Raw genomic sequence first — 115,343 nt, 5'->3', positions numbered from 1 at the left:
GCACATCGCGCGCAAGTGGGATCGCGGCTACGGCCACTTCAGCACCCGGCAGAACATCCAGTTCAACTGGCCCAAGCTGGAAGACGTGCCGGACATCCTGGCGGAACTCGCCACCGTCCAGATGCACGCCATCCAGACCAGCGGCAACTGCATCCGCAACACCACCACCGACCACTTCGCCGGCGTCGCGCCCGATGAACTCGTCGATCCGCTCGTCTGGTGCGAAATCATTCGCCAGTGGTCCACGCTGCACCCCGAATTCGCTTTCCTGCCGCGCAAATTCAAGATCGCCGTCAGCGGCGCCGTGCAAGACCGCGCGGCCGTGGGCGTGCACGATATCGGCCTGCAAGCCGTTGAACGCGATGGCAAGCTGGGCTTTCGCGTGTGGGTCGGCGGCGGCATGGGCCGCACGCCCATCGTTGGCAAGCTGATCAACCCCTTCGTGGAATGGCAGCACCTGCTGACCTATCTGCAAGCCGCGCTGCGGGTCTACAACCTGCATGGCCGCCGCGACAACAAGTACAAGGCGCGCATCAAGATCCTGGTCAAGGACCTGACGCCCGAAGTCTATGCCCAGCAGGTCGATGAACAGTGGCAGTTGATCAAAGACGGCCCCGACACCATCACTCAGGAATTCGTTGACGGCATCAAGGCCCGCTTCGTGTGGCCGCAATACGATGCCGCCGCCGCGCAAGACACCGACAACACCGACGCCCTGGCCGCCGGCGACAAGCGCTTTGCGCGCTGGCTGCGCACCAACGTGCACGCGCACAAGGTCGCGGGCTACGCCGCCGTTACCGTTTCGCTCAAGCCCACCGGCGTGCCGCCCGGCGACATCACCGCCGACCAGATGGACGCCGTGGCCGACCTGGCCGATGCCTATGGTTATGGCGAACTGCGCGTGTCGCACGAACAGAACCTGATCCTGGCCGACGTGCGCCGCGCGCGGCTGCACGAGCTGTGGCAGAAGCTGGAAGCGCTGAACCTGGCCACGCCCAACGTCGGCCTGTTGACCAACATCATCGCCTGTCCCGGCGGCGACTTCTGCGCGCTGGCCAACGCCGTGTCCATCCCCGTGGCCGAAGCCATCCAACGCCAATTCGACGACCTGGACTACCTGTTCGAAATCGGCGAACTGGACTTGAACATCTCGGGCTGCATCAACTCCTGTGGCCACCACCACGTGGGGCACATCGGCATCCTGGGCGTCGATAAGGCCGGCGAAGAGTGGTATCAGGTGACGCTGGGTGGCCGCCAGAACGGCGCCGCCAAGCCCCTGCCCGACCTGGAATCCACCCGTGGCGGCGGCGCCGCCGTGGGTCGCATCATCGGCCCCTCGTTCGCGCGCGACCAGGTGCCCGGCGTGGTCGACCGCCTGATCCGCACCTACCTGGGCCTGCGCGACAGCGAAACCGAGCGCTTCATCGACGTGGTGGACCGCGTTGGCATCGACCCCTTCAAGCAGGACGTCTACGCCGATCCCGCCTTCGCCAAACCCGCACAAAGCGCCGAGCCCGCCCATGTCTGACCTCTACGCCCACGACGCCCCCGGCCCGCACCTGATTCTTGACGGCCGCCTGCAAGCCGACACGTCGCGCCCTTTCGTGCCCGAACCCGAAGTGGCCGCCGAAGGCCAGGTGCCCACGGACGAACCCGGTTGGGTCGTGCCGCTGTCCATCTGGAAGACGTCGCGCGCCACCTTGCGCCGCCACCAGCATCCCGTGGCCGTGCTGCTGGAACCCGACGCCGACCTGCGTGACCTGCTTGATGCCGACGGCACTCTGAACCCGGCCGGCATCGCCTTCATCGCCGTGGACTTTCCCAACTACACGGATGGCCGTGGCTATTCGCTGGCGCAATTGCTGCGCACGCAATACCAATGGGCCGGCGAACTGCGCGCGGTGGGTGACGTCATGATCGACACCATCCACTATCAGGCGCGCGTCGGCTTCAACAGCTTCCTGGTCAAGCCCGGCCACGACCCGCACAAGGCGCTGGACGCCTTCAAGACGTTCACGGTGCACTACCAGAAGACGTATCGCGCGCCCCCGTCGGCAGCGGCCGCCTGATACCCCCGCGCGCCGCGCTACAGCCGAGCTTCATCCTGCGCCAGGTGCGTGCGGATCAGCTCGGCAATGCTGCGCTGGCGCGTGGCCTGCATGCGGTCGATCACGCTGGACACGCTGACCGCCAGACGCGGATAGCCGCTGGCATCGCACAGCGCCACGCCCACGCCCAGCACACCGGGCACGGCGGCGTTGCCCACCACCGACCATCCCCGGCCCCGCGTGTTTTCCACCAGGCGCCGCATGTGCGCGGCCGTCATGCCGCCATACGCGCTCAAGGCTTGCGCGTTTTGCGTCACCACGTCATCGGCTTCGCCCGGCGGCAAGGCCGCCAATAGGGCCAACCCCGCCGCGCCCACCCCCAAGGGTTGGCGATGGCCCACCGTTACCGCCAGCACCTGCACGGCATAGTTGCCGACCTCGCGGTGCAGGCACAGCGAATCGTTCGCCGCGCGGCAGATCAGAAAGGCGGAATCACCCGTTACATCGCTGATCTGGCGCAGTATCGGCCGCAGCCGCCGCACCGCCTGCGCGTGGGGGTCGTCCGCCATCATCACGCCCAGTTCCGCCATCCGCCAGCGCGGTGCATTCGGCTCGCGCAGCGCGTAGCCCTCTTCCATCAGCACATCCAGGTACCGGTAGACGGTAGACCGCTGCATTCCCGCCGCACGCGCGATATCGGCCACATGCATGCCCCCCGCACCCGCCTGCCGCAACACCCCCAACACCCGCAAGCCACGGCGCAGGATGCGCGGGCCAGACCCTTCCAATTCCGGTTTGTTCATATTTTGGACACGCTGCGTTGATGACGCCCTTGACTAAGCCCAATATGAAAGCGGGCAGACAAAGATCTGTCCAAATACTAGACAAACAGGACGGAGACAACAATGAAGACAATCACCAGGAGGCTGGCCGCCATCGCGGCCGCCCTGAGCGGCACGCTTGCCCTTAATGGCGCTGCGCTGGCAGCCGCGCCGTATCCCGATCGACCCGTGACCATCGTGGTCGGCTACGCCGCCGGCGGCGCCACCGACATCGTCGCGCGCTTGATGGCCAAGTCGCTGACCGAAGAGCTCGGGCAAAGCTTCGTCGTCGAGAACAAGACGGGCGCCAACAGCAACATCGGCGCGGAAATCGTGTCACGCGCCACGGCCGACGGCTACACGCTGTACATGGGCTCCATCGCCAACACCATCAATCGCTCGCTGTACAGCAAGCTCAACTACGACTTCGTCAAAGACTTCAAGCCGGTCGGGCTGGTCGCCACCATTCCCAACATTCTTGTCGTCAACCCCAAGGTGCCGATCAAGACGGTGCAGGAATACATCGCCTACGCCAAGGCCAATCCGGGCAAGCTGACCTGCGCGTCGTCCGGCAGCGGCTCGTCCATTCACCTGTCGTGCGAGCTCTTCAAGATGGAAACCGGCACCGACATCCTGCACGTGCCGTATCGCGGCAGCGGTCCGGCCGTGGCCGATCTGCTGGGCGGACAAGTGGATTCCATGTTCGACAACCTGCCGTCGTCGCTGCCCCACGTGCAGGCCGGCAAGCTGCGCGCGCTGGGCGTCACCTCGCCCAAGCGGCTGGATGCCACGCCGGACGTACCCACGCTGGCCGAATCCGGTTTGGCGGGCTTTGACGTTGAATCGTGGTTTGGCCTGATGGCGCCCGCCGGCACGCCCGACGCCGTCGTCAAGCGGCTGAACGAGGCCTTGAACAAGGCGCTGGCCAGCCCGGCGGTGCAGGCGTCATACAAGCAGGCGGGCTTTTACGCACCACAGCCGCCGAATTCGCCCGAGACCTTTGGCAAGAAGATCACCAGCGAAATCGACAAATGGGCCGCCGTGGTCAAGCGCGCCAACATCAAGGCCAACTAGGTTTCAAGGAGCACCAGGTGACCCCGATCGATTTTTTCTTCCGCGCCGCCGAGCAGTATCCGCAGCGCGTGGCGCTGGACGGCCCCGATGGCGTCGTGACCTACGCCGAACTCGCGGCCGACACGCGGGCGCTGGCGGCGGCCTTGCAAGACCTGGACCCCGAGCCGCAAACCCGCGTGGCCATCTGCGCGGGCAATTCCGCGCGGCACATCCTGGCCTTGCTGGCGGTGATGGCCAGCGGCAAGGTCTGGGTGCCGCTTAATTACCGCAGCACCGAGCGCGAGATCGGGCGCATCCTGGACGCCACGGCGCCGTCGATCGTGATCGTCGACGGCGTCGGGGCGCCGCTGGCGCGCGCGTCGGATGGCGCGCGCATCCATCTGGACGACAGCGCGGAAGCACTGGCGGCGGGCGCGCTGCTCAAGCGTTACGCCGGGCGCGAGCCTGTGCGCCACGACTTGTCCCGCGATGCCACGCAGGCCATCAAGTTCACGGGCGGCACGACCGGGCTGCCCAAGGGCGTGATGCAACCGTACCGCGCGTGGAACGCGGGCATCATCAACCAGATCGCCAGCTGGGAACTGACCCGCGAAGACCGCTACGTGGTGTCCGCCCCCATCACGCACGGCACGGGCACCTATCTGCTGCCCATCCTGGCGTGTGGCGGCGCGCACCTGCTGCTGGACAGCGTGACGCCGGCCAGCATCACGGCGGCGTTTCGCGAACGGGGCGGCACGCTGAGCTTCATGCCGCCCACGCTGATCTACATGATCATGGCGCAGCCGGGCGTGTCGCGCGCCGACTTCCCCAGGCTGCGCAACCTGATCTACGGCGGCGCCCCGATGCCGCCGGAAAAAGTCGACCGCGCGCGCGAGTTCTTCGGCCCCGTGCTGGGCACCACTTACGGCCAGACGGAAGCGCCGCAGATCGTCACGGTGCTGCGCCCCGCCGACCTGGAAACGCCCGAGAACCGCGCCTCGGTCGGCCGGGTGACCTGGCTGTCGGACGTGGCCATCATGGGCGCCGATGGCGCGCTGCTGCCCCGGGGTGAAATCGGAGAGGTGGTGGTGCAGGGCGACCTGACCATGACCGGCTACTGGCGCCTGCCCGAGAAAACGGCCGAAACGCTGGTGGACGGCTGGCTGCACACGGGCGACACCGGCCTGATCGATGCGCGCGGATTCCTGTACCTGAAAGACCGCCTGCGCGACGTCATCATCACGGGCGGCTTCAACGTGTATCCCGTGGATGTCGAGAACGCCTTGTCGGCGCACCCCTCGGTGTACGAATGCTCGGTGTTCGGCCTGCCCGACGACAAATGGGGCGAGGCCGTGCACGCCGCCGTCCAGCTACACCCTGGCGCGCAAGCCGACGCCGAAGCCCTCAAAGCGCATGTGCGCGCGCTGCTGGGCCCGGTCGCCACGCCCAAACAATTCCATTTTCACGACAGCCTGCCGCGCTCCAGCGTGGGCAAGGTGTTGAAGAACGCCGTGCGCGACGCCGCGCAAAAGGAAACCGCATGAGCACTACCCCCGAGACCCGTCTTTGCGCCCATCACCTGACCGGCATGTCTTACCGGGATGTGGATCTGGTTGAAGACCTGATCGGCAAGAAGACGTTTACCGAAGTCATGATCATGCAGATCCTGGGGCGTGACGCGCGCCCCGTGGACATGCGCATCGTTGACGCCGTGCTGGTGACGCTGATGGAACACGGCATGACGCCCAGCGCCATCGCCACGCGCCTGATCTACATGAGCGCGCCCGAGAACCTGCAAGGCGCGGTCGCCTCCGGCCTGATGGCCGTGGGCAGTCAGTTCGTGGGCACCATGGAAAACTGCTCGCGCCTGCTGGACCGCATCAAGCAAGCGGCGGATGGCCGGGCCGAAGCGCTGGCCATTGCACGCGAGTTCCGTGAACAGCGCCGCGCCCTGCCCGGCTTTGGGCACCATCTGCACAAGCCCGACGACCCGCGTTCGATCAAGCTGCTGGCGCTGGCCGAAGCCGAGCCGGACCTGGACGGCGCATCGCTGCGGGCGCTGCGCCTGCTGGCGACAGCGGTAGACGAAACCTATGGCAAGCACATCACCATCAACGCCACGGGCGCGGTGGCGGCGCTGCTGAGCGAGATCGGCGTGCCCACCGACCTGATGCGCGGCTTTGCCGTCATCTCGCGCGCGGCCGGGCTGGTGTCGCATGTGGCCGAAGAGCAGCAGAGCCCGTCGGGCCGCTACATCTGGGAAACCATCGACCACGCCATTCCCTATGTGGGCAAGGGCAAGACGCATCAGCATGACGGCGAGGGCTCGGCATGACGGACACGGCCAATGCGGCCACAACGGCTACCGCCCCCGCCCCTGGCAGCGGGCGCCTGGCAGGCAAGATCGCCTTGGTGGCCGGCGCCGGCGCGTCGGCCGCCGGCTGGAGCATCGGCCGCGCTAGCTGTGTAACGCTGGCGCGCGAAGGCGCGGCGGTGGTGGCGCTGGACGTGGATCTTGCTGCCGCCGAAGACGCCGCGCATCAGGTCGAGCTGGCGGGCGGCTGCGCCTTACCCGTGCAGGCGGACGTGGCCGACCCGGACGCCATGCAGGCCGCGGTGGACGCCGCGCTGCGCCGCTACGGGCGTATCGACATCCTGCAAGCCAATGCGGGCATCGGCAAGGTGGGCGGGCCGGAAGACATTTCGCTGGATGACTGGAACCGTATCCAGCAAGTGAACGTGACCAGCCTGCTGATCGCCACGCGCCTCCTGGCGCCGCTGATGCGCCAGCAAGGCGGCGGGGCCATCGTCACGGTGTCGTCCATTGCGGGCATCCGCTATACCGGCTATCCGCACCTGGCGTACAGCGTCAGCAAGGCCGCGGTGATTCATTTTGCGCGCATGGCGGCGCAGCAATACGCGGCCGACGGCATTCGCGTGAATACCGTCATTCCCGGCCTGATCGACACGCCGCGCGTGGCGCAGAACGTGGCGCGCATGTTCGACCCCAACGACCTGCAGGCGGCGCTGGCCGCGCGCGACAAGCAGGTGCCGATGGGCCGGATGGGCACGCCCTGGGAAGTGGCCAAGGCCGTGGCCTTCCTGGCGTCGGACGATGCGTCCTACATCACCGGCACGGAACTGGTGGTGGACGGTGGGTTGACGGGCAAGTACGCCTGACGCGCAGTGCGTCAGACGCGGCGCCCGTTGCAGGCGCCGCGTTTCGAAGGCGGGCAGGCGGCGCGGGTATGGCGGGTATGGCGGCTTACCAGGACGTGGAATACGCACCCGGGAACTGCTTGGCCACAAACGCCTTTACCTCGTCCGACTGGTACGCCTTGATGAAGCGCGCGATGCGCGGGTCATTCTTGTTGTCTTCGCGCGCGGCAATCACCACGGCGGCGAACGGCGCGTCCTTGCTTTCCAGCGCCAGCGCGTCCTTGGCGGGCGACAGGCCGGCCGGGATGGCATAGGCGGAATTCACCGCCGCGGCGTCCACGTCCGCCAGCGAATGCGGCAACTGTGCCGCTTCGATCTCGATGAACTTCAGCTTCTTGGGGTTCTCGACCACATCGAACAGCGACGCCGTCACCGTGACGCCGTCCTTGAGCGTGATCAGCTTGGCCGCCTGCAACACCAGCAGCGCGCGGGCGCCGTTGGTCGGGTCGTTGGGAATGGCCACCTTGCCGCCTTGCGGCAGATCATCAAGCGACTTCAGGCGCTTGGAATAGATGCCCATCTGCTGCACCACGGCGGTCGCCACCGGCACCAGCTTGTAGCCGCGCGCCTTGTTCTGCGAATCCAGGAAGGGCTTGTGCTGGTAGATGTTCAGGTCCAGCTCCTTGGCGTCCAGCGCCGCGTTGGGCTGGATGAAGTCGCTGAATTCAATCAGCTTCACTTTCAGGCCCTGCTTGGCCGCCACCTGCTGCGCCACTTCACCGATTTGCGCGTGCGGGCCGACGGTGACGCCCACCTTCAGTTCGGCGTCCTGCGCCATGGCTTGGGTGCCGGCGAATCCGAGCACGGCGGCAAAAATGGCGAGGGTATGGCGAAGGCGCATGAGAATCTCTGGAAGTAAAAAGAATGACCCGCGATTCTATGCAGCGTGCTACCAAACCGGAAGCGATGAATATTCATATTGATATGCGCCAAATCGTATAAAGCGCCGCCCCATGACAAGCCCGCCTCATGCGGACACAATAGCGGCTGCTTTCAATTACACGCCTTGCGCCATGTCCACCACCCACGAACTCCACCCGCACGCGCGCGCGCTGCTTGCCGACCACTACGCCGCCATCGATGCCGACCTGCCCGCGTTGCTGGACTTGCTGTTCGCCCGCAGCGCCGGCGAAGACTGGCACAAGGCCGGCACCTTCAAGCATCATCTGCTGGGCGTGTACCGCACGCTGGCGCTGTGGAACCAGCCGCGCGAAGTGCGGATGCTGGGTCTGTTCCACAGCGTCTACGGCAACGAATACGTGGACTTGACGCTGTTTGACCGCGAGCGCGAACGCTCGACCCTGCGCGAGGTACTGGGCGAAGAGGCCGAAGCGTGGGTCAGCCTGTTCTGCGAGATGCCGCGCACGAAGTTCGTGCAGGTGGTGCTGGCGGGCCAAGGCACGGGCCACGACGGCATGACGCTTGAAGGCGCCAACGGGCAGGTCTTTACGTTGACGCCACGCCAGGTTGCCGCGTTCATCGTCGTGTCCGCCGCCGACATCGGCGAACAATGGCATAGCTGGCAAGACGAGATCTTCGCGGGCTATCCGCAGCAGCAGCGGCGCGATTTGAAAACGAACTGGGCGTCGTCGCTGTGGCCCGGTCCGCTGAAGCCGCCGTCGAACATTTTGTCGATGTTGTCGCACCTGCTGGCGCCCTTGTCGCGCATGCCCGCCGATACGGGCATCCCCATTCCCCCGGCGTTCGACGCCTGCCGCGCCACGCTCAGCGCGCGCGACGAGGCGGCCGCCAGCGCGCTGTACTGGCAAGTCATCACGCGCATGCATCCACTGACGGAAATGGACAGCGCGCGCCATCTGCTGGAAGCCGCCGTTGAACACAACCCCTGGGTGGGTGAACCCCGCCTGCTGCTGGCGCAATTGGCGCTGACCGCGGGCGATTTCGATGCAGCCCAAGCGCATGCGGCAGCGGGCCTGGCGGCCTTGCAAGCCTGGGGCACGGCGTGGGACAAGCGGATTGAGTGGGCGGGCTGGATGGCCTGGGCGCGCATCGAACTGCAAAACGCGCGCGCGCGCCAATGGCCGGAAAACCTGGCCGCGTTGAATGGCTTGGGGTTGGTGGAGTAAGCCCGCGCGACCACCATGCAAACAGCCCCGCATGCGGGGCTGCTTCATCTTCACGCTAGATGTTCACGCTACATGTGCACGCTACCGAAGCAAGTCGGCTACTTCATGCCTTCCCAGTGCGGGCCGGGCACGACGATGTCGAACATTTCCAGCACGCGCGCCACGGTGTGGTCCACCATTTCTTCAATGCTTGCCGGGCGGTGATAAAACGCCGGCAGCGGCGGAAACACGATGCCGCCCATTTCGGTCACGGCGGTCATGTTGCGCAGGTGCGCCAGATTGAAGGGCGTTTCGCGCACCATCAGCACCAGTCGCCGGCGTTCCTTCAAGGTAACGTCGGCGGCGCGGGTGATGAGGTTATCGGACAGGCCATGCGCCACGGCCGCCAGGGTGCGCATCGAACATGGCACGATCACCATGCCCGCCGTCTGGAACGCGCCGCTGGCCAGCGTGGCGCCCACGTCGCGCACTGAATGCACGTGGTCGGCCAACGCATAGATGTCGTGGCGGCTGACGTCCATTTCGTGCTTGATGTTCAGCACGCCGGACGCCGACACCACCAGGTGCGTCTCAACATCGTCCACGCCACGCAAGGCTTGCAGCATGCGCACCGCGTAGAGCGCGCCGGTGGCGCCCGTGATGCCGATGACAAGTCGCCGCATGGGCGGCTTAAGCCGTGGCGCCGGATTGCTCCAGCAGCGTCTTCAGTTCGCCGGACTCATTCATTTCGTTCATGATGTCCGAGCCGCCGATGAATTCGCCCGCCACGTAAAGCTGGGGGATGGTGGGCCAGCTGGAGAATTCCTTGATGCCCTGGCGGACTTCGTCGTCTTCCAGCACGTTGACGGTAACCAGCTTCTTCACGCCACAGCCCTTGAGGATCTGGATGGCCTTGCCGGAAAAGCCGCATTGCGGGAATTGGGCAGTGCCCTTCATGAACAGCACGACGGGGTGCTGGGTCACGGTTTCGCGGATGAATTCTTGAACGTCGCTCATGGTGGTCTCTTGGACAGGCATAACGGAATACGCCAATTATAGGTACAGCGGAAAAAACCGCCCTGCAATACCCCGAAGCCTACGCGGGTGCCGAGCAAAGCGGGCGGGTTTCCCACCCTGAAAATCTGTAACAGACGGGCCGTTCACCGCCCTGCCGCCAGCCAGCGCCCGCCGGAAATTCTTTCAATGCCCGCCAGGTCGTGGCGGCTGTGCACCGATTCAAAGCCCGCGTCCTCCAGCAAGCCGCGTACCGCCTGCGCCTGGTCCCAGCCATGCTCCATCCATAGCTGCGCGCCTGGCTTCAGGTGCGCGCCGGCACCGGCCACAATGCGGCCCAGGTCTTCCAGCCCGCCCGCGCCATCGGTCAGCGCGCCACGCGGTTCGAAGCGCAAGTCGCCCTGGTCCAGGTGCGGGTCGTTATTGGCGACATAGGGCGGATTGGACACGATCAGGTCAAAGCCTTCGCCCGCGGGCACGGCGTCAAACCAGCTGCCTTCCACGAAACGCACTGACGCGGTCAAGTCCCAGGCGTTGGCCGCCGCCACCTTCAGCGCGGCGGCACTCAGGTCAGACGCCATCACCCGCGCGTCGCGGCGCGCCAGGGCAATCGAAATGGCGATGGCCCCGCTGCCCGTACCCAGGTCCAGCACGGCCGGCCCCGCGATACCCGCCACGCATTCCAGCGCGGTTTCCACCAGCACTTCGGTGTCGGGGCGCGGTATCAACACGTCGGGCGTGACGCGGAAGCGGTGGCCCATGAATTCACGATGGCCCAGCAGATACGCCATGGGTTCACCGGCCAGGCGGCGCGCCAGCAAGGTCTCGAACGCCGCCGCCACATCGGGCGACAGCGGGTCGGTGTCGTGCGCCAGCAGCCAGGCGCGCGGCTTTTGCAGCACGTGTTCAAGCAGCATGCGAATTTCCAGGCGCGGCAGGCGCGTGTCCAGCAGCAGGCTTTTCAGCTGGGGCGTCGTCATGGCGCCGCCTTAGATGTCGTCGCCCAGCGCCGCCAACTGCTCGGCCTGATGCTCGGCGATCAGCGCGCCGGTCAGCTCTTCCAGGTCGCCTTCCATGATCTGCTGCAACTTGTACAGCGTCAGGTTGATGCGGTGATCCGTCACGCGGCCCTGCGGGAAGTTATAGGTGCGGATGCGCTCGGAGCGGTCGCCCGTGCCGATCAGGCTTTTGCGCTCGGCCGCTTCCTTGCTTTGGCGTTCGCGCGTTTCCTTGTCTTTCAAACGCGCGGCCAGCACCTGCATGGCCTTGTCCTTGTTGCGGTGCTGGGACCGGTCGTCCTGGCATTCCACCACCAGCCCCGTCGGCAAGTGCGTGATCCGCACGGCGGAATCGGTCTTGTTGATGTGCTGGCCGCCCGCGCCGCTGGCACGGAACGTATCGATGCGCAGGTCATTGGCGTTGATGACGATTTCCGACATCTCGTCGGCTTCGGCCATGACGGCCACGGTGCAGGCCGACGTGTGGATGCGACCCTGCGCTTCGGTGGCGGGCACGCGCTGCACGCGGTGCGCGCCGGACTCGAACTTCAAGCGGCCGTAGGCGCCGTCGCCGTCAATGCGCGCGATCACTTCCTTGTAGCCGCCCAGTTCCGAGGCGCTTTCCGACATCAGCTCGACCCGCCAACCACGCGTTTCCGCGTAGCGCGTGTACATGCGCAGCAGGTCGCCCGAGAACAGCGCGCTTTCGTCACCACCCGTGCCCGCGCGGATTTCCAGGAACACGCTGCGCCCGTCATTGGGGTCGCGCGGCAGCAGCAGCAATTGCAGCGCGCTTTCCAGGCTTTCCAACTTGACGCGGCCCGACTTGATCTCGTCTTCGGCCATGGCCTTCATGTCCGGGTCGGACAGCATTTCCTGCGCGGTCGCCAGGTCTTCCTCTGTGCGAGCGAAAGCGGTGAAGGCCTCCACCACGGGTTCCAGCTCGGCGCGTTCGCGCGAGAGCTTGCGGAAACGGTCCATATCGGACGCGGTTTCCGGTTGGGCGAGCAACGCGTCCACCTCGATCAGGCGGTTACACAGATGCTCCAGCCGGCTGCGCATGGAAGATTTCATGGGGAATGACCAAAGAGAAAACAGGAATAGCGGGCGCCCACAAAGACGAACGCCCGCCAGGAGGCGGGACGTGGGGCAGATTCGCTAACGGCGGGAGTCGCGGCCGGGGAACAGGCGCGGCATCCAGGCAAGCAGTTGCTTGCGGTCGTCGCCTTCGCTGCGGTTCAAGGCCGCCAGCGGGCCGTGCAGGTATTTTTGCGTCAGCCCATGCGCCAGTTGTTCCAACACGGCTTCGGGCGATTCGCCGCGCGCCAGCAGGCGGCGCGCGCGCTCAAGTTCAGCGGCGCGGACGTCTTCGGCGGCCTGGTGCAGGTCGCGGATGACGGGCACCACTTCGCGGGACTGCATCCAGTGCATGAAGCCCTGGACGCGGGTTTCGATAATGGCTTCGGCCTGCACCACGGCGGCGCGGCGCGCGTCGGTGCCGGTCTGCACCAGGCGGCCCAGGTCATCCACCGAGTACAGGTAGACGTCGTCCAGGCGGCCGACTTCAGGTTCGATGTCGCGCGGCACGGCCAGGTCGATCATGACCATGGGACGGTGGCGGCGCAGGCGCGTGGCCCGTTCCACCATCCCCAAGCCGAGGATGGGCAGGGAGCTTGCCGTACAGGACACGATGACGTCGAATTCCGACAGGCGCTCGGTCAGGTCGGCCAACTTCATGGTGCTGGCCGAAAAACGGTTGGCCAGGATTTCGGCGCGCTCGGCCGTGCGGTTGGCCACGACCATGCTGCGCGGGCGTTGCGCGGCAAAGTGGGTGGCGCACAGTTCAATCATTTCGCCCGCGCCGATGAACAGCGTGCGGGCCTGGTCCAGGTTGCCGAACACGCGCTCGGCCAGGCGGACGGCGGCGGCGGCCATGGACACCGACTGCGCGCCGATGGCGGTTTGCGACCGCACTTCCTTGGCCACCGAGAACGTGCGCTGGAACATCTGGTGCAGCAAGGTGCCTAGCGACCCGGCTTCACCGGCGGCGCGCACGGCGTCTTTCATCTGGCCGACGATCTGGGTTTCACCCAGCACCATGGAATCCAGCCCGCTGGCCACGCGGAAAGCGTGACGCACGGCGTCGTCTTGGTGATGGCGGTACAGGTGCGGGCGCAGCGTGCCGGCGTCCAGGCGGTTGTGTTCAGCCAGCCAGGCGGGCAATTGATCGGCAACGTGGCCGTCAGCGGCGCAATAGATCTCGGTGCGGTTACAGGTGGACAGGATGGCGGCTTCGCGGACGGAACCGCCGAATGCCGAACGCAGGCCTTCCAGCGCGGGCTTGACCAGATCGACGGGCATGGACACGCGCTCGCGAACCGAAACCGGCGCGGACGTGTGGTTCAGACCGAAGGCAAGGACAGCTACCGACATGGAGGATGCGTAAAAGACTGCCACGAAATAACTGGAAGATTATACCCCTGCGGGTTATCCCCAGCGCAGTTCCGCCCCCAGCCGCGACGCTGCGTCGCACCTTTCCGTGCCATTCACCCAACAGTCGGGGCGGGAACCGGGGAGGAAAAATAGTTGGCGATCTGACCCCGCGTTGCTGGCGTGGCCCAAAAAAATTGTGTATAGTTGCGGACTTCGTTGGCCTGGTAGCTCAGTCGGTAGAGCAGAGGATTGAAAATCCTTGTGTCGGTGGTTCGATTCCGCCCCAGGCCACCAAAAGAATTATTGGGGTTGCGGTAGCAATATCAAGATCCCAAAAAAGCCCAGCCGCCGCGCTGGGCTTTTTGCACCGTGTACGTGTTGGCCTGGTAGCTCAGTCGGTAGAGCAGAGGATTGAAAATCCTTGTGTCGGTGGTTCGATTCCGCCCCAGGCCACCAAAAATTCAAGCATTGAGCCCCGCCTTGGCGGGGCTTTTTGCGTTTGGCTGTCAATTTTCTAACAGCTCGTGCTTACTGCGGCCGGCCGTCGTCAATCCAGGCTTGCGTCGCGCTCAGCGTGAGCCGGTAGCGCGCGTAGTTGAATACCTCCAACTTCTTCAGGTCATCCAGCAGCATTGCCTGGAAGCCAGGTGCCGCGCTCTCAGTGAGGCCGAGCGCTTCAACGGCGGCATGCACGGGCCTTCTGTCCCGGACCACTAGGCCGATGGCGTCATTCAGGCTCTCGCGGTAACGCAGTCGCAGTGGGTCCGGTTTGCCCCGCGATTCCATCACCACGGCATACTTCTTCTGCGAGCGACGGTACGTCCAGGCGAACAGTTCCACCGCGAGCGCGACATCCAGAAACTCATACACACCCAGCATCGCACGCGCGTAATCGTGCGGATCGACGTCCAGAAACGAGAGTGGCGAGCAGTTGTAAAGCATCAGCGGAATGTTCGCTGCCAGCCGGCCGGTGCGCTTGTTGCCATCCTCAAACGGCTGCAGGTATGCCAGGTTGACCCAGAGGAAGAAGGCTGCCTCGACCGGATTCTTGATGTGCCTGGCCTTGTGCAGGATAGCCTCCAACATTTCTTCGAGAATTGCCGGCACCTGGGTTGGCACATAGACGGTGTCGCTGATGTTGACCACTTTCTGTCGGATAGCCCCGAGCCCGTTGCTGTCAGCAAGCAGGTCCTGCATGAGCACTGCGTGCAGATTTCTGACGACCGCGGTCGAAAGGCCCTGAAGCGGAACCGCTTCCACGAGGAACTCGATAGCTGCCTTGTGATTGAGCAGCATCACCGCGTTCGCATCATCGCCGGCGGTCCCTTTCTTGAACAGTTCCTCGGTAGCCAGCATGGTATAGGGGTTGCCTTCCAGTCGAGAGGACGACCAGGACAAGTCAATAAGCAGTTGCTCCAGTACCTCGCGAGCGTAGGTTCCAGCCGGCAGTTGCTCTTTCATGCTCCCTGAGCGATACAACTCTTCAGCTAGGGATTTCGGCACCAACCAGCTCTCGTTGGGCACGTAGCTATCGACAAACTCGCGCCGGTACGTCACCGGGTCGCGCGCGGCGAGGGGCACGTCGAGTTTCTTGTTCAGCTCAACCGCGGCAGCCGACCAAGTCGGATGCAGGCGAGCCTGAAGCTCGGGCAGCGCCTCGGTGATGGTAGGTTTTTCGGCAGATGCTGCGTCCGTTAGCCGATAGCGCGTTGCCCGCGCTTGGCCGCTGCGTGTGAGTTGTCCACCAGCGCACAGCGCATCGAGATGTCGCCGCACGGTGGCCGAGCTGCCTTGCGTCGCAAAGATGATGTCGGTGGAGGAAACCTCCTGCTGCCCGGCCGCAGCCAAGTGCCGGATAGCATCCAGGACTGATTTCGGGGTCACTTTGCTCATGGTATCTGCTCAGTATCTGCTCAGGAAGGTAGTATCTGCCCAGTATCTGCTCATTAATGAGCAAATACTACCCTCTGGGCAGATAGTTAACGATTTTGAGCGGCTGACGGTATTGACGGCGGCGCTTGCCTGTCCATGTGCCGCTCACGACCTTTGGCAAGTCGCTCATCGTAGCCGCCACTCAACAACTGCTCGCGCAAGAGTGCGAAAACCGTCCCTATCGTCCGGATTCGACCAAAGCGACGAACCCTAGAGCGGGTTAACATTGCCTTTGCTCCGGGGTGCACGCCAGTGCTGAGAATCAAACCCGCGAACTTGACCCGGTTCATGCCGGCGTAAGAAGAGCATTCGCCCTGCCGCGCCTTTGCGCCGCTTGTGCGGGCGGGCTTCGGAGCTTCCCTGTATTGGAATCAACGAACGCCCATGAACAACGCCGCCCCGCCCGTCGCGGAACTCCTTGAATTCATTGCCCAGGACGGCTGCACCGACGCGCAGTTTGATCAGCTTGCGCTGCGGCTGTTTGCGTATCAGTACGGCGCCAACGCCCCCTACCGCGCGTTCTGCCAGCGTCGGGGCGCGACGGTGCGCAATGTGAAGACCTGGAGCGACATTCCCGCCGTGCCCATCGACGCCTTCAAGGCGATGGAACTGCGCTGTGAACCCGCCCGCCCCGACGAGCGCGTCTTCATGACCAGCGGCACCACGCGCGCCGACATGCGCGGGCGTCACTTTCATCCGCACCTGGACGTCTACGACCTGTCCATGACGCGCAACTTCGCCGCCCGCGTCATGCGGGGCACACCGCGCTTGCCGATGGGCATTCTGTTCCCGGATGAAGTGGCCATGCCCAATTCGTCGCTGGCGCATTACCTGGCGCTGGCCAAGACCGCGTTTGGCACCGACGACAGCCGCTATTTCATGTCGCCCCAGGGCATCGATCTTGATGGCTTGTGGCGCCGCCTGGAAGCCGCCGAGCGCGATGGCGAGCCCTACGCCCTGCTGGGCGCCAGCTTCAGCTTCGTGCATGTGATCGACGCGCTGCGCAAGGAAGGCCGAACGTTCCGTCTGCCGCCGGGCAGCCGCATCCTGGACACCGGCGGCTACAAGGGCCAATCGCGCGAATTGCCGCTGGACACTTTCTATGCCGAACTATCGGACCTGCTGGGCGTGCCGCGCGCGCTGTGCATCAACATGTACGGCATGACCGAGCTCAGCACGCAGTTCTATGACGACGGCAACGCCACGGTCCCTTCCGTGAAATCGGGGCCGCACTGGATCCGTTCGCGCCTGGTGGACCCTGTCACGGGGCGCACGGTGCCGGCCGGCGAACGCGGCATCCTGGCGCACTGCGACCTGGGCAACTTCAATTCGGTCAGCACCATCCTTACCGAAGACGTGGGCGAACCCGCCGACGGCGGCTTCCTGCTGCTGGGCCGCGCCGAGGGCGCGCAGGCCAAGGGTTGCTCGCTGGCGGTCGAAGAGTTCATTCAGTCCACGCGGCCATGAACGCGCAACGGATCGAAGCGGGCTATCTGCCGGGGCTGGCTTCGGCCGATGTCCAATGGCAGACGCTGCCCTTCGAGCAGGATGGCCAGCGCGTCGACGTGGCCGTGCCGGTGCTGACCGCCCCGCAGATGCGGGCGCTGGCGCAGCGCGTCAAAGAAGCCAGCGCCCGGCATCTGAAGACGATGACGGTGTCGGAAATCATCGACGTCATCGACCGCGCCATCGCTCGCCTGCTTGACCCCAGCGACCCGTACCGCCGGCAAGCCGACGCGCTGCTGCCGATCGTCAGCGGCTACGACGCGCAGATGGTGCGGCTGGGCCTCACCGGCTTTTTCAAGACGTTTCGCGCGCCGCAACTGCACCGCTTTGTGGCCGAGGACTTCGCCAACCCCAAGGTGCTGGACGGCTTTCAGCCTGCGCCGAAAGGCGGCGCGGTGCGCGCCCATGGCCCGCAGTTGCTGGTGCATAGCTGGGCGGGCAACGTGCCCGCGCTGGCGTTGTGGAGCCTGATCTGCGGGCTGCTGGTGAAGGCGGGCAATATCGGCAAGCTGCCCAGCGCCGAGCCTCTGTTTGCCGGCTGGTTCGCGCGCCTGCTGGCGGAAGAGCATCCGCCGCTTGCCGATTGCCTGGCCGTGGTGTGGTGGCGCGGCGCGGGGGACGACGATGCCGCTGCGCTCTACGCGCAGGCGGATACGGTGGTGGCTTACGGCGGCAACGACGCGCTGCACGCCATTCAGCAACGCCTGCCCGTCACTACGCGCTTTCTGGCGCATGGCCACAAGCTGGGCTTTGGCGTGGTCAGCGCGGCGGCGCTGGACGCTCAGAAGGGCCCCGCCCTGGCTCGTCGCGCGGCCTGGGATGTGATGCGCTACGACCAGCAGGGCTGTTACTCGCCCCAGGTTTTCTACGTGCAGCGCGGCGGCCCGGTATCGCCGCGCGACTTTGCCGGCTATCTGGCGGGCGAACTGGCCAATCTGCAACGCCGCTTTCCGCGCCGCGCGCTGGACCTGGCGGAATCCGCCGCCGTGGCGAAGTGGCGGCAGACCATCGAATGGCAGTTGCCGGATGGTGGGGCCGACGCGCTGATCGGCGAGCCCGACGCGGCATGGAGCGTCTCGTACACCGATGCCGCCGCGCCGCTTGCGCCCACGGCTCTGCAACGCAGCATCGTGGTGGCCGGCGTCGACACGCTGGATGACGTGGCGCCGTTGGTGGCCGCGCATAGCCGCTATCTGCAAACGGCGGGCGTGGCAGCCACGCCCGAAGAGCTCTACCGGCTGGCCGATCAACTGGGCGCGGCGGGCGTCACCCGCATCAGCGCCATCGGCGCGATGAGCGTGCCCGAAGCCGGCTGGCATCACGACGGCCGCTTCAACCTGCTGGATCTGGTTCGCATGACCGAAATCGAGCAATCCGCCGAAACCGCCGCCGACCCTTACGCGTCGTACGAACCATGATGGCGGACCCGGCCCGGCCCTTTCTTCATATCGAAGGGGCCGTCTACACCTACCCCGGCCGCGCGCCGATCGTGAACGGCATCGACTGGCGCCTGCAAGCCGGCGGCTTTCATTGCCTGGTTGGCCGCAGCGGCTGCGGCAAGACGACGCTGCTGAAACTTGCCGCCGGCCTGATCACGCCGCAGTCCGGCCGCGTCGTGCTGCAAGACGGCACGCCCGCCGCGCCCGGCCCGCAACTGGGTTATGTGTTTCAAGCACCCACGCTGCTGGAATGGCAACGCGTGATCGACAACGTGCTGCTGCCCGTGTCGCTGCAACGCCGACCGCTGCCGGAAGACCTGGAACGCGCGCACGGCTTGCTGGCCATGCTGGGGCTGTCCGACCATGCACAACACTATCCCCGCCAGCTATCCGGTGGCCAACAAAGCCGCGTGGCACTGGCGCGGGCCTTGATTCTTGAACCGGCCTTGCTGCTGCTGGATGAACCGTTCGCGGCGCTGGACGCCATCACACGCGGCGAGCTGCAAGACGACCTGCTGCGCATGTGCCGCCTGCGCAATACCACCGTGCTGTTCGTCACCCATGACATCAGCGAAGCGGTGTACCTGGGCGACCGTGTCGCCGTGATGCACCAGGGCCGCATGCTTGCCGACCTGCCGGTGAACCTGCCCGCGCCGCGCACGCAAGCCATGCGCCATGGCGCGGCATTCAATGCGGCCTGCGCGCAGGTATTTGAATTCATGAACGGGGCGCGCCCATGAAGCCGAGCGTCACCAAAGCGGCGACCCAAGCCACGATCAAGCCCCGCCTGCTTGCCCTTGCGCTGCTGGTGCTGCTGCTGGCCGCGTGGGAAATCACCGTGCGGCAGGTGGGTATATCAGCACTGGTGCTTCCCGCCCCCACGGCCGTGGCGAAGACGCTATGGACCAGTCTTGCCACCGGCTACCTCTGGCCCCACATCGGCGCGACGCTTGCCGAGATGCTGCTGGGCTTGGTGATCGGCGGCGCGGCGGGGCTGGGCATCGGCGTGGCGCTGGCGGAATCCGCCTTGCTGGACCGCGTGCTCAAGCCCTATGTCATCGTCAGCCAGGTGGTCCCCAAGCTGGCGCTCGCGCCGCTGTTCGTGCTGTGGTTCGGCTTCGGCATGGCGCCCACCGTGGTCATGACCGCGCTGATCTGCTTTTTTCCCTTGATGGAAAACACCCTGACCGCCCTGCGGCAGGTCGACCCGAACCGGCTGCAACTGTTCCGCATGCTGGGCGCCTCGCGCACGCAGACCTTGTTGCGCCTGAAACTGCCCGCCGGGCTACCCGGCATTCTGGCCGGCCTGCGCGTGGCGCTGGTGCTGGCGCTGGTGGGCGCCGTGGTGGGCGAGTTCATTGGCGCCAGCCGGGGGCTGGGCGCCGTCATCATCGCCGCGCAAGGCATGATGGACACGCCCCTGATGTTCGCCGCGCTGACCGCCATCGCCATCATCGGATTGCTGGGCTATCAGGCCACGCTGCTGCTGGAACGGCGCCTGCTGCGCCCCTATGCCGATCAATCATGACTCTCTTCCGGACCCCTTCCATGCCTCCGCACCCCACCCGCCGCGCCCTGCTGACCGCCGCCGCAAGCCTTGCCGCCGTGTCGCTGACGCCCCTGGCCACCCTGGCGCCGCGAACCGCGCGCGCCCAAAACGCCCAGGCCGCCGCGTCCGGCAGGGTCACGGTGGCCGGCTGGAGCAAGCCCATCAGCGAAATCACCAATCTGCTGGCCGAACCCGATAAAGGTTTCTTCAAGGCCCAGGGCGTGGAACTGGTCTACCTGCCCGGCGCGGGCGGCGGCGACGCCATCCGCAACATCCTCAGCGGTCAGGCCGACGTGGCCTTCACCGACCCCGGTTCGTTCTTCATGGCCTTGGACAAGGGCGAGAAGCTGCGCGCCATCTACGACATCTATCCGCAGAACGTGTTCAACGTGGTGTCGCTGAAGTCGGCCAACATCACACGGCCCGCCGACTTGAAGGGCAAGCGCATCGGCGTCTACAGCCTGGCCAGCGGCACCCGCCAGAACCTGCTGGTGATGCTGCATCAGGCGGGCCTGACCGAAGCCGATGTGGAAATCGTGGTGACCGGCGTGCTGAACTTCGCGCCGCTGCTGCAAGGCCAGGTGAACGCCACCGCCGCCACCGACACCGGCTTGCTCGTGGGGCGGCGGCGCGGCCTGGGCGAGGTCAACGTCATGGAAGTGCGCGACACCCTAAACGTGTCCAGCGACCTGTTCGTGGTGCGCGAAGCGGTCTATCAACAAAAGCAGCCGCTGCTGCGGGCATTTTTAAAGGCGTATCGCGACAGCGCGGCGTGGATGATCGCCCAGCCGGAAGAAGCCGCCACCCTGGCCGGCAAACGCGCCATCGACGGCACCGACCGCGCCATCAGCCTGGAAGTGATCCGGCTGCGCAATGCGGCCGCGACCGCCGCCGGTCGGCCGCTGGGCGCGTTCGACCTGGGCTCGCTGCAACAGGCCGCCGACGCCTACCGCGCGTTGGGCCTGATCGAAAAGCCCATCGACATCGCAGCCGTGGTCGACACCGGCCTGCTCCCGGGAGACTGACATGGACGCCACGCAGAAATTCGCCGGCAAGGTCGTGTTGGTGACAGGCGCCAGCCGAGGCATCGGCGCCGAGATCGCACGCGGTTTCGCGCGCGAAGGCGCGACGGTGGTCGTCAATTATTTAAGCAATGCCGCCGCCGCGGACGCCGTGGTGGCGCAGTGCCAGGCCGCGGGCGGCGACGCCTGGGCCGTGCAGGCCGACGTGGGTGTGGCGGACGCGGTACGCGCCATGGTGGACGGCATCGTGCAAGACGCCGGCCGGCTGGATATCGTGGTCAACAATGCTCTGCGGCACTACACGTTCGACCCCCGCCAGCGCACGGCCTTCGACGCCTTGTCGTGGCAGCACTACCAGTCGCAGTTCGATGGCTCGGTGGGCGCCGCGTTCAACGTCTGCCACGCCGCGCTGCCGCATTTCAAGCTGCGCGCCCGAGGCTGCATCGTCAACATCGCCAGCAACCTGATCGAGCACCCCGTCGTGCCGTATCACGACTACACCACCGCCCGTGCGGCGCTGGTGGCGTTCAGCCGCAACCTGGCGGCCGAACTGGGCCCCTACGGTATCCGGGTCAATTGCGTGGCGCCCGGCCTGGTCTACCCCACCGAGACCAGCGGCAGCACCCAGGAGTCGTTCCGCGACGCCTTGATTGCCGCCACACCACTACGCCGCATCGCCCGGCCCGAGGATGTAGCCGGCCCGGTGCTGTTCCTGGCGTCCGACTGGAGCGGCTTCATGACCGGGCAGGTGCTGTTCGTGGACGGCGGACTGGTGATGCGCTAGAGTGGATAGCCCCCCGTTCGCAGCCCCCCACGGAGCCGCCCATGCGCGTCCGAGCACGCACCCTGTATGTCCTGTTCGGATTGATTCTTGGCCTGTTGGGGCTGACCCAGGCGCGGCTTGCCTGGGCCGACCCGCCGGCCGCAACACCCCCCACCGCCCCTGCCGCGCCCGCCGTCATTCAGATGGGCGACATTCCGCTGCGCGCCGACAGCGACACGCGCTACGCCGAAGGCGTGATGCAGCGCGTGGCCACCACCGACCCCGAAGCCAAGCTCGGGCCGGCGCTGGAAGCGATCGCCAAATCGGCTGACGAAAAGCTCTACGAATTCCAACCGGCCCAACTGCGCACCCTGCCCATCATGCGCGTCGAGAGTCTGGAACGGCATTGGGTCTTTGACGCCCATCGGCTGGCGCGCTGGCAGGCAGACCTGCGCCAGGCCACCGCCTGGTACGCCAGCGACGCCGCCGAACTGCTGCGCCGCCGCGACGCCTGGCACGCCATCAAGAATTCCACCGCCGCCGCCAGCCTGCCGCCCGCGCTGGCCGACCGCGTGGATGCCGTGGTGGCGCAACTGACCGCCGCCGCGCTGGCGCTATCCGGTCCGCTGTCCAACCAAGCCCAGCTTGAACTACGCGCCAACGCCGTCGAAGAGCGCATCAAGGCGGGCCAGCGCGCCGTGGCCGAAGCCATCAACGACATCGACGCGCGCCTGATGCGCGTGGATTCGCCACCGCTTTGGGACCTGGGCAAGACACAAGACACCAGCGAAGACACCATGGCCTTGCTGAGCACCGGCATCGACATCGAAGCCCGCTTCGCGCGCGACTACAGCGGCACCGGCAGCGGCAACCAGCGCGCCCTGCATGTGATTCAGATCGTGCTGCTGGTGTTTCTGCTGTGGCTGGCCAGGAAGAGCCGCGATGCCATCCGCGCGGGCGTCATGAGCGAAACCGCCGCGGGCGTGCTGGGCCGCCCCTTGTCCGCCTGGCTGCTGCTTTCCATGGTGGCAGTGCTGGCGCTGGAACCCGACGCGCCGCTGATGGTGCAGCAGATAGCGCTGGTGCTGGCGGCCGTGCCGGTACTGCGCCTGCTGCCGCCGTCCGCGCGTCGGCAACTGGATCTTTGGCCCTATGCCATCACCGCCTTGTTCCTGGCGGAGCGGCTGGGCTTCCTGTTCCTGGCCAACACCTTGTTCTACCGCCTGTCCACCGTGGCTTTGACCGCGGTGTCGCTGGCCGCCATCGTGTGGCTGTTGCGCCGGCGTCGGCGCGACACGCCGCCCCCCGCTTCCGCCCGCCTGGCAGGCATGCTGCGCGCCATCGCTTGGGGCGCGGTCGCGTTGCTGTGCGTGTCGCTGGCGGCCAATCTGTTCGGCAATGTCTCGCTGGCGGAAATGCTGACCAGCGCCGTCATCGGTTGCGGCTACTTCGGGCTGGTGCTCTACGCGGGCGTCACCGTCATCATCACCCTGATGCAAGTGCTGTTGGCGCGCCAGGGCATTGCGCGCTTCCGGCTGGCGCGCGAACATGCGCCGCCGCTGGTGCAACTGTTGATCCGTCTGCTGACCGTCGCCGCCTTCCTGGGCTGGGCGGTCTACGCCATGGACCGCTTCCGCATCCTGCGCGCCACCTATGCGTTCACCACGCAGGTGCTGTCCTACACCCTGACCGTGGGCGAAGTGTCCATCAGCCTGGGCAACGTGTTGCTCTTCCTGGTTTCCGTGGTGATTGCGTTCTGGGCCGCGCGCACCATCCGCCTGATCCTGCGCGACGAGGTGCTGACCCGCATGGCGTTGCCGCGCGGCGTGGGCAACAGCATCGCGTCGCTGTCGTACTACCTGGTGCTGCTGCTGGGCCTGGGCATCGCGCTGTCGGCGGCGGGCTTTCAGACCAGCCAGTTGACCATCGTGTTCGGCGCGCTGGGCGTGGGCATCGGCTTCGGCCTGCAAGGGGTGGTGAATAACTTCGTGTCGGGCCTGATCCTGATGTTCGAACGGCCGATACAGCCGGGCGACGTGGTAGAAATCAGCGGCACATCAGGCCAGGTGCGCGACATCGGCATGCGCGCCACCCGCATCAAGACCTTCGACGGCGCCGATGTGATCGTGCCCAACGGCACGCTGCTATCCGACAAGCTCACCAACTGGACCCTGCTGGACCGCAGCCGCCGCATCGAGGTCAGTATCGGCCTGGCCTACGGCACCGAGCCCAAGCGCGCGATCGAGGTGCTGGACGCCGTGGCCCGCGACACACCCGGCGTCGTCGTCGAACCGGCGCCCACCGTCTTGTTCATGGGCTTTGGCGCCAGCACGCTGGATTTCAGCGTCCGCGCCTGGACCTACGACTTCGACCGCTGGATCAACATCCGCAGCGACATGATGGCGCGCATGGTTGACGCGCTGCGGCAGGCAGACATCGAGATTGCGTTTCCACAACGCGACCTGCATTTACGCAGCGTGTCGGAAGAAGCGGGCGCGGCGTTGGACGCCGTACTGAGCGGCGCGCGCAGATCGCAGCCCCATCCGGGACCTGGCGGAATTTCTTGAAACCAATGGCCGGCATCATTTCATGCTGACCGCCCCACGGTTGCGCCTGCCGCACGCGATCGGTCATCGGTGACGCCGATCGCGACGATGTAGGATGGGTGCAGCGCGCCCAATTGAAGGCAAGAACCCCCGCTGCCCATCGCGCGAAACCCATCACGCGGCGGTTGCGTTGTGGCTGGATTGGCAGACTATCCACCGCTGCTTGATGGGTTCCGCGCGATAGGCGTTGCGGTATTTGCGGGCGACGGCGCGCGCTGCACCCATCCTACGTGCCGATGAACGAGGGTGCGCGATGATGATGGGCGGTGATTCGCGGCGCGCCTTGCGGCTGGGCCCCTGAATGTGTTGGCGCACGCCAAACGGGTCTCAAGCCGATGTAGTCACCGGCACCGTCAGCGTATTCTTCACCGCGTTCATCACCACCAAGGTGGAGAAACGCTTGACGTTGGGATTGCCCCAGAAGTGACGCTGGGCAAAGGTGTCGTAGTCAGCCATGTCGACCATGGTCAGCGTCAGAACGAAGTCAACCTCCCCCGTGACCGACAGGCATTGCATGACCTCGGGCGCACCCAGCATGGCGCGCTTGAACAGGTCAAGCTTGTCGACGCGTTCGCTCTCCAGCGACACCAGCACCACCATCATGATGCCGCGCCCCACCGCGGCCGGGTCCACCACGGACACGTCTGCCGTCACCACGCCCGCTTCGCGCAGGCGCTTCATGCGGCGCAGACAGGACACAGGCGACAGGTTTACCCGCTGGGCAACGTCCTGGCTGGTGCGCTGGTTGTCTTCCTGCAGGCTTTGCAGAATTTGAAGGTCGAAATCGTCTAGTTCCATGGAGGCTTGGAAACGCAGGGGAATCGGGCCGAGGCGAATAAGAAGCAGAAGAAAATCGGCCCTCGGCAGATTCTAATCCTGGCCGCAACAGACTCCGGCCCCAATTCGACGGGAAACTTCATTTTGCCCCTGCCGGACGCAGGAAATAATCAGACGGCTTGCTTACACTGGGAACCCTTCACCCGCCCCTTCGGTTTTTTTTGCATTCCGCTGCATTGCGCCTTACCCAGTCCCCATGACCGCCGCCACCCTGAACGCCGGGCACAACGCCCCCGCCTCCACCCTGCTGCCCACGCTGTCGCTGATCGGCGCGATGGCGTCGCTATGCATCGGCACCTCGTTTGCCAAATCGCTGTTTCCGGAAGTGGGCGCGCAGGGCACGACCGCTTATCGCATCGTTATCGGCGCCATCATCCTGATGGCGTTCTGGCGTCCGTGGCGCTTTCCGCTGACCCGGCAGAACGCCGCCAAGATCGCGCTGTACGGCGTAACGCTGGCGTGCATGAACCTGCTGTTCTACATGGCGCTGCGCACGCTGCCGCTGGGCGTGGCGATTGCCATTGAATTCACCGGCCCGCTGACGCTGGCGGTGGTGCTGTCGCGGCGCGCCATCGATTTTGTGTGGATCGCCTGCGCGCTGGGCGGCCTGGTGCTGCTGATTCCCACCGGCCAATCCCTGCACGATCTGGACCCGACCGGCATTGCCTACGCGCTGGCCGCCGCCGTGTGCTGGGCGCTTTACATCATCTTCGGCAAATTGGCGGGCAATGTGCATGGCGGCCAGGCGACGTCCTTGGGCCTGCTGGCGGCCACGATGGTGGCGCTGCCCGTGGGCGCGGCGCACGCCGGCATGGCCTTGCTGGACCCCTCGCTGATTCTGGCCGGGATCGGCGTGGGCATTCTGTCCAGCGCCTTGCCTTATTCGCTGGAAATGGTGGCGCTGCGGCGCTTGCCGCAGAAAACGTTCGGCGTGCTGCTCAGCATGGAACCCGCCATGGGCGCGCTGGCCGGCGTCATCGTGCTGAACGAACACCTGACCCAGACGCAATGGCTGGCCATCGGCGGCATCATCATTGCGTCGGCGGGTTGCGCGGCCACCGCGCAGCGCGGCAAGAAGCGTCAGGCGCCGGTGCACGACTAGCGGCACGCCAGTGCGCGGCTAAGCGCGCGCGCCGGGCGCTTATTCCACCGAAATACCCTTGTGACGAATCACCGCGCCCCAGCGCTCGCGCTCGTCTCGAGCATAGTCGGCGAACTGCCCCGGCGTGCTGCCCGTGGGTTCCATGCCCTGCAACCTTAGTTGCTTGACCACGTCGGGCGATCGCAATGCCGCCACGATGGCGCCGCTGAGCTTCTCGACGATGAGCGCGGGCGTGCCGGCCGGCGCCACCACCCCTTGCCAGGCCGCGGCCTCGAATGGATCCGCGCCCGCTTCGGCAAACGTCGGCACGTCCGGCAACTGGGCCGAACGCTGCGCGGCCGGCACGGCAATGGCGCGCAGCTTGCCCGCCTGAATCAGCGGCCGGGCGGCGGCCAGATCCGCCATCATCATGGGCACCACGCCGGACGCCACGTCTTGCAAGGCGGGCGGCGTGCCCTTGTACGGAATGGCGGTGGCGCGGCCGCCGATGGATTCCAGGAAGAGTTCCATCGCCAGATGGTGCGGGCTGCCGACGCCCAAGGACGCATAGCTGCCCGGCTGCTCGTTGCGCAAGTAACGCAGGACGGCGGGCATGTCGGTCAAGTCGGAACCGGGTGAGGTCACCAGCACGATGGGCAAGGCCACCAACGTGGACACGGGGGTCAGGTTACGGCCCGGATCATAGGGCAGCTTCTTGTACAGCCAGGGGTTCAACGCCAGCGTGCTCATGCCCGCCGTCATCAAGGTGTAGCCGTCGGGCGCGGCGCGGGCGGTTTCTTGCGCGGCCACGATGGTGGCGGCGCCCGGTCGGTTTTCCACCACGACGGTTTGCCCCAGCGCATCGCCCACATGCTTGGCGACGATGCGGGTGGCGATGTCGCTACCGCCGCCAGCGCTGAACGGCACCAGCCATCGGATGGGATGGTCGGGGAATTCCGCTGCCGATGCGGCGGCGGGCAACACGGTGAACGTCACGGCGCAAAGCGCGGCGGTGCCCCTCAATGCCGCCTTGAACAACGCCGCCTTCAGCAACGCGCGCGGCAGGAAGCTGCTAGTCATGTCCCTGGTCTCCTCAAACCACGATCGGATGAATTTTTAATTAACATATTAATGATTTTCGATGCGCACGCAAGCCCGGGAATTTACCGTAAACGGTCGCCGGGATACGGTCGCCGGGATACGGTCATCGGCAGACGCGCAGCGGAAGAAAGGGAGACGAGAACAGCAGAAGCGGAAAGCCGGCAGGGCGCCTAGCAATCACGCGCGCGCGGCATTGAGCCAACGCAGCCCCGCCGACGTCTCGGCCGCGGGGCGGTATTCGCAACCGATCCAGCCGGTGTAGTGCAATTCGCGCAGTACGCTGAACACCCAGCCGTAATCCAGCTCGCCCCGATCGGGTTCCTGGCGCAACGGCACGCCCGCAATCTGCAAATGCCCTACCCTGCCCGTTGGCAGGTATTCACGCAGTTTGGTGGTGACGTCGCCTTCCACGATCTGGCAGTGGTAAAGGTCCATCTGCACTTTCAGGTTCGGCGCATTGACGGCCTGCACGATCGCGTGGGCCTCGTCCTGGCGGTTCAGGATATAGCCCGGAATGTCGCGAGTATTGATGGGCTCGATCAGCAAGGTCACGCCCGCCGACCGCGCCTGGCGCGCGGCCCAGTCCAGGTTTTCGCGATAGCAATCCAGCAAGGCCTCGCGCGGCACGCCGTCCGGCGCCAGGCCCGCCATGACGTGCACGTTGGAACAAGACAGCGTGGTTGCGTAGGCCAGCGCCTGGTCGACGCTTGCCTGGAATTCTGCCTGCCGCCCAGGCAGCGCCGCCAGCCCGCGTTCACCATGGCGGGTCACGCCCGGTGGCGCATTGAAGAGCACTTGCGACACGCCCACCGCATCCATGCGTTCGCGCACGAAGGCGGCGGGTTCGGCATAGGGAAACATGCATTCCACCCCCATGAAGCCGTCCGACGCGGCGGCCGCATAGCGGTCCAGGAAGGCGTGTTCCTGATACATCATCGACAGATTGGCGGCGAATTTCAGCATGGCGGGGCTCCGGTCCGGGCGGGATTTCCGGCAACTTAGCACACCGCCACACTGTTTCGCGCACGCAGCCCGCAGCACCGGGATTACGTCAGCCCAAGGGCGTAATCCCCTCGTCGATTGACGCAGCGCATCAATACGTCAAACGCACCCCCAGCAACACGCTGCGGCCCGGCAGCGGGGCCACCGACGAGATGAACGACGCATGGTTGTAGGCCAGCTTGTTCAGCAGGTTGGTGCCGCGCAGATAGACTTCGTAGCCCGTCGCGTTGTAGCGGCCGCGATAGGCGACCACGGCGTTGACCATGTTGTAGCCCGGCGTGCTGTCTTCATAGGCCGCGATGTCTTTTTGCGAGAACACGCGCGCGTATTCCACGCCGCCCGACCACTGTTGCCACTTTACGTTGCCACGCACGCCCGCGCGCGCCGCCGGGATGCGAGGCAGATTGCCATCGCCGCCCGTCAGCTTGCCGCGCACGTAGTCGCCGAACACGGCGGCCGAGAATATCGGCGTGAACTGATGGCGCAGCTCGCCTTCCACGCCCGTGAATTCCGCGTCGCGCTGCGTGTACTCGATCAGGCGGAAGTCTTCGTAGCGGTCCAGCGTGTTGGCGTAGATGTAGTTCTTTACGCGGTTGTGGAACACGCTGGCGGAGAACGTTGTGTCGCCCGCGTGCTTGCGCAAGGTCAGGTCGATGTTGTGCGAGGTTTCGCGGCCCAGGTCTGCGTTGCCCAGTTCGTAGGTATTGGTGGCCAGGTGCACGCCATCCGCGTAGAGCTCCTGCGCGTTCGGCAGGCGTTGCGAACGCGACAGCGACAGCGCCACGGAGTACTGCGGCGCAAAGTCCCAGATGGCCGCGGCCGACAGGGACGTACCCGACAGGCTGCTGCGCGATGCGCCGCCTTCGGGCGAAATGCGTTGCCAGTCTTGGCGCGCGCCCACTTCGAAACGCCAGTCGTTCAACTGGTATTCCTCAAGCACGAACAGGCCGTTCGAGCGCGTGCGGCTACGTGGCAGGAAGGCTTCTTCGCCGTCAGCGCGGAAATCGCTGTAGGCGTTCTGGAAACCCACCACGCCGCGCCAGCCGGCGATGGGCTTGTGCTGCAATTCCACACGCAGGTCGTAGCCCTTGTTCTTGAAGCGCGTGCCGACTTCGCCGCCTTCGATCTCGTCGTGCTGATAATCGGTCAAGCCGCCGCGCACGCGGATCTTTTCAAAGCCGGCGAACGGGTCCTGGTACTCGGCGCGCAGGTCCAGACGATTGCTGCGCAGCTTCACATAGGGCACGCCACCGTGTTCATGATCGTGGTCGTGGCCTTCTTCTTCATGGCCTTCTTCTTCGTGGTCATGATCGTCGTGGCCGCCGCAGTGCAGGTGCGTGCCGTGCGGGTGGCAGCCTTCGTATTCGTGGTTGTGTCCCGGCAAGCCGTACTTGCTTTCCAGGTGCGTGAACGCCAGGCCGACGTAGCCGCGCGGCGTAATCCAGGACATGCCGACGGAGCCCTGGCTGGATTCGCTGTACGAGCCTGCCAGCTTGCCGCCCGGCCAATCGGGCACGTCGTAGTCGCTGGTGCGGCGCTTCATGCCTTCGACGCGCACGGCAAACTGGCCTTCGCCCGCGGTGATGCCCACAACGCCGGCGCGTTCCTTCGTGCCGGTGGCGCCACGCAATTCCATTTCGGCTTCAACACCGTTTTCCGGCACGGCGGTGGGCACCTTCTTGTCCACCACGTTCACCACGCCGCCGATGGCGCCGCCGCCGTACAGCAGCGTCGCCGGGCCGCGTAGCACTTCGATGCGTTCGGCCAGCAGCGGCTCGACGGTCACGGCGTGGTCGGGAGAAATGCTGGAGGCATCCATCACTTCGGAGCCATCGGACAGCACCTTCACGCGCGGGGCGGTCTGGCCGCGTATCACCGGACGGCTGGCGCCGCCGCCAAACGTGTCGCTGTTGACACCGGGCAGGCTCGTCAGGGACTCACCCAGCGTGCCGCTACGCCGTTCTATCAGCTCGTTGCCTTCCAACACAGAGGCCGGCAGCGTGGTGCTGTTGAGGTCCAAGCCCAGCGGGTTGGCGGACACCGTAATCGGCGCCAAGGTCTTGGCGCGCTTGCTGTCCGCCTCGGTATCGGCTTGCGCGACGGGCGCGATCAGCATCAGCGAACACACCAGCGGTTTGAGGCTGCCACGGCGTGCTGGCCGGGCGATGGCGATCTTGCGGCTTCCCTTCTTGAACCCCAGTTTCTTGCCTTTCATCGTATTCTCTCGGATGTTATATCATTACAAAACGCGGATGGATGATATAACATTTCAGATTCAAAGCGATGAAAGTTTGGCGATGAACTGACGCGAACGTGTCACGGTTTAGGGATCAGGCGCTATCGAGCGGCCATTGCTGTGCGGCGTGCAGAACGCGCAAAATTGTCACGGCGCGAGGCGATTCCGCATACACGACCAAGTAGTTCGGCCGAATCACCATTTCCCTGGTGCCCGCTACTCGTCCCGAGCGATACAGCCGTGGGCGCTCACGCAGCTTGGCCACTTTCTTCTGAATTTCATCTACCAAACGCAGCGCCGCGGCCGGGCTATCGTCCGAGATGTAATCGACAATCGCCAGCAAATCCTCGCGAGCCGTTTCGCGCCATTCAAGAACCGGCACGGCGCTTCTTCTTGCTGATCAGGGCACGAGCCTCGTCCATGACCGCTTCATGGGCGACCGGTGGCCGCGTGTCGGCCAAGGCCTCTTGCACCTTCGCGCGAAACCACGAGTCGTAGCTCATGGCGTCGACGGCCAGGCCGGCGGGCAAACCGCCTTCTTTTGCCACTCTCGTTAGCAAAATTCGCACCGCATCCGAGATGGTCAGGCCAACGTTGGCGAGCTTTTCCGCCGCTTCGGCCTTGAGCTTGTCGTCGACACGGACGTGCAACATTGAAGTGGGTGCCATGGAAGTCTCCGGGGATGGATCGGCCATTATGTATCTCAATTGAGATACACACAAACGACGCGCCGTTTGCCACAAAAACCTGACAGTTGAAACGGGATTTGGCGAACGCGAATCGGCTCCACTGACCGAGTATCCTCAACACCACGAACCCCTGCACGTGATGTGCGCCGGTTGTTCGGGCGCCAGGCGTCGACGGGTTTTCAACCGACCAGGAGGCCCCCGATGATTCCCAAGAACACTATTTGTCTTTGGTATGAAAGCGATGCGCTGGAAGCGGCGCGGTTCTATGCCAAGACGTTTCCGGATAGCGCGGTGGGCGCGGTCCACCATGCGCCGTCCGACTACCCTTCCGGCGACGAAGGCGATGTGCTGACCGTGGAATTCACGGTGATGGGCATTCCCTGCCTGGGCCTGAATGGCGGCCCGGCGTTCCAGCACAATGAGTCTTTCTCGTTTCAGGTGGCCACCGACGACCAGGCGGAAACCGACCGCTTGTGGGATGCCATCGTCGGCAACGGCGGCCAGGAAAGCGAGTGCGGCTGGTGCAAGGACAAGTGGGGAATTTCGTGGCAGATCACGCCGCGCGTGTTGACCGAGGCCTACACGGGCGCTGACCGCGCCGCCGCCAAGCGCGTATTTGAAGCCATGATGACGATGGGCAAGATCGACGTTGCCACGATCGAGGCAGCGCGGCGCGGGTGAGGGTTTGCGCCGGGGCCGGCCGCGCCGGCCCCTGCCTTCTCAACCCGCTATCAACCCGCTATCAACCCACTATCAACCCGCCTTGAATTCCTTGTTCCAGAATTCCAGCATGTCGGCCTTGCCTTCGGTCAGGCCCTTCAAGTCATACGCCTTCAAGAGCTTCACTTCAGCCTCGGTGAAGCCCACGCGCTTCAGGTTTTCCGGCAGCGCGGCGTTGGTCACGGTGGGCGCATAGCCCATCTTTTCCGCGAAACCGATCTGGCCGGTCGGGTCCAGCATGGCGTTCAGGTATTCCCATGCGGCGTCCTTGTTGCGGCTGTTCTTGGCCACACCGGCCTCGAACGACACCGGCACCGAGCCTTCCTTCGGGATCACGAAGCCCAGCGGCAGGCCGCTGTCTTTCCATTGCAGCGCGCGCGCCTTCCACATGCATGCAATGGCGATCTCGCCCGACTTGAAGGCGGATGCCACCGCTTCGTTGGACGGGTAGATGCGCGGCTCGTTGCCCTTGAGCTTGGCCAGGAAGCGCTTGCCGCCGTCAAAGCTCTTGGTGTCGCCGCCCGCGCCCAAGCCGACGAAGACCGAGTTGTACAGATAAAGAATGTCCGAGAAGCCGACCTGGCCCTTCAACTTCGGGTCCAGCAGCACTTCCAGCGAGTCCGGCGGCGTGGGGAATTTTTCGGTGTTGTAGACCAGCGTCATGGCGCTGAAGATGTGCGGAATGGAATACGGCGTCTTCAGCGCGGCGATGGCGTGCGCCAGGTTGGGCAGCTTCTTCGCGTCGATGGGTTCCAGCGTGCCCGAGCGTTCGGCGTCGTACATGTCGACTTCGCCCAGCAGCGCCACGTCCATGCTGCCACGGCGCGAGTTCTTTTCGGCGCGCAGCTTGGTCACGCGGCCCACGGCGTTGCCGGTGTCGTACACCACGTTCACGCCCTGCTTGGTGACGATGGGGTTGATGATCTGCTGCAGCAGATTTTGGTAATCGCCGCCCCACGTACCCACGACGATCTGTTTGTCGGCGGCGAGCGCCATGCCAGGCACCCAGCCCAACGCGGGGGCCAGCGCCAGGCCAGAGGCGGATTTGATGAAGCCACGGCGAGTCAGGTTTTTCTCTTGCATAACAACCTCGTATCGAAGGGGGACTAGCAACTTGCTACGGTGCGGCTGCGCGGTGCGGCGGTACCCGGCCGCGCAGCCAGGGTTCTTGCATACGTTCAGGCCAGCATTTCCACCGACGCACCGGGCGCCAGGGCGCGGATGTCATCCGCATCGATGTCGCGCGCGATCACGATGATGGCGGCGCTGGCGTCGGGTTGGCGCGTCAGCCGTTGCGGCGCGCTGAAGGTGGTGCCTACGGACTGGATCAGGATGGGTTCGGCGCAGTCGGCCACGCGCACCACTGCCTTCACGCGCAGCAAACGTTCGCCGCACAAGCCCGCCAGGTTATCCAGCCACTCTGAAAAATCGGTCCAGCTGATGCCCTCGCGCGCCCGCGCCGCCATGACGCGGATGCGCGGGTGCGCCAAGCCAGGCTTGTTAGCCGCCAACATCCGCGCGGCCAGACCCACCAGGTCGGCCACGCCTTGCGACGGCGCGAATGCGGCCTGCACGGCACGGCGGCGGTCGGGTTCGGCGATCACGTCCGCCAGCGGATTCAGCAAGGCGGCGCGCGCGGCGCGGGCATCCAGCGCGGACGCCGGCAGCAGGTCGGTCTTGGTCAACACGATGCGGTGCGCGGCGCCGAACTGCGCCATGGCTTCGTCCATCTCTGCCAATGCATCGGGGTCGCGCGCGCAATCGTCGGTGCAGACCACAGTCAGCCGCAGGCCACGGCTGGCCAGTTCAGGATCGGCCAGCGACGCGATGATGGGGCCGGGCCGCGACAAGCCGCTGCATTCCAGGATCACGCGCTGCAAGGGGCCTTCGCCCTCGGGGCGCGGCGCGTCCAGCAGCGCGCTCAAGGTGTAGACCAGATCGCTGCGCAACGAGCAGCACACGCAGCCATTGGCCATCAGCGTCATCGGCACGTTGTCGCTGTCGTTGGCGACAATGGCGCCGTCCACGCCGATTTCCCCTGCCTCGTTGACGATCACGCCCGTATCGCGGGAGGCCGGATCGCGCAGGTAATCCACCAGCAGCGTGGTCTTGCCGCTGCCCAGAAACCCGCACAACAGGAACAGGTCGACCGCCATGTCAGGACGCCTGATCCGAACTGTCGCAAGGCGAACCCGCGGGCGATCCCCCAAACGGCGGGCGCTCGCCATCGGGGTCTTCCGCCCAACTGTCCTTGACCATCTTGCGCACGTCCGCCAGCAGTTCGGCGGTGTCGTACACCACGCCGGACTTGATGGTGGTTTGCAGGCAGCGCTTCCATTCCACCTTGGCCGTGTCGTCGTTCAAGCGCATGGCGCCGGTGCCGAACAGCAGCTTGAAATCGGTCAGCGGGTTTTGATCGTGGATCAGCAGGTCGGCGCGCTTTTGCACGTCGATGGAGCCGGTGTCGTCATCGATGCCCAGCAGCGCGGCGCTTTGCGAGGTGGCTGCGCGCAGCACTTCAATGGGATGAAAGCCTGCTTCCTGCAGTAGTTCCAGTTCACGCACGAAGCCAAAGCCGTAGATCTGGAAGATAAAACCGGAATCGCTGCCCGCGCACACGCGGCCGCCCAGGTTCTTGTATTCGTTGATGAACTGCATCCACAAACGGTAGTTCTGCTTCCACTCGATCTCGTTGGTGGTGCTCCAGCGATACCAGTAGGCGCCGTGCCCGCCGCGTTGCGGCTGGAAGTATTTCCACACCGCTTTCCAGGTGTAGTCGTCGTGCCAGTCGGCACGGCGCGCGCGCATCAGGTCGCGGTTGGCGTCGTAGATATTGAAGGTGGGCACGAAGGTGTGACCCAGCTCCAGAAACTGGTCCATCACCTGGCGCCACTTGGCCGAACCCGGTTGCGCCGCCTGCATGAAGGTCTGGCCGGCCACGGCGAAGCGGTAGTACTCGTCGCTGTAGTTGTAGTCGGTGGGAAAGGACTGCACGACGCGGTCTTCGAACAGCGCTTCGGGCAGGCCGTAATAGTGTTCGGAACTGGTCAAGCCCCAGCGCGCGGACTTCAGTGCGTTCACGCGCGTCACCGCCATCTGCGCGTGGTGGCAGCCCGAACGCAGACCCAGTTGCGCGGCCTCGTCCAGCGCCGCTTCCATGATGGCGGGCGGTGCGCCAAAGAACTTGATGCCGTCCGCGCCGCGCGCGGCCAGTTTGCGCACCCATTCGCGGCCCTGCTCGGGCGTGTGGATGGTCTTCACGCGGTCGTTCACGGCGGGAAACACCGAATGCACCACCATGCGCGGCGCGGCGATCTTGTTGGCGGCCGAGAGCTCGCGCTGCTCCATCGTCCAGCCCAGGCCGCCCATCGCGCCCATCTCGCGCACGGTCGTCACGCCATGCGCCAGCCACAGCTTGTAGATGTAGTCGGCGGGCGGCACGATGCCGCTCATGGCGTGATACGGCGTGCCGATGTGTGCATGCGCGTCCACGAAACCGGGCGTGACGAACTTGCCGTGGCAATCGATCTCGTGGTCGCCCGGGCCAGGCCGGCGCTTGGGGTCGATGGCCTTGTGCGGCGTACCCACGTTGACCAGGGCGGTGATGCGGTCGTTCTCGATCACGATGTCGACCGGCCCCCAGGGCGGCGCGCCGGTGCCATCGATGATGGTGGCGCCGCGCAGGATCAATCGGGGAAACGGACCCAGCCCGCGATCACGCGATGCCGGCGCGGACGGCGGATGCCAGCCCTTGGCGGCATTGACGTCGCGCGATTCCTCACCAACTTCCGATTGCGAAAACGTGGGATCGCTCATGGTGCTTACCCCCCCAGCCCGTTATGTTCGATGACGCCTTCCTTCATGATGAGGTCGATGTGCTCGCCCTGGCCCAGCAGGCAGGACAGGTCGCGATACGGGTTGCCGTCCACCAACAACACATCCGCCAGCGCGCCCACCTGGATGCGGCCCAACTGGCCGACCTGGTTCAGCACTTCGGCGGCGGTGGTGGTGGCGCACTGGATCACTTCCTGCGCGGACAGCACTTCGTTGCGAATCCGGAATTCATCGCTTTGCAGGCGCTGTGACGGGCCGAGCAGATCCGAGCCATAGCCGATCTTCACGCCCGCCTTCTTGTAGATCTCCAGCGAATGCAGCCCGGCGGTGCGCACCGTGGCAATCTTCGCCACCGAATCGGGCGGCAGGCCGTAGTCCGCGCCTTCATTGGCCAGCGCTTCGTACGTCACCAACGTGGGCACCACGAACGCGCCCTTCTCAGCCATGAAGCGCGCCACGCGCTCGTCAACCAGATTGCCGTGTTCGATGGTGCGAACGCCGTTGCGGATGGCGCGTTCGATGGCGTCGGCCGTGTAGGAATGCGCCATCACATAGGTCTGCCGGCTGGCGGCTTCGTCAACGATGACGCGAATTTCTTCTTCCGAATAGCCGTAAGACGCAATCGGATCAGTCGGCGATGCCACGCCGCCCGAAGCCATCATCTTGATCTGGTCGGCGCCCATCTGGAGTTCCTGGCGCACGGCCTTGCGCACGTCGTCGATGCCGTCGGCCACGCGGCCGATGTCGCCCGCGCGGAAGCAGCAGCCGCAAAAGCTCATTGGGCGCAGGTGATCGGAACGCGGACGCGGGTCCCCGTGGCCGCCCGTCTGGCTGATGGCGCGGCCCGAAATGAACAGGCGCGGCCCCTTCACCGTGCCTTCGTTGACGGCGCACTTCAGGCCCCAGCCCGCGCCGCCCGCATCGCGCACGGTGGTGAAGCCCCGGCGCAGCATGGCCGCCATGATGGGCACGGCGCGCATCATCACCAGCGCATCGGGCAGCACGCCTTGCGTGCTCAGGTTCAGTTGGGTGGCCAGCACATGCACGTGCAGGTCAATCAGGCCCGGCATCAGCGTGCGGCCGGCGGCGTCGATCACCTGCGCCGACGCGCTCGCGATGGGCTTGTCCGACACTTCCTTGATGACGCCATCCTCGACCAGCACGTGGTGGCCTTCCTGCAGGTCAGCCAGCAAGGGGTCGAGCAGGTTCGCGTTCTTGAACAATACGGATGCCATGGAATTTCCTTGTTGTGGCTCGGGCTCAAGACGCCATGGTCTTGATGTAGCGCCGATGGATCAGCCAGTTCGAAAGCAGTGCAATGATCAGCGTGCCGCACACCAGAATGACGGCCAGCGCGGCGCCGAACGGCCAGTTCGATGCGCGGGTGATCTGGTCATACAGCGCGGGCGCCATCATCGTCAGGCCGGAACCGCCCAGCAGCACCGGCGTGGCGTAGGCGTTCATGCACAAGATGAACACCAGCATCGTGCCCGCCGCCACGCCCGGCGCGGCAATGGGCAGCACGATGCGGCGAAACGTGGTGAAGAAGCTGGCGCCGACGTTGCGCGCGGCTTCTTCCACCGACAGGTCCATGCCTTCCAGCACGCTTTGCAGCGTCAGGATCAGGTAGGGCATGACAACGGCCGTGGTGCCGATGACGACCGCCGTGGGCGTGTACATCAGCGAGATGGGCTTGTCGATCAGGCCCAGGCCCTGCAGCGTGGCGTTCAGCACGCCCGCATTGCCCAGCGCCACCATCCAGCCCGCCGCGCGCACCACGTTGCCCACCATCAGCGGAAACACCAGCAGGATCACGAACAGGCTTTTGTATTTGCTCTGCGTGCGCGCCAGAAAGTACGCCACCGGAAAGCCCAGCACCAGCGCAAGCAGCGTGCATAGCCCCGCCACCCACAAGGTGGTGAAGAAGATGTCGCGGTAATACGCATCGCCAAAGAACTTGGCGTAGTTCTCGAAGGTGAAGGCGGTTTGCATCAGATCGACCGGGTCGAACTGGTTGAAGCTGTAGCGCGCCAATTGCAGGATGGGCACCATGATGATCACCAGCACCACCAGCGATGCCGGAAAGGCCAGCCCCGGCCCCAGCCAGCGGCTGGGACGCCCGTCTACGGTTGCAGTTGTCATGGCGGCTCCTATTGGGTGAAGGCCACGCAGTCTTCGGGCTCGAAGCACGCGTACACGCGCGCACCGGGCGCCGGCTGCGCGCGGCCCGCGCCACCATTGGCCACCTGGCTGATCATGCGGTTGCCGCCTTCCAGTTGCACGCGCACTTCCAGCACCGACCCCAGGTACAGCGACGACTCCACCACACCCGGCAAGGCATTGCCGCCGGAAGGCTGCTCGGCCAGGCGCACGCGCTCGGGCCGCACGCCCACATGCGTGGCCCCTGCCCCGCCCGGCGTGGTGATACGCTGGCCCGCGTCGGTATGGAACTGGTTATCGGCCTGGCCGCGGCCGGTGAACACGTTCATCTTGCCCAGGAAGTCGGCCACGAAAAGATTGGCGGGGTGTTCGTACAAGGTGTCGGGCGCGCCCACTTGCTGCACGATGCCGTCATGCATGATGGCCATGCGGTCGGCAATCGCCAGGGCTTCTTCCTGGTCGTGCGTGACGAACACGGTGGTCAGCCCCAGACGCTGCTGCAAGGAACGGATTTCTTCACGCACTTCCAGCCGCAGCTTGGCGTCCAGGTTGGACAGGGGTTCGTCCAGCAAGAACACCTTGGGTTCGATGGCCAGCGCGCGTGCAATGGCCACGCGCTGCTGCTGGCCGCCCGACAACTGGCGCGGATAGCGGTCGCGCAATTCGGTCATGCGCACCATGTCGAGCACGCGGCGGATCTTGGCGTCGCGCTCGGCCTTGGGCACCTTGTGCATCTCCAGCCCGAACGCCACGTTCTCTGCCACCGTCATGTGCGGAAACAGCGCGTAGCGCTGGAACACCATGCCGGTGTCGCGCTTGTGCACCGGCAGCCGGGTCACGTCGGTGTCGCCGATCAGGATGCGGCCGGCGGTGGGTGTGATGAAGCCGGCAATCATGCGCAGCGTGGTTGTCTTGCCGCAGCCGCTGGGGCCCAGGAACGTGACCAGTTCGCCCTCCGCGATTTCCAGTGAAAAATCGGAAACCGCTACCGCCGCACCGAATTGCTTGCGGATATTCTCGATTGAGACCTTCGCCATTTTCTTACACCACCTGACTGAGTTTCACATAGCGGTCGGTCACAAGCATGATGATGCCCAACAGCAAGATTTGCACCGAAGCCACCGAAGCGATGGTCGGGTCCAGATTGAATTCCAGGTACTGCATGATGGCGATCGGCAGCGTGGTGCGGCCCGGCCCCACCAGCGAGAGCGACAGTTCCAGGTTTTCAAAAGACACCACGAAGCTGAACAGCGCGGCCGCCACGATGGACGGGCGCAGCATGGGCAGCGTCACGCGCATGAAGGCCTTGGGTGCGCTGGCGCCCAGATTGCGCGCGGCTTCCTCGATGGAGCCATCCAGCCCGGCCATGCCCGCCGTGACCAAACGCACCGTCCACGGAATCGTCAGGCAGACGTGCGCGATGATCAGGCCGCCGAAGGTGCCGACGATGTCCTGGTCCAGCACTTCTTCAGCGCGCAGATAAAACAGGTAGATGCCCACGCCCGCCACGATGCCGGGTATCAGCAAGGGCGACAGCAGCAAGGTGTTGACGCCCTTGCTGCCCTGGAAGCGGTAACGCGCAATGCCGACGGCGGCCAGCACGCCCATCACCACGCCAATGGCGGCGGCCACCAGCGACACTTGCAGGCTGAACAGGAAGCCGTTGGCGAACGCGGGGTTGTCCCACGCTTTCACGTACCAGGACAGCGTGTAGCCGGATGGGGGAAAGTAAAGAATGGCGTCCTTGAAGAAGCTCAACCAGACCACCAGCACGATGGGGCAGAGCATGAACGCATACATCAATACGACGAAGACCCGGTGCAGCCATGTTGCCCAGGGAATCACGCGTATGGGCGTGGCTTGGGCGGCAGTGGCGGCCGAGTTCAGGGGAGGCGCGCTATGCAAATCCTGTGTTCCTTGTCAGCGAGGTGCCGGCTCGGTTTCAAACTCCTCCGTTTGGAACTCTTTGGTTCCTTCGGTTAACCGAAGCATATCGACGGGTTGCTGCGCGCTTCAACTAGGGATTACCCAACGTGGTGCATGCCACGCGGGTAATTCCGTAGCGCGGTGCAAACGCGCGGGTGCAACCCGCCGCGACGTTTTGACGGCAGCAGGTTGCACCCGGGGTTTACGTTCAGGATGGCGGCGCTAGACGCGCGCCTGGGGGTCAATGCGCGGCTTCAAGCCCGCATAGCGCTTGCAGCACGGCCACGCGGCTTTGGCCCAGCACCATGCCGTGCCAGTCGTAGGCGTGGCAATAGAACGCGTCTTGCGTGGCTTGCAGGATGTCGCGGCGCAGCGCGGCGGGCGCATCGGGGTTGGCCCGCAGCCAGTTGCGGCCGCGCAGCGCCAGCACCACGTCGTCGAACGGCACGGTGCCGTATTCCAGCGCCATCAGCGTGGGGGAAGACTGCGGGCAGGCCTGGTAGATCAGGCTGGCCAGGTGGCCGGTAATGTCCACCGATGCCGACGTGCCCTGAAACGGCACCGCGATGTCCAGGCCCCACCATTGGCGCGCGCGCGCCACTTCGGCGTCATCGCGGCGGCCGGCGTAGATTTTTTCTCCGTGGCCGCGCGGCCCCAGGCCGGTATGCACGTCGATCCAGCCGATATGCGCGTAGGCGCTGGCATGGGTTTCCAGGATGCGACGCAGGTTTTCGCGCGATGCGGCGGGCGCGGCGCCGCCATAGAACAGACCATCGGCATGGGTGTACTGACCCCGCGATACGGCTTGCGCGAACGCCGCCTGCCCATGTTCGGCCACATAGCGGGCGACGTCGCGCTGGTTGTCTTCCGACGGCGGCCATTGCGCCGGCAGCAGCAGCGAATGCAGCGCGCCGTAGCCGGGGTTGGCCGGCAGCGGCGTGCCGTCAAAGGGCTGCACGTTACGGTTCAAATCGACGTTGCCTTCGTCGGTGCGCGCCATCCACGAATAACCGTGGGGGTTCACCGCGTGCACCAGCAGCAGGGCCACGCCCGCCTGACGCGCGCGTTTCAACATCGGCGCGTCGTCCATCAAGGCAAACTGGCAGCCCGCGCCGCAAAAGCCTTCGACGCCATGCGTGGCGGACGTCATGACCAACAGGCGTTGCGCATTGGGCGCGCCGATCAGCGCCACGTCGGTAGCCAAGGCCTCGCCCTCGCTGCCGCGCGCCTCGATCGGGTAGGACGCGACGGCGGCGCCCAGGCGCTCGGCGTCAGCCAGGAATCGTTCGCGCGATTCCGCGTAGCTGCGGGGGAAGTAGCTGGTACTGCTGGGCATCATGCCTCCTGAGTGTCGATTGCATGGCCGGTGCGGTCCTGTATCCAGAACAGCACCACGGTGGAAAGCGTCACGGTCACCATCAAGTACCAGGCGGGCGCCATGGGGTTGCCGGTGACGTGCAGCAGCCAGGTCACGAAGAACTGCGCAAAGCCGCCAAAAACCGAGATGCCCAGACCATACACGACAGACATGCCGGTGGTGCGCACCGCCTTCGGAAACAGTTCGGGCAGCATCGTGATGACCGGCGCCGTCTGCAAGGCCAGCAACACGGCCAGCAGCGCAATCACCGTCATCAGCCGCGCCGTGCTGGGCGCGGACACCAGCCACTGAAAGCAGGGCAGCAAGGCGCACACCGTGGCCGCGCGCGACCAGAAGATGACCTTCTTGCGGCCCACCCGGTCGGCCAGCATGCCGACAAAGGGCGCGATCACAAAGCCGATGGCGCCCAGCACCACGCTGGCGAACAGCGTGGACGTGGCGGGCAGGCCCAATTCCTTGTTGGCGTAGGCCGGCATGTAGAAGCCGATGATCTGCGCGCACACCATGCCACCGATCACCAGCAGGATGCCCTTGACGACCAGCGCCTTGTGTTCGGTGAAGACGCGGCGCAGCGGCTGGTGGGTGCGCGCCTGGGGCGCGGCCTCGGGCGCATGCGTGGATGCCGGCATGGGTTCCCGCGCGGAGGCCGACGCGGGCTCCAAGGTTTCTTCCAGGTTGCGGCGGATGTAGGCCCCCACCGGCACGGTCAGGATGCCGATCACGAACGGCACGCGCCAGCCCCAGGCTTGCATCTGTTCCTGGCTGAGCGTGGCCGTCAGCAGCGCCACCGTCAGCGCGCCCAGCATCACCCCCAACGACTGGCTGCCGAACTGCCAGCTTGAATAAAAGCCGCGCTTGTCGGCGGGCGCGTGTTCCACCAGCAGCGTGGTCGACGCGCCGACCTCGCCACCCGCGGCGAAGCCCTGAATCAAGCGCGCCAACACCATCAGCACCGGGCCGGCCACGCCCATCTGCGCATAGGTCGGCGCGGCGGCGATCAGCGCGCAGCCCAGGCCCATCAGCCACAGCGTCAGCGTCATGGCGGCGCGGCGACCGTGGCGGTCGGCGTAGGAACCGATCAGCATGCCGCCCACCGGCCGCATCAGAAAGCCCACGCCAAAGGTGGCGGTGGTGAGCAGTAACTGGCCATAGCTGGAGGCCGCCGGAAAGAACAGCGGCCCAATGACCAGCATCAGAAACGTGAAGACGGTGAAGTCGAAGAACTCCAGCGCGTTGCCGATGGTGGTGCCGGCGATCACGCGCCGGCGCATCGTCGACGAATGCAAAGGCTGCTGCCGGCCGGATGCGGCGGCGATGGCGATAGACATGTTTTCCCCTTGATGTCCGTTGCGAGGCGGTGCGCGGACCACGCGGCCCCTGGCCCGCCCCATCCGCGTGAATATACGGATGGCGCACGATAAGGAAAAGACAGTATTTTTGTTTCAGTGAAACCTTTTTGTTATAGCCCTGCCCCATGAACCTTCGCCAATTGCGCGCCTTCGTCCTGATTGCCGAACACGGCAGCATCCGCGCGGCCGCGCGCGCCCTGTTCGTGACGCAACCCGCCGCCACGCGCAGCCTGCGCGAGCTTGAGCAAAGCGTGGGCGCCGAACTGGTGCGGCGCAGCGCGCGCGGCGTCGAACTCACGCCTTACGGCGCGGCGCTGTACAAGCGCGCGGTGGTGATCCTGCAAGAGGCACGGCGCGCGCAGGAAGAGATCGGGCAGATGCGCGACGGTGAAGGGGGTTCCTTGAACCTGGCCATCAGTTCGGCCGCCTTGACGGTGCTGCCCGCCGCGCTGGCGGCGTTTAGGGCGCGCATGCCGCGCGTGGCCGTGGCCTTCAATGAAGTGGCGCCGCCCTTCAGCCACGAACAATTGGAATCCGGCCGCTACGACTTTCTGGTGCAAACCGAGTACGACGGCGAGATTGACGACGGCTTTGCCCGCACCACGCTTTTCACGCTGCCGCTGGCGGTGGGCGCGCGCGCGGGCAACCCCTTGCGCCACGCGCGCACGCTGGCTGACCTGCACGACGCGTTGTGGCTGTTGCCCGGCAACATCCAGGCGCCCGCCAACCTGCTGCGGCTGGCCTTCGCGGCGCACAAGCTGCCCGCGCCGAGTGATGTGATTCCGTGCCAGTCGATCGCGGTGGCGCTGGCCATCATTGCCGACAGCGACGCGCTGGGCATCTTCGTGCGTAATCTGTTCGACCACCGGCTGCTGCCGCGCGACCTGCGCATGGTGCCCTTGTCCCACGAGCTGCCGGCCGCGCGCGTGTCCATTCTGACCCGGGCTGATTCCCCGCCTACCCCCGCCGCGCAGTGCTTCATCGACTGCCTGCTCGACGCCCATGCCAGATCCTCGCGCTAGCCCGGGCGGACGACCGGTTATCATGGGCGCCGGGCCTGCCGACGGCCTTGAAAACCGGCCGGCAAACCTCACTGATCGCCCCCACCCCCGCAGTCAACATCCATGGTGTTCCCCCGCCTTCCGTCCCCGCCCACGTTGACCGACACGGTCACCAAGCGCCTGCTCGCCGAAATCGACGACGGCCGCATGCTGCCGGGCGAAAAGCTGCCCACCGAGGCCGCGCTGGCCGAGCAGTTTGGCGTCAGCCGCACCGTGATCCGCGAAGCCGTGTCGCGGCTGCGGCAGGACGGCATCGTGGAAGCGCGGCAAGGCAGCGGCGTGTACGTGACCGGCCTTGGCGGCAACCGGGCCTTGCGCATCGACGCCACCGAACTCAGTTCACTGGACGCGGTGCTGCACATTGTGGATTTGCGCCGCGCGCTGGAAACCGAAATCGCGGCCCAGGCCGCGGCGGTGCGCAAGAAGCGCGACATGACCGAGATTGACCGCGCGCTGGCCGCGATTTCACAGGCGGTGGCGGACGGCGGCGACGGCGTGAAGGAAGACGTGGCGTTTCACCGCAGCATCGCGCGCGCCACGGGCAACCCCTACTTCTTGACCACGCTGGCGTTCGTCAGCCAGTTCCTGGAAGCCGCCACCCGCGTGACGCGCGGCAACGAAGCCCGCCATGCCGATTTGATGCGCGATGTGCTGCACGAACACGTCGCCATCGTCGAAGCCATCCGCCAGCAAGACGTGGAAGGCGCGCGCGAGGCGGCGCGCATCCACATGGTGAACGCGGCCAAGCGGCTTAGCCGGGCGCACCGCTGAGCAGCTCGCGCCGCCGGCGGGTGCCGATGTCCCAGCGCTGCGCGGCCAGGCCCATCAGCACGATACCCCCCGCCAGCAAAGACGTGTAGGCGACTTCGTTGCGGTAAGTGCCTTCCACCACCATCGTGATCAGCGCGGCGATGATGCACACGATGACCGCATAGGTCAGCCACGGAAACAGCCACATCTTGAACCTCAGCTCAACGCCCTGCGCTTGCAGCCGATAGCGCATGCGCAACTGCGACAGCGCAATGGCCAGGTACACGAACAGCGCGATGGTGCCGGTGGCCTGCATCAGCACGTCGTACAGATCCATCTTTGACGTGGCCATCATCCAGACCGCCACGAACGCGAACGCGCTGGAAATCAGCACGCCCACATACGGCGTGCCGGTGCGGCGGCCGGTCACTTGCATGATGCGATGCGCGTCGCCCCGCCGTGACAGCGAATACAGCATGCGCGATGCCGTGTACAAGGCCGAATTGAAGCAACTGCACACGGACGTCAGCACGATGAAGTTGACGATGGCCTGCGCGTACGGCACGCCCAGCCTGCTGAGCGCCACGTTGTAGCTGCCATGCGTGGGCTGCGACAGCAACGGGTCGTTGTAGGGCACCAGGCAGACGATGATGAAGATGGACCCCACGTAGAACAGGCAGATCCGCCACACCACCGAACGCGTGGTCTTGATGATTTCACGCGCGGGGTCGGCCGATTCGGCGGCGGCCACCGTGACGATTTCCGCGCCGATGAAGGCGAACATCACGCCCAGCATGGCCACCACCACCGACTTGATGCCATTGGGCATGAAGCCCTGCGCCGTCAACTGCGACACGCCGCGCGCTTCGCCCCAGGGCCACAGATGCACCACCGCCAGGCTGCCGATGACCAGGAACGCCACGATGGCAATCACCTTGATCAGCGCGAACCAGAATTCGAATTCACCGTAGTTGCGCACGTTCATGAAGTTGACGACGATGAGCGCAACGGTGATGAAGAGCGCATAGCCCCAGTCCGGCACCATCGGAAACCAGCCGTGCAGGATCTGCCCGGCCACGTAGGCTTCCCAGCCCATCAGCAAGGCCCAGAAGTACCAGTACAGCCAGCCGATGGTGAAGCCCGCCCAGCGCCCGATGGCGCGGTCGGCGTAGGTGGAAAACGACCCCGTGTCGGGCTGCGCCACCGCCATTTCGCCCAGCATGCGCATGGCCAGAATGACCAGGATGCCGCCGCCCAGATAGGCCAGGATGACGGCCGGCCCCGCCAGCGCGATCTGCTTGCCGGACCCGACGAACAGCGCCGCCCCGATGACCCCGGCGATAGACATCATCGTCAGATGGCGCGACTTCAAGCCACCCTTGAGCTCGGTGTTTTGTTTGCTGGCCAATGCCCTGCTCCTGTCTGTTGCTGTTTCGATTTGCGGCGTCAGCCGAATGCCTTGGTGAAGAAGTCCCGCGTGCCGAAGTTGCCGGACTTCAGCGCGATGCTGAGCTCGGCGTCGGCCACCGGCGTGTAGCCGGCGCACCACGGCACGCCCGGGTCGATCTGCTCGCCGATGGCCATCTGTTGCAAGCCCAGCGCCTGCACCACCGCGCCCGAGGTTTCGCCGCCCGCAACAATCAATTGGCGCACACCGCGTTCGACCAGCCCGACCGCAATGCGCGCCAAGGCCGCTTCGATCATGGCGCCCGCACGCTCCACGCCCAGCGCGCCCTGCGCCGCCTTGACCGCGTCAGGCTCGGCGGTGGAATAGACCAGCACGGGACCATCCTGCATGCGCGGCTCGGCCCAATCCAACACCTGTGCCACGACGTCTTCTTCAGAAGCCAGCCGCAAAGGGTCCAGCGCCAGCGCTGGCCGGCCTGCGTCAATAAAGGCCGCCACCTGCGCATTGGTGGCGCTGGAGCAGCTACCCGCCACCACGGCCTGCAAACCGGGCGCGCGTGCCTGGCTGGCGGCGCTGGCGGGCGTCAGGCCCCAGTTGCCCGGCAGGCCAATCGCCACACCAGAACCCGCCGTCACCAGCGGCATGCCGCGCAGCGCCGGGCCCAGCCGCAGCAGGTCGTCGTTGGACACCGCGTCCACAATCGCGATCTCCACGCCCTCGTCTTTCAGGGCCTGCATGCGCGCAAGAATCGCGTCGGGCCCCAAGGCCACCACGCTGTAGTCGATCAGCCCGACCTTGCGCGCGGTCTGCGCCTGCAACACGCGCACAAGGTTCGGGTCGGTCATCGGCGTCAGCGGATGATGTTGCATGCCCGATTCGTTCAGCAACACATCGCCCGCAAAAAGGTAGCCCTTGAAGACGGTGCGCTTGTTGTCGGGAAAGGCGGGGGTGGCGATGGTGAAGCGCGTGCCCAGCCGCGTCATCAAGGCATCGGTGACCGGGCCGATATTGCCGGCCGGCGTGCTGTCGAAGGTGGAGCAGTATTTGAAGTAGATCTGCTCGGCGCCTTGCTGCTGCAACCATTGCAATGCAGCCACGGACTGCGCCACGGCGTCATCCACGGGCAGCGTTCGCGTTTTCAATGCCACCACCACGGCATCCGCGTCGGCGCGCAGGGGCTCGCCCGGCACGCCTATGGTTTGCACGGTGCGCATGCCCGCGCGCACCAGGTTGTTGGCCAGGTCGGTGGCGCCCGTGAAGTCGTCGGCAATACAGCCCAGTTTGATGGTCATTTGGCCTCCGGCAAATTGATGCCCGGAAAAATCTTGATGACGGCGCTGTCGTCTTCGCGCCCATGCCCGGCCGTGGACGCCTGCATGAACATCTGATGCGCGGTGGACGCCAGCGGCAACGGAAACTTGCTGTGCCGCGCGGTGTCCAGCACCAGCCCCAGGTCCTTCACAAAAATATCCACGGCCGACAAGGGTGTGTAGTCGGCCGCCAACACATGGGGCATGCGGTTCTCGAACATCCAGCTATTGCCGGCGCTATGCGTGATGACCTCGTACAGCGCGTCCGCGTCCACGCCTTCACGCAGGCCCAGCGCCATGGCTTCGGCGGCCACGGCGATGTGTACGCCGGCCAGCAGTTGGTTGATGATCTTGACCTTGCTGCCCGCGCCCGCGCGGTCACCCAGCCGGTAGACCTTGCCCGCCATGGATTCCAGCACCGTGCCGCAGGCGGCATAGGCCGCCGCGCTGCCCGCCGTCATCATCGTCATCTGGCCGGCGGCGGCCTTGGCCGCGCCGCCCGAGATCGGTGCATCCAGGTACAGCACGCCCTGTTCGGCCAGGCGGGCTTCCTGCGCGATGGACCAGTTGGGGTCCACGGTGGAACACATCACGAACACCGCGCCTGGACGCAGGACGGCGGCGATACCGCCGCTGCCATACAGCACGGCCTCGGTCTGCTGCGCGTTGACGACCACGCTCACCACGATGTCGCAAGCGGCGGCCATGTCGGCCAAGGTGGCGCAGGCCACGCCGCCTTGCTCGGCGAAGGCGGCGGCGGCCTCGGGGCGGATGTCATGGACGTGCACATCGTGGCCGGCGCGGCGCAGGCTCTGGGCGATGCCCGCGCCCATGGCGCCCAGGCCGATGACGCCAACGCGGCGGGGGGTGGGTTGCGGATGGCTCATGGCGATAGGGTCCGGAAGGTCGATGGGAGTGGCGATAGGAAAGTATCGGTACGCAATGGCGAAACGGCGTGTCGATGCGGCGTGTCGATGCGGCGTGTCGATGCGGCGTGTCGATGCAGAGGCGTCGCGCCGCGCGTCAACGCGGCAGGTCGTCGGCCAGGTAGGCGCGGATGATGTCGGCAAAGCCCTTGTCGCCCGCCAGGCCCAGTCGGTTGGCGCGCGTGGTGTCCCAGCGGCCGGGCCAACTTCCCACGATGCGCTCGACCTTGTCGTCCGGCCGCCAGGTGATGCGGTCTGCCACGGTGTCGCCCGCAACCTCGCGCAGCGCCTGTTCCATGTCGGCCACCGTCACCGACACGCCCGGCAGATTGATCGGCGCGCGGTCGGCCACGGCATCCGCGGGTAATTCGCAGCCGGCAATCAAGGCCTGAATGGCGCCGCGCGGCGACAGCAGCCACAGGCGCGTGTCGGGGCCAACCGGACACACGGCGGTTTCGCCGTTGAGCGGTTCGCGGATGATGCCGCTGGCGAACGACGAGGCAGCCGCGTTGGGCCGGCCGGGGCGCACGCTGATGGTGGGCAGGCGCAGCACGCGCCCATCCACAAAGCCGCGTCGCGTGTAATCGGCCAGCAGCAGTTCGGCAATGGCCTTCTGCGTGCCGTAGGACGATTGCGGGTTCAAGGCGGTGTCGTCGCGCACGGTGTCGGGCAAGTCGCCGCCGTAGACCGCCACCGAACTGGTGAAGATCACGCGCGGCTGGTGGCCCAGCGCGCGGCACACGTCCAGCAAGGCGCGTGAGGCATCCAGGTTGATGCGCATGCCCAGATCGAAATCCGCTTCGGCCTGTCCGCTGACGATGGCGGCCAGATGGAAGATGGCGCGGGTATCGGTGTCGATGGCTGCGCGCAGCACATCGGGGTCGGCGATGTCGCCCACCCGCGTATGCACGCGCGGGTCAGCGGTGAAAGCGTCGGTCTTGACGACGTCCAGCAGGTCGATGCGTGTGATGGCTTGCGGGCCGTTGGCGTCCAGCGTCAGCGTGCCCTGCTCCAGCAGTTTGCGAGCCAGCCGCTGGCCCAGGAATCCGGCGCCGCCGGTAATCAGGATGTTCATGGTGGGGTGCTCGCTTCTTGTTGACTCAGTGCTTGGCCAGATAAGGCTGGGCCCAGCCCAGACCTGCGCGCGTGCCGGCCTTGGGGCGGTATTCGCAGCCGACCCAGCCGGCATAGCCCAGCGCGTCGATGCGGTCGAACAGATACGGATAGTTCAGTTCGCCCAGGTTGGGCTCGTGGCGGTCGGGCACGCCAGCAATCTGGATGTGCCCGATGCCGGCCATGTCGCGCTCCAGCTTCACGGCGATATCGCCTTCGACGATCTGGCAGTGATAGCAATCGAACTGCACTTTCAGGTTGGCCGCGCCCACCTCGGCGCATATGGACTGGGCCTCGTCTTGGCGGTTCAGAAAGAAGCCGGGAATGTCACGCGTGTTGATGGGTTCGATCACGATAGTGATACCCGCCGAGGCGGCGGCGCTGGCGGCGCGCGCCAGGTTCTGCACGTACACCGCGCGATGCGCCGCGCGATCTTGCTCGGGGCGAATCAGCCCCGCCATGACGTGCAGGCTGCGGTTGCCCAACTGCGCCGCGTAGCCCAGCGCCTGGTCCAGGCCGCGCAGGAATTCGTCTTCACGGCCCGGCAGCGACGCAATCCCGCGTTCGCCCGCTTCCCATTCGCCGGGCGGCGCGTTGAACAGCGCTTGCGTCAGCCCGTTGTCTTGCAGCCGCGCGCGGATGTCGGCGGCGGCGAAGTCGTAGGGGAACAGAAACTCCACCCCCTGAAACCCGTCGCTGGCGGCGGCCTGGAAGCGATCCAGGAAGGCGTGCTCGTTGTACATCATGGTCAGGTTGGCGGCCAGGCGCGGCATGGCGGGTCCTTGGATATTGGGGTGGCGTGGGCGGCGCTTAAATGCGCCACCCAAGCAAGCGACGAAGAGCGTGACGACGAGAGTGACTACGAGAGCGACTACGAGAGCAATCCGGCAGGCAAGCCAATGCGGGTCAGTAGCGCGCGCCGAAGGTGACGCGCAGCTCGTCGATGGCCTGCTCGGACAGCGGCTCGGGGCGCGGCTGGCTCATCAGCCACAGGCGGGCGGTTTCTTCCAGCTCTTCCAGCGCGTAGGACGCCTGCGCAACCGAGCGTTCCCACACCACCGGCCCCAACCTTTCGAACAGCGCGCCGCGCACCTGGCCCGCCACGGCGGCCACCTCGGCGGCGGCTTGCGGGTCGCCGGGCCGGCGATAGGCGATCAAGGGAATGCGGCCCACCTTCATGACCTGATAAGGCGTGATGGGCGGCAGCACGTCGTCGGGCCGCCACACGCCGGCAAGCGTCAAGGCCACCAGATGCGTGGAATGCGTGTGGATGATGCCGCGCGACTCGGGGCTGGCGCGATAGATGCCCTGATGCAGCACCAGCGTCTTGGACGGCTTGGCGCCCGACACCCAGTTGCCGTCCAGGTCCACCTTGGCTAGATCGGCGGGGTCCAGCCGGCCCAGGCACGCGTCGGTGGGGGTGATCAGCCAGCCATCATCCAGCCGGGCGCTGATGTTGCCGGCCGCGCCCACGGTGTAGCCACGTTGGTAGAGACTGGCGCCGACGACGCAGATTTCTTCGCGGATGCGGGCTTCATCAGTCATGAAAAAACCCCTGATGGGCAGGGGTGCATGTCGGGAAAAAATGGCGCGTAAGGTTCGGCGCGGAACGCAGCGGCTGGGCCAGCATGATGGGATGTCTCTTGTGTTGAATTTATCGGGTCATCATACAAATTTAAGGCTTGCGACCATATCGGGTAAACCCTAGACAGCAAGCAAAAGGCCTGGGCGGATGCCCAGGCCTCTGAATGCCCTTACCCGCCGGGGCCGGCTTATTCCAGCACGCGCCCCTTGGTTTCAGGCAACAGCAACGCCGTCACGATCACCACCGCATACGCCCCCGTGGCAAACGCGCCGATGGCCCAACCCAGCCCATGCGTCTGGCTGAGAAGGCCGACCAGGCTGGGAAACAACGCCCCGATGCCGCGCCCGAAGTTGTAGGCGAAACCTTGGCCCGATGCCCGCACGCCCGACGGGAACAGCTCGGTCAGGTAAGCGCCGATGCCGCTGAAGATGCCCGACGCGGCAAAGCCCAGCGGGAAGCCCAGGAACAGCATCTGGTGATCGGTCAGCGGTACTTGTGTGTACACATAAACGCTGATGGTCGACAGCACCGAGAAGATCAACAGGTTGGCGCGGCGGCCCAGGCGGTCGGCCAGATAGGCCCCCGCGATGTAGCCGCAGAACGAGCCGAAGATGATCACCATCAGGTAACCGCCCGTGTTCAGCACCGACAGTTGGCGTTCCACCTTCAGGTAAGTGGGCAACCACGTCGTGATGGCGTAGTAGCCGCCCTGCACGCCCGTGCAAAGAATGGCCGTGATGACGGTGGTCTTGATCAGCGCGGGCGAAAAGATCGTCCAGAACGACGCGCGCGCCTCGCCCGCATGCACCTTGGCCTGCGCGCGCTTGAACACTTCGGGTTCGGGCACGTTCTTGCGGATGTACAGCACCAGAAAGGCGGGCAGCACGCCGATCCAGAACAGGCTGCGCCAGGCCCATTCCGGCGGCAGCAACGAGAACGCCACGGTGTACAGGATCGCCGCCGCGCCCCACCCCACGGCCCAGCCGCTTTGCACGGTGCCCACCGCTTTGCCCCGGTGTTCGGCGCGCACGATCTCGCCCATCAACACCGAGCCCACGGCCCATTCGCCGCCAAAGCCCAAGCCTTGCAAGGCGCGCAGCACGAACAACTGTTCGAAGTTCTGCGCAAAGCCTATGGCCACGGTGCAGGCCGAAAACCACAGGATCGTGTATTGCAGGACGCGCACGCGGCCATAGCGGTCGGCCAGGATGCCGGCCAGCCAGCCGCCAATGGCGGAGAACAGCAGCGTGACCGTGCCCAGCATGCCCGCCTGGCCCTTGTCGATGCCCCACAGGCTCATCAGGGTGGCGATCACGAAGGTGAACACCATGAAGTCCAGGGCGTCGATGGCCCAGCCCCCGAACGCGGCAATGAAGGTGCGGCGTTCGGTCTTGTTCAGCTCTCTATACCACTGCATGGTTTGTCTCTTGAATGGTTCTGAAGGGGCGTGCGCTTAGCGCGCCGGGGTGAAGCCGTACAGGCGTTCGGGGTTGCTGACCAGGATGCGGTGGCGCACGTCGGCATCCGGCGCCCACTGCGCCAACTGGTTGCGCAGCCGGCCCGTGTTGACCATGCGCGTTTGATGCACATGGGGCCAGTCGCTGCCCCACAGCATGCGGTCGGGCGCGGTGTCGATCAGCGCTTGCGCCCACGGCGTCACGTCGCTGAAATCGTCGAAGCGGTCGCTGATGCGATAGGCGCCTGATAGCTTGACCCACCAGCCGTGGTCGCGCACCAGATGCTGCAAGGCCAGAAAGCCCGCGCTGTCAGTGCCATCGCCCACCGGCATGTGCCCCATATGGTCCACCACACCCGGCACCGGCAGCTTGCGCATGCGCGGCAGCAGGTCGGGCAATTGGCGCGCATCCATCAGGAACTGCATGTGCCAGCCCAGGCCGGCAATGCGGTGCGCCAACGTTTCCATGGCGTCAAAGCCGATGCCGCCGCCAAACAAGACGTTGATGCGCAGGCCACGCACGCCGGCGGCATGCATGGCTTCCAGTTCCTGGTCGCTGACGTCGGGCGCGACGACGCCCACCCCGCGCAATTGCTCGGGGTGACGGCGCAGCACTTCCAGCATGTAGCGGTTGTCGGTGCCGTAGACGCTGATCTGCACCAGCACACCGCGCGACATGCCGGTTTGGCGCAGCATGCCCAGGTAGGCGGATTCGGGTGCGGGCGGCGGCGTGTAGGTGCGCTCGGGCACGAGCGGGTACGCGCTGCTGTCGGCGGCGACGACATGCGCGTGCGTGTCGCAGGCGCCGGGCGGAATGTCGAAGGTGGCGGCGTCCATGTCGGGCAAGGGCGCCAGGCACAGCGGGGGCTGTTGCTGCGGCTCGCCGGAAGGGGGCGACGGGAAAGAGCTCATGCGTAAGTCTCCTAGGCTGATGATCGTCTTGTGATCATGCCAGCGGACCAGGGCGGCGCCAAAGAGCTTGGCGCCACCCCGGCCTTCAATTGACGGTGATGTTGGCGTCTTGAATCAAGGCCGCGAAATGCGGCACGTCACGCGCGATCAAGGCCTGGAACGCCGCCGCGCCCTGGTCCTTGCCAACGGGCGCCTGCGCCGCCAGCTTGTCCAGCGAATCCCGCACGCCGGGGCTGTTCAGGGCCGCCGCCAAGGCCTGTTCCAAACGCGCGATGACGGCGGGCGGCGTGCCGGCCGGTGCGGCGATGCCGTTCCAGACGCTCATGTTGAACGCTGGCACCCCGGCTTCCGCAAACGTCGGCACATCGGGAATCTGCGGCAGGCGCGAAGCGCTGGCCACGGCCAGGGCCGTGACGCGCTTGGCTTCGTGGATGGGAATCATCGTGACGGTCTGGTCAATCACCGCGTCCACCGTGCCGGCCATCAGGTCGGCGATGGCCGGCCCCGCTCCGCGATACGGAATCTGCATGCCCTTGGTATTGGTCACGTGCATGAAGGTGGCCGCCGCGATGTGGCTGGTGGAGCCGGACCCCGCGTTGCCGAAGTTCACGTCCGCGCCGTTCTTCTTCATGCGCGCAACGAAGTCGGGCAGCGTGGTGATGCCGCTTTTCTTGCTGACCGACAGCACCATCGGCACCGTGGCCACCAGGCCGATGGCGGCCATGTCGCGGCGCGGATCAAACTTGGCCTTGGGATATAGCGACGGCGCAATCGCCAGCGACCCCATGTTGCCGAAAGTGATGGTGTAGCCGTCGGGCGCGGCGCGCGTCACGCGCTGATTACCGATCATGGTGCCGCCGCCGCCCAGGTTTTCCACGACGATGGTCTGGCCCAGGTTCTCGCCCATGGCCTGCGCCACGATGCGGGCCAGGCCATCCGTAGAGCCGCCCGCCGCATAGGGCACCACCATCGAGATGGACCGCGTGGGATAGTCCTGCGCGCTTGCGTTGGCGCCAAGCGCCATCAGGCCGACGGCCAGGGCCGCCCGGAATGTCTTCTTCATGTCTCGCTCCTTGCTGTATGTGCCGGCGATAGCCGGCCCCTCCGCCTGGTGCCGGCGGTTGTGGGTGATGCAGGTTGAAAAAAAGCGGCGCGGACCATGCCGCGCCGTAGGTCTGAATCTAGGAAGCCACTTTCTTTGCGCCCAGCTCCACGCCCGCCAACTGTTCGGACAGGCGCGCCACGGCGGTGTGGTCCTGCCCCTTGCCCAGCGTCTTGCCCGCCGACGCCCATAGTTCACGGCACAGTGACGCAAACGGCGTGGGCGTGCCGGTGTCGGTGGCGATGCCCAGCGCAATGCCCAGGTCTTTCACCATCAGATCCAGCCCAAAGCCCGAGTTGAATTCGCGCGACAGCACGAACTGCTTGAATTTTTTCTGCGTGGAATTGTTCATGCCGGTGGACGCGTTCAACACATCCACGATCACGTTCGGATCCAGGCCGAATTGTTGGCCGATCAGCATGGCTTCCACGCCGATCAGGAAGCCGCCCGCCGAAACCAGATTGTTCAGCGCCTTCATGGCGTGCGCGCTGCCTACATCGCCGACCGGCGTGATGGACGTGCCCATGGCCGACAGCGCCGGGCGCACGCGCTCAAGCGTGGCGGCCGGGCCGCCGAACATGACGGATAGCTCACCGGTGCGCGCGCGCGGCACGCCACCGGACACGGGTGCGTCCACCATCTGCCCGCCCGCCTCGGCCACGGCCTGGGCCAGTCGTTGGGTATGGGCCGGCACGCCCGAGCTCATCTCCACCACCACGCTGCCGGCGCGCAGGCCCGCCAGCACGCCATCCGCGCCGCTCAGCACCTGTTCAACGATGCCGCTGGTGGGCAGCATGGTGACGATGATGTCGCTTTGCGCGGCCAGCGCCGCGCAGGTAGCGGCTGCCTGCCCGCCGACTTCCTGCGCGAATTTGTCGGCCTGGCCCGGCACGGCGTCGAACACCGTCACCGCGAAGCCCGCCTGCACCAGCCGCGCCGCCATCGGCCAGCCCATGCTGCCGATGCCGATCAGCCCCACGCGCTCTTGCGCTGCGCTCATGCTTGCTGCTCCTTGAAGGCGCCCTCTTCTTCCAGCACCTGGTTGGCCACCTTGAAGGCGTCCAGCCCCGCCGGAATGCCGCAGTACACGGTGGCTTGCAGCAGGATCTCTTTGATCTCTTCCACCGTGACGCCGTTGTTCAGCGCGCCCTTGACGTGCAGCTTGATCTCGGCCGGGCGGTTCAGCGCCGTCAGCATGGCCAGGTTCAGCATGCTGCGGGTCTTTTTCTCCAGGCCCGGGCGGCCCCAGGTATAACCCCAGCACCATTCGGTGGTGATGTTCTGAAACGCCATCATGAAGTCGTTGGCGCGCGCCAGCGAACCGTCCACGTACTCGGTGCCCAGCACCTCGCGACGCAGGTTCAGCCCTTGGTCGAACAGGGCTTGGGTTTCGGATTTGGTGTCTGCCATGAGTTCCTCGCTGGTGATGGATGAAAGGCGAATACATGATCGATTACGCGATGGATTGTCTGCCCATTTCTGTCAGATCGTCAATAGTCGGATTGTCTGACAATATGCTTGACTGCGTAAATATTGAGCACAATAATGCGGCAAAGCGCCGGGCTGGCTGCCGTGCGCCCCATCCCCATAAAAGCCAGGAGACAAGCATGAAAAGCAACCCCAAACAGGCCGTGCACCCCGCAGTCGTACGCCACGGGCGCCGGGAATTTGTCGCTGGACTGGGCGCCGCCGCGCTGGCGGCCTCGCTGCCCGGCATGGCCCGGGCGGCGCCAGCCGAGATCAATGTTGGCGTCATCCTGCCGCTGTCCGGCGCCAACGCGCAGTTCGGCATCAATTCCCGCCAGGGGCTGGAATTGGCCGCGGACGAGATCAACGCGGCCGGCGGCATCAAGTCGCTGGGCGGCGCCAAGCTCAAGCTGATCATCGCGGACGCCACCTCGCAGCCCACCACCGCCGCCACGGTGGCGCAGCGCCTGATCACGCAGAACCGCTGCGTGGCGATCATTGGCGCGTACGCCTCGTCGCTGACGCTGGCCGTATCGGAAGTGACCGAACGCCGTGGCATCCCGCTGTTGACCATGTCGTTCTCGGACATGCTCACCGAGCGCGGCTTCAAGCACATCTTCCAGGTGGTGTCCAAGGGCTCGGTGCTGGGCCGCGCTCAATACGATTACGCCGCGTCGGTCGTGGCCGGCGCGTCCAACATCAAGAAGATCGCGCTGCTGTACGAAGACACGGCCTACGGCACCTCGCAGGCGGTGGGCGTGCGCAATGCCGCCAAGGCGGCCGGCGCCGAGATCGTGCTGGACGAGGCCTATCCGCTGGGCATCACCGACGTGACGCCGCTGATCAGCAAGCTGCGCGGCTCCGATGCGCAGATCGTGTTCCCCATTTCGTATCTGAACGACAGCCTGCTGATCATCCGCGTGATGCGCCAGCAACGGCTGACGGTGCCGGTGGTGGGCGGCGCGGCGGGCTACGTGATTCCCGACTTCGCCCGCGCGCTGGGTCAATACGCGCAGGCGGTGCTGTCGATTGCGCCGGCCAACTACGACCAGGCGCCCGAATACACCGAACGCTATCGCAAGCGCTTCGGCACCTTCATGCCGCACGAGGCGCTGGAACACGCCGTGTGCGCGGGGGTGCTGGCCGCGGCGCTGGAGGTGGCGGCATCCGACAAGCCCGAGGCAGTGACCAAGGCGTTGCGTGCGCAGAAGTACGACCAGGGCTGGGCGGGCGTGATGTCGGGCGGCGGCGTGCACTTCGACGCCAAGGGTCTGAACACGCTGGCCCAGCCCATCATGGTGCAGTGGCAGAACAACGAGCTGGTGTCGGTGTGGCCGCGGGAGTTGGCCAAGGGTAGCGTCATCAGCGCCGGCTGATCGGCTTCGCACACGACGGAGGGGGACGGGTCATGCAATTCTTGCAGGCGCTGGTGGACGGCATTCTGCTGGGCGGCGTTTACGCGGTGATCTCGATCGGGCTGACACTCGTTTTCGGGGTGGTGTCCATCGTGAACTTCGCCCAGGCAGAGTTCCTGATGGTGGGCATGTTCGTGGCGTACTTCGCCTGGAAGCTGCTGGGGCTGGACCCGCTTTTGGGGTCGCTGCTGTCATTCGCCGTGGCCTTCGTTCTGGGCGTGCTGACGCAAAAGTTCCTGATCGACCGGGTGATGAAGGCGCCTGCCGTGGCGCAGATTTTCCTGACGGTGGGCTTGCTGATCGTCATGGAAAACCTGGCGCTGATCCTGTTCGGATCAGAGTTCCGCTCGGTGCAGACGCCCTACCAGATGACGGCGCTGGCGCTCGGCCCCATTCTGTTCAGCGCGCCGTATCTGCTGGCCTTCGTGGTGGCGTCGGTAGCCGGGCTGACCCTGTGGTGGGTGCTGAAGAAAACCTGGTGGGGCATGGCGGTGCGCGCCACGGCGCAAGACCCGATGGCCGCGCGGCTGTCGGGCATATCCACCCATCGCGTGCATCAGTTGGCCTTTGGCCTGGGCGTGGGGCTGACGGCCCTGGGCGGCGGCATCATCCTGCCGTATCTCACGGCGTCCACCACCGTGGGCGCGCAGTTCAGCGTGCTGATGTTCACGGCGGTGGTGCTGGGCGGCCTGGGCAGCGTGTTGGGCGCGGTGGTGGGCGGCGTGGCGGTGGGCGTGATCCAGTCGCTGTCATCGCTGGTGCTGCCCATGCAATTGCAGAATCTGGTGCTGTTCGCCATCTTCATTCTGGTCCTGGCCGTGCGCCCGGAAGGTCTTTTGAAAAGGGCGGCATGATGCGCATGAATCGACAACTCTTGCCTTGGGCGCTGCTGCTTGCGGTGGCGCTGGCGGCGCCCTGGTTGATGGAAGACCAGGGCTATACCATACGCGTGGTGACGCTGGTGCTGCTGTTCGCGGCGATGGGCCAATCGTGGAATATCGTGGGCGGGCTGGCGAATCAGATCTCGTTGGGCCATGCGGCCTTCTTCGGTCTGGGCGCGTACACGTCCACGCTGTTGCTGATGCGCTATGGCATTTCGCCGTGGTTGGGCATCGTGGCCGCGATGGCGGTGGCGGCGGTGGCGGGCGCGCTGCTCAGCCTGCCCACCATGCGGCTGCGCGGGCATTACTTCGCGCTGGCAACCTTGGCGTTTGGCGAAGTGCTGCGCGCCATCGCCAACACCTGGGCGTCCGTCACGGGCGGGCCGGTGGGCCTGTCCATTCCGTTCGCGGAAGGTTGGGCGCAGATGCAATTCAAGTCCAGCATTCCGTACTACTACCTGATGCTGGGGGCCGCCATCATCACGTCCGTGGTCTTTGCGCTGATCAGCCGGTCGCGGCTGGGCTACCGCTTGCGTGCGGTGAAGGCCAACCCGCAGGCGGCGGAAGTGATCGGCGTGAACACCGCGCAAACGCGCATCCTGGCCGCCGTGGTGTCCGCCGCGCTGATGGGCGCCTGCGGCACGCTGTACGCGCAGTTCATCTACTTCTTCGACCCGGACACGGTGTTCTCGCTGGTGGGTGTGTCGGTACGCGTGGCGCTCATCTGCATCATCGGCGGCGTGGGCACGGTGGCGGGGCCGTTGATCGGCGCGCTGGTCATCATTCCGTTGGAAGAGGTGTTCAACGATTGGCTGTCGGGCCACACGGCCGGGGTGTCGCAGTTGGCGTTTGGCCTGATATTGATCGCCATCATCCTGATCGAGCCGCGCGGCCTGTCGGCGCTGTGGACGCGGCTGCGCAACCTGACCCGGGGCCAGCATGCCTGACATCCTGAAAGTCTCGAACATCCAGCGCCGCTTCGGCGGCCTGAAGGCGGTGGACGACGTGTCGTTCAGCGTGGCGCGCGGCGACATCCTGGGGCTGATCGGGCCGAACGGCGCGGGCAAGACCACGGTGTTCAACCTGCTGATGGGCTTGTACGCCAGCCAGGGCGGGCGCATCGAACTGGAAGGCCGCGACGTCAACGGCCTGCGCCCCCACCAGATCGCGGCGCTGGGCATGACCAAGACCTTCCAGAACGTCGCGCTGTTTCCCGAGATGACGGTGCTGGACAACGTGCTGGTGGGCGGCCTGCTGCGCCACGACGTGCCGCGCGCCCGCCAGGTGGCGCGCGACAGCCTGGACCGCGTGGGCCTGTCCGCCATTGCCACCAAGCCCGCCGGCGAACTGTCGTTTCCCGAACAGGCGCGGGTGGAACTGGCGCGCGCGCTGTGTACCAACCCCCGGGTCTTTTTGCTGGACGAGGTGATGGCGGCGCTGAACGAGGCCGAGATGGACACCATGCTGGACCTGATCCGCACGCTGCGCGATGAATCCGGCATCAGCTTCATCGTGGTGGAACACCACATGCGCGCCATCATGCGGCTATGCAACCGCATCCTGGTGCTGTCGTTCGGCCAGAAGATCGCTGAGGGCAGCCCCGCCGAAATCGCGGCGAACCCCACGGTGATCGAGGTCTACCTGGGCAAGTCGATGGAACACGTGGAGGCCAGCGCATGAGCCTATTGCAGATTCAGGGGCTGACCGCCTCTTACGACCGCAGCCCGGTCTTGCACGACGTGTCGCTGGAGGTGCCGCAAGGTGGCTTCATCGCGGTGGTGGGCGCCAACACCGCGGGCAAGAGCACGCTGCTGCGCTGCGTATCGGGCTTGCTGGACAAGGTCAGCGGCAGCATCGTCTTCGACGGGCAAGACATCCTGCGCTTGCCGCCGCACCGCATTCCCGAACTGGGCATTGCCCATGTGCCGGAAGGCCGCCACGTATTCCCCGAGATGACCGTCGAAGAAAACCTCTACCTGGGCGGCTACACCCGCCGCCGGGACGGCGCGGCGCTCAAGCGCGGTTGCGACGAGGTCTATGCCCTGTTTCCCCGCTTGCGGGAGCGCCGTCGGCAGGCCGCCGGCACCTTGTCGGGCGGCGAGCAGCAGATGGTGGCGTTCGGGCGCGCGCTGATGCTCAAGCCCCGGCTGCTGTTGCTGGACGAACCCAGCCACGGCCTGGCGCCCAAGGTGGTCGAGGAAATGCACCAGGCCATGATCGACATCCACCGCAGCGGGCTGACCATTTTGCTGGTGGAGCAGAACACGCGGCTGGCGCTGTCGGTGGCCGAACACGCCTACGTGCTGCAATCCGGCGCCATGGTGCTGTCCGGCCCCAGCCACGCGCTGATGGAAGACAGCCGCGTGCGCGAAGCGTACCTGGGGCTGTAGCGATGGGGCTGATGCGATGAGGGTAAGGCTATGAGGTTAAGGCGATGAGGTTAAGGCTATGAGGTTAAGGCTATGACCCTGCGCCGGGATATATTGCGTCTTTACGTTGAATCGGCGGTGCGCGGCGCCCTGGCCAAAAGCCTGGACGGCGGCTTGCGCCCGCCGCCACGCTAAGCGAGAGACAGCCATGCCCACCCCCACCGGTGCGATTTTCGAGAAGCCCACCACCCTGCGTACCCGCGTCGAGGAATACCTGCGCGGCGCCATCATGGATGGCCACATCAAGGGCGGCGAACGCCTGCGCGAAGTGGAGCTCTGTGAGCAACTGAGCATCAGCCGCAGCACGCTGCGCGAGGCCCTGCGCACCCTGGAGGCCGAACGGCTGATCTCCATCGAGCCGCATCGTGGCCCCACCGTGGTGCGCATCACGGAAAAAGCGGCTCGCGACCTGTATGCGCTGCGCGCGCTGCTGGAAGGCTTTGCCGCGCACGAATTCGCGCGGCTGGCCAGCGATGCCGACGTCGCGCGGCTGCGCAAGGCCGTCGATGCCCTGCACCGCCAGGCCAAGGGCAGCAACAAGTCGGCGCTGCTGGCCGCCAAGCGCGATTTCTACGACGTGCTGCTGTCGGGCTGTGACAACGACCTGATCAAGGACATGCTGCCGGGGCTGCTGTCGCGCATCAATCTGCTGCGCGCCACCTCGTTCGCGCGCCCCGACCGGCTGCCGGAAAGCATGGCCGAAATCGACGACATCTTCGAGCGCATCAAGGCGCGCGACCCACAAGGCGCCCAAGCGGCCGCACAGAGCCATATCGTGAACGCGGAACGCACCGCGCTCGACGTGCTCAGGCGCCAACAAGAGGAGGCATCCCCCCGTGAAGGCGACCGTGCAGGAACTGAGGGCCGTGGCGGCCCGGGCACAGCAGGATAGCGAATTCATCAGCGCAGCCAGGGGCCTGCCCTGCGCCATCTGGCTGCAAGTGGGTGCGGATCCGGAAGACCGGGTTTGCGCCTGGGCCGGCCAGCCCGCCGCCCCCTCGCAGTGCATCGTCATCAGCGCCTTGCCGGACACCTGGCACAAGCTGATGACCCCCACCCCTCCCCCCGGTTACCACTCCTACACCGCAGCCCATCGCTTTGCACAGGGCCTGCGCGTCAAAGGCGATGCGCTGGCCATTGCCCAGGCGCTGCACCCCCTGGAACGGCTGTTTGAACTCCTGCGCGGGCAGGTCGAAGACGCAGCGTCCGACCTGTTGGACCGCGGCAGCATCGCCGGCCACTACGCCACGCTGGATCTGGGCGACACCCGCACTTCCCTCTACGTCGAAACCAGCGGTCTGACGGACGGCCCGCCGCTCTTGATGCTGCATACCGCCGGCGCCGATTCCCGCCAATACCACGCACTGATGGCCGATGCCGAACTGCGCGCCCAATGGCGGATGATGGCCTTCGACATGCCCGGCCACGGCCGCAGCATGCCCCTGCCCGGCCACGCCTGGACCGATACCGGGCTGACCCGCGACGCCTATCTGCGCACCTGTCTGGCCGTGATCCGGCAACTGGCGGGCGCGCCCGTCGTCTTGCTTGGCTGCTCGATGGGCGCGGCAATGGCCCTGGTGATTGCCGCCCGCAGCCCGGCGGACGTGGCGGGCGTGGTGGCACTGGAAGCGCCGGACAAGGCCGTGGGCCGCCGCACACCCATGCTGTGCCATCCCCAAGTGAATCAGGCGGCGCACAACCCGGCCTATGTGCGCGGGCTGATGGGCCCCGCCGCCACCTTGCAGGCGCGCCGCGAGGCGGCCTGGATCTATGCGCAAGGCGGCTACAACGTGTACGCCAACGACCTCTGGTTCTACAGCGAAGACTTCGACGCGTCCCAGCACCTGGACGGCCTGGACACGCGCGCGTTCGGTGTATCGCTGCTGACGGGCGCCTACGACTATTCCGCCAGCCCGGAAGATTCTCGCCGCGTTGCCGCGCGGATACCCGGGGCGCGCTTTACCGCCATGCCGGACCTGGGCCACTTCCCCATGGTGGAAAGCCCGCAGCGCCTGATGCGCTACCTGAAGCCCGAACTCGACCACATCCGAACCATCCGAGGAATCGCATGATGCTGCCTGAATACGAAGTCTATGCCCTGCGCTATGCCACCGTGGCGCGCCGCCGCGCGCAGAACTTCATCACGCCGCCCGATCCGCACGACGGCCCGATGCCCATGGATTACTTCGTCTGGGTCATACGCCGCGACCAGCGCGTCTGGCTGGTCGACACCGGCTTCAACCAAGCCGCCGCCGACGCACGCGGCCGCGAACTTCTGCGTTGCCCGATCGATGCCTTGAAAACATTGGGGCTGGCGCCCGACGACATTCAGGACGTCATCGTCACGCACCTGCACTACGACCACGCCGGCAACCTCCGCAAATTACCGCAGGCCCGCCTGCATCTGCAAGAAAGCGAGCTGCACTACGCCTGCGGCTGCAATATGCGTTTCGACATGCTGCGCCACGCCTATGCGGTTGAAGACGTGCTTGATGTGGTGCGGGGCGTGTACGACAAGCGGGTGGACTTCTACCACGGCCACGATGAACTCGCCCCGGGCCTGCAACTGCTGCACATCGGCGGCCACACGCAGGGGCTGCAAGCGGTGCGGGTGCATACGGCGCGCGGCTGGATCGTGCTGGCCTCGGATGCCAGCCACTACTACGACAACATGGGTTTGGACGCGCCGTTTCCCATCGTGCTGAACGTGGCCGACATGCTGGCCGGTTACGAGACCTTGCTACGCCACGCCGAGTCGCCGGACCACATTGTGCCGGGGCACGACCCGCTGGTCAGAAGCCGCTACCCAGGCGTCGTGCAGGGCGACACCGAAGTCGTTGCCCTGCACCTGCCGTGCATCCATCCAGCCTGACGGTGATCCGCCGCGCCTTGCGCATTCAGTAGCGCAGTTGCGCGTCCCGTCCGGCAGACGCCGCTTGCGCCAGCGCCCGAGTAATGATGCTGGTGGACACGTTGGCGAAGTAACGAGCGCCCAAGGCGCCGTACTTCGCTTCGTCCTCAGGCGTCAGCGCAATGATGCCGGGGCATTTCCCAGCGGATGCAATGGCCTTCAAGCCCTGTTCGATAGCCTGCTGCACGGGCGCGGCCGTCCAGTCGCTGCCGTGGCCCATCGCGTGGGCCAGGTCGTTCGGGCCGATGAAGACGGCGTCCACGCCCTCCACCGCCGCGATCTCCGCGGCCACCGCAATGGCTTCGGGGGTTTCGATCATGGCGATGAAGCCGATGCCGTCGTTGCTGCGCTGCGTGTGCCCCGCCCCGCCAAACGCGCCATAGCCCGCCGCGCGGGTGCTGAAGGCGCTGCCCCGGCGGCCCAGCGGCGGGTAGTGCACCATGGCCGCCAGCCGCCGCGCCTGCTCGGCGCTTTCCACCATGGGCACCTGCACCGCGCTGGCCCCCATGTCCAGCACGCGTGGCAGGTCGTGTTCAAAGCAGCGCACCACCGGCACGATGCCCGCCGCGCGGGCGGCGCGCAGCATGTGTTCGGTGGTGCCGAGATCAGCGCTGCCGTGCTCGTTGTCCAGAATGATGAAATCGAAACCGGCGTACGCGCACATCTCCACGATGGCCGGGCTGGGCAGCCCGTTGAACAAGCCGCGCAAGGGCTTGCCGCTGCGCAGCATGTCCGGCAGGCGGCCGTCCAGGGGATGGTGGGAAGGGGTCATGGACATCTCCTATGGCTGGGAAAGGCGATCAGTCTGCCTGGATACCGGCGTCCTTGATGACCTTGCCCCATTTTTCGATTTCGCTGCGCTGGAATTGCGAAAACGCCGCCGAGCCGCGTCCGTCCGGCGCCACACCCAAGGTCAGCAGCTTGGCGCGCACCTCAGGCGTTTTCACGATGGCCGCCAATTCGCGCGCCAGTCGGTCCACCACGGGCTTGGGCGTACCGGCGGGCGCGAAGACGCCTTGCCAAGACTGCATTTCAAACCCGGGCAAACCCAGTTCCGCCAAGGGCTTCACGCCCGGCAGGTCGGCCAGCGGCGCGGCGGACGTCACGCCCAGCACCTTGACGCGCTTGGAATCGATCATCGGACGCGCGGCGGCCACGGTTTCAAAGACCATGTCGATCTGCCCGCCTATCAAATCCACCATGGATTGCGAGCCGCCCTTGTAGACGATCTGGCGCAACTGCGTGCCGGAGATGGACTGGAACAGTTGGCCCGACAAGTGTTGCGAGGTGCCCGCGCCCGCCGTGCCGTAGGTCAGCGTGTCCGGCTTGGCGCGCGCTGCGTCGATCACTTGCTGCACCGTGTTAAAGGGGCTGTCGGCACGCACCACCAGTGCATTGCTGACCATGCCAACCAAGGCAATCGGCGTGAAGTCCTTGACCGGGTCATAGCCCAGCTTCTTGATGAAGAACGGGTTCACAGCGTGCGTGGTGATGGTGCCGCCTTCGATCGTGTAGCCGTCGGGTTCGGCGCGCGCCGCCAATTGCGTGCCGACGATGCCGGAGACGCCCGGCTTGTTCTCGACGATGACGGATTGACCCAGCCGCGCGCTCAACTGCTCGGCGAGCAGGCGCGCCACGCCGTCAGACACGCCCCCGGGCGAGAACGGCACGATGTATCGAATGTTCTTGGTGGGCCAGGCGGCGGCGTCGCCTTGGGCGTGGGCCAGGGTGGCGGTCAGGCCGAACGCCGCAACGGCGCTCAGGGTACGGATGAAAATGCTGCGCATGGGTGTGTCTCCTGCTGAGAGTGTTGAGCGCGTCTGTTGCGCGCTTTGCGTTGTTGCCGGTAAAAAACAAAAGGAAATCAGAGTCCTGCCCGAACGGTGGCGCGTTCGATCAGGCTGCACGGCACGACGATGTCGCGCGGTCGTAGTTCGGCCTGCATCTGCTCACGCAGCAAGGCCACCGTGGCGTCCACCATGGGTTCAACCTGCTGGCGTATTGTCGTCAGGCGGTAGGCGCCCCATGCCGCTTGCGGCACATCGTCGAAGCCCACGACCGCCACGTCTTGCGGCACGCGCACGCCGAGTTCCTGGCGCAGCACATCCAAGGCTGCAATCGCCATGTGGTCGTTGCCGGCAAAGAGCGCGTCGGGTGCGTCGGACGCTTCGCCAGCAAACAGCCGGCGCACTGCCTCTTGCGCGCGGTCAAAGTCGTAATGGCCCACTTCGCGCCGATGCAGCGCGTGGCCCAGTTCGTGCAGGCCGTCGACAAAGCCGCGTTCGCGCTCGATGCTGGTCGATGAATCTTCCAGGCCCGCCAAGTAGGCAAAGCGCCGGTAGCCGCGTTCCACCAACAAGCGCGCCGCCATCTGGCCGCCCGCGTAGTTGTCCGACGTGACCGAACTGCTGGCATGCCGCGCCAAGCCGCCCAGAATGGACACGCGGTTGAACTGCACCACCGGCACGCCGACCTCGGCACAACTGCGCGCCACATTCGATGACAGCATGGCGGACGCCATGACGATGCCGTCCACCTGGTATTGCAAAATTTCCGCCAGCACACCGTCGGCCGCCTCATCGACTTCCGCGATGAACATCAGCACGTGATAGCCCTCTTTCTGCAGCTTCTGCGACAGCTTTTCGATCACCAGCGGATAAAACTGGTTTTCCAGATAGCTCATCACCAGCGCCACGATACGGCTGCGCCGCGTGATCAGGCTGCGGGCCAGCGCGTTGGGCCGGTAACCCAGCTTCTGCGCCGCCGCCAGCACCTTGCGGCGTGTGGCTTCCGACACGCTGGCGCCCGGCGTGAACGTGCGGCTGACGGCGGACTGGGACACCTCCGCCAGGTCCGCCACGTCTTGCGCGCGGGGCGCGGTCTTCATGCGGCTGTCCATCCCGCGTCCAGCATCAACGCGCTGCCCGTCATCAGGCTGGACGCCTCGCTGGCCAGGAACACGATGGCGCCCATCACTTCGTCCAAGCGGCCGACGCGGCCCAATGCATTGCGCGCGCAGACCCAATCGCGAAAGCCGGGTTGCTCCAGCATGCCGGCCGTCATGGGGGTTTCGATGAAGGTCGGGCACACGGTATTCACGCGGATGCCCGCCCCGCCCACTTCCCAGGCCAGCGCGCGCGTCATGCCTTCCAGCGCGTGCTTGCTGGCGCAGTACAAGGTGCGGCGGGGGCTGCCCACATGCCCCATCTGCGATGACACGTTGATGATCGACCCCGGCAGGCCATCCTTGAGCAGACGGCGCGCCACCGCGCGGCTGGTGTAGAACGCTGCCTTGACGTTCAGGTCCAGCACCGCGTCGATATCCTCGTCGGACTGCTCCACCAAGGGCTTGGGGCGATTCATGCCGGCGTTGTTCACCAGGATGTCGAAGGGGTCGGCTTGCGCCACCGCATCGTCCACAGCGGCGGAGTCGGTCACGTCCAGCACCAGCGCGGCGCAGTCGATGCCTTCGGCGCGCAAGGCCTCACAGACTTGCAGCAATTCAGCCTCGCGGCGCGCCGCCACGGTCACATGTGCACCGGCGCGGCCCAGCGCGGCGGCGGCAGCCAGGCCGATGCCGCCGCTGCCGCCCGTCACCAGGGCACGGCGTCCGTCCAGCCGGAAGTCGGGTCCTTTGGGCAGTGAAATCATGCTTGCGCCTCAACCGGCTGATACCAGGGCAGGTCGGGCCGGGCGCCATAGCGACGCACGCGGATGTTGGCCTGCTCGCCGTGGCCCGCGAAATTTTCCATATGACACAGGCGCGAGCAGTATTCGCCCATCGTGGTGCTGGCCGCGTCGGTCAGCACGCGCTGGTAGGTGCAGGTCTTCAAGAACTTGCCCACCCACAAGCCGCCCGTGTAGCGCGCGTTGCGGTTGGTCGGCAGCGTGTGGTTGGTGCCGATCACCTTGTCGCCAAAGCTGACGTTGGTGCGCGGCCCCAGGAACAGCGCGCCGTAGTTCGTCATGTTGTGCAGGAAGTAATCGGGGTCGCGCGTCATGACCTGTACGTGCTCGAAAGCCAGCTCATCGGCCACTTGCAGCATTTCCTCGATCGTGTCGCAGACGATGACTTCGCCACAATCCGCCCAGGCCTGCGACGCGATGCCGGCGGTGGGCAGGATGGCCAATTGGCGTTCCACTTCGGCCAGGGTGTCCTGCGCCAGTTGTTCACTGTTGGTCAGCAGCACGGCGGGTGACGTGGGGCCGTGTTCGGCTTGCCCCAGCAGGTCCACCGCGCACAGCTCGCCGTCCACGCTGTCGTCAGCGATCACCAGCGTTTCGGTGGGGCCGGCAAACAGGTCGATCCCCACGCGCCCGTACAGTTGCCGCTTGGCTTCGGCCACGAACATATTGCCCGGCCCGACCAGCATGTCCACGGGCGCCACGCTGGGCGTACCCACCGCCATGGCCACCACGGCCTGCACGCCACCGAGCACCAGGATTTCGTCGGCGCCGGCCATGTCCATGGCGGTCACGATGGCCGGATGCGGCTTGCCTTGATACGGCGGCGCGGTCGACACAACGCGCTTCACGCCCGCCACCTTGGCGGTCAGCACGCTCATGTGCGCCGAGGCCAAGAGCGGATATTTTCCGCCGGGGATGTAGCAGCCCACGGCATTCATCGGCACATGCTTGTGGCCCAACACCACGCCGGGATACGTTTCCACTTCCACGTCGCGCATCGAATCGCGCTGGATCTGGGCAAAGTTGCGTACCTGGGTCTGAGCGAAAGCGATGTCTTCGATTTCGCGCGCCGACAACTGCTTGCGGGCGGCTTCGATGTCCGCGCGCGACAGACGGAAGTCTGCCGGGTCCCAGTTGTCGAACTTGCGGCTGTAGTCGCGCACGGCATCGTCGCCGCGCACCTCGATGTCGCGGATGATGCCTTCCACGGTGGCGCGCACCTTGGCGTCATCGTCGGTTTTTACGGCGGCGGTGCGGCCGCGCTTCAGATAGCGAATCATGGTTTTCTGGCCCTGCGATCGTGAGTGGTTCAACAAAGTGAGGCCACTTTCGAAGGCTTGCATACGTATGCAAATAGGGAAAAACCCTGACCCGATCGCGATCGGTGCGCCAGAGTTCAGCTAGGATATTGGCGTTGTCCAACCGCAGGAGTTTGCGATGCCCTCACTGAGACACGTCATCCTGGCCGCCGCCCTGGCCATGCCGCTCGCCGCGCACGCCGAAAGTGTCACCTTGCATGCCGCACGCGCCACCGCCAGCGCCGACCCGAACACCGGCGCGCGCGTGGTCGACGTGGAACTCAAGCCCGACAGCCGCAAGGCGCTGGCCGACTTCACCCGCGACCGCGTCGGCAAGCGCATTCAGCTGCGATCCAACGGCATCCTGCTGTCGTCGGCCACCTTGATGAGTCCGCTGGAAGGCGACAGCTTTCGCATCACGGCTGGCGAACACGGTTTTGCGGGCAAGTCCGCTGAAGAGATAGCCCAAGGCATCATGAAAGACGGCGGCCTGACCGTGGACGACGAGAACACGGCCAAGTAGCGGCTGGCTGGCTTCACGCACCCAGCGCCGCGCACCACTGCCTAACTCGCGCGGGCCGGTTCAGCCCGCGATTTCAAACAGGCCGGCCGCGCCCATGCCGCCGCCCACGCACATCGTGACGACGGCATAGCGCACGCCGCGCCGCCGGCCCTCTATCAACGCATGCCCCGCCATCCGCGCGCCCGACATGCCGTAAGGATGGCCGATGGCGATAGCGCCGCCGTTGACGTTCAGGCGCTCGTCCGGAATGCCCAATTGATCGCGGCAAACCAGCACCTGGCAGGCGAAGGCTTCGTTCAGTTCCCACAAGCCGATGTCATCCACCGTCAAGCCGTGGCGCGCCAGCAAGCGCGGCACGGCATGCACCGGCCCGATGCCCATTTCTTCCGGACCGCATCCGGCAACGGCCATGCCCCGGTAATACCCCAGCGGCGTCAGCCCACGGCTACGCGCCTGCGCGGCTTCCATCAGCACGCAGGCCGACGCGCCGTCCGACAGTTGCGAGGAATTGCCCGCCGTGATGTGTTGCCCCACTTCCAGGCGCTGGCCGTTCTTGAACACGGGTTGCAGCGCGGCCAGGCTGTCCAGCGAGGTGTCGGGCCGGTTGCCTTCGTCGCGGGTCAGCGTCACGGTCTGCACGGAAGTCTCGCCGGTGGCGCGGTCCGTCACCTGCTTGATGGCGGCGAGCGGCACGATCTCTGCATCGAAGCGGCCAGCGGCCTGGGCGGCGGCGGTGCGTTGCTGCGAGCGCAGCGCGTAGGCGTCTTGCGCGGCGCGGGGAATGCCGTAGCGGCTAGCCACGATCTCGGCCGTTTCCAGCATGCTCATGAATATTTCCGGCTGCTCGCGCATCAAGGCGTCGTCGAACCAGCGGCTGCGGTTCATGCGGTCGTTCTGCACCAGGGATATGGATTCGAGGCCGCCCGCCACCACGATGTCCATGCCTTCCTGCGTGACCTGCCGCGCGGCCGTGGCGATGGCCATCAAGCCAGAGGCGCACTGGCGGTCCAGCGTCATGGCGGCCACCTGCACGGGCAGGCCCGCCCGCAGCGCTGCCTGGCGCGCCACGTTCATGTGGGTGGTGCCTTGCTGCAAGGCGGCGCCCAGGATCACGTCTTCCACTTCGCCGGGGTCGATGCCCGCGCGCGCCACCGCATGGGAAATTGCGTGGCCGCCCAGGGTGGGCGCGGTGGTGTCGTTGAACGCCCCGCGATAGGCCCGGCCGATGGGCGTGCGGGCGGTGGAAACGATGACGGCTTCTCTCATGGTGAATTCCTAAGACTACACAGGCCCGACCGCCTTAATGATCCTGGCGGCGCCACAGGGTATGGCTTTGTTCTCGTGCGAATTGTGTGACGTAGTACGGTCCCAGGCCGCCCTTGCCGGTCATGCCCGAGCCCTTCCAACCGCAAAAGGTTTGTATGCCCGGCCACGCGCCCGTGGTCGCGCCGCTGGCGCGGTTCACGTACAGCGCGCCGGCTTGGGCCTGGTTCAGGAACAGGTCGATCTCGTCTTGCTCTTGCGCATAGCAGCCGGCGGTCAGTCCGTAGTCGACCGCGTTGCCGTCATCAATGGCCGCTTGCAGATCATCGAACGGCAGCACCGAGACCAAGGGCAGGAACAGTTCCTTGCGATTCAAGCGGTGGTCTGCGGGCAGGCCCGCGGCCACGGTGGGGCGCACGTAATGGCCATAGGCCAGTTCGCCCGCGATCAGGCGCCGGCCGCCCGACACCAGCCGGCCGGCAAGGTCCACGTCTTCGCAGGCGGTGCGATAGCGCCGCCACGCCGCTTCGTCGATCAGCGGCCCCATGAACACGTCGCGCTCACGCGGGTCGCCCACCACCACCGCCTCGGTAGCCGCGCACAGCCGATCCAGAAAGGCGTCGTGCACCGCCGCGTGCGCGTAGACCTTCGACCCCGCCGAACACTTCTGCCCTTGCAGCCCGAAGGCGGAACGCAGCACGCCTTGCACGGCCACGTCCAGGTCCGCGCTGGCGGTAATGTAGGTGGGATTCTTGCCGCCCATTTCGGCGATGACGGGCCGCGCGTGGCGGCCCGCCGCCACCGCTTGCAACAGCTCCATGCCCACGTCCAGGCTGCCGGTGAAGGCGTAGCCGTCGACGCCCGCATGCTGCGCCAGCAGCGCGCCCGTCTTGGCGCCACCGTACACGCCGTTCACGCAGCCTGACGGCAGGCCCGCGGCGTCGCAGGCGCCCAGCAGCAGCGCCCCCGTCAAGGCGGCGCGGGGCGACGGCTTATAGACCACGGCGTTGCCCGCCAAGAGGGCGGCGCACATCATGTTCACCGACAAGGCCAGCGGAAAATTGAAGGGCGCGATCACCGCGAAGACGCCATACGGACGCAACACGTCGTGCGTGCTTTCGTTGTCGAAGGCACGCGCCAGCGGTTGCCGATAGCCGTCGCTGCGTTCGGCCTGATCGCAGTAGTAACGGATCAGGTCCACCGCTTCCTCAGCCTCACCCAGCGCCTCCAGGCGTGACTTGCCGATCTCGATCATCGTGGCCATGGCGAAGTCGTACTTGCGTTCGGACAGCACCATCGCCAAACGCCGCAGCACCGCGATGCGCGCCGCCCAGCCTTGCGCGGCCCACGCCGGCTGCGCATGCCTGGCGCAGGCGATGGCGCGGTCCACGGTATCGGCGTCCGCACAAGGAAAGCGGCCAATCAACAACCAATGGTCGATCGGCGAATACGACGCTTGCAGCGCTTCGCCCGCCACCGCCTTGCCACCGAAGCGATGGCGATGGTCGTGGCCCAGCATGCGCGATTCGAAATCGGGCAGCCGTTGGTCCAGCAGGTCGTGCACCGCTGAGAAATCGGTGTGCAGGTTCGAGTACGTGACGCGAGGCAGGGTGGGGTCGATCACTGTGGCTCCCGGAGCAGCGTTCGGGTGGGCGTGGCCGGCCAGGCGCGGCCGGCTAGGCGCGGCCGGCCAACGGGCTCAGGCCGCCGCGCGCAACAAGGGTTCCAGCGCTTGGCGCAAGGCGGTGGGCAGTTCGACGGGCTTGCTGGATTCACGGTCTACGTAGGCGTGCGTGTAGCTGCCCTGCGCCGCCGCCGTCTCGTCGTCTCCGCGAAACAAGGCGAACTCATAGGTGACGCTGCTGCGGCCCAAGCGCCCGACGCGCAAGCCCAGCACCACGCGCTCGGGGAACGTGACCGGGCGAAAGTACGAGGTCTGGCTGTGCACCACCAGGCCGATCACGGCACTGGCGCGCAGGTCCAGCACGCCCAGCTCGATCAGCGTCTGGTTGACGGCCGTGTCGAAATATTCGTTGTAGACCACGTTGTTCATGTGGCCGTAGACGTCGGTATCGCGCAGCCGCGTGGTCATTGGCATCAGGCGCGGGTAGTCGGCGCGCGCGTGCGGGGCGGCGCGGCGCGGTTGCGCTTGTTCCGTGTTGGCGTTCATGCGGCCTCCTGTGCGCGCTTCAAAATGCGGGCAACGTGCGCCAGCCCCTCGGGCGGTTCGATCATCGAGTCCAGGCTGGCGATGGCATCGAAGTGCGCGGCGATGCTTTCCGGCGTGCGCTCGCTTTCCGGGAAATACACGCCCGCGCTTTCCACGATGGCCAGGCGCGCGTACGTGCCGGCGCCGGCCAGCAAGGCCGTGCGGCTGGGCGCGCCCTCGGCCACCAGGAACAAGGCCGCGGGCGTGACATAGGCGGGGTCCAAGGCACGCAACGCGTCGGCATCGAACATCTCGGCCGTCATGCGGGTAGCGGCGGTGGGCACCAGCGCATTCACGTGGATGCCGTGCTTCTGCCCTTCCAGGTGCAGCACGTTCATCAGGCCGACCACGCCTGCCTTCGCGGCGCCATAGTTCGATTGGCCGAAGTTTCCATACATGCCCGAGGTGGACGTGGTCATCAGGATGCGGCCGTAGCGTTGCTCGCGCATGATGGGCCACACGGCGCGCGCGCAATTGGCCGAGCCCAGCAGGTGTACATCGATGACGGCGTTGAAGTCGTCGGCGCTCATCTTGGCAAAAGTCTTGTCGCGCAGGATGCCGGCGTTGTTGATCAGGATGTCGACGCGGCCCCAAGCGTCGATGGCGCGCGCCACCATGGCGTTCACGGCCGAGGTGTCGCAGACGTTGCCGTCGTTGGCAATGGCCTGGCCGCCCGCCGCGCGGATTTCGTCGACCACGGTTTGCGCCGCGCCGCCAAAATCATTCACGACCACGCGGCAACCGCGCGCGGCCAGTTGCAGGGCGTGGCTGCGGCCCAGGCCTTGGCCGGCGCCGGTCACGATGGCAACACGTTCATCGAAGCGTAGAGTCATGGCGGTCATCCTTGAAGCACGGTCATGGTGATCCAGTCGGCCACCAAGGCGGGGCGCGTGGCGCCCTCGATCTCGACGGTGACGGCATAGCGGGTGGTGAATTCGCGTTCGTTGCGGGACGTGAATTCGCTAAGGACAAAGCGGCCCCGCACGCGCGCGCCCACCGGCACCGGGGTCAGAAAGCGGACTTTGTCGAAACCGTAGTTAATGCCGATGGCCCCTTCAAACGCGGGCAACACCTGCAGGCTGAACGCGGTCAGCAACGACAAAGACAGGAAGCCGTGCGCGATCGGCCCGCCAAACGCGCTTTCACGCGCGGCGCGCGCCGGGTCCACATGAATGAACTGGTGGTCGCCGGTGGCGTCGGCAAACAGGTCCACCTGCGCCTGCGTGATGGTGAGCCAGTCCGACACGCCGATTTCTTGCGATACCCGGGCGGCCAGGGTTTGCGGATGGGTCAGGGGCGGGGCAAGGTCTGTGGTCATGGAGGGCCGTTGCGTGATCGGGTCTGCGTGTAGGGGGCAGCGTGAATGGGGCAGCGTGTGGGCCTGATCGCTCAGTTAAGCGCTAAAACATACCGAGTAGTATAAACTTCGATTTTGCGATTTGCATAGCGTGCCGATGCCAGGCGCGCATGCGTCGCAAACGTGCCCCAGCACCCGGCGGGGCGATGGGCGATTGGCTAAACTGGCGCTTTGCCGTGACGCATGGATGGAGAAAGACGCAATGAATGGGGAACCTACGGTGACGGCTGCACGCGATGACGGCATGGGCAATATTGCACTGCTGACCGCGGCGGCCGAGTGCTTCATGGAGCAGGGGTTCCACGCCTCCAGCATCGACGACGTGGCGCGCCGGCTGGGCGCCACCAAGGGCCGCGTCTACCACTACTACCGATCAAAGACCGACCTGTTCTTCGACGTGCACCGCGAAGGCATGCGGCGCAACTTCGAAGCCGTGCGCCCGGTCATGAAGGAACCCGGCACCGCCGCCCATCGGCTGGCGCTGATGCTCAAGCACCACGCGCTGTCCATGATGGAGAACCTGGCGTTCGAAACGGTGGTGGTGCAAGGCGTGCACATGCATCGCCTGGGCGCGACCACCCCCGCGCAGCGCCAGACGCTGGCCGACCTGATGACCATCCGCGATGATTTCGAAGCGCTGTTCAAGCGCGTGGCTTACGAAGGCGTGGAAGACGGCTCGCTGGCCATCGACGACGTATCGGTAGCCATCAAGTCGGCGTTGGGCGCCATCAACTGGCTGGCGGTCTGGTATCGCCCGCGCCTGGGCGAAACCCGCGACGACCGCGAAATCCTGGCCAACAAAATCGTCCACACCATCATCGCCGGCCTGGGCACCCGCCCCTGACGGCAACACACCCATCGCGCGCAGCCCATCACCCCACCCTCACCCCAACCTTTCCCTCCGCAACCGCACCCCCGCCCGCTCCCGATCCCACGTCCCATCCGCCAAGCCCTCGCTGCGCAACACATGCTTTTGCAGCTTGCCGCTGGCCGTCTTCGGCAATTCCTCCACCACCCTGACATACCGCGGCACCATGTAATGCGGCACCCGCTCGGCCAGCCAGGCAACCAACTCGGCCGGCTCCACCTGCCCGCCCTCAACCGCCGTCACCACCGCCAGCACATCATCCTCACCGTGCTCGCTGGGCACCGCCACGGCCACCGCTTCCCGCACCGCCGGGTACGCGCAAATCTCCCCCTCAAGCTCGAACGACGAGATGTTCTCGCCGCGCCGACGGATCACGTCCTTCAAACGATCAACAAAGAAAAACGTGCCATCCGCCTCGCGCCGAAACGCATCCCCTGTGTGGAACCAGCCGTTGCGCATGGACGCGGCGGTGGCTTCGGCGTTGCGGTAATAGCCTGAAAACAGCGCCCAGGGGCGATGCGAACGGATCAGCAATTCGCCCACCTGGCCGTCCGGCAACGCGCGGTCTTGCGCATCACCCACGCGCAACTCGAACCAGGGCCTGGGCTTGCCGCAGTGCCCGGCTTCGGTCAGACCCGGCCCCGCGCTTAGCGGGCTGGCGATTTCGGTCATGTTGTAGACCGTGTACAGGTCCACCCCAAAGCGCGCCTGAAACGCGGGCGCGTCTTCGCCAAACGGCACGATGAAGGCACGGCGCAGGGTGTGTTCGCGATCGCGCGGCGATGGCGGCTGCTTGAGCAGGAAGTTGGCCATCACGCCCAGCAGCAGCACGACCGTGCTTTGGGTGTCGCGGATGGCGTCCCAGAATTCGGCGGTGCGGAACTCCGGCACCATGGCGATGGACCCGCCATAAGCCAGCATGGCGTACACGTACAGGGTGCTGCCGCAATGGAAGATGGGGCCCGCGATCATGCAGCGGTCTTCCGGCGTGATGCAGTCGAAGGCGTCCGGCCCCATCGTGTAGAGCTGCACATAGGACGTCACCACGCCCTTGGACAGCCCAGTGGTGCCGGACGTGTACATGATGGACTGCGTATCCCAGGGCTCGATGGGCGACTCGGTGGCCAGCAGCTCCGGCGCGGGGTCGCCCGCTTCATCCGCGAGCGGCGCAAACGACACGCCGGCCGGCGGCTCGGACGGCCTGGACGACGTGCCGCCATCGCCTTCGCCCGTGAGCAGCACCTGGCGCAGCGCCCCGGGCGGCAGTTCCTGCAAGCGCCCCACCAGCGCCCGGTGCGCCAGCATCAGCGAGGCTTGCGCGTTTTCCAGCACATGGGCCAGCGGGCGGCCGCGCAGCGCGGTGTTCAGCGGCACGTACACCGCACCCAGATAGTTGATGGCGAACCAACTGACCAGCAGCTCCGGCCCATTGCCCATCCAGCACAGCACGCGGTCGCCCTGCTTCACACCGGCACGCCGCAGCGTCGCGGCCCGGCGGCGCACCTGCGCCAGCGTCTGGGCATAAGTCCAGCCAGGGCCCTGGTGAAACTGGACAAAGATTCTGTCCGGTATCTTTTTTGCTTGCGCTTCCAGCAGATAGCGCAGCACGCACGCTTGGCGTTCGGGAACGGCCGCTGCAGCCTCGTCGTTCATCAACAGTCTCCTCATCTTGGTTTTTGCCTTATTTTTCATGACTTCCTGACGGCTATCCAGCATTGATGGATACGGACTTACCCGCACCCCGCGTGGGGAAGCATCCAGGAAGCCTTGCGGCTTTCAACATACTTGGTAGTATATCGATCAAATTCTTCAAAACAAGCGCGGAAAATCCCATGAGCATGGTTTCAATCGAACGTGACGATGGCGTGGCCGTAGTGCGTTACGACCGGGGCGGCAAGGCCAATGCATTGAACCTGGCGGCAATGGACGCATTGATCGATGCCGCCAGCGAGCTTGCGCGCGACGAGCACATCCGCGCCGTGGTGCTGACTGGCACGTCGGCCGTCTTCAGCGCCGGCATCGACCTGAAAGACCCTGCCCTGTGGACCCACGACGATCCCTTGTCCACGCAGCGCGCACTGGCGCGCGGCGAAGCACTGTGCCGCGCGTGGGCCGAACTGCCGCAAGCCACTCTTGCCGCCATTGAAGGCCCGGCCGTCGGCGGCGGCGCGGTGCTGGCGCTGGCGTGCGACTGGCGCGTGTTTTCCAATACCGCCTTTGTGCGCCTGCCCGAAGTGCGGCTGGGTCTGCCGCTGGCCTGGGGCGGCCTGCCCCGGCTGGCCAGCCTGGTAGGCCCCGCGCGCGCCAAGCGGGCGCTCTTCACCGACCTGCAACTGGACGCCGATACCGCCCACGCCTGGGGCCTGGCGGACGCGGTGGCTGCCGCGGGCGATGCCCTGCACGCCGCCATGGCCTTGGCACGCGACGCCGCCGCCTGCCCGCCGCTGGCGCTGCGCCTGAGCAAACGCGCCATCGACGCCCAATTCGACGCGAGCCGCCTGGCGCACGCGCAGACCGATCAGTTTCTGTTGTGCCATCTGCTGTCCCAACCCATCGCCGTATCGCCACCGCCGCAAAGATCCGCGTAAACAGCGGACGCCCACCTGGAGGAAAGACATGAACCATTACCTACGCGCCCTGCTCATTGCCGGGGCATTCACCGTGCCGACCGCGCACGCGCAGTCCGACAAGCCCATCCGCATCGGCGTCCTGACCGATCTGTCCGCCATGAACGCCGACCTGTCCGGGCAAGGCTCGGTGGAAGCCGCCCGCACGGCCGTGGAAGACTTCGGTCCGACGGTGCTGGGCCGCAAGATTGAAGTCATTGCCGGCGACCACCAAAACAAGGCGGACGTGGGTTCGGCCACCGCGCGTCGCTGGATCGATCAGGAAAACGTGAAGGCCATCGTCGACGTGCCCACCTCGTCCGTGGCGCTGGCGGTGCAGGAAATCACGCGCACCGCCAACATCGCGTTCCTGGCGTCAACGGCCGGCAGCTCGGACCTTACCGGCAAGGCCTGCTCGCCCTCTACCGCGCAATGGACCTACGACACTTATGCGCTGGCCAACGGCACCGGCCGCGCGCTGACCGAGTCCGGCATGAAGAAGTGGTACTTCCTGACCGCCGACTACGCCTTCGGCCACGCCTTGCAGGCCGATACCGAAAACGCCGTCAAAAAAGCGGGCGGCCAGACCTTGGGCTCGGTCAAGCATCCGCGCGCGTCGAACGACTTTTCGTCATTCCTCTTGCAAGCCCAGGCGTCCAAGGCCGAGATCGTGGCGCTGGCCAATTCGTCGGGCGACACCACCATGGCGATCAAGCAGGCCAATGAATTCGGCCTGATCCAGGGTGGGCAAAAACTGGCCGGGTTGCTCATGTTCATTACCGACGTGGACGGCGTGGGGCTGGAACAGGCGCAAGGCCTGGTGTTGACCAGCGGGTTCTATTGGGACATGGACGAGCGCACGCGTGCGTGGTCCAAGCGCTACGCCGAACGGATGAAGGGACGCGTGCCGACGATGGCGCAGGCAGGCGTCTATTCCGCCGTGCTGACCTTCCTGAACGGCGTGAAGGAAAGCGGCAAGCTGGAAGGCGACGCGGTGATGAAGCAGATTCGCGGCATGAAGATCGACGACATGTTCGCGCGCAATGCCTATCTGCGCGAAGACGGCCGCCTGGTGCACGACATGTATCTGGTCGAAGTGAAGAAGCCGTCGGAATCCAAGGCGCGCTGGGACTACTTCAAGATCCTGCGCACCATTCCCGGTGACAACGCCTTCCGTCCGCTGGACCAGGGCGGGTGCCCCTTGGTGGCGTCAAAGTCCGTGGCTTCGAAACCCGTGGCTTCCGCATCCGCCCCCAACGCATCCAAATAGTTTTGCTTGCTTGCGTTTGGCCGGCCCCGTGCAAACGGCGCCGGCCTTTTTTCGCGCGCGGACACGCCGCCAATGCTTTCAGCCTGGTGTCATTAACCTTTCATTTGCGGCTTCTAGTATTGCTCGTCCCATTCAGGCACAGCCCCCATCGCCAGGAATCAACATGAGCAAATCCATCTCTGACAAGATCGTCCGCAACCCCAGCCAGAGCACCCCTTTCAGCGAGATCCTGCAAAAGAACCTGTCGCGCCGCATGGTGATGCGCGGTGGTCTTGCCGCCGCCTTCGCGACGATGACCAGCCTTGGCCTGGCCGGCTGTAACAGCAGCGACGATGATGATGACGACAACGCCGGCGGTGCACCGACCCCGACGCCTGAAGTCCCGCCGCTCAAGCTCGGTTTCGACTCGCTGTCCACGTCGATGACGGATGCTTGCGTCGTGCCGCCAGGCTATGTCGCCCATGTGTTCGCGCCCTGGGGCACGCCGCTGAACGACAACGCGCAGCCCTGGGACCAGAACGGCAACAACACGTCCAACGATCTGCTCAACTCCATGGGCATGCATCACGACGGCATGCACTTCTTCCCCATCGAAGGCAGCTCCACCGAAGGTCTGCTCGCGGTCAACCACGAATACATCGACCAGGCCGCCCTGCATCCCGCCGGCCCGACCACGGTTGCCGGCAAGCGCCCCGCGGAAGAAGTGCGCAAGGAAATCAACGCGCACGGCGTGGCCATTGTGCATGTGCGCCGTGAAAACGGCCGCTGGAACATCGTCAACAACTCGCGCTACAACCGCCGCTTCACGTCGGCCACCGCGATGAAGCTGGCCGGCCCCATCGGCGGCACGGATTGGGTCAAGACGCCGTTCTCGCCCAACGGCATGCAAGTGCGCGGCACCAACAACAACTGCGGCAACGGCTACACGCCGTGGGGCACCTACATCACCGCCGAAGAAAACTGGGCGGCCTGCTTCGTGAACACCGGCGTGCGCCCCGCGCACCAGGTTCGCGTTGGCGTATCCGCCGGCCCGGCCGCCCGCTACCAGTGGGAAACCGCCGCGGGCGACCCCACCGAAGTGCTGGGCGAATTCGCGCGTTTCAACGTCACGGAAACGGGTCTCGACGCCACGCAGGATTGGCGCAACGAGGTCAACGGCTTCGGCTACCTGGTTGAGATCGACCCCTACGACCCCGCCAGCATCGCCACCAAGCGCACCGCCATGGGCCGCTTCGCGCACGAAGGCTGCGCCTACAGCAAGCCCGAAGCCGGCAAGCCGCTGGCCTTCTACAGCGGCGACGATTCGCGCTTTGAATACATCTACCGCTTCGTGTCCGAAGCGGTGTGGGATCCGAAGGACGCCGAGCGCACCGACCGCCTGGCCGTGGGCGCCAAGTATCTGGACAAGGGCACGCTGTACGTGGCCCGCTTCGACGCCGACGGCACGGGCGAATGGCTGCCCTTGGTGGGCACCACCGTGGGCACCGGCGGCCTCACGCTGGCCGACGAATTCGGCAGCCTGGACGCCATCCTCATCAACACCCGCGGCGCGGCCGACTTCGTGGGCGCCACCCCGATGGACCGCCCGGAGTGGACCGCCACGCACCCCACCAACGGCGACATCTACCTGACGCTGACGAACAACACCAGCCGCAACGCCGGCACCGGCACCAACCCGCCCAACCCGCGCCTGAACAACGTCAACGGCCACATCATCCGCTGGCACGATGAAGCCGACTCGACCAAGTTCGAGTGGGATATTTTCGTGTTCGGTTCGGATGCCGGCGCCGACGCCGACACCAACCGTTCGGGCCTGACCGCGCTGAACCAACTGGCCAGCCCCGATGGCATTGCCTTCGACAGCCGCGGCATCCTGTGGATTCAGACCGACAACGGCATCGACGGCGGCCGCAACAACGACGTGGCGCGCGCCACCAACGACCAGATGCTGGCCGTCATCCCGGGCGCGCTTGCCGACAGCACCGGCACGGGCCCGGCCATCAACGCGTCCAACCAGTCCGAACTGCGCCGCTTCTTCGTCGGCCCCAACGAAGCCGAAATCACCGGCTTCGCGTTCACGCCGGACTACACCACCATCTTCCTGAACGTCCAGCATCCGGCCAACTGGCCGGCCTACGGCACGGATGATGCGACGATTGCCCCCAGCGGCACCGTGCGCCCGCGCGCATCGACGGTGGTGATCCAACGCACCGACGGCGGACAGATCGGGGTGTGATTGACAAGGCGCCGTCCTTCACGGGACGGCGCTGTTGCCGTGCAAACCGACGGGCTGACCGGGCAATGTTGCCTGGTCAGCCCGAATGCATTTTGAGGACATGCGCCTCACGCTGCATGTCCATGCCCGTGCAGGTGCTCAACCGGCCAGCGGCCACATCCCTTCCGATTGCAGCAGACGGCCCATGGCGTTTTCCAGAATGCCGCGCGCCTGGCCCGCGGCTTGCTCCAGCGCCAGATGCAATTGCGCGTCGGCGTCATTGCGTGAGGCGCACTGGGCGCTGTAACGCTCGAAGCTGCCCACCATCATGAGCAGCTCGGCAAGATGTCTGGGGCACTCACACGCGATGGGGTTGCGCAGGGCCATGATCTTGGCCAGGGCCTCTTCGTTGAACGTGATGGCCGCAGCGGGGGCAAGCGCGGCAAGGTTCGTCCCGGCGACCGCCGAGCGGCACAGCGGCGCGAGCTCCGTCAGTTGAGCCGGAACGCGCGCCACCAGGCAGCCTTGCGCGCGCAGGGTGCGTATGGTGCTGCTGGCGCAAAAACGGTAGAGCACGACCACGGCGCCGGTCTCGGTCGCGTCGCGCGCGCGCTGGATGGGTGCAAGCGCATCGGCATCCAGCTCCGAGATTTCAATGATGAGCACGTCGGCATGACGCGGCAGCGAGCCGGCGTCTTCCAGGTGTGCGCGGGCGCCGATCACATGCACGTCGGGCCCTGCCATAAAGCCCGTGAACCCATCCTGGCCCGTGGACCCACCGTGACCCGTGCCCCCGGCCAAGAGGCGAGGGGCAAGGGTCGGGCCGAGCGCCACGGCACGCAAGGGCGGCCCGGCCATGCTGGGCTGCGCACCCAGCATGGTTTGCAACTGCTCCAGCGGCAGCATCGCAAGGGTGCCGATGGCATGCCCCTGATCCACAAGCTGTTTCAACAGGCTGAGGCGTCGGACTTGCTCAGCCGAGTACAGCCGCTGACCGCGCGGCGAGCGTGCCGGCGAGGACAACTGGTAGCGCCGTTCCCAGACGCGCAGGGTTTCAACAGGCAGACCTGCCAGCTTGGCGGCAACCCCCGTGCGGTAGGTGGCGCTTGATCCGGCGTCGTCGAGGTCGATATGGGCAATGGATGACATTTTTGACCCGCTTATGAACCGATAAAGAGTGGATTTTATAGGTTCAAAGTATGGACGAAGTGAAAGATGCCGCCTACTCTACCCTCACGCATCGCGTTTTCCAAGTTGCGACGCAATGTTGAGAGCCCGCCATGACGCGGGCGCCAACCCCTCACCTCTGGAGCACACCATGAAGCGATTTCTGATTGGAACGACGATAGCCCTGGCTTGCGGCTGGGCCAATGCCGCCGACATCGTGGACACAGCCAAATCGGCGGGCGATTTCAAGACGTTGACCACCGCGGTACAGGCCGCCGGCCTGACCGACACGCTGAAGGGACCGGGTCCCTACACTGTCTTTGCCCCCACTGACGCCGCGTTTGCCAAGGTGCCGAAGGACAAGCTGGACGCACTGCTGAAGGACAAGGCCGCGCTGACCAAGGTGCTGACGTATCACGTGGTGCCAGGCAAGGTCATGGCCAAGGACGTCAAGGCGGGCACGGTCAAGACCGTTGAGGGCAGCCCCATCACCGTGACCGTCGCCGACGGCAAGGTGAAGGTGAATGACGCCAACGTGGTCAAGACGGATATTGCCGCCGACAACGGCGTCATCCACGTCATCGACACGGTTCTGATGCCGATGTAATCCGGGACAGCTGCGGGTCACCCCCGCAGCCATCTCGCCGCAATCGGGGCGCCGAGAAGCAACCATACCTCTAGTTTTGACCTGTACGGATATTCCGGGGGCACGTCATTATCGGACGCGGACCTGACGTCCACGGCACGGCTCAAACGCCACGATTTCTTGAGGAGAGGGCCGCCTAGGAAACCTGGGGCAATCCAGTGCGGTCGGCCGGCGCCGTTTGCACTTCATGCGAAATCGATAGCTGGTTTCGCCCATTTCGCTTGGCCTCGTAAAGCGCGGCGTCTGCCCGCGCGATGAGCGCATCGGGCGTCTCACCCGGCGCAAACTGTGCAACGCCAAGCGATAAGGTAAGCGAACCAATTTCCGCGTCGTCATGCGCATGCACGCTGTTGCGGATACGCTCGGCGAGGTGGGTCGCGTCACCAAGCCCGCAATCCGCGAGCACAATGACGAATTCTTCACCTCCCCACCGAATCACCGCGTCCTGGCCGCGCACCGCTCGCTGCAGGATTCCGGCGATATCGACAAGAACGCGATCCCCGGCTAGGTGCCCAAAGTCGTCGTTAATCCGCTTGAAGTGGTCGATATCCGCAATGATCAAGCTAAGTGGATCACCGTCCGCCTGGGCTCTCAAGAACGCGTCGCGCAGCGCTTTTTCTCCGTGATGACGGTTGTAAAGACCCGTGAGCTTGTCCTTCGTGGCGGCGCGCCATAGCGCCTGTTCCCGTTTCACTTGTCGCGACACGTCTTTGCTGACACCGATATGGTGGGTCGCCCGCCCATGATCATCGAATATGGTCGAGATGGTCTGCTCAACGTGAAAGAGCGACCCGTCACGTCTGCGATTGACGAACGTGGCGCGGAAATCCTGCCCGCGTGAAAGAGCGCGGTACATGGCCGCATAGAAAGCGTCATCGTGCTTGCCGGATTTGAGTATTGCCGCCGTTTTGTATTTGATTTCAGTCAGTGGATAACCCGTGGCATTTTCAAACGCCGCGTTCACGAAGATGATCCGTGCCCGGGCGTCCGTCAGCATGACCAGATCGCTTGTTGCATCGAGGGCGCGTGCCAGCAGACGGTTGGTACGCTCTACGCGCACCAATTCGGAAATATCCTCCTGCACCGAGACAAAAGACGTGACCACCCCGCTTGCGTCGTGAAGTGGCGAAATATTCCAGCGGACGATGTAATCGGAACCGTCCTTGCGATAGTTTGTCGCAACACCCTCAAAACATCGCCCTTCTTTCAAACAGCAGCGCAGGTCCTCGATGACGTTCGGGTCTGTGGCCGGCCCTTGAAGAATGCTGAGAGATCGCCCGCGCAACTCGTCCAGGGAATAGCCAGTCATGGCAACGAACGCTGGATTGGCGAACTGAACTCGACATCCCACAGAGAGGTCCGCATCGGTGATGACCAGTGCGTTCCACGTCTGCATGAATGCCGCTTCAAATATTCTCTGTTGCGGCGTGCTCATGCGTTTTCCGCTACCCCACCGGGGTGGCCGCGGCGGTGATCAGCTTGCATTGGATATCGACGGCATTGCCTTGAATGCAGGCTTCGCGAACAAATAGCCTTGCATGAGGGCGATGCCCTGCGACGCGAGAAAGTCGCGCTCGCCCGTGGTTTCGACCCCTTCGGCAATGACGCGAATTCCCAAGTCTGTACAGATCGCGTGTACGCCGGCGATGATGCGCTGCCGCGCGGTATCAGCGTCAACACCTCGCACGAGCGCCATGTCGAGCTTGATGAGGTCGGGCTGAAAGTCCGCCAGAAGCGTCAAACCCGAGTAGCCCGCACCAAAGTCATCGATTGCAGTCTGAAAGCCGTACGACTTGTAGGCCTGGAAGATCTTCAACAGATGATCACGGTCGGTGATGCTCTCACCCTCTATGGTTTCGAAAATGATCCGATTCACCGGAAAGCCGTACTGCTCTGCGGCCTCAAAGGTCGTGCGTATGCACGCGGCGGGCTGATAGACGGCGTTCGGCATGAAGTTGATGGACAGGAAGCGGTCCATCCCCATCTGGGCAGCCAGCTCAATCGCCGTCGTGCGGCAACGCTGATCAAAATGATAGCGGTTGGCATCGTCCACTTGCGACAACACGGATGCTGCCGGTTCACCGTGTGGCCCGCGCACCAGCGCTTCGTAGGCATAGGCCTCGCCGGATGTCAGATCGACGATCGGCTGAAACGCAAACGCCATTTCAATCGAGGTGGTATCACCAGATTTGCAACCGTGACACGTGCCGTCTGATACGGCTGGCTTGGCGGAGCCGTGGATTGGAATCATGTTCGCAAGCGGGAAGGAAAATTTGATGGGCAGACAGGCGCCTGAGCCCTGGACCGCATGCCGCGCGGCTGCCGCCGAGTCTAAGCTGTAGCGACTTTAACAGATGCGCGAATGGCCCCGCGCGGCATGGCCTGGGGTGCCGCGATCGTCATGACCTTCATCCTGGGGCTTCGAGACCAATCCCGTGCTCGGGTTTGCGCGCCTTAGTGCCCCAACGACTTGGCGTCGGCGCCCGCTTTTTCGTGAATCGCGAATCGGCCAATCATGGTGGCGCTGGCGGCGTTCAGCCCGACGACATCCACGGTCTTGCCTGCGCGACGCAGCTTGATCACGACCTTGTCCAAGGCGCCAACGGCGGAGATGTCCCAGAAGTGCGCGGCGGACACATCCAGCACGACGTAATCCACGACCTCTTTGAAATCGATGGCTTCGGCAAAGCGTTCGGTGGATGCAAAAAACACCTGGCCCGCGTAGTAATAGGTGCGCGTGCGCCCATCCTCCGACAAGGCCGAAGTCACCGCGAAGAGCCGCCTGACCTTGCCAGCGAAGAACACACCGCTGAGCAACACACCGACCAACACGCCCCGGGCAAGATCGTGCGTCCAGACCACCACCACAACGGTCGCCACCATCACCACCGACGACTGCCAGGGGTGCGTACGCAGGTTGCGGATAGACCCCCAACTGAACGTGCCGATGGACACCATGATCATGACCGCCACCAATGCCGGCATCGGAATCCTGGCCACCAAGGGCCCCAGCACGACGATCAGGAACAGCAGGAAGGAACCGGCAACGAAAGTGGACAGCCGGGTCGAACCGCCGGACTTCACGTTGATGACGGATTGGCCGATCATGGCGCAACCGCCCATGCCACCGAAGAAACCCGTCACGAAATTCGCGATGCCCTGGCCCTTGCATTCGCGCCGCTTATCGCTGGGCGTGTCGGTCAGGTCATCCACGATCTGCGCGGTCATCATTGATTCCAGCAGGCCCACCGCCGCCATGGTCAGCGAATACGGAAGAATGATCTGCAAGGTCTCGAAGGTGAAGGGCACGTTCGGAATCAGGAACGAGGGCAGGGACGAAGGCAGCTTGCCCATATCACCCACCGTGTTGACGGGCAGGCCCCAATAAATCGAGATGATCGTCAGCACGATGATCGCGATCAAGGGTGACGGCACGGCCCGGGTCAGGCGAGGAAACAGATAGATGATCGCCAGGCCACCCGCCACCATCACGTAGGTGATCCAGGTGACGTTGATCAACTGCGGCAGTTGGGCGATGAAAATCAGGATCGCCAGCGCATTCACGAAGCCGGTGACGACTGAGCGCGACACGTATTGCATCAGCAGATCCAGCCGAAGAAAGCCGGCGATGACCTGGAAGACGCCCATCAGGATGGTGGCGGCGAACAGGTATTCAACACCATGCTGCTTGACCAAGGGCACCACCAGCACGGCAATGGCGGCCGTGGCCGCCGAGATCATGCCGGGCCGGCCGCCGACCAACGAGATGATCACGGCAATGGAGAACGAGGCGTAAAGTCCCAGCCTGGGGTCCACGCCGGCGATGATGGAAAAGCCGATGGCTTCAGGGATCAGCGCAAGGGCGACGACGATGCCCGCAAGAATGTCGTTGCGAGGATTGGCCATCCATTCGCGACGAAAAGAGGAAAGAAAAGACATTGTTTGGCTAACCTGACGTTAGCAAGCGATGCCTCACACCGAGGGTGATTTGGAGTTGGTCCCGGAGCGAGCCGTTATTCGCTTGGAGTTGTCCGAGGGATAGGCGCCCGGCCGAGCCACCCGGCGAAGCCGAGTCCACTAGTATCGCTATTGAAGCGATGCGCATCCATTGCAGATGCCGCGAGGCCGGATTTTACACGGATTGCCAGGCAGGTTCATTTCCGGAGCACGCGCCCGCCCCCGCCCCATGGGGCGCGATGAACCAAAAAAAGGCGGCCCGCTAGGCCGCCTGTGGTGCGCCGTCCCAGATTCGGGCTTCCGCCTTCCTGGCCGACAAGGACAGGCCCAGCCGTCGGCTTTCCGTCAAGGCTTGCCGCCAGCAGGCCACGGCGCGCGCGCCATCCCCCCGCTTTTCCCAGGTGTCTCCCAGCAAGCGCAGGTACTCGCCGCGCAGGGACTCGGTGCCGAACTTCTCCATCAGCTTGCCAGCCCGTTCGATGGCCGCCGTGGCCGCGTCCACCTGGTTCCAGGCCAGGTGCGCTTGCGCCAGCATCAGCTCCATCGTGGATTGCATGACCGGCAAATCCTTGCCGCACGCCCGCACCGCGCGCTCAATGTCGGCCATTGCCGACCTGTCGCCGTTGCGGGCATTCACCCACCCCATCCAGGCCAGGCCCAGTTCCTTCCAGATGGAAAAGTCCGCTTGTCCCGCCAGGGAAGACAGCCGGGTCGCCGCCTCGCGCGTGGCATCCTCGTCGCCCCGCAGCCATTGCAGCCGGGCCACCACGCTGAGGCAAAGCACGCGACTGCCCAGGTGGTCCAGGGTATCGGCGCTTTCCAGCGCGGCCCGCGCGCTGGCCTGCCCTTCTTCGTCGCGCCCCTGCAGCGTCAAGGCCAGACCCAGCATGGCCCGCGCCAGGCTGGCGCCATCCGCGCCGCAGCAGGCGAACCTGAGGCTGTGGTCCGCCTGGCCGCTTAACGTAAGAATGGATGAACGCAGCCAACGCTCGGCATTGGCGGCGTCGCCCATCCACAGACGGCTGTCGCCGTAGGTGTATTGCGCCCAGCCCAGGTGCAGACCATCGCCCGTCTGCTCGGCATGGCGGTGGATACGGTCGGCGAATTGCAGGCTTTCTGCATGGGGACGCGTGCACAGCGTCACCAGCCAGTCGCCCCACAGCTGGCGAAACTGGATATGCGGACTATCTTCGCTGTCGCGCAATTTGGCGGTGCGGGCATAGGCCTGCGAGGTTTCATGCGCGCCGCCGCCCCGCATCGCGGTGAACAGGGTTCCCCGCAGAAGCTGGCAGTCCAATTCGGCCTTGCGGCGCAGGTCCGCGTCCGCGATGAACGGCAACGCTGCCAACGCGCGCTCGCTCAAGGATTGCGCTTCGCCCAGCGCCGACTGCGCCAGGGCATCCCGCATGGCCAGGCACCACCAATGCGAAGCGTCAGCGTGCCGCGCATGATCAAGGTGCAAGGCGATGTGCGCGGGCTCCGATGCATTGGCGCGCGGATCCAGGCTCATCAGGTACTGCGCAACCTGCTCGTGTTGGCGCTGGCGTTCTTGCGGGCTCAGCGATCGGTAGATGGCGGTGCGGATCAGTTCATGGCGGAAGTTGGCCGGAATGCCGTCATCGATCAGACCGCGCCGATGCAATTCAACCAGCAGGCCCGGAATGTCGCGCCGGTTCAAACCAACGTCCATGGCCGCGCGGGTGAGCAAGGCATCGTCCAGCCGGCCAGCCACGGCGGCGAACTGGATCAGGTGGCGTGCCACGGTACCCAGCGCGGACAGTCGCGATGCAACCAGGTCAGCAATGACCGGAGTCACCCCAATATCGGTGCCCAGCGCAACCTGGCGCACCATTTCTTCCGCGTACAAGGGAACGCCCTCGGCGCCGTCGACGATCTTGGCCCGCAGCGCGGGCGCCAGGCGCTGCCCGCGCGAACGGTGGGCAACCAGTTCCCCCATGGCCTGGCGATCCAGATGGCTGAGGCGCAGATCGTGTGCTTCCCAGGTGCGCACGAATTCCTCACGCGCCGTGGTCAGCAGCATCATCGGGCCCCGCACGGTCCGGCGCATCAATGCTTCGATCAGAGACAGGCTGGAGCGATCCGCCCAATGCAGGTCTTCCCAGATCAGCAGGCGCGGCCCGTCATCCTTTTCGTGATACGCCAGGATAGCGGCCAGCGCGTCGACCAGCGCGCCATGCGAGGTGTGGCCGGGCACGGGGGTATCGGCATCGCCGCGACAATTTTCGGGAAACAGCACCCGCTTGAGCGCCGATCGCAGGCTGGGATCCAGCCCCGCGCGCTTGCAAAGAATGTCGACCGAGCGCGACGGCAGGTCGGCCGCCCCCGGATCGGCACCATCAGCCGAGCCCCATTCCAGCGACAGGCGTTGCAGCAGGTGCTCGCGCACGGGATGAAAAGGCGTTTCGCTATGGCCTTCGTAACAGGCAAGCAGACACACTTCACCGCCTGTGCGGCGCACGTACTCCGCCGTCACGCCGGCAAGCAGCGATTTGCCAATGCCAGGTTCGCCACGCACCATCATGGCCGTCGGCGGCTGCGCCATGGGCAGGCGCGCCCACATGCGCACCAGGCTGTCGAATTCACGCACCCGGCCGAACATGCGATGCACCGCCGCGGCCTCAAGCTGCGCCTCAAGCAGGCACAGTTGGCGCCCATGCCGCTTTTCGCTGCGCACGGCGAACTGATCCATCAAGCGTTCACGCACCGCCGAACCGATCAGTATCTCGCCGGCCTCGGCAAGGTAGCTCAGCCGCATGGCCTCTTGGGTGACGAGCGCGCCGCCATCCGGCCGCTCGTCCGCGTGCACCAGCGCGATATCGGCGTGCAGGCCCATGCCGACACGCATGCCCGGCGGCAACACCAGCTCGCGGATGGCGCATGCCAGCCGGGCAGCGGCGTGCGCGGGCCGCTCGGTCAGCACCGGATGGCCGAAAACAATCGCCATGTTGCTGGCCAGGCCAAGCAGCACCTGCCCGCCCTCTTTGCGCGCCAGGTCCTGCAAGTGCCGGCGCGCCATCTGCATGCCTTGCAGCGTTTGCTCGGGCTGCAGGGTTGGGTCGTCGGCGGATACGGTCACCGCCAGCACCGCCAGCGGACGGTACTGCCTTTGCTCGGACAGCACCGGTCCGCCCAGTTCGGCGGGCGGCACGATGTTTTCCATGAGCGCGCGGGTTTCGTCCGAGGGCTGGGTGTCGAAGCGATCGCGCATCAGGCTCACGCAGTCCTGGAAGGCCAGCATTGCGGCATCGCGATTGCCGCTGTCCAGCAGCAGGCGTATCAGTTGGCGATGCGCGCCTTCATCTTCCGGATGCGTCTGCACCCACAGCTTGGCATGCTCCAGCGCCTCGGCTTGCCTGCCCTGCTGGCCCAGGCGGGTCAACAGGGCCTTGCGGCATTCCGAGATCTCGCGCTCGATACGCGATTGCCAACTGGTGTGCCAACTGCTGAAGGCAGCGCTTTCGGGCAGGTCGGAATATTCCAGCAGCCGGCCTCGGTCATAGGACAAGCGCTCTTCCAGGCCAAGCGTCTCGTAGCCCGCACTGCCGGTCACGGCCAGCACGTCCACCATGATGACCTTGGGATTGAGCGCCAAGGTGCTGTTCGTGCCCGACCACACGTCCGGCACATTTTCGAACAGGCGCCGCAGCACGAACAAAGCGTGCCGAAGGTTGGCCCGCCCATTGCCCTCTTCGTCCGGCCACAGCATGTCGGCCAGATCCGCGCGCGAGTACGGCTTGCCCTGCGCAAGCGCAAGCAATGCGAGCAATAGCTTCGGTTTGTTGTAGGTAATGGCGCGCGCGCCGCTAACGTCCCCCACGGCGACATCGAATTCGCCCAGCAGACGTAGTTGCACGGGCCTCAGCAGACTGGGATGCATGGGACCCTGATAGACCAAGCGGCCGCGCCTAGAGAATTCGCCCTAAGCGCCTTGTACTGATGAGCATTCTTACTTTTCCCCGTGACCGTTGTTGTGTCTGGCTGTTATGTGTGATTTCTAGCGGAAGGTATCACCGCGCCGTTTTACTTTGCAAACGTTTAATAAACGTTGAATGGCCGTCGCACTGTAACAAAGTTAAGAGCAATTGCTTCAACGGTTTCTCAACGCGGCGTAGATAGCATCATTTCCCAAGCGAACGTTACAACAGTTACGCCGCGAGGGCCGCATAGGGGCCTGGCACCCAAAGCAGGAACGCCGATTCGTATCTTTTCAATACCTAGGTGATACATTTTGTCTGCTGTGCTTTTTGACCGTGACGTGGGGCAACACCCCATCCAGGCCGACCATCCCGCCGGCGTCAGCCCGCGCGACGGCGAGGCTTTCGCGGCATTGAAAGCACACATCGACCAACTCACCGACATCCACGCAAGCACGGCCGTGGACTGGACATCGGTGGTGGCGTTGGCCAACGGCATCCTTCAGCAGGAAGGCAAGGATCTGGCCGTGGGCGCCTGGCTGGCCGCCGGCCTGCTCGAGACGTCAGGCCTGACGGGCCTGGGCAACGGCATCCGTGTCTTGCGCGACCTGGTCACGACCTACTGGGACGATATGTCGCCCCCCGCCACGCGCATGCGCGGCCGGCGCAATCAAATCCAGTGGCTGCTGGATCACTTGAATGAACGCCTGCAGGCGGGACGCGACAGCTACGCCGCCATGCCGGCCGCCGCGCACGCGGCCATGCTCGAGGATTGGGAAGCGCTCGACAGCGAATGGCAGCGCCACGATGACGAAGCCCCCGCCTTCTATGGCCTGCGTTCCGCGCTGCGGAATTTACCCGTCGAAGCGCCCCCGCAACCCGCACCCGCCATTGACGCCGCGCCGCAGGAGACCCCCGGGGTCGTTCCCGCGAACGCGCCCGCCATCGCGCCCGCCCAGCCCGCGACCAACCGATCGGTTGCGCCGCCGCCCGCCAGCATCGCGACGCCTCCTGCCGCGGGCGCCGACCCGGGGGCTGCCGCCGACGCGGCGCTGACAGGCCTGCGCCCGCTGGTCGACTGGTATCTGCAGACACAGCCCACGCTGCCCTTGTTGTTCCGCCTGAATCGCGTCTGCGCCTGGGCCACGCTGGAACAGGCGCCCCCCGTGCAAGGCGGCGTCACCTTGCTGATGCCGCCGCCCTTGCAGATCGTGAGCAGCTTCGAGCAGATCGCGCAGACAGGCGAACCGCAGGCCGTCGTGCAGTTTGCGGAGTCGCACCTGACCACGCATCGCTACTGGCTGGACCTGAACCGCGCAAGCCATGCCGCGCTGACCCGTTTGGGCGCCGCCGATGCCGCGGCCTGCGTCGGCTTCGAGACCGGCCGCCTGATCGCCCGCCTGCCCCAACTGGCCAGCATGAAATTCAACGACGGCCAGCCTTTCGCCGATGCCCAGACGCTTGCCTGGCTGGAGAGCTTTACCCGCGGCGGCGAAGGCGCGTCTGCCGGCCACGACGATGCCGACGACCTGCAATCGATCTCCACGGCGGCCGAGGCCGATGCGGCCGCTGGACGCCTGGACGACGCCCTGGACCGCCTGCAGGACGCGGCGCGGCGCACGGAAGGGCTGCGCAAACGCTTTCGCCTGCGGCTGGCCCAGTGCTCGCTGCTGCACCGTTTTGACGGCCGCGCGGATATTCGCGCCTTGATGGCCCCCCTGATTGATGAACTCGACGCCCACCGACTGCAGCAATGGGAACCGGAGCTTGCCCGGGAAGCCCTTGCCCTGGCGGCGGCCGTCGAACTGCGATACGGCGCGGAAGACGCCGGGCCCTCGCATCCCTTGCTGGCCAAACTGGCCAGCCTGGATTGCCGGGCCGCCTGGCAACTTTCGCAGTCAACCGCCGCCGCCTGACCCACCGGAACCTAGGAGAGAACCATGGCCAATGAAGGATCAGTAGCCCCCAAGGAACGCGTCAATATTGTCTACAAGCCGGCCACCGGCGACGCACAGGAACAAGTCGAACTGCCGCTCAAGCAATTGGTGCTGGGCGACTTCACCTTGCAGGAAACCGAAACCCCGCTGGACGAGCGCAAGCCCATCCAGGTAGACAAGGACAACTTCAACGACGTGCTCAAGGCGCAGGGCCTGAACCTGACGCTGTCGGTGCCGAACCGGCTTGCCGAAGGTGAATCCGACGAGGCGATTCCCGTGTCGCTCAAGTTCGAGAACCTGCGCGACTTCGAGCCCGATGCGCTGGTGGGCCAGGTGCCCGAACTGCGCCAGTTGATCGAACTGCGCGAAGCCCTGAAGGCGTTGAAGGGTCCGCTGGGCAATCTGCCCGAATTCCGCAAGAAATTGCAGGCATTGATCCAGGACGAAGGCGCCCGCGAGCGGCTGCTGGGCGAACTGGGCGTACAGGAATCCGACGCTGAGTCGGGCAAGGCCAAGGAGTAAGTGATGAGCCAGGAATCCCCGCAACAGCAAGAAGGCGCGCAAGGCGCGGCACAGGAAGGCGGTTCGCTGATTGATCAGCTGATCGAATCCACCCGCGTCAAGCCGGGCGACGAAGCCTATTCGATTACGCGCCAGGGCCTGGAGGCCTTTGTTGCCGAGTTGCTTGAGCCCAGCCGCTCGCAGGAAAAGGTCAGCCAGGGCCTGATCGACGAGATGATCGCCGGACTGGACCGCAAGCTGTGTCGTCAGGTCGACGCCATCATGCACAACGAGCAATTCCAGAAGCTGGAATCCTCGTGGCGCTCGTTGAAGTTCCTGATCGACCGCACGGACTTCCGCGAGAACAACCGTATCGAAATCCTGAACGTTTCCAAGCAGGCGCTGCTGGAAGACTTCGAGGATGCCTCCGACATCACGCGCTCCGGTCTGTACAAGGCGGTCTACACCGCCGAATACGGCCAGTTCGGCGGCGAGCCTTTCGGCACCATCATCGGCAACTACGCCTTCAGCCCCGGTGGCCAGGACGTCAAGCTGCTGCAATCGATCGCCAGCGTGGCCGCCATGGCGCACACGCCGTTCATTGCGTCGGCCGGCCCGCAGTTCTTCGGCATGGATTCGTTTGCCGACCTGCCGAACCTGAAGGATCTTTCGGCGGTCTTCGAAGGCCCGCAATACACCAAGTGGAATGCCTTCCGCCAGACGGAAGACGCGCGCTTCGTGGGCCTGACCATGCCCAACTTCCTGCTGCGCGTGCCCTACGGCGACGATACCGTGCCCAGCAAGAAGTTCCGCTACAACGAAGACGTGTCGGGCGGAAACAAGGATTTCCTGTGGGGCAACGCGGCGTTCACCTTCGCCAGCCGCCTGTCGGACAGCTTTGCGCAGTACCGCTGGTGCGCCAACATCATCGGCCCCCAGGGTGGCGGCACGGTGGGCGACCTGCCCGTCTACAACTACGAGGCCATGGGTGAAACCCAGAGCAAGATTCCGACCGAAGTGCTGATTTCGGAACGCCGGGAATTCGAATTGGCCGAGCAGGGATTCATCGCGCTGACCATGCGCAAGAACACCGACAACGCGGCGTTCTTCTCGGCCAACTCGGTGCAGAAGCCCAAGTTTTTCGGCAACAACAAGGAAGGCAAGGACGCGGAGCTGAACTACAAGCTGGGCACGCAACTGCCCTACATCTTCATCGTCAGCCGCCTTGCTCACTACATCAAGGTGATCCAGCGCGAAAACATCGGTACCTGGAAGGAAAAAACCGACCTGGAATCGGAGCTGAACAACTGGATTCGCCAATACGTGGCCGATATGGATAACCCGGCGCCGGGCGTGCGTAGCCGCCGTCCGCTGCGCCAGGCGGAAATCACGGTATCGGACGTGGAGGGAGATCCCGGCTGGTATCGCGTGGGCCTGAAGGTTCGTCCCCATTTCAAGTACATGGGTGCGTCTTTCACGCTGTCGCTGGTGGGCAAACTCGATAAGAGCTAAGCCGATGATCCAGCGGAACTGGCGTGCCGGCTGCCACCGGCACGCCGCCAGTTTCGTTTGCAATTGCATTCAGACTCAACAACTGCAAGGAGAAATTTACCATGGCAATGCCGTGCTACCTCACGCTTGAAGGACAGAACCAGGGCAAGATCGAAGGCTCTTGCGAAATCAGCGGGCACCAGGGAAAGATCCTGGTGCAAGCGGTCGAACACAAGATCGAGATCCCCAAGAACCCGCAGTCCGGCCTGCCCTCGGGCAAGCGCCAGCATCTGGGCCTGACCTTCGTCAAGGAAATCGATAAGTCGTCGCCGAAGATCTACCAGGCGCTGTGCTCGGGCGAACAGCTCAAGGACGTCACGCTGGAGTTCTACCGCATCAGCCCCAAGGGCACGGAAGAGAAGTACTACACCATCCAGTTGACGAACGCGGTGGTCGTGGGTACGCGCCTGTGGGTGCCGAACTGCCTGCAGCCCGACAATCGTCAACTGGGTCACATGGAAGATGTTGAGCTGACCTACGAGAAGATCGTCTGGACGTGGGAACCCGACGGTATCGAGTCCGAAGACTCCTGGCTCGCGCCGAAGGCGTAATGGCGGGCGGCGGGCGCACGCGCCCGCCCTGCCAGCATTCCCATGCGAGAACACCGCCTGCTTGAACGCATCGCCAGCCTGGGTTCGGACGTTGAACGTTCGCACATCACGCGGGCGGAGATTCTTGTCGACTCGATTCTGGACCATTTGCGCCGCATCCTGAATACACGCCAGGGCAGCGTGCCGATCGACCTGTCGTTCGGCGTCCCTGACTTCACCAATCTGGCGGGCTCGTTCAGCAGCGGCACGACCACGCAGATGATCGAGGACATCAGCCGCATGATCCAGCGTTACGAACCGCGTCTGCGCCAGCCGCAGATCGCTTTCACCAATACGCAGGACGAAGTCCTTTCCCTGGGCTTCGCCATCTCAGGTTTCATCGCGGTGGACGACCGCGAAATTCCCGTGCGGCTGGCGTCGCACGTGGCGTCCAACGGCAAAGTTTCACTGCGAAGGCAATAAGGCATGTTGAACCGCTACTACGAACAGGAACTGGGCTATTTGCGCACGCTTGCGGCTGAATTCGCCGCGAGCAACCCCGCGCTGGCGCCGCTCCTGGGCGCGGATAGCGCAAGCGACCCCGACGTCGAGCGTCTGCTCGAGGGCGTCGCCTTCATGACCGGCTTGATCCGCCATCGTCTGGATGACGACTTCCCCGAATTCATCCAGAACCTTGCGCAATTGTTGTTCCCCCACATGCTGCGGCCGTTGCCCTGCATGACCATCATGCGCTACGAGCCGCGTTCGACGCTGGAAGGGCCTGTCACGATACCCGCCGGCACCGAGTTCGCCTCGGTGCCCGTGGACGGACAACGCACGATTTTTCGCGCCTCGTTTCCCGTCACGCTTGAACCCGTCGAACTGAAGTCGGTGCAGTGGGAAGGCGGCGGCACGCGGCCGCGCTCGCTGCGCCTGCAATTCACGATGTCGGGCCCCGCCGCGGCCGATTGGAAAGGCGACCGCCTACGCATGTTCCTGGGCGACGCCCCCGCCGATGCCGCGCGGCTGTTCCTGCTGCTGCAACGCTATGTGCGCGAGGTGCGCGTCAGCGCCGAGAATGGCCCCATCACCGTCTTGCCGCCGTCCAGCATCGAGCCCGCGGGCCTGCGCCCCGATCTTGAACTGCTGCCGTGGCCACCAGGCGCGCACCCGGCCTGGCGCGTCCTGCACGAGTACTTCGCCCTGCCCGAGAAGCTGCTGTTCCTGGATTTCACCGGCCTGTCCACCTGGACCGCGCGCGGCGCCGCAACCGGCTTTTCGATACAGCTGATGTTCGACCAGGTGCCGGACTGGGCGCCCGCGGTCGGCGCCTCCAGCTTCATCATGAACGCGACGCCGGCGGCCAATCTGTTCAGCCAGGACGCTCACCCGATCCGGATGGACCACCTGCAGCCGGACTACCGCATCCATCCCGTGGCCCGCACCAGCAAGGCCGCCGAGCGGATTTTTTCCGTGGATGCCGTCAGCGCGCGCGGCGCCGACGGCGCCGAGCGTGAATACCATCCCTTCTCCGCTTTTCGCGGCGGCGACCAGGCCTCGTACAACATCAGCATCCGGCCTTCCGCCCTGCATCGCGGCTACGACCACTATTTGAGCCTGCCCTATGCCGAAGGCGGCATGCCGCAGCTGCAAACGCTTTCCACGCGGCTCACCTGCACCCACGGCGACCTGCCCGAAGGCCTGCGCCTGGGCGATATTTGCGAACCCACGGATAACTCGCCGCCCCGCGTGGGCTTTCGCAACATCCATGGCGTCACCCCGCATTGCCCGCCCGTCATCGACAGCGCGCTGCTGTGGCGCGTGCTGTCGCACCTGAACGCCAACCACCTGGCGCTCGCCAGCGAAGGACAACTGCGCGATCTGCTGTCGCTCTACGTCCCGCCACGCCAGGTGGACGCGCAGCGCAATGCGGCCGCGCGCCGCAGCATCGAAGCCATTACCAGCGTGAGCGTCGAGTCGGCACGGCGCATCGTGCGCGGCATGCCCGTGCAAGGCAGCGAAGTGCGCATCGAATGCCGGGGTGACCATTTCCCCGGGCCGGGCAGCCTGTTCCTGTTCGGCACCGTGCTGGACGAATTCCTGGCCGGCACCATCGCCCTGAACACCTTCAGCGCTCTGACGCTGGTGGATACCGTCAACGGAGAGACCCTGACATGGCCCGCCAAGATCGGCCGCTATCGCCTGCTGTAGCGGTATCGCACACCGATCCGCTGCTGGAAGAAGGCCATCGCTACGCCTTCTTCCAGGCGTTGCGCCTGCTGCGTTTACGCAACCCCGACGAAGCGGTGTTCAACCGCGATGTCCGCGTGCGTCCGGCGGTGTCCCTGTCTTTTCCCGACCACGATATCGAAACCATCGAGCGCGACGAGGCGGGCAAATACCGCATCACCGCCAATTTCTTCGGGCTGTACGGGGTCACCTCGCCGCTGCCCACCTTCTATACCGAAGACCTGATCGACCAGTACCTGCAAGGCAACTCCACCTCGCGGGACTTTCTCGACATCATTCACGCAGCGCTGTATCCGCTGTTGTTCCGCGCCTGGGAAAAGAACCGCCTGTGGCTGGCCGTCGCTGAACGGCGCGACGCCTCGCGGCTGGATCAGTTGCTGGCCCTGGTCGGCCTGAGTGGCAAACGCGGGACGCGTTGGCAGGCGGCGCGCGCCCTGCTTCCGCATGCAGGCAACTTCAACCAGTTCCCCCGCTCGGCGTTGGGCCTGCAGTCGCTCGTGTCGGGCCTGTTGGACAACCTGCCGGTGGAAGTGGAACCTTGCGTGACGGAAACGGTGTCCATCCCCGAACCCGCGCAATGCCTGCTGGGCGAACAGGCCTGCCGGCTGGGGGAAGACACCCTGCTGGGCAGCCGCATCGACGAACGCGCAGGCGCCCTGCGGGTGCATGTCGGCCCCGTATCGGCCGAACGCCTGGCGGGTCTGCTGCCAGGCACCGAGCGTTACACCGAACTGGTGAACGCCATTGCGCTGTATCTGAAAACGCCTTTGCGCTGCGAGCTGGCGTTGAATGTAGCCCCCCAGCGGCCCGGCGCAAGCCTGGGCGAAGGCTGGCACACGTTGGGACTGAACACGTGGCTGCCGGAGCAGGAACCCGGTGACACCACGGGGCCGTGGCCACGCTACGACCAGATCTTCCTGCCGATTGAACCCGAATCCACACAAATCTCCGAGAGGCCTTTGCAATGATGCTGGTGGAACTGAAACCCCTGTTCGCACGCCTGAACCCCACTTGCTCGGCCGCGCTTGAAGGCGCCGCCGGCTTGACGTTGGCCCGCAACCATTACGAAATTGCCATTGAACACATGCTGCGCAGGCTGGTTGAAGAGCCCGGCGGCGACGTGCATCGCATCCTGGCCCATTTCGATATCGACCCCTTGCGCCTGACCGCGCAGCTTGACGAAAGCCTGGCTCAGTTGAAGAACGGCAACCCCGGCCGTCCGGTGTTCGCGGGCCTGCTCACGGAGTGGGTGCAGGAGTCCTGGTTGACCGCCTCGATCACCCTGGGTGAAAGCCGCGTGCGCAGCGGCGCCATGCTGCTGGCGCTGGTCTCGCGCCTTAGCTACTACGGCGCGGCCACCCGCTACGCCGAAACGCTGCGCGCCATCTCGCGCGACAAGCTGACCAGCGACTTCGACACGATAGTCAACGGCTCGAACGAGGCCAGCACGCAGATCGCGGACTCGGCCTCGGGTGGCTCGGCCCGCCCCGCCGCCGCGGGCGATGCCGCCATCAACCGCTTCTGCGAAGACTTCACGGCCAAAGCCGCCGCCGGCAAGATCGACCCGGTGTTCGGGCGCGACAGCGAAATCCGCCAGATGATCGACATCCTGGCGCGCCGCCGCAAGAACAACCCCATCTGCGTGGGCGAGCCTGGCGTGGGCAAGACCGCGGTGGTGGAAGGCCTGGCGCTGCGCATCATCAATGGCGACGTGCCCGAGTTCCTGCGCGATACGCGCCTGCTGGGCCTGGACCTGGGCTTGCTGGAAGCCGGCGCCAGCGTGAAGGGCGAATTCGAAAACCGCCTGCGCGGCGTCATCGACGAGATCAAGGGCGCGTCGCGCCCCACCATCCTGTTCATCGACGAAGCCCACATGCTGATCGGCGCGGGCGGCCAGACCGGTGGCTCCGACGCCGCCAACCTGCTCAAGCCGGCGCTGGCGCGCGGCGAGTTGCGCACCATTGCCGCCACCACCTGGAGCGAATACAAAAAGTACTTCGAGAAAGATCCGGCGTTGGCGCGCCGCTTCCAGGTCGTCAAGCTGGATGAGCCGGACGTGCCCACCGCCGTGCAGATCCTGCGTGGCCTGAAAGACCGCTACGAGGCCGCCCACGGCGTCACGGTGCGCGACGACGCCATCGTGGCGGCGGCCGAACTTTCCAACCGCTACATCACCGGCCGCCTGTTGCCCGACAAGGCGGTTGACCTGCTGGACACGGCGGCAGCGCGCGTGCGCATTGGCTTGGGTATCAAGCCGGCCGAACTCGAGAACCTGGAAAGCCGCCTGGCGGGCCTGGAACGCGAACGCCAGGCGCTGGCGCGCGATGTGCGCTACGAACCCGGCAGCCATAGCGAGCGCCTGGAAGCCATTACCGCCGAGCGCGCCGAACTGGAAAGCAGCCGTGACGCGCTACACGCGCGCTGGACCGAAGAGCGCGACGCCGCGCAAGCCGTCCTAGACCTGCGCCGCAAGGTCGGCGAGGCCGAGGCGGCCGCCGAGGCGAAGGCTCAACAAAACGACAGCGCGTTGCCGTCCGATGACGCCCCGCAGGCCGCCGCTGACGTGAATGCCGAGGATGCCGCCTCCCTCAACACGCAACTCGAAGAAGCGCGTGCCAAATTGAAAGCGCTGCAACGCCAAGAGCCCCTGGTGTTCATCGAGACCGACCCCGACGCCGTGGCGCGGGTGGTTTCCGACTGGACCGGCGTGCCGCTGGGCAAGATGCAGCGCGACGCGGTCAACGGCGTGCTGGCCCTGGCGGACCACATCAAGGAACGCATACGCGGGCAGGATCATGCCGTGGATCAGATTGCCGCCACCGTGAAGGCCGCGCAATCGGGCCTGCGCGATCCGCAGCAGCCCATGGGCGTATTCCTGCTGGTCGGCCCGTCCGGGGTGGGTAAAACCGAAACCGCGCTGGCCATCGCCGACCAATTGTTCGGCGGCGATCAGGCCCTGGTCTCGATCAACATGAGCGAGTTCCAGGAAAAGCACACGGTCAGCCGGCTGGTGGGTTCGCCCCCGGGCTACGTGGGCTACGGCGAAGGCGGCGTGCTGACCGAGGCCGTGCGCAAACGGCCCTACTCGGTGGTGCTGCTGGACGAAGTGGAAAAGGCCCACCTGGACGTCGTCAACCTGTTCTACCAGGTCTTCGACAAGGGCACGCTGGCCGATGGCGAAGGCCGCATCATCGACTTCAGCAACACGGTGGTGTTCCTGACCAGCAACCTGGCCACCGAGGAAATCACCCGCCTGACGCAAGACGGGCGTCCGGATCCCGACACGCTGGCAAGCGCCATACACCCGGTGCTGGCGCGGCACTTCAAGCCGGCCCTGTTGGCCCGCATGACGGTCGTGCCCTACTACACGCTGCCGGCGTCCGAACTGGCGGGCATCGTCAAGCTGAAGCTGGCCAAGCTGCAGCAGCGGCTTGCCGCCGCCAACCGGATTGCGCTGACGTTCGAACCCACCGTGGCCGACACCATCGCCGCGCGTTGCACGGAAGTCGACAGCGGCGCGCGCAATATCGACTTCATCCTGCGCAAGAGCCTGACGCCGGTGCTGTCCGACACGGTCCTGTCCGCCCTGGCCGAGGGCCGCTCGCTTAGCGCGCTGCATGTCGAAGCCGACACGGACGGCGGCTGGAAGATCACCCCGACGGAGGCCTCGGCATAATGTCCAACGCCTACGACTATGCCTTCGATTGCGCCGCGCTGACATCCATGCTGCACGGCCAGGCGATGCCTGCCGCCAACGTCATCGTGACGCATTGGCAAGGCACCGAGGCAGTGTCGCGGCCGTATCGTTTCGATATCACCTTCGCGGTCGCGCAAGGCAACCTGGCCCTGGAGAAGCTGCTGGACCAGCCCGCCACGCTGACCGCGAAGGCGCCGGACGGCACGTTGCGCCAATGGCACGGCATCATTACCCAGGGCGCGGAGCAGGGGCGCGACGAAACCCACTACTACTACCAGGTGGTGCTGGAGCCACGGCTTGCGCGCCTGCGTTCCATGCGCTGGTCGGACATCTACCTGAAACGCGACCTGGCCGACCTGATCAAGCAACTGCTCGGCTATGCCGGCCTGACCGAACCCTACAGCAACGACGACACGGCCTACGACTACCGCATCGCCGCGACGCAACTGACGCAGACGCAGGCCGATTTCACCTGCCAGTTCGAGGAAACCTGCCTGGATTTCCTGATGCGCAAGCTGGAATACTACGGCGTCTATTTCTGGTTCGAGCAAGGGTCGGAGCAGGAGTCGGTGGTGTTTGCCAACAGCGTTGAGCAGCAGCCCGCCGACCTCGACACCGCCGTGTATTACCCACGGGGCATGATCGATCCCGACGTGCGTGAGATCGCCATCATGCAATTGAACCGGCGTGTCGGCCTGACGCCGAACATGGTGGTGCTGCACGATTCGCAAGAGCAGGGCAACACCACCCTGACCCTGTCGAGCCAGGCCAGCGTGCCCAAGCCCGCCACGGCCCTGGGACTGGGCGAGATCCATCAGTCGGACGATCATTTCGAACAGCTGGAAAGCACCTCGGCCATCTCGGGCTCGACGCTTGCCGGCTGGCGCGCGCAGGAGCTTTCCTGCCAGCGCGTGCGCCTGGAAGGCGAAGCGCACACACCCGGCGTCCGTGCGGCAAGGCTGCTGGCGGTGTCGGAATACCTGCGCGGCGTTGACGCGCGGCAGTACTACGTAATCGAAGTCAGGCACGAGGGCACGCAGACGGTAGAAACGTCGCCCCAAACCGATATCCCCGCCTACCGGGCGCACTTCGTGGCGCTGCCGCGCTGGCTGGACGCCGACGATCCTTCGTCGCCCCCGCTGCAGTACCGCGCCCCGCGCATTACGCCAGTGCCGCAGGTCAGCCGCCTGGTCAACGGTTTTGTCGACATCGCCACGCCCGGACAACCCCGGCGGTTTGCGCAGCCGGACCCCGACGGCCTGTACAAGATCCGTTTCCTGTTCACCAAGCAGCGTTACGACGGGGAACAGAATTCCGCCTTCGTACGCATGGCCACGCCGTATGCGGGCGGCGCGTCGTCGCAAGGCCTGTCGGATGCGGGCATGCATTTTCCGTTGCGTGAAGGCACGGAAGTGCTGATCGCGTTCCTGAACGGCAATCCGGATCGCCCGGTCATCGTCTCGTCGCTGCCCAATACCGAAGCGCCCAGCGTGGTCAACGCCCAGAACTCGGCGCACCACAGGATCGGCACGCCCGGCGGCAACACCATGGTGCTGGCCGACGCTCAGCCGGGCGGTGACGGCGCACCGGCCATCCGGCTGTACAGCCCCACGCAGGATTCCTCGATGAACCTGGGCCAGTCGGACGAGGAAGGCGTGAACGATGGCTTCCATCTGAAGACCGAGCTGCACGGCGAACTGTATGCCGGCAGCAGCATGCTGATTGAAGTGCCGGGCCACTACCGCGTGTGCGCGGGATCCGACTCCAACGAAACCCAGGCCAACTTCCTGGGTTCGGAAGCGCAGGATATGCCTTCTGGCATTTCGGTGGAACAGAGCGGCGGGATTGTGGTCGAGAACTTCATGGGCATGAAGATCGAAAGCGTGGAAGCCCTGACGCTGGGACACTTCTTCGGCGGCAAAGTGGAATTCAACGAGGCCGCGACCTTCGAATCGACGCTGGGCGTGAAGCTGAGCATGGAGTGCGTGGCCGCCAAGGAGATCAACCTCCTGGAAAAGAACATCGTGCGCGACAACGCCAATTACGCCAACGCCTTCACCAAGTGGGTCGCCGGAAAATGGAACGGCATCCTGGCGGAGAAGACCGAGGAAGTCGGCATGATGAAGACCACGGCGCTGGAGACCTACAAGCTCTTCACGCCTGACGCCTGGATGGGCTCGGTGGCGTCGTCGCTGTCGCTGGAACCGGCAGGCGCCACACTCAACAGCTCGATCGCCACGCTTGACGGCTGGACCAAGGCCACGGTGACCAGCCTGACGGAAACGCTGGTCGAAGGCGGCATCTCGACCGTCAACCTGACCAGCGCCAGCGCGTCCATCACCAGCCCGTCGATTGAACTCACCGCCACCGCGGACGTGGCGGTGACAACAGGCGGAGACGTCACGATCAACGGCGTCGTCGTCATGCTCGGATAACGCGATGCACGTGCACAAACCCGCCGACGCCATGCTGCTGCTGGGATATCAATCCCGCGGGGGGCAGTCGTCCCTGACCGTGACGGTAGGCTACTGTTGCGGCGCGGACGGCACGCGCCTGTCTGAACCGGAGGCCTGGAAAACGCTGACGGCGCTTTTCACTGACGAACCCTTCGACCTGGCGCAAAAAAAATCGCGTGGCGGCTTTGGGGTGGCTGGCGCGGCCAAGGCGCCGCAAGGCAGGCCGGTGACCGGCCTGACCGTGCGCGCCGGCGTGGGCAGCCTGGAAAAATCAGTGCTGGTGCTGGGCGACCGCTATTGGTCGCGCGGGGTTGCCGGCTGGCAGCCCAGCGCGCCGCAGCCTTACACCGACATGCCCATCGGCCTGGCACGCGCCTACGGCGCCAAGGGCTGGGCGGCCAATCCGCACGGGCGCGGCCATTGCGCCCAAGCGGACCAGGCCGACGGCGTGGCTCTGCCCAATGTCGAAGACCCCAACGCACCGGTGCTGCGGCCCGGCGATGTCCCCCGCCCCGCCAGCCTGGGCGTGCTGGCCCAGGGCGCGCCTGAACAGATCCGTTGGCTAGGCACGCTGGACAAGCGCTGGCAGCGCGCGCGCCTGCCCTGGTTGCCCGACGACACCGACCCGCGCTGGTTCGACCGTTTCGCGCAGGACCAATGCCAGCAAGGCTATTGGCGCGGCGACGAAAGCTGGTTCGCCGAGAACATGCACCCCGACCATCCGCTGCAACGCGGCACCCTGCCCGGCTTGCGGCCGCGCGTGCTGGTGCGCACCGATGCGGCGCCCGAGCGGCGCGTGGAAGTGCCGCTGGACCTGGACACCGTGTGGCTGCTGCCAAACGACGAGCGCGTGCTGGTGCTGTACCGGGGCGAATTCGCCACGCGGCGCGAGGACGCGGAAGACGTGCTCGGCCTGGGCATCTTCACCGAACGCATGAGCGAGCCGCCGCAAACCACCCAGCATTGGGCGCTGATGTGGCAAGAGGCCGGCGAGACCGCGACGCCGGCGCAAGCGCAAACGCTGGCCGCGCCCGAGCCGGGCCCCGAGGCCGCCGCGAAAACGGCCGCGGCGGGCAAGGCGGTCGAAGAGATGGGCAAGGCGGCGGCCGCGCATCGGGCGACGGTCGCCAAGACCCTGGCTGACACCCGCGCATCGGCCATTGCCGAAACCGACCAGACCATGCAGCGCTACGGCCTGGGGTCACTGCAAGCCAAGATGGCGCAAAGCGATGCCCCGCCCAAGACGCTGGCGTTGCCGCCCCCCGAATGGCCCAAGGAACCGACGGCGTTCAAGGCTGCCGTGCGCCAATACGTGGCCGATGCCTTGGCCGCTGGCGAAGCCGAGACGCGCGAGCAATGGCGCGCCCACGGTCTTGACTACGACGCCGCGCTGGCGCGTTCGCGTGCCCGGCCGCCCGTCGTGCTGGACCCCGCCGACGCCGTCGCAAAAATGAAGCTGCCGCCCGACGCCAAGGCCGCGCTGATGGAACGCTACCAGGCCTTCCAGATCAAGATGGACGCGCTGCAACTGAACGCGAAGAAAATCTCCAAGCAGGCAGAAGCGCTACAGGCCCAGGAACCGCCGCCACTGCCCTTGCCGGATGAGGCCATGCCGCGCGGCCCCCGCACCGTGCTGGACCGCGAGGCCCTGCTTGACCACCACGCGCGGCACGCCTCGGCGCAATGGTGCGAATTGCAGGGGCTGGACCTGAGCGGCGTGGACCTGGCCGGCCTGGACCTCAGCTCCTCGCTGCTACGCGGCTGCGTGCTGCGCGGCGCCAATCTGGAAGGCGTGGATTTCACTGACTGCCAACTGGAAGACTGCGATCTTGGGGACGCCCAACTGAGCCGCGCCCGTTTCCCCCGCGCCCTGCTGAAGGGGTGCCAGGCCGCCGGCGCGAAGCTGCCCGGCGCGGACTTTACACAAGCCCGCATGGAGAAATGCGTGTTCACCCAGGCCGATCTGTCCGCCACCCGGTGGGCCACGGCGCAGGCAAAGGAATGCGACTTCGACAAGGCCGTTCTGCGCCAGGCCCAGGGCCAGGACGCGCGTTTCACCGCGTGCCGGTTTGCCGCCATCGATGCGGCGTCCAGCCGTTTCCCGAAAGCCATGTTCAGCAAGTGCGTGCTGGAGGACGCCACCCTGGATGGCGCCGACCTGCAGGGCGCGACCTTGATGACCTGCCAGGCTGCGGGTTCGCGTTACGACGGCGCCAGCATGGCGCAGCTGCGCACGCTCAAAGGCACCGATCTGAGCCGCGCCAACCTGAACCGCGCGCTGTTGGACAAAGCCAGTCTGCAGGATACGAATCTGGGCAAGGCCACGCTGCGCGAAACGCGCATGGACCGTGGGTTTCTGAAGAACTGCGACCTGTCGGGCACCGACGCCTGGCATCTGGTGGCGCGCGTCTGCGACTTCACCGGCAGCCGCATCACGCAGGCCAGTTGGCGCGGGGCCAACCTGATGCAGGCCCGGCTGCGCCAGGTGGTGCTGCAGGACGTGGACCTGACCGGCGCCAACCTGCACGCGGCCGATACCCGCACCGCGACCGCGCAAGGCGTGCAATTGGACCAGGCCCTGCTCACGCGCTGCCGCCTGCTGGAGGATTACGGCCGTGAGTGACGCGACCCAGAACCGCGACGCGCTGCTGCAAGCCTTGCGCGCGGGCGAACGGCTGGCGCCCGACGCGCTGGCCGGCGTCGACTTCCGCAATGCCGATCTGTCCGGTCTGCGCCTGGCCAACCTGGATGCGCGCGGCGCCCGTTTCGATAGCGCCGACATGCGCAAGACCGTCTGGAACCGTTGCCGGCTTGACGACGTCAGCCTGGACGGCGTGGCGTTGGATGGGGCGTCCTTCACCGCCTGCAGCGGCCATGCCGTGTCATGGCGCGAAACCAAGGCCATCAAGGTCTGGATGATGGATTGCGTATGGCAGGACGCGGATTTCCACCTGGCTGAACTGACCCGCTTGGCCGCCCAGAACACCGCCTTCCCGGGCGCTCGGATGAGAACGGCCAAAGTCGACAAGGCATGGCTGTCGCGCTGCGACCTGTCCGGCCTGGATCTTTCGGGCGCGGTCTGGCGGCAAAGCCACCTGCCGGACAGCAAATTGACGGGCTCCACGCTGGCTGGCGCCGTGCTGGCGCAATGTTCCTTCAACCGGGTCCAGGCCGCCGATGTCGATTTCAGCGGGTTGGTGGCCCCGGGCGTGTCTTTCTACCAGGCCGTCCTGCAGAACGCGCGCTTCGATAGCGCGATGCTGGACGGCGCCATCTTCGACCAGGCTCGCCTGGACAAAGCCAGCTTCGCGCGAGCCTCGCTGCAAGGCGCCCGCTTTTATGCCGCCCAGTCCACGGGCATCTCGTTCGGCGAGACCAAGCTGGTGGACGCCGACCTGTCGCACCTGCGTGTCGCGCATGCGGATTTCTCGCGGGCCGATATGACAGGCGCGCGCCTGCACGCCGCTGAACTGCCCGATGCTTCGTGGCGCGAAACCGTGCTTGAAAACGTCCGCCGCGATGACCCGGAATTACGCGCCGCCGAACTGTGGCGCCCCCCCGTTTAACCCCGATGCCATTGGACATTCAATGAACCATCCACTTCCCGCGTTGGATCCTACCGTCAGCCAGCCTGAGGCCGCGCCGGCCTATTCGCCGGACCAGGGCGCCCGCCTGCATCACGCCCGGCTGGTCATGCGCGACGGTCGCCGCTACGCCGCATTGACCGGCGCGGGCGCCATCTGGGTCACCCCCGCCGCGGGCTGCCTGCTGCAACCCGAAGTCGGCGATATGGCGCTCATCAGCGTGGCCGCGGGCCAAGGCTACATCCTGACCGTGCTGGAACGCGGGGCGCCCGCATCCGCCGCTCGGGTCGAAGTGCCGGGCGACCTGCAACTATCGTTGCCGGAGGGAAAGCTGACGATCCAGGCGGCCGAGGGCGTGGCGCTGGATGCCGGCCCCACGCTGGAGATCAATGCCGAGCACGCCACGGTCACGCTGGATGAGGCGGACCTTCGCTACCGGACCTTGAACACCGCGGGCGACACCGCGCATACGCAGTGGAACACCCGCACGGACGTCAGCGTGAACCACCTGGAAATTGCCAACCGCGCCGAAGTGCATCTGGGGCAGAGCATGCGCCGCGTTGCCGGACACGAGGACGTGGCGGCAGGGTCGCAACGCACCGTCGTCGACGACGACTGGTCGGTACATGCCGCAACGGCTGACCTGAAAGCGCGCGACCGAGTGGCCGTGGACGCCGGCTCGGTGCAGATAGGTTGAAAGGGGAATGCCATGTTCATGCTGAATAACGCCGGTGCGATGACCACGGCAACCGTGCCCGACGTTTGCCTGACGCCCGCGGTGCCGTCGCCAATCCCGATGCCCTACCCCAACATCGCCATGAGCGACATGGCCGACCCGGGCGGCATCGTCGAGAACGTGCTGGTAGGCGGCATGCCCGCGCTGAACCAGGCCAGCACCATCATGCTTAGCAACGGCGACCAGGCCGGCGCGGCGGGTGGCGGCGTGGCCTGCGGCGAGATCATGGGCGAGGCCGCGTTCGTGACCGGCAGCATGAAGGTCATGGTGGGCGGCCCGCCGGGCGTGCGCCTGACCTGCATGACCACGCAGAACGCCAACAACACGGTCGGTATCGTGGCTGCCCCCAGCCAGGTGATCGTGATGCTGGTCAGTTGAGGAGCGCCGCCATGTTCAAGCTCCAGGCTTTGATCCCGCGTCTGTTGTTCATCGCGCTGTGCACCCTTGCGCTGGCCTCGTGCAGTTCCCTGAACAGCATGATGGGCGGCACATCGGAAGAGGATGCGCTCAAGGCGCTGAAATGGACGTATGCGGCCGACGGCGTGCAGATCGCCATTGAAGCCGACCCGAAGTTGAATCAATCGACCGACCAGCCGCATACGCTGGCGCTGTCGGTGGTGCAGATGGAAGATCCCAGCGCGTTCGCGCCCTACGCCGCCAATTCGGCCAAGATGTCCACGCTGCTGCTGGCCGACGCCCCGCCCAAGGGCCTGCTGTCGCTCGACCGCGTGTTCGTGTCGCCTGGCGAGAACCGCACGATCACTCTGCCGCGCGTTGAAAACGCCAAGTACGTGGGCCTGGTGGCCGGCTACTTCCATCTGGACCCGACGCGCAGCGCACGGCTGTACCGCATCGGCGTGGAAGTGGATTCAAGCGGCATCGTGGTCAAGACACGCAACGCGTCGCCCGAGCCGCTGAAGATAGAACTACACCTGGGCGCCGACGGCATCCTTCAGGCAGTCGGCACCCGTACGCCGCCCGTCACGCCCACCCGCCCCGTTGGCGGGCTGGTGACGCCCCCCGCGACGACGCCCGCCGCCGGCAGCCCGCCGGCCAAACAATGAACCGATCACGCAAAGCATGAGCACGCATCTGAAACAACCACTGTTCTGGCATCAGGGCCTGTTCCTGCAGCCCCATCATTTCCAGTATCAGGACGCCTGGACCGAACGCCTGCTGCATCGGCAGGTGGAACTGACCGCGCCTTGGTGCTGGGGCTTCGGCGCCCTGGAAATCAATGAAGCCGCCCTGGCCTCGCGGCAGGTCGTGGTGGACCATATGGCCCTGCGCTGGCAGGACGGCACGCTGACCGAGATGCCGGGGAACGCCCGCATCGAATCACGGCGCTTCGAACTGGCCGAGTTCTCGCAGGGCCCGCGCACGCTGTACGTTGGCCTGCGCCGTCATGTCGTGGACCAGGTCAGCGTACAGAAATACGAAAACCTGGACGACGCGGCGCGCGCAGAGGCGCGGCTGGTGGTGCCGGCCGATCCGCAACAAGTGCCCGACCGCTACGCCAGCGGCCCGTCGGGGCGCGTGACCCTGATGACGTATGTGCTGCGCCTGTTCTGGGAAGAAGAGATTGGCGCGCTGAGCAATTACGACCTGATGCCCCTGGCGCGCCTGGAGCAGGATGGCGAAGTCGTCAGGCTGGCGCCCCGCTTCGTGCCGCCCTGCCTGAACCTGGCCGCGTCCACGTCGCTGCAACACATGCTGATGGAATTGCGCGACGAAGTCATCGGGCGCGCCCGCCAGCTTGAAGTCTTCAAGCAGCCCATTGCCAACCGCTCCGGTGAAGACGGCCAGTTCGGCCCGGTGCTTGCCCTGTCCGTACTGAACCGCTACGGCCCGCAGATCACGCATCTGGTCGAGGCCCGGCAGACCCATCCCTGGGCCGTCTACGGCGTTCTGCGGCAGTTGGCGGGCGAGCTGAGCACCTTCTCGGAATATTGCGACCTGCTTGGCGAAACGCGGGACAACCAGCAACTGGTGGCGCCCTACAAGCACAACGATATCGGCGCCGTGTTCATGGGCGTGCTGGACCTGGTGCGCCGCCTGCTGAACGAGATCACGATCGGGCCCGAGATGCTGGTGCACTTCGAGCAGGATGGCGCCGCGGGCAACCTCTTCCGCGCCGACATGCCGGCCGCGTTCTTCGGCCCCCGTCATCGCTATTACCTGATGGCGCGCAGCGGCCTGGAGCCTAAGGAATTGGCCGAACATATGGTGCTGGAAGCCAAGCTCGGCACGCCCGACGAAATCGAAACATTGGTCACGCGCTCACTGCCCGGCATCGAGATCATTCCGCTGCAGACGCTGCCGCTGGGCATGCCGCGCCGTGCGGGCAGCGCCTATTTCCGTATCGAAAGCCTGTCGGATGGCTGGGACGCGGTCGTTCGTGATGGACGCCTGTCGCTGTCGCTACCCGAGTCGCCGCCGGACCTGCGGCTTGAACTGATCGTGATCAAAGGATAGCAACGTGCGTCTGAGCAATATCTGGATCGCATCCATGGAGTTGGCGCGCACGGCGATCGCGGGCGCGGGCGCCGACACGCCCGCCGACGCCGAGGTGGTGCGCAACCAACTGAAGGCGTCATTGGACGCCGCGGTCGAACGCGTGCAGGCCCATGGCTTCACCGCCGCCGACGCGCAGGCCAGCCTGTTCGCCGTGGTGGCCTGGATCGACGAACTGGCGATGTCGCGCGACTGGGCGGCCAATTCGTCGTGGCGCTTGTCGCCCTTGCAGCGCCATTACTTCTCGACAACGCGCGCCGGCGTGGCGTTCTTCGAAAAGCTGGAAGCCCTGCCTGATGACGCCGTGGAAGTGCGCGAGGTCTATGGGCTGGCCTTGCTGGCCGGCTTCAGCGGCCGCTACACGCATCGTCCGCCCGCCGAATTGGCGGAGTACCGCGCGGCCCTGCTGGAACGCATCGCCGCCGAGCGCGGCATGGCGGCGCTGGACCCGAGCCTGCCGCTGTTCCCGCAGGCGGGCGGCCGCGCGCGCAGAGTGGCGCCCTACCGCCGCGGCATCGGACCGTCGCTGGCGACCTTTTTCCTGGTGGTCGTGCCGCTGTGCCTGCTGCTGGGTCTGTACCTGTACCTGGACCACCGTGTTGCGGGCGAGGCGGCGCGCGTTGCCGTGCCCACCGCACCCCGTTCCTGACCTGGCCTGACTTGAAATGCTAACGCTGCTGTTCGTGCAATGATCAAAAAACTGCTTGTCGCGATTGCCTGGCTATTGGGACTGCTACTGCTGGCACTGGCGTGCTGGGTGCTGGGCCTGTACCTGGGCTGGCCTCTCTGGCGCTCCATCGCCCTGTTCCTGGGTGTACTGATCGGCCTTGTGCTGCTGCGCTGGCTGCGCGGGCTATGGCTGGCCTGGCGGCTACGGCGGCGCCTGGCGCGCCCGGTCGGCAGCACCACCGTCAGCACCGAACGGCTGGACATGGACTGGCGCGCGGGCTTGAGCGCACTGAAGCAGTCGCGCCTGTCGCGCTTCGGCTCGCCGCTGTATGTGCTGCCCTGGTATATGGTGCTGGGCCCCGACGATGCCGCCAGGACCGAACTGCTGCGCCGCGCGGCGGGCTCGGCGCCCGTACAGGGCCGTAGCGACGATCCGGCCGAACTGCAATGGTGGCTGCTGCGCAACGGCGTCGTGCTGGACCCCACCGCGGCGATGGGCCAGGAACACAAGGTTCCTGATTCGCCGAATTGGCGCCGTCTGCTGCACTGGATGATGCGCACGCGCCGCCGCGAACCCTTGAACGGCCTGATCCTGGCCTTCAACGCGGCGTGGCTGAGCAACGGCGCCGATGCCGACCTGAACGAGACAGGCCAGGGATTGCGCAAGCGCCTTGATGAACTGACCCGCATCTACGATGCGCGCATTCCTGTGTATGTCGTATTGACCGACTGCCAGTTGCTGCCCGGCTTTGCCGCCTGGGCAAAGAGCCTGGGGCCCGACCTGACCAACCAGGCAATGGGCTTCCTGAATCCCACGCCCACTGCCAGCGTGGGACAGTTCATCAACGATGCCTTCAACAACATCGTGCACCGGATGTTCGACCTGCGCGTGCTGCAAGGCGTGCGGGGCCGGCCCGAGCCCGACGTCTTCGGCCTGCCCGAGCGCCTGGTGCCCCTGGCCCGGCAACTGGCCAAGGTGATGCGACCCGCGTTCCAGGCGACGCCTTATGCCGAAACGCCGTTGATGCAGGGCTTGTTCCTGACCGGGCAACCGGCGGGCAGCGACCGCAGCCAGGCCGACTGGTTCAGCGCCGGCCTGTTCAACCATGCCTTGCCCGCGCAGCGGCACGCGTGGCGGCCCGTTGAGCGGTGGCGCCATTGGCGCCGCTTGCTGCGCCATGCCGCCGTGGTGGCGTGGCTGGGCCTGTGCGTGGGCGTGGGGTCGCTGCTGGTGCACGCCAGCAATACCGCTCAGGACGAACTGCGCGCCGCGGCGGCGGGCACGTCGGACACCCCGGATTTCTCGGGGCCAATGTCGACGGACCTGCATGCGCTGCAAGACGAACGCAGCGCCATACACACGCTGCTGAAGCGGCCGCCATGGCAGCGCCACTGGATGCCGTTTCAGCGCCGTGTGAACCAGGTCGAGCGCCGCATGATGGATCACTACACGCGTGAATTCCATCGCGAGGTCATCGCCGCCAATCTGGACCCCCTGCTGATCAGCAGCCTGCCGCAGTTGGCCAAGGGCAACAACGACATGCTGCTTGCCGCCTGGGCGCAGACGCTGGTGCGGCGCATCAACCTGATCGATGCCGCCCTCGCGGGCCGTAGCGTGTACGCGCTGCCCGCGCCTGGCAGCGAGCTGCCCCTGCTGCTTGCCAGCGTCCACCAGACGCTGCGCGACTCCATGGACGCCATCCTGCTTGGCGACATGTACCGCGATTACCTGACATGGCAGGACAACCAGCCGCTGCTCGATGACGAGCGACGCGCTCTGCGCCAGGTGCTGGCCGGACTCAACCTGACCAACCGCCCCATCCCCTGGCTTTACTCGTGGGTGGACCTGCAGGGCACCATCAAGCCGGTGCGCCTGACGGACTTCTGGAATATTCCCGACAAGCCGAACCTGCCGTTTATTCCCGCCGGGCTGACGCCCGAGGGCGAGCGCGCCGCCATTGGTTTCCTGGACGAACTGGGACGCGCCACGGACAACAGCAAGGAATGGTCAGCGCGGCGCAGTGAGTTCCAGCAGCATTACCAAAGCGACGGACTGGATGCGTGGTACCAGTTCACCCAGATCTTCCCGCGTGTGCCCGATCTGCTGGCGGACGGCACGGCCCGGCGCGCGGTGCTGTCGTCGCTGCTGACGCCGGACGACCCCTACCAACGCCTGATACACATGCTGGCGGCCGTTGGCGAGCGCCTGCCCGAGGCATCCCGGCCGGACTGGATCGTGCAGGCCGGTCGGCTTGATGCGCTGGACGGACTGGCGCAGTCCGACAAGGGAGACACGGCGGCCAGCGCGCTGCAGAAAATTGGCGTGGTGCAGCGCTTCGGTGGCGAAGTCATCAAGAACCTGCCGCAAGGCGGTTCGCTGGGACAAGGCATTTCGCGCCTGCGCAACGAAGGCAGCTCGCTGCAATTGCTGCAAGCCTATCGCCAGGGCGTGCACGACACCATCGTGCCGCTGCAACAGGGTGACGGCACGGCCATGAAGGCCGCCATCGAGATCTGGTCGTTCGGCCACGATCCCAATGTGAAAAGCGTGCCCCTGGTCAATGCCCGCACGGCGATCGGCACGCTGCGCGAACAACAGGGCACGGCCGGCCCACGCACCAGCGTCATCTGGGATGTTGCCGAAGGGCCGATGAATTTCGTCCTGGATTACGCCGGCCGCAACGCCGGATGCCGCTTGCAGCAGCAATGGGAGAACACCGTCCTGAGCGCCATCCAGGGCGTCACCGACGGCGAGCTTGCCAATCAACTGCTGTATGGCGACCGTGGCCAGGTCAAAGCCTTCCTGGATGGCGACATCAAGAATTTCGTGGACCACGATAGCGTGCGTTATGAAGCGCGCACGGCAATGGACAGCAAGATTCCCCTGAACGGCCAGTTCTACGCGTTTGCCAGCATGACGCAGTTGCGCCAGGTGACGTTGGCCACGCAGCAACTGCATTCCAAGCGCTCATCCGATGAAGTCCAGGCGCTGACGCAGCAACAGGGCGAACTGGAGAAACAGATCACCAAGCTGGAGAGCACTACCGGCACGGTCACGCTGAACACGGTCCCCCCACAGACCAACGCCGATGCCCGCGCGCTGCCGGAAAGCGTGAACCTGACCCTGCAATGCGCCAGCGGCGCGATCACGCTGGAGAACCTCAACTTTCCCAATAGCGCGGTTTTCCCCTGGTCCCTGGCGACGTGCGGCGACACCACGCTGCGCATCCGCTACTCGGACTTCGAGCTGACTCGCCAATGGACCGGCGCGCGAGGCTTCATCGACTTCCTCAAGGAGTTTGCCAGCGGCGGACACCGCTATACGCCCGCCGACTTCCCGGACCAGAAGACGCTGCTGTCGGTTGCCGACGTTCAATGGATCGTGGTCACCTATCGCCAGCAGGGCCAGGCGCCGCTGCAGACCGCGTTCGCCGAGGCGGATCGCCTGGCGGCCCAACTGCAAGAGATCAAGACACGGCTGGCTGAACTGCAACCCGGTACCGCGCCCGGATCGTCCATGCCCGTGCCAGCCCCGGCAAGCCCGGTGCCGCAGCGTATCGTGTCCTATTGCATGGGTCCCGTTAACAGCGTGGATCTTTATATGCCGGCCCCAGAGGCTGCGCCGGAGGCCAAACCGGCTCCCGCGGCGAAACCGCCAGCCGTCAAGCGGGCGCCAACACCGGCACCGGCCAAGGCCGCCAGCAGCGCACGAGGCCCCTACGCGGTACAGGTCGGCATCTTCTCGCACCCGGAGTCCGTGCGCGCCACGCTGAAGAAGAACGGCTATACCGTCCAGGAATCCGACATCACGCTGCGGGGCGAGAAATACCGCAAAATCTGGATAGACGGCTACGCCACCCGGGAAGCCGCCCAGGCAGCGGCGGCCAAGATAGGCGCCTTGCTCAAGCTGAAGCCGGAAGTGCTGCGGCAGGACGCCGAGCGGTAGGGGGTGGCGAAGGTGCGGGGTCTGACTTCACAGGCCCTGCACCGCGCTTGAAGGGCCTGTGACCTGCCGAATATTGCCGGACGGCTCGGCTGCTGGCGCACGAAGCACGCCAACGCAAAAAAGCCGGCCCGCTTTCGCGATACCGGCTTTCAGCTAAAAGTGTCGGGAAACACTTTCAAGAATTCGACCACAAATCAGTGGTCGGGGCGAGAGGATTCGAACCTCGCGAAATCCTGCCGCTTCCCAGGGAGACCAGCGCCGTTGTCAATGTCGGACGGTGTGCCGAATTGACACAGCGCGGACTTTAGCATGACGTCCTGGGTCCCGTCGACGCCCCGCCCTTCACCTCACCCTTCGCTGTGTTGGCATCCACGGCAAGAAGGATGCGTAAGCACCCCTGTCAAGTAGACATCGGTTGATAGACGATCGGAGCAAGGGTTAGCCGGGGCATGAATTGCACCGG

The 115,343-nt window shown here is 65.6% G+C and carries 99 protein-coding genes, 2 tRNA genes, 1 pseudogene, 1 riboswitch and 1 other annotated feature (1 of these 104 running past the window's edge); of the genes and pseudogenes, 52 read left to right on the top strand and 50 right to left on the bottom strand.

Features of this window, described 5'->3' with window-relative positions:
* A protein-coding gene (locus WBR68_RS25460) for a nitrite/sulfite reductase (protein ID WP_230695597.1) crosses the window boundary here: on the top strand, positions 1–1,528 show its 3' portion. 215 nt of this gene lie to the left of the window's left edge; only the last 1,528 of its 1,743 coding nucleotides appear in the window; its start codon lies off the left edge, out of view; the stop codon is at positions 1,526–1,528.
* Positions 1,521–2,069: a DUF934 domain-containing protein gene (locus tag WBR68_RS25455; RefSeq protein WP_230695596.1), complete on the top strand. Its 549-nt coding sequence runs from the start codon at positions 1,521–1,523 to the stop codon at positions 2,067–2,069. Before WBR68_RS25460 ends, WBR68_RS25455 begins: the two co-directional genes overlap by 8 nt.
* A 17-nt stretch (positions 2,070–2,086) precedes the next feature.
* Here the strand turns inward: WBR68_RS25455 and WBR68_RS25450 are convergent, their stop codons facing one another.
* Positions 2,087–2,851 (bottom strand): IclR family transcriptional regulator, encoded by a 765-nt coding sequence (locus WBR68_RS25450; protein WP_230695595.1) that lies wholly within the window; start codon positions 2,849–2,851, stop codon positions 2,087–2,089.
* A gap of 102 nt (positions 2,852–2,953) precedes the next feature.
* Here WBR68_RS25450 and WBR68_RS25445 point away from each other — a divergent pair, with 102 nt between their 5' ends.
* The 4 genes from WBR68_RS25445 to WBR68_RS25430 are packed head-to-tail and all read left to right on the top strand — an operon-like array spanning position 2,954 to position 7,102.
* Complete coding sequence (locus WBR68_RS25445; protein ID WP_230695594.1) at positions 2,954–3,943, top strand: tripartite tricarboxylate transporter substrate binding protein; 990 nt, start codon at positions 2,954–2,956, stop codon at positions 3,941–3,943.
* Positions 3,944–3,960: 17 nt separating this feature from the next.
* Positions 3,961–5,466, top strand: a complete 1,506-nt coding sequence (locus tag WBR68_RS25440; RefSeq protein ID WP_230695593.1) for a class I adenylate-forming enzyme family protein — start codon at positions 3,961–3,963, stop codon at positions 5,464–5,466.
* Positions 5,463–6,257, top strand: coding sequence for a citryl-CoA lyase (locus tag WBR68_RS25435; protein WP_230695592.1), 795 nt, complete (start codon positions 5,463–5,465; stop codon positions 6,255–6,257). The genes WBR68_RS25440 and WBR68_RS25435 overlap by 4 nt, the downstream gene beginning before the upstream one ends.
* Positions 6,254–7,102, top strand: coding sequence for an SDR family NAD(P)-dependent oxidoreductase (locus tag WBR68_RS25430; RefSeq protein WP_230695591.1), 849 nt, complete (start codon positions 6,254–6,256; stop codon positions 7,100–7,102). Before WBR68_RS25435 ends, WBR68_RS25430 begins: the two co-directional genes overlap by 4 nt.
* An 85-nt stretch (positions 7,103–7,187) precedes the next feature.
* Here the strand turns inward: WBR68_RS25430 and WBR68_RS25425 are convergent, their stop codons facing one another.
* A complete protein-coding gene (locus WBR68_RS25425) occupies positions 7,188–7,982 on the bottom strand; it encodes a MetQ/NlpA family ABC transporter substrate-binding protein (RefSeq protein ID WP_230695590.1) in 795 nt (264 codons plus the stop codon).
* A gap of 172 nt (positions 7,983–8,154) precedes the next feature.
* On the opposite strand from WBR68_RS25425, the gene WBR68_RS25420 reads away from it, so the two are divergent.
* A complete protein-coding gene (locus WBR68_RS25420; RefSeq protein ID WP_127185966.1) occupies positions 8,155–9,228 on the top strand; it encodes a DUF6817 domain-containing protein in 1,074 nt (357 codons plus the stop codon).
* 98 nt (positions 9,229–9,326) lie between these two features.
* On the opposite strand, the gene WBR68_RS25415 is transcribed toward WBR68_RS25420, so the two are convergent.
* The 5 genes from WBR68_RS25415 to hemA all read right to left on the bottom strand — a co-directional run bounded on the left by WBR68_RS25415 (position 9,327) and on the right by hemA (position 13,652).
* Positions 9,327–9,890: a UbiX family flavin prenyltransferase gene (locus tag WBR68_RS25415; RefSeq protein ID WP_050445881.1), complete on the bottom strand. Its 564-nt coding sequence runs from the start codon at positions 9,888–9,890 to the stop codon at positions 9,327–9,329.
* A gap of 7 nt (positions 9,891–9,897) precedes the next feature.
* Positions 9,898–10,224, bottom strand: coding sequence for a Grx4 family monothiol glutaredoxin (gene grxD, locus WBR68_RS25410; RefSeq protein ID WP_006227137.1), 327 nt, complete (start codon positions 10,222–10,224; stop codon positions 9,898–9,900).
* Between the two features lie 143 nt (positions 10,225–10,367).
* On the bottom strand, positions 10,368–11,201 hold the full coding sequence (gene prmC / locus WBR68_RS25405) for a peptide chain release factor N(5)-glutamine methyltransferase (RefSeq protein WP_050445880.1): 834 nt from the start codon (positions 11,199–11,201) through the stop codon (positions 10,368–10,370).
* A gap of 9 nt (positions 11,202–11,210) precedes the next feature.
* A complete protein-coding gene (gene prfA / locus WBR68_RS25400) occupies positions 11,211–12,293 on the bottom strand; it encodes a peptide chain release factor 1 (RefSeq protein ID WP_050445879.1) in 1,083 nt (360 codons plus the stop codon).
* Between the two features lie 84 nt (positions 12,294–12,377).
* On the bottom strand, positions 12,378–13,652 hold the full coding sequence (gene hemA / locus WBR68_RS25395; RefSeq protein ID WP_050445878.1) for a glutamyl-tRNA reductase: 1,275 nt from the start codon (positions 13,650–13,652) through the stop codon (positions 12,378–12,380).
* A gap of 218 nt (positions 13,653–13,870) precedes the next feature.
* Between hemA and WBR68_RS25390 the strand changes: the two genes are divergently transcribed.
* Positions 13,871–13,946, top strand: a tRNA-Phe gene (locus tag WBR68_RS25390).
* 86 nt (positions 13,947–14,032) lie between these two features.
* A tRNA-Phe gene (locus WBR68_RS25385) sits at positions 14,033–14,108 on the top strand.
* 72 nt (positions 14,109–14,180) lie between these two features.
* On the opposite strand, the gene WBR68_RS25380 is transcribed toward WBR68_RS25385, so the two are convergent.
* Positions 14,181–15,545: a Fic family protein gene (locus WBR68_RS25380; RefSeq protein ID WP_230695589.1), complete on the bottom strand. Its 1,365-nt coding sequence runs from the start codon at positions 15,543–15,545 to the stop codon at positions 14,181–14,183.
* A gap of 267 nt (positions 15,546–15,812) precedes the next feature.
* Positions 15,813–15,904, top strand: a riboswitch (TPP riboswitch).
* A 64-nt stretch (positions 15,905–15,968) separates the two neighbouring features.
* Between WBR68_RS25380 and WBR68_RS25375 the strand changes: the two genes are divergently transcribed.
* From WBR68_RS25375 to WBR68_RS25340, 8 genes and pseudogenes are all read left to right on the top strand, one after another.
* Entirely contained in the window at positions 15,969–17,051 is a 1,083-nt protein-coding gene (locus WBR68_RS25375; protein WP_230695588.1) for a LuxE/PaaK family acyltransferase, read from the top strand.
* Entirely contained in the window at positions 17,048–18,508 is a 1,461-nt protein-coding gene (locus tag WBR68_RS25370; RefSeq protein WP_230695587.1) for an acyl-CoA reductase, read from the top strand. The genes WBR68_RS25375 and WBR68_RS25370 overlap by 4 nt, the downstream gene beginning before the upstream one ends.
* On the top strand, positions 18,505–19,269 hold the full coding sequence (locus WBR68_RS25365; protein ID WP_050445875.1) for an ABC transporter ATP-binding protein: 765 nt from the start codon (positions 18,505–18,507) through the stop codon (positions 19,267–19,269). The genes WBR68_RS25370 and WBR68_RS25365 overlap by 4 nt, the downstream gene beginning before the upstream one ends.
* On the top strand, positions 19,266–20,057 hold the full coding sequence (locus WBR68_RS25360) for an ABC transporter permease (RefSeq protein ID WP_230695586.1): 792 nt from the start codon (positions 19,266–19,268) through the stop codon (positions 20,055–20,057). The genes WBR68_RS25365 and WBR68_RS25360 overlap by 4 nt, the downstream gene beginning before the upstream one ends.
* Positions 20,058–20,077: 20 nt before the next feature.
* Positions 20,078–21,103: an ABC transporter substrate-binding protein gene (locus tag WBR68_RS25355; protein WP_230695585.1), complete on the top strand. Its 1,026-nt coding sequence runs from the start codon at positions 20,078–20,080 to the stop codon at positions 21,101–21,103.
* A 1-nt stretch (position 21,104) separates the two neighbouring features.
* Positions 21,105–21,884, top strand: a complete 780-nt coding sequence (locus WBR68_RS25350; protein ID WP_230695584.1) for an SDR family oxidoreductase — start codon at positions 21,105–21,107, stop codon at positions 21,882–21,884.
* A 41-nt stretch (positions 21,885–21,925) separates the two neighbouring features.
* On the top strand, positions 21,926–24,430 hold the full coding sequence (locus tag WBR68_RS25345; RefSeq protein WP_230695583.1) for a mechanosensitive ion channel family protein: 2,505 nt from the start codon (positions 21,926–21,928) through the stop codon (positions 24,428–24,430).
* A pseudogene (locus WBR68_RS25340) lies at positions 24,405–24,523 on the top strand (cyclase family protein); the annotation flags it as partial. The gene WBR68_RS25345 and the pseudogene WBR68_RS25340, both read left to right, overlap by 26 nt.
* 273 nt (positions 24,524–24,796) lie before the next feature.
* Here WBR68_RS25340 and WBR68_RS25335 read toward each other — a convergent pair.
* Positions 24,797–25,267 carry an Lrp/AsnC family transcriptional regulator gene (locus WBR68_RS25335; RefSeq protein ID WP_050445870.1) on the bottom strand — a complete coding sequence of 157 codons (471 nt, stop codon included), beginning with the start codon at positions 25,265–25,267 and terminating at the stop codon, positions 24,797–24,799.
* Positions 25,268–25,502: 235 nt separating this feature from the next.
* Here WBR68_RS25335 and WBR68_RS25330 point away from each other — a divergent pair, with 235 nt between their 5' ends.
* Positions 25,503–26,408: an EamA family transporter gene (locus WBR68_RS25330; protein WP_050445869.1), complete on the top strand. Its 906-nt coding sequence runs from the start codon at positions 25,503–25,505 to the stop codon at positions 26,406–26,408.
* 39 nt (positions 26,409–26,447) lie between these two features.
* On the opposite strand, the gene WBR68_RS25325 is transcribed toward WBR68_RS25330, so the two are convergent.
* From WBR68_RS25325 to WBR68_RS25305, 5 genes are all read right to left on the bottom strand, one after another.
* The gene (locus tag WBR68_RS25325) at positions 26,448–27,467 is read right to left on the bottom strand and encodes a Bug family tripartite tricarboxylate transporter substrate binding protein (RefSeq protein ID WP_230695582.1); all 1,020 of its coding nucleotides are present in this window, start codon (positions 27,465–27,467) and stop codon (positions 26,448–26,450) included.
* A gap of 198 nt (positions 27,468–27,665) precedes the next feature.
* On the bottom strand, positions 27,666–28,451 hold the full coding sequence (gene otnI / locus WBR68_RS25320) for a 2-oxo-tetronate isomerase (protein WP_230695581.1): 786 nt from the start codon (positions 28,449–28,451) through the stop codon (positions 27,666–27,668).
* 130 nt (positions 28,452–28,581) lie between these two features.
* On the bottom strand, positions 28,582–30,606 hold the full coding sequence (locus WBR68_RS25315; RefSeq protein ID WP_230695600.1) for a TonB-dependent receptor domain-containing protein: 2,025 nt from the start codon (positions 30,604–30,606) through the stop codon (positions 28,582–28,584).
* A gap of 214 nt (positions 30,607–30,820) precedes the next feature.
* On the bottom strand, positions 30,821–31,108 hold the full coding sequence (locus WBR68_RS25310; RefSeq protein ID WP_050445866.1) for a type II toxin-antitoxin system RelE/ParE family toxin: 288 nt from the start codon (positions 31,106–31,108) through the stop codon (positions 30,821–30,823).
* The gene (locus WBR68_RS25305; protein ID WP_050445865.1) at positions 31,095–31,394 is read right to left on the bottom strand and encodes a type II toxin-antitoxin system RelB/DinJ family antitoxin; all 300 of its coding nucleotides are present in this window, start codon (positions 31,392–31,394) and stop codon (positions 31,095–31,097) included. Before WBR68_RS25305 ends, WBR68_RS25310 begins: the two co-directional genes overlap by 14 nt.
* Positions 31,395–31,616: 222 nt before the next feature.
* Between WBR68_RS25305 and WBR68_RS25300 the strand changes: the two genes are divergently transcribed.
* Positions 31,617–32,096: a VOC family protein gene (locus WBR68_RS25300; RefSeq protein WP_050445864.1), complete on the top strand. Its 480-nt coding sequence runs from the start codon at positions 31,617–31,619 to the stop codon at positions 32,094–32,096.
* Positions 32,097–32,168: 72 nt separating this feature from the next.
* On the opposite strand, the gene WBR68_RS25295 is transcribed toward WBR68_RS25300, so the two are convergent.
* The 9 genes from WBR68_RS25295 to WBR68_RS25255 all read right to left on the bottom strand — a co-directional run bounded on the left by WBR68_RS25295 (position 32,169) and on the right by WBR68_RS25255 (position 42,761).
* Positions 32,169–33,218 carry an ABC transporter substrate-binding protein gene (locus WBR68_RS25295; protein WP_050445863.1) on the bottom strand — a complete coding sequence of 350 codons (1,050 nt, stop codon included), beginning with the start codon at positions 33,216–33,218 and terminating at the stop codon, positions 32,169–32,171.
* 95 nt (positions 33,219–33,313) lie between these two features.
* Positions 33,314–34,291, bottom strand: a complete 978-nt coding sequence (locus WBR68_RS25290; protein WP_230695580.1) for a CobW family GTP-binding protein — start codon at positions 34,289–34,291, stop codon at positions 33,314–33,316.
* A 1-nt stretch (position 34,292) separates the two neighbouring features.
* The gene (locus WBR68_RS25285; protein WP_230695579.1) at positions 34,293–35,951 is read right to left on the bottom strand and encodes an amidohydrolase family protein; all 1,659 of its coding nucleotides are present in this window, start codon (positions 35,949–35,951) and stop codon (positions 34,293–34,295) included.
* A 5-nt stretch (positions 35,952–35,956) separates the two neighbouring features.
* The gene (locus tag WBR68_RS25280; protein ID WP_050445860.1) at positions 35,957–37,204 is read right to left on the bottom strand and encodes a metal-dependent hydrolase family protein; all 1,248 of its coding nucleotides are present in this window, start codon (positions 37,202–37,204) and stop codon (positions 35,957–35,959) included.
* Positions 37,205–37,229: 25 nt separating this feature from the next.
* Positions 37,230–38,111 carry an ABC transporter permease gene (locus WBR68_RS25275; RefSeq protein ID WP_050445859.1) on the bottom strand — a complete coding sequence of 294 codons (882 nt, stop codon included), beginning with the start codon at positions 38,109–38,111 and terminating at the stop codon, positions 37,230–37,232.
* 8 nt (positions 38,112–38,119) lie between these two features.
* Positions 38,120–39,166 carry an ABC transporter ATP-binding protein gene (locus WBR68_RS25270; RefSeq protein ID WP_050445858.1) on the bottom strand — a complete coding sequence of 349 codons (1,047 nt, stop codon included), beginning with the start codon at positions 39,164–39,166 and terminating at the stop codon, positions 38,120–38,122.
* Between the two features lie 4 nt (positions 39,167–39,170).
* A complete protein-coding gene (locus WBR68_RS25265; protein WP_230695578.1) occupies positions 39,171–40,034 on the bottom strand; it encodes an ABC transporter permease in 864 nt (287 codons plus the stop codon).
* 262 nt (positions 40,035–40,296) lie between these two features.
* Complete coding sequence (locus WBR68_RS25260) at positions 40,297–41,394, bottom strand: M14 family metallopeptidase (protein ID WP_083447294.1); 1,098 nt, start codon at positions 41,392–41,394, stop codon at positions 40,297–40,299.
* Positions 41,391–42,761: an MFS transporter gene (locus tag WBR68_RS25255; RefSeq protein WP_127185983.1), complete on the bottom strand. Its 1,371-nt coding sequence runs from the start codon at positions 42,759–42,761 to the stop codon at positions 41,391–41,393. Before WBR68_RS25255 ends, WBR68_RS25260 begins: the two co-directional genes overlap by 4 nt.
* Positions 42,762–42,907: 146 nt before the next feature.
* On the opposite strand from WBR68_RS25255, the gene WBR68_RS25250 reads away from it, so the two are divergent.
* Together WBR68_RS25250 and WBR68_RS25245 are read left to right on the top strand one after the other, a co-directional pair.
* Positions 42,908–43,804 (top strand): LysR substrate-binding domain-containing protein, encoded by an 897-nt coding sequence (locus WBR68_RS25250; RefSeq protein WP_050445855.1) that lies wholly within the window; start codon positions 42,908–42,910, stop codon positions 43,802–43,804.
* Between the two features lie 102 nt (positions 43,805–43,906).
* On the top strand, positions 43,907–44,614 hold the full coding sequence (locus WBR68_RS25245) for a FadR/GntR family transcriptional regulator (RefSeq protein WP_230695577.1): 708 nt from the start codon (positions 43,907–43,909) through the stop codon (positions 44,612–44,614).
* On the opposite strand, the gene WBR68_RS25240 is transcribed toward WBR68_RS25245, so the two are convergent.
* The 11 genes from WBR68_RS25240 to WBR68_RS25190 all read right to left on the bottom strand — a co-directional run bounded on the left by WBR68_RS25240 (position 44,595) and on the right by WBR68_RS25190 (position 55,815).
* Complete coding sequence (locus WBR68_RS25240; protein ID WP_255696267.1) at positions 44,595–46,001, bottom strand: amino acid permease; 1,407 nt, start codon at positions 45,999–46,001, stop codon at positions 44,595–44,597. The two genes, WBR68_RS25245 and WBR68_RS25240, sit on opposite strands and share 20 nt — an antisense overlap.
* Before the next feature lie 38 nt (positions 46,002–46,039).
* Entirely contained in the window at positions 46,040–47,293 is a 1,254-nt protein-coding gene (otnK, locus tag WBR68_RS25235; RefSeq protein WP_230695576.1) for a 3-oxo-tetronate kinase, read from the bottom strand.
* Positions 47,290–48,198 carry an L-threonate dehydrogenase gene (gene ltnD, locus WBR68_RS25230; protein ID WP_230695575.1) on the bottom strand — a complete coding sequence of 303 codons (909 nt, stop codon included), beginning with the start codon at positions 48,196–48,198 and terminating at the stop codon, positions 47,290–47,292. The genes otnK and ltnD overlap by 4 nt, the downstream gene beginning before the upstream one ends.
* 136 nt (positions 48,199–48,334) lie before the next feature.
* Entirely contained in the window at positions 48,335–49,312 is a 978-nt protein-coding gene (gene denD / locus WBR68_RS25225) for a D-erythronate dehydrogenase (protein ID WP_230695574.1), read from the bottom strand.
* Positions 49,313–49,337: 25 nt separating this feature from the next.
* Positions 49,338–50,123: a 2-oxo-tetronate isomerase gene (gene otnI / locus WBR68_RS25220; RefSeq protein ID WP_230695573.1), complete on the bottom strand. Its 786-nt coding sequence runs from the start codon at positions 50,121–50,123 to the stop codon at positions 49,338–49,340.
* Positions 50,124–50,256: 133 nt separating this feature from the next.
* Positions 50,257–50,895, bottom strand: a complete 639-nt coding sequence (otnC, locus tag WBR68_RS25215; RefSeq protein ID WP_127185989.1) for a 3-oxo-tetronate 4-phosphate decarboxylase — start codon at positions 50,893–50,895, stop codon at positions 50,257–50,259.
* Between the two features lie 227 nt (positions 50,896–51,122).
* A complete protein-coding gene (locus tag WBR68_RS25210; protein WP_230695572.1) occupies positions 51,123–52,352 on the bottom strand; it encodes an MFS transporter in 1,230 nt (409 codons plus the stop codon).
* 36 nt (positions 52,353–52,388) lie between these two features.
* A complete protein-coding gene (locus WBR68_RS25205) occupies positions 52,389–53,303 on the bottom strand; it encodes an amidohydrolase family protein (RefSeq protein ID WP_127185991.1) in 915 nt (304 codons plus the stop codon).
* 85 nt (positions 53,304–53,388) lie between these two features.
* Entirely contained in the window at positions 53,389–54,366 is a 978-nt protein-coding gene (locus tag WBR68_RS25200; RefSeq protein WP_050445846.1) for a Bug family tripartite tricarboxylate transporter substrate binding protein, read from the bottom strand.
* A 118-nt stretch (positions 54,367–54,484) separates the two neighbouring features.
* Positions 54,485–55,405, bottom strand: coding sequence for an NAD(P)-dependent oxidoreductase (locus tag WBR68_RS25195; protein WP_230695571.1), 921 nt, complete (start codon positions 55,403–55,405; stop codon positions 54,485–54,487).
* Entirely contained in the window at positions 55,402–55,815 is a 414-nt protein-coding gene (locus tag WBR68_RS25190; protein WP_050445844.1) for a carboxymuconolactone decarboxylase family protein, read from the bottom strand. The genes WBR68_RS25195 and WBR68_RS25190 overlap by 4 nt, the downstream gene beginning before the upstream one ends.
* A 197-nt stretch (positions 55,816–56,012) precedes the next feature.
* Between WBR68_RS25190 and WBR68_RS25185 the strand changes: the two genes are divergently transcribed.
* The 8 genes from WBR68_RS25185 (at position 56,013) to WBR68_RS25150 (ending at position 63,469) form a co-directional block, all read left to right on the top strand.
* A complete protein-coding gene (locus WBR68_RS25185; RefSeq protein WP_230695570.1) occupies positions 56,013–57,248 on the top strand; it encodes an ABC transporter substrate-binding protein in 1,236 nt (411 codons plus the stop codon).
* A 32-nt stretch (positions 57,249–57,280) separates the two neighbouring features.
* Positions 57,281–58,141: a branched-chain amino acid ABC transporter permease gene (locus WBR68_RS25180; RefSeq protein WP_127185992.1), complete on the top strand. Its 861-nt coding sequence runs from the start codon at positions 57,281–57,283 to the stop codon at positions 58,139–58,141.
* A gap of 5 nt (positions 58,142–58,146) precedes the next feature.
* Positions 58,147–59,115 carry a branched-chain amino acid ABC transporter permease gene (locus tag WBR68_RS25175; protein ID WP_230695569.1) on the top strand — a complete coding sequence of 323 codons (969 nt, stop codon included), beginning with the start codon at positions 58,147–58,149 and terminating at the stop codon, positions 59,113–59,115.
* The gene (locus WBR68_RS25170; RefSeq protein WP_127185993.1) at positions 59,108–59,848 is read left to right on the top strand and encodes an ABC transporter ATP-binding protein; all 741 of its coding nucleotides are present in this window, start codon (positions 59,108–59,110) and stop codon (positions 59,846–59,848) included. Before WBR68_RS25175 ends, WBR68_RS25170 begins: the two co-directional genes overlap by 8 nt.
* Positions 59,845–60,558 carry an ABC transporter ATP-binding protein gene (locus tag WBR68_RS25165; RefSeq protein ID WP_050445840.1) on the top strand — a complete coding sequence of 238 codons (714 nt, stop codon included), beginning with the start codon at positions 59,845–59,847 and terminating at the stop codon, positions 60,556–60,558. The genes WBR68_RS25170 and WBR68_RS25165 overlap by 4 nt, the downstream gene beginning before the upstream one ends.
* A gap of 187 nt (positions 60,559–60,745) precedes the next feature.
* The gene (locus WBR68_RS25160) at positions 60,746–61,489 is read left to right on the top strand and encodes a GntR family transcriptional regulator (protein ID WP_050445839.1); all 744 of its coding nucleotides are present in this window, start codon (positions 60,746–60,748) and stop codon (positions 61,487–61,489) included.
* Positions 61,434–62,669 (top strand): alpha/beta fold hydrolase, encoded by a 1,236-nt coding sequence (locus tag WBR68_RS25155; protein ID WP_230695568.1) that lies wholly within the window; start codon positions 61,434–61,436, stop codon positions 62,667–62,669. The genes WBR68_RS25160 and WBR68_RS25155 overlap by 56 nt, the downstream gene beginning before the upstream one ends.
* A complete protein-coding gene (locus WBR68_RS25150) occupies positions 62,666–63,469 on the top strand; it encodes an N-acyl homoserine lactonase family protein (protein ID WP_230695567.1) in 804 nt (267 codons plus the stop codon). The genes WBR68_RS25155 and WBR68_RS25150 overlap by 4 nt, the downstream gene beginning before the upstream one ends.
* Before the next feature lie 25 nt (positions 63,470–63,494).
* Here the strand turns inward: WBR68_RS25150 and WBR68_RS25145 are convergent, their stop codons facing one another.
* The 5 genes from WBR68_RS25145 to hisD form a co-directional block, all read right to left on the bottom strand.
* Positions 63,495–64,280, bottom strand: a complete 786-nt coding sequence (locus WBR68_RS25145; protein WP_050445836.1) for an HpcH/HpaI aldolase family protein — start codon at positions 64,278–64,280, stop codon at positions 63,495–63,497.
* Positions 64,281–64,308: 28 nt separating this feature from the next.
* The gene (locus tag WBR68_RS25140) at positions 64,309–65,295 is read right to left on the bottom strand and encodes a Bug family tripartite tricarboxylate transporter substrate binding protein (RefSeq protein WP_050445835.1); all 987 of its coding nucleotides are present in this window, start codon (positions 65,293–65,295) and stop codon (positions 64,309–64,311) included.
* Between the two features lie 77 nt (positions 65,296–65,372).
* Positions 65,373–66,395: a LacI family DNA-binding transcriptional regulator gene (locus tag WBR68_RS25135; RefSeq protein ID WP_050445904.1), complete on the bottom strand. Its 1,023-nt coding sequence runs from the start codon at positions 66,393–66,395 to the stop codon at positions 65,373–65,375.
* On the bottom strand, positions 66,392–67,159 hold the full coding sequence (locus WBR68_RS25130) for an SDR family NAD(P)-dependent oxidoreductase (RefSeq protein WP_230695566.1): 768 nt from the start codon (positions 67,157–67,159) through the stop codon (positions 66,392–66,394). Before WBR68_RS25130 ends, WBR68_RS25135 begins: the two co-directional genes overlap by 4 nt.
* Complete coding sequence (gene hisD, locus WBR68_RS25125; protein WP_230695565.1) at positions 67,156–68,475, bottom strand: histidinol dehydrogenase; 1,320 nt, start codon at positions 68,473–68,475, stop codon at positions 67,156–67,158. Before hisD ends, WBR68_RS25130 begins: the two co-directional genes overlap by 4 nt.
* A 157-nt stretch (positions 68,476–68,632) precedes the next feature.
* On the opposite strand from hisD, the gene WBR68_RS25120 reads away from it, so the two are divergent.
* A complete protein-coding gene (locus WBR68_RS25120) occupies positions 68,633–69,016 on the top strand; it encodes a SecDF P1 head subdomain-containing protein (RefSeq protein WP_127186000.1) in 384 nt (127 codons plus the stop codon).
* Between the two features lie 60 nt (positions 69,017–69,076).
* Here the strand turns inward: WBR68_RS25120 and WBR68_RS25115 are convergent, their stop codons facing one another.
* The 5 genes from WBR68_RS25115 to WBR68_RS25095 form a co-directional block, all read right to left on the bottom strand.
* Positions 69,077–70,282, bottom strand: coding sequence for an acetyl-CoA C-acyltransferase (locus tag WBR68_RS25115; RefSeq protein ID WP_127186001.1), 1,206 nt, complete (start codon positions 70,280–70,282; stop codon positions 69,077–69,079).
* A 34-nt stretch (positions 70,283–70,316) separates the two neighbouring features.
* Positions 70,317–71,903, bottom strand: a complete 1,587-nt coding sequence (locus WBR68_RS25110; protein WP_230695564.1) for an aldehyde dehydrogenase family protein — start codon at positions 71,901–71,903, stop codon at positions 70,317–70,319.
* Between the two features lie 75 nt (positions 71,904–71,978).
* A complete protein-coding gene (locus WBR68_RS25105; RefSeq protein WP_050445830.1) occupies positions 71,979–72,449 on the bottom strand; it encodes an acyl-CoA thioesterase in 471 nt (156 codons plus the stop codon).
* The gene (locus WBR68_RS25100) at positions 72,446–73,321 is read right to left on the bottom strand and encodes an SDR family NAD(P)-dependent oxidoreductase (RefSeq protein WP_230695563.1); all 876 of its coding nucleotides are present in this window, start codon (positions 73,319–73,321) and stop codon (positions 72,446–72,448) included. The genes WBR68_RS25105 and WBR68_RS25100 overlap by 4 nt, the downstream gene beginning before the upstream one ends.
* A gap of 5 nt (positions 73,322–73,326) precedes the next feature.
* Complete coding sequence (locus tag WBR68_RS25095) at positions 73,327–73,806, bottom strand: MaoC family dehydratase (RefSeq protein WP_127186005.1); 480 nt, start codon at positions 73,804–73,806, stop codon at positions 73,327–73,329.
* 241 nt (positions 73,807–74,047) lie between these two features.
* Between WBR68_RS25095 and WBR68_RS25090 the strand changes: the two genes are divergently transcribed.
* The gene (locus WBR68_RS25090) at positions 74,048–74,689 is read left to right on the top strand and encodes a TetR/AcrR family transcriptional regulator (RefSeq protein WP_050445828.1); all 642 of its coding nucleotides are present in this window, start codon (positions 74,048–74,050) and stop codon (positions 74,687–74,689) included.
* 39 nt (positions 74,690–74,728) lie between these two features.
* Here the strand turns inward: WBR68_RS25090 and WBR68_RS25085 are convergent, their stop codons facing one another.
* Positions 74,729–76,366, bottom strand: a complete 1,638-nt coding sequence (locus WBR68_RS25085; RefSeq protein WP_230695562.1) for an AMP-binding protein — start codon at positions 76,364–76,366, stop codon at positions 74,729–74,731.
* A gap of 179 nt (positions 76,367–76,545) precedes the next feature.
* Between WBR68_RS25085 and WBR68_RS25080 the strand changes: the two genes are divergently transcribed.
* From WBR68_RS25080 to WBR68_RS25070, 3 genes are all read left to right on the top strand, one after another.
* Positions 76,546–77,301 (top strand): enoyl-CoA hydratase/isomerase family protein, encoded by a 756-nt coding sequence (locus WBR68_RS25080; RefSeq protein ID WP_230695561.1) that lies wholly within the window; start codon positions 76,546–76,548, stop codon positions 77,299–77,301.
* Between the two features lie 28 nt (positions 77,302–77,329).
* Positions 77,330–78,589: an ABC transporter substrate-binding protein gene (locus WBR68_RS25075; protein WP_230695560.1), complete on the top strand. Its 1,260-nt coding sequence runs from the start codon at positions 77,330–77,332 to the stop codon at positions 78,587–78,589.
* 163 nt (positions 78,590–78,752) lie between these two features.
* Positions 78,753–80,825 (top strand): PhoX family protein, encoded by a 2,073-nt coding sequence (locus WBR68_RS25070; RefSeq protein ID WP_230695559.1) that lies wholly within the window; start codon positions 78,753–78,755, stop codon positions 80,823–80,825.
* Between the two features lie 138 nt (positions 80,826–80,963).
* On the opposite strand, the gene WBR68_RS25065 is transcribed toward WBR68_RS25070, so the two are convergent.
* Positions 80,964–81,953: a MerR family transcriptional regulator gene (locus WBR68_RS25065; RefSeq protein ID WP_230695558.1), complete on the bottom strand. Its 990-nt coding sequence runs from the start codon at positions 81,951–81,953 to the stop codon at positions 80,964–80,966.
* A gap of 169 nt (positions 81,954–82,122) precedes the next feature.
* Here WBR68_RS25065 and WBR68_RS25060 point away from each other — a divergent pair, with 169 nt between their 5' ends.
* Positions 82,123–82,578: a fasciclin domain-containing protein gene (locus tag WBR68_RS25060; protein WP_050445822.1), complete on the top strand. Its 456-nt coding sequence runs from the start codon at positions 82,123–82,125 to the stop codon at positions 82,576–82,578.
* 175 nt (positions 82,579–82,753) lie between these two features.
* On the opposite strand, the gene WBR68_RS25055 is transcribed toward WBR68_RS25060, so the two are convergent.
* From WBR68_RS25055 to WBR68_RS25040, 4 genes are all read right to left on the bottom strand, one after another.
* A complete protein-coding gene (locus WBR68_RS25055) occupies positions 82,754–84,052 on the bottom strand; it encodes a sensor domain-containing diguanylate cyclase (protein ID WP_127186009.1) in 1,299 nt (432 codons plus the stop codon).
* 39 nt (positions 84,053–84,091) lie between these two features.
* Positions 84,092–84,868, bottom strand: a complete 777-nt coding sequence (locus WBR68_RS25050) for an EAL domain-containing protein (protein ID WP_230695557.1) — start codon at positions 84,866–84,868, stop codon at positions 84,092–84,094.
* A 203-nt stretch (positions 84,869–85,071) separates the two neighbouring features.
* Complete coding sequence (locus WBR68_RS25045; protein WP_230695556.1) at positions 85,072–86,556, bottom strand: SulP family inorganic anion transporter; 1,485 nt, start codon at positions 86,554–86,556, stop codon at positions 85,072–85,074.
* Positions 86,557–86,642: 86 nt separating this feature from the next.
* Positions 86,643–86,696: a sequence feature (sul1 is cis-regulatory element that is thought to sense ions involved in sulfur or methionine metabolism; They are found in Alphaproteobacteria), on the bottom strand.
* Between the two features lie 140 nt (positions 86,697–86,836).
* On the bottom strand, positions 86,837–90,472 hold the full coding sequence (locus WBR68_RS25040) for an AAA family ATPase (protein ID WP_230695555.1): 3,636 nt from the start codon (positions 90,470–90,472) through the stop codon (positions 86,837–86,839).
* Positions 90,473–90,832: 360 nt separating this feature from the next.
* Between WBR68_RS25040 and tssA the strand changes: the two genes are divergently transcribed.
* The 17 genes from tssA to WBR68_RS24955 all read left to right on the top strand — a co-directional run bounded on the left by tssA (position 90,833) and on the right by WBR68_RS24955 (position 114,880).
* Positions 90,833–92,425 carry a type VI secretion system protein TssA gene (gene tssA, locus WBR68_RS25035; RefSeq protein ID WP_230695598.1) on the top strand — a complete coding sequence of 531 codons (1,593 nt, stop codon included), beginning with the start codon at positions 90,833–90,835 and terminating at the stop codon, positions 92,423–92,425.
* A 24-nt stretch (positions 92,426–92,449) separates the two neighbouring features.
* A complete protein-coding gene (gene tssB / locus WBR68_RS25030) occupies positions 92,450–92,968 on the top strand; it encodes a type VI secretion system contractile sheath small subunit (RefSeq protein ID WP_050445816.1) in 519 nt (172 codons plus the stop codon).
* A gap of 3 nt (positions 92,969–92,971) precedes the next feature.
* Positions 92,972–94,459 (top strand): type VI secretion system contractile sheath large subunit, encoded by a 1,488-nt coding sequence (tssC, locus tag WBR68_RS25025; RefSeq protein ID WP_050445815.1) that lies wholly within the window; start codon positions 92,972–92,974, stop codon positions 94,457–94,459.
* Positions 94,460–94,560: 101 nt separating this feature from the next.
* On the top strand, positions 94,561–95,049 hold the full coding sequence (locus WBR68_RS25020; protein ID WP_050445814.1) for an Hcp family type VI secretion system effector: 489 nt from the start codon (positions 94,561–94,563) through the stop codon (positions 95,047–95,049).
* 42 nt (positions 95,050–95,091) lie between these two features.
* Entirely contained in the window at positions 95,092–95,511 is a 420-nt protein-coding gene (tssE, locus tag WBR68_RS25015; RefSeq protein WP_083447292.1) for a type VI secretion system baseplate subunit TssE, read from the top strand.
* Positions 95,512–95,514: 3 nt separating this feature from the next.
* Complete coding sequence (tssF, locus tag WBR68_RS25010; RefSeq protein ID WP_230695554.1) at positions 95,515–97,239, top strand: type VI secretion system baseplate subunit TssF; 1,725 nt, start codon at positions 95,515–95,517, stop codon at positions 97,237–97,239.
* Positions 97,203–98,246, top strand: coding sequence for a type VI secretion system baseplate subunit TssG (gene tssG, locus WBR68_RS25005; protein WP_050445812.1), 1,044 nt, complete (start codon positions 97,203–97,205; stop codon positions 98,244–98,246). Before tssF ends, tssG begins: the two co-directional genes overlap by 37 nt.
* On the top strand, positions 98,246–100,954 hold the full coding sequence (gene tssH, locus WBR68_RS25000) for a type VI secretion system ATPase TssH (protein ID WP_342490519.1): 2,709 nt from the start codon (positions 98,246–98,248) through the stop codon (positions 100,952–100,954). The genes tssG and tssH overlap by 1 nt, the downstream gene beginning before the upstream one ends.
* Positions 100,954–103,410, top strand: coding sequence for a type VI secretion system Vgr family protein (locus tag WBR68_RS24995; protein ID WP_127186014.1), 2,457 nt, complete (start codon positions 100,954–100,956; stop codon positions 103,408–103,410). The genes tssH and WBR68_RS24995 overlap by 1 nt, the downstream gene beginning before the upstream one ends.
* 4 nt (positions 103,411–103,414) lie before the next feature.
* Positions 103,415–106,054 carry a DUF2169 family type VI secretion system accessory protein gene (locus tag WBR68_RS24990; RefSeq protein ID WP_230695552.1) on the top strand — a complete coding sequence of 880 codons (2,640 nt, stop codon included), beginning with the start codon at positions 103,415–103,417 and terminating at the stop codon, positions 106,052–106,054.
* Positions 106,047–106,997 (top strand): pentapeptide repeat-containing protein, encoded by a 951-nt coding sequence (locus WBR68_RS24985; protein ID WP_050445808.1) that lies wholly within the window; start codon positions 106,047–106,049, stop codon positions 106,995–106,997. Before WBR68_RS24990 ends, WBR68_RS24985 begins: the two co-directional genes overlap by 8 nt.
* Before the next feature lie 22 nt (positions 106,998–107,019).
* A complete protein-coding gene (locus WBR68_RS24980) occupies positions 107,020–107,712 on the top strand; it encodes a DUF3540 domain-containing protein (RefSeq protein WP_230695551.1) in 693 nt (230 codons plus the stop codon).
* Positions 107,713–107,724: 12 nt separating this feature from the next.
* Positions 107,725–108,129, top strand: coding sequence for a DUF4150 domain-containing protein (locus WBR68_RS24975; protein ID WP_050445806.1), 405 nt, complete (start codon positions 107,725–107,727; stop codon positions 108,127–108,129).
* A gap of 11 nt (positions 108,130–108,140) precedes the next feature.
* On the top strand, positions 108,141–108,815 hold the full coding sequence (gene tssJ / locus WBR68_RS24970) for a type VI secretion system lipoprotein TssJ (RefSeq protein WP_050445805.1): 675 nt from the start codon (positions 108,141–108,143) through the stop codon (positions 108,813–108,815).
* A 16-nt stretch (positions 108,816–108,831) separates the two neighbouring features.
* Complete coding sequence (gene tssK, locus WBR68_RS24965; RefSeq protein ID WP_127186017.1) at positions 108,832–110,226, top strand: type VI secretion system baseplate subunit TssK; 1,395 nt, start codon at positions 108,832–108,834, stop codon at positions 110,224–110,226.
* A 4-nt stretch (positions 110,227–110,230) separates the two neighbouring features.
* Positions 110,231–110,914 carry a DotU family type IV/VI secretion system protein gene (locus WBR68_RS24960; protein ID WP_050445803.1) on the top strand — a complete coding sequence of 228 codons (684 nt, stop codon included), beginning with the start codon at positions 110,231–110,233 and terminating at the stop codon, positions 110,912–110,914.
* A gap of 39 nt (positions 110,915–110,953) precedes the next feature.
* Positions 110,954–114,880, top strand: a complete 3,927-nt coding sequence (locus WBR68_RS24955) for a type VI secretion system protein (protein ID WP_230695550.1) — start codon at positions 110,954–110,956, stop codon at positions 114,878–114,880.
* Positions 114,881–115,343: the final 463 nt, after the last annotated feature.

The organism is Achromobacter sp. JD-1 (assembly GCF_038594925.1).
Classification (GTDB): domain Bacteria; phylum Pseudomonadota; class Gammaproteobacteria; order Burkholderiales; family Burkholderiaceae_B; genus Achromobacter; species Achromobacter spanius_C.
This window is presented reverse-complemented; position numbering and strand designations above follow the sequence as displayed.

Bases quoted from the DNA above. Each gene is read 5' to 3' on its own strand.
- WBR68_RS25455 (WP_230695596.1), top strand. From the start codon at position 1,521: ATGTCTGACCTCTACGCCCACGACGCCCCCGGCCCGCACCTGATTCTT.
- WBR68_RS25450 (WP_230695595.1), bottom strand. From the start codon at position 2,851: ATGAACAAACCGGAATTGGAAGGGTCTGGCCCGCGCATCCTGCGCCGT.
- WBR68_RS25445 (WP_230695594.1), top strand. From the start codon at position 2,954: ATGAAGACAATCACCAGGAGGCTGGCCGCCATCGCGGCCGCCCTGAGC.
- WBR68_RS25435 (WP_230695592.1), top strand. From the start codon at position 5,463: ATGAGCACTACCCCCGAGACCCGTCTTTGCGCCCATCACCTGACCGGC.
- WBR68_RS25430 (WP_230695591.1), top strand. From the start codon at position 6,254: ATGACGGACACGGCCAATGCGGCCACAACGGCTACCGCCCCCGCCCCT.
- WBR68_RS25425 (WP_230695590.1), bottom strand. From the start codon at position 7,982: ATGCGCCTTCGCCATACCCTCGCCATTTTTGCCGCCGTGCTCGGATTC.
- WBR68_RS25420 (WP_127185966.1), top strand. From the start codon at position 8,155: ATGTCCACCACCCACGAACTCCACCCGCACGCGCGCGCGCTGCTTGCC.
- WBR68_RS25415 (WP_050445881.1), bottom strand. From the start codon at position 9,890: ATGCGGCGACTTGTCATCGGCATCACGGGCGCCACCGGCGCGCTCTAC.
- grxD (WP_006227137.1), bottom strand. From the start codon at position 10,224: ATGAGCGACGTTCAAGAATTCATCCGCGAAACCGTGACCCAGCACCCC.
- prmC (WP_050445880.1), bottom strand. From the start codon at position 11,201: ATGACGACGCCCCAGCTGAAAAGCCTGCTGCTGGACACGCGCCTGCCG.
- prfA (WP_050445879.1), bottom strand. From the start codon at position 12,293: ATGAAATCTTCCATGCGCAGCCGGCTGGAGCATCTGTGTAACCGCCTG.
- hemA (WP_050445878.1), bottom strand. From the start codon at position 13,652: ATGTCGGTAGCTGTCCTTGCCTTCGGTCTGAACCACACGTCCGCGCCG.
- WBR68_RS25380 (WP_230695589.1), bottom strand. From the start codon at position 15,545: ATGAGCAAAGTGACCCCGAAATCAGTCCTGGATGCTATCCGGCACTTG.
- WBR68_RS25375 (WP_230695588.1), top strand. From the start codon at position 15,969: ATGAACAACGCCGCCCCGCCCGTCGCGGAACTCCTTGAATTCATTGCC.
- WBR68_RS25370 (WP_230695587.1), top strand. From the start codon at position 17,048: ATGAACGCGCAACGGATCGAAGCGGGCTATCTGCCGGGGCTGGCTTCG.
- WBR68_RS25365 (WP_050445875.1), top strand. From the start codon at position 18,505: ATGATGGCGGACCCGGCCCGGCCCTTTCTTCATATCGAAGGGGCCGTC.
- WBR68_RS25360 (WP_230695586.1), top strand. From the start codon at position 19,266: ATGAAGCCGAGCGTCACCAAAGCGGCGACCCAAGCCACGATCAAGCCC.
- WBR68_RS25355 (WP_230695585.1), top strand. From the start codon at position 20,078: ATGCCTCCGCACCCCACCCGCCGCGCCCTGCTGACCGCCGCCGCAAGC.
- WBR68_RS25350 (WP_230695584.1), top strand. From the start codon at position 21,105: ATGGACGCCACGCAGAAATTCGCCGGCAAGGTCGTGTTGGTGACAGGC.
- WBR68_RS25345 (WP_230695583.1), top strand. From the start codon at position 21,926: ATGCGCGTCCGAGCACGCACCCTGTATGTCCTGTTCGGATTGATTCTT.
- WBR68_RS25335 (WP_050445870.1), bottom strand. From the start codon at position 25,267: ATGGAACTAGACGATTTCGACCTTCAAATTCTGCAAAGCCTGCAGGAA.
- WBR68_RS25330 (WP_050445869.1), top strand. From the start codon at position 25,503: ATGACCGCCGCCACCCTGAACGCCGGGCACAACGCCCCCGCCTCCACC.
- WBR68_RS25325 (WP_230695582.1), bottom strand. From the start codon at position 27,467: ATGACTAGCAGCTTCCTGCCGCGCGCGTTGCTGAAGGCGGCGTTGTTC.
- otnI (WP_230695581.1), bottom strand. From the start codon at position 28,451: ATGCTGAAATTCGCCGCCAATCTGTCGATGATGTATCAGGAACACGCC.
- WBR68_RS25315 (WP_230695600.1), bottom strand. From the start codon at position 30,606: ATGCTGATCGCGCCCGTCGCGCAAGCCGATACCGAGGCGGACAGCAAG.
- WBR68_RS25305 (WP_050445865.1), bottom strand. From the start codon at position 31,394: ATGGCACCCACTTCAATGTTGCACGTCCGTGTCGACGACAAGCTCAAG.
- WBR68_RS25300 (WP_050445864.1), top strand. From the start codon at position 31,617: ATGATTCCCAAGAACACTATTTGTCTTTGGTATGAAAGCGATGCGCTG.
- WBR68_RS25295 (WP_050445863.1), bottom strand. From the start codon at position 33,218: ATGCAAGAGAAAAACCTGACTCGCCGTGGCTTCATCAAATCCGCCTCT.
- WBR68_RS25290 (WP_230695580.1), bottom strand. From the start codon at position 34,291: ATGGCGGTCGACCTGTTCCTGTTGTGCGGGTTTCTGGGCAGCGGCAAG.
- WBR68_RS25285 (WP_230695579.1), bottom strand. From the start codon at position 35,951: ATGAGCGATCCCACGTTTTCGCAATCGGAAGTTGGTGAGGAATCGCGC.
- WBR68_RS25280 (WP_050445860.1), bottom strand. From the start codon at position 37,204: ATGGCATCCGTATTGTTCAAGAACGCGAACCTGCTCGACCCCTTGCTG.
- WBR68_RS25275 (WP_050445859.1), bottom strand. From the start codon at position 38,111: ATGACAACTGCAACCGTAGACGGGCGTCCCAGCCGCTGGCTGGGGCCG.
- WBR68_RS25270 (WP_050445858.1), bottom strand. From the start codon at position 39,166: ATGGCGAAGGTCTCAATCGAGAATATCCGCAAGCAATTCGGTGCGGCG.
- WBR68_RS25260 (WP_083447294.1), bottom strand. From the start codon at position 41,394: ATGATGCCCAGCAGTACCAGCTACTTCCCCCGCAGCTACGCGGAATCG.
- WBR68_RS25255 (WP_127185983.1), bottom strand. From the start codon at position 42,761: ATGTCTATCGCCATCGCCGCCGCATCCGGCCGGCAGCAGCCTTTGCAT.
- WBR68_RS25250 (WP_050445855.1), top strand. From the start codon at position 42,908: ATGAACCTTCGCCAATTGCGCGCCTTCGTCCTGATTGCCGAACACGGC.
- WBR68_RS25245 (WP_230695577.1), top strand. From the start codon at position 43,907: ATGGTGTTCCCCCGCCTTCCGTCCCCGCCCACGTTGACCGACACGGTC.
- otnK (WP_230695576.1), bottom strand. From the start codon at position 47,293: ATGACCATCAAACTGGGCTGTATTGCCGACGACTTCACGGGCGCCACC.
- ltnD (WP_230695575.1), bottom strand. From the start codon at position 48,198: ATGAGCCATCCGCAACCCACCCCCCGCCGCGTTGGCGTCATCGGCCTG.
- denD (WP_230695574.1), bottom strand. From the start codon at position 49,312: ATGAACATCCTGATTACCGGCGGCGCCGGATTCCTGGGCCAGCGGCTG.
- otnI (WP_230695573.1), bottom strand. From the start codon at position 50,123: ATGCCGCGCCTGGCCGCCAACCTGACCATGATGTACAACGAGCACGCC.
- otnC (WP_127185989.1), bottom strand. From the start codon at position 50,895: ATGACTGATGAAGCCCGCATCCGCGAAGAAATCTGCGTCGTCGGCGCC.
- WBR68_RS25210 (WP_230695572.1), bottom strand. From the start codon at position 52,352: ATGCAGTGGTATAGAGAGCTGAACAAGACCGAACGCCGCACCTTCATT.
- WBR68_RS25205 (WP_127185991.1), bottom strand. From the start codon at position 53,303: ATGAGCTCTTTCCCGTCGCCCCCTTCCGGCGAGCCGCAGCAACAGCCC.
- WBR68_RS25200 (WP_050445846.1), bottom strand. From the start codon at position 54,366: ATGAAGAAGACATTCCGGGCGGCCCTGGCCGTCGGCCTGATGGCGCTT.
- WBR68_RS25195 (WP_230695571.1), bottom strand. From the start codon at position 55,405: ATGAGCGCAGCGCAAGAGCGCGTGGGGCTGATCGGCATCGGCAGCATG.
- WBR68_RS25190 (WP_050445844.1), bottom strand. From the start codon at position 55,815: ATGGCAGACACCAAATCCGAAACCCAAGCCCTGTTCGACCAAGGGCTG.
- WBR68_RS25185 (WP_230695570.1), top strand. From the start codon at position 56,013: ATGAAAAGCAACCCCAAACAGGCCGTGCACCCCGCAGTCGTACGCCAC.
- WBR68_RS25180 (WP_127185992.1), top strand. From the start codon at position 57,281: ATGCAATTCTTGCAGGCGCTGGTGGACGGCATTCTGCTGGGCGGCGTT.
- WBR68_RS25175 (WP_230695569.1), top strand. From the start codon at position 58,147: ATGAATCGACAACTCTTGCCTTGGGCGCTGCTGCTTGCGGTGGCGCTG.
- WBR68_RS25170 (WP_127185993.1), top strand. From the start codon at position 59,108: ATGCCTGACATCCTGAAAGTCTCGAACATCCAGCGCCGCTTCGGCGGC.
- WBR68_RS25165 (WP_050445840.1), top strand. From the start codon at position 59,845: ATGAGCCTATTGCAGATTCAGGGGCTGACCGCCTCTTACGACCGCAGC.
- WBR68_RS25160 (WP_050445839.1), top strand. From the start codon at position 60,746: ATGCCCACCCCCACCGGTGCGATTTTCGAGAAGCCCACCACCCTGCGT.
- WBR68_RS25150 (WP_230695567.1), top strand. From the start codon at position 62,666: ATGATGCTGCCTGAATACGAAGTCTATGCCCTGCGCTATGCCACCGTG.
- WBR68_RS25145 (WP_050445836.1), bottom strand. From the start codon at position 64,280: ATGACCCCTTCCCACCATCCCCTGGACGGCCGCCTGCCGGACATGCTG.
- WBR68_RS25140 (WP_050445835.1), bottom strand. From the start codon at position 65,295: ATGCGCAGCATTTTCATCCGTACCCTGAGCGCCGTTGCGGCGTTCGGC.
- WBR68_RS25135 (WP_050445904.1), bottom strand. From the start codon at position 66,395: ATGAAGACCGCGCCCCGCGCGCAAGACGTGGCGGACCTGGCGGAGGTG.
- WBR68_RS25130 (WP_230695566.1), bottom strand. From the start codon at position 67,159: ATGATTTCACTGCCCAAAGGACCCGACTTCCGGCTGGACGGACGCCGT.
- hisD (WP_230695565.1), bottom strand. From the start codon at position 68,475: ATGATTCGCTATCTGAAGCGCGGCCGCACCGCCGCCGTAAAAACCGAC.
- WBR68_RS25120 (WP_127186000.1), top strand. From the start codon at position 68,633: ATGCCCTCACTGAGACACGTCATCCTGGCCGCCGCCCTGGCCATGCCG.
- WBR68_RS25115 (WP_127186001.1), bottom strand. From the start codon at position 70,282: ATGAGAGAAGCCGTCATCGTTTCCACCGCCCGCACGCCCATCGGCCGG.
- WBR68_RS25105 (WP_050445830.1), bottom strand. From the start codon at position 72,449: ATGAACGCCAACACGGAACAAGCGCAACCGCGCCGCGCCGCCCCGCAC.
- WBR68_RS25100 (WP_230695563.1), bottom strand. From the start codon at position 73,321: ATGACTCTACGCTTCGATGAACGTGTTGCCATCGTGACCGGCGCCGGC.
- WBR68_RS25095 (WP_127186005.1), bottom strand. From the start codon at position 73,806: ATGACCACAGACCTTGCCCCGCCCCTGACCCATCCGCAAACCCTGGCC.
- WBR68_RS25090 (WP_050445828.1), top strand. From the start codon at position 74,048: ATGAATGGGGAACCTACGGTGACGGCTGCACGCGATGACGGCATGGGC.
- WBR68_RS25085 (WP_230695562.1), bottom strand. From the start codon at position 76,366: ATGAACGACGAGGCTGCAGCGGCCGTTCCCGAACGCCAAGCGTGCGTG.
- WBR68_RS25080 (WP_230695561.1), top strand. From the start codon at position 76,546: ATGAGCATGGTTTCAATCGAACGTGACGATGGCGTGGCCGTAGTGCGT.
- WBR68_RS25075 (WP_230695560.1), top strand. From the start codon at position 77,330: ATGAACCATTACCTACGCGCCCTGCTCATTGCCGGGGCATTCACCGTG.
- WBR68_RS25070 (WP_230695559.1), top strand. From the start codon at position 78,753: ATGAGCAAATCCATCTCTGACAAGATCGTCCGCAACCCCAGCCAGAGC.
- WBR68_RS25065 (WP_230695558.1), bottom strand. From the start codon at position 81,953: ATGTCATCCATTGCCCATATCGACCTCGACGACGCCGGATCAAGCGCC.
- WBR68_RS25060 (WP_050445822.1), top strand. From the start codon at position 82,123: ATGAAGCGATTTCTGATTGGAACGACGATAGCCCTGGCTTGCGGCTGG.
- WBR68_RS25055 (WP_127186009.1), bottom strand. From the start codon at position 84,052: ATGAGCACGCCGCAACAGAGAATATTTGAAGCGGCATTCATGCAGACG.
- WBR68_RS25050 (WP_230695557.1), bottom strand. From the start codon at position 84,868: ATGATTCCAATCCACGGCTCCGCCAAGCCAGCCGTATCAGACGGCACG.
- WBR68_RS25045 (WP_230695556.1), bottom strand. From the start codon at position 86,556: ATGTCTTTTCTTTCCTCTTTTCGTCGCGAATGGATGGCCAATCCTCGC.
- WBR68_RS25040 (WP_230695555.1), bottom strand. From the start codon at position 90,472: ATGCATCCCAGTCTGCTGAGGCCCGTGCAACTACGTCTGCTGGGCGAA.
- tssB (WP_050445816.1), top strand. From the start codon at position 92,450: ATGGCCAATGAAGGATCAGTAGCCCCCAAGGAACGCGTCAATATTGTC.
- tssC (WP_050445815.1), top strand. From the start codon at position 92,972: ATGAGCCAGGAATCCCCGCAACAGCAAGAAGGCGCGCAAGGCGCGGCA.
- WBR68_RS25020 (WP_050445814.1), top strand. From the start codon at position 94,561: ATGGCAATGCCGTGCTACCTCACGCTTGAAGGACAGAACCAGGGCAAG.
- tssE (WP_083447292.1), top strand. From the start codon at position 95,092: ATGCGAGAACACCGCCTGCTTGAACGCATCGCCAGCCTGGGTTCGGAC.
- tssF (WP_230695554.1), top strand. From the start codon at position 95,515: ATGTTGAACCGCTACTACGAACAGGAACTGGGCTATTTGCGCACGCTT.
- tssG (WP_050445812.1), top strand. From the start codon at position 97,203: ATGGCCCGCCAAGATCGGCCGCTATCGCCTGCTGTAGCGGTATCGCAC.
- tssH (WP_342490519.1), top strand. From the start codon at position 98,246: ATGCTGGTGGAACTGAAACCCCTGTTCGCACGCCTGAACCCCACTTGC.
- WBR68_RS24995 (WP_127186014.1), top strand. From the start codon at position 100,954: ATGTCCAACGCCTACGACTATGCCTTCGATTGCGCCGCGCTGACATCC.
- WBR68_RS24990 (WP_230695552.1), top strand. From the start codon at position 103,415: ATGCACGTGCACAAACCCGCCGACGCCATGCTGCTGCTGGGATATCAA.
- WBR68_RS24980 (WP_230695551.1), top strand. From the start codon at position 107,020: ATGAACCATCCACTTCCCGCGTTGGATCCTACCGTCAGCCAGCCTGAG.
- WBR68_RS24975 (WP_050445806.1), top strand. From the start codon at position 107,725: ATGTTCATGCTGAATAACGCCGGTGCGATGACCACGGCAACCGTGCCC.
- tssJ (WP_050445805.1), top strand. From the start codon at position 108,141: ATGTTCAAGCTCCAGGCTTTGATCCCGCGTCTGTTGTTCATCGCGCTG.
- tssK (WP_127186017.1), top strand. From the start codon at position 108,832: ATGAGCACGCATCTGAAACAACCACTGTTCTGGCATCAGGGCCTGTTC.
- WBR68_RS24955 (WP_230695550.1), top strand. From the start codon at position 110,954: ATGATCAAAAAACTGCTTGTCGCGATTGCCTGGCTATTGGGACTGCTA.